This window comes from Sphingomonas sp. BL-S-25, assembly GCF_055521555.1.
In genome coordinates this window covers 3,411,933-3,525,247 of the sequence record NZ_CM145486.1, presented here as the reverse complement: position 1 = coordinate 3,525,247, position 113,315 = coordinate 3,411,933, and the positions used below count along the sequence as shown (strand labels likewise).

Annotated in this window: 103 protein-coding genes, 2 tRNA genes and 2 pseudogenes (2 of these 107 cut by a window edge); 51 read left to right on the top strand and 56 right to left on the bottom strand. The window is 66.7% G+C overall.

The window, feature by feature from the left end; all coding sequences use genetic code 11:
• The 6 genes from ACZ1H8_RS17100 to ACZ1H8_RS17075 all read right to left on the bottom strand — a co-directional run.
• A protein-coding gene (locus ACZ1H8_RS17100; RefSeq protein ID WP_465178415.1) for an acetyl/propionyl/methylcrotonyl-CoA carboxylase subunit alpha crosses the window boundary here: on the bottom strand, positions 1-324 show its 5' portion. It extends 1,665 nt beyond the left edge of the window; only the first 324 of its 1,989 coding nucleotides appear in the window; the start codon lies at positions 322-324; its stop codon lies beyond the left edge, outside the window.
• Positions 321-635, bottom strand: a complete 315-nt coding sequence (locus ACZ1H8_RS17095) for a DUF3088 family protein (RefSeq protein ID WP_465178414.1) — start codon at positions 633-635, stop codon at positions 321-323. The genes ACZ1H8_RS17100 and ACZ1H8_RS17095 overlap by 4 nt, the downstream gene beginning before the upstream one ends.
• Positions 632-1,129 (bottom strand): nuclear transport factor 2 family protein, encoded by a 498-nt coding sequence (locus ACZ1H8_RS17090; RefSeq protein ID WP_465178413.1) that lies wholly within the window; start codon positions 1,127-1,129, stop codon positions 632-634. The genes ACZ1H8_RS17095 and ACZ1H8_RS17090 overlap by 4 nt, the downstream gene beginning before the upstream one ends.
• A gap of 92 nt (positions 1,130-1,221) precedes the next feature.
• A complete protein-coding gene (locus ACZ1H8_RS17085; RefSeq protein ID WP_465178412.1) occupies positions 1,222-1,572 on the bottom strand; it encodes an endonuclease domain-containing protein in 351 nt (116 codons plus the stop codon).
• Between the two features lie 131 nt (positions 1,573-1,703).
• Positions 1,704-3,305 carry a carboxyl transferase domain-containing protein gene (locus ACZ1H8_RS17080; protein WP_465178410.1) on the bottom strand — a complete coding sequence of 534 codons (1,602 nt, stop codon included), beginning with the start codon at positions 3,303-3,305 and terminating at the stop codon, positions 1,704-1,706.
• Between the two features lie 145 nt (positions 3,306-3,450).
• Complete coding sequence (locus ACZ1H8_RS17075; protein WP_465178409.1) at positions 3,451-4,602, bottom strand: isovaleryl-CoA dehydrogenase; 1,152 nt, start codon at positions 4,600-4,602, stop codon at positions 3,451-3,453.
• Between the two features lie 92 nt (positions 4,603-4,694).
• Here ACZ1H8_RS17075 and ACZ1H8_RS17070 point away from each other — a divergent pair, with 92 nt between their 5' ends.
• Positions 4,695-5,585 (top strand): LysR family transcriptional regulator, encoded by an 891-nt coding sequence (locus ACZ1H8_RS17070; protein WP_465178408.1) that lies wholly within the window; start codon positions 4,695-4,697, stop codon positions 5,583-5,585.
• Positions 5,586-6,062: 477 nt separating this feature from the next.
• Here ACZ1H8_RS17070 and fghA read toward each other — a convergent pair whose 3' ends face one another.
• The 7 genes from fghA to ACZ1H8_RS17035 all read right to left on the bottom strand — a co-directional run bounded on the left by fghA (position 6,063) and on the right by ACZ1H8_RS17035 (position 13,776).
• Entirely contained in the window at positions 6,063-6,905 is an 843-nt protein-coding gene (gene fghA, locus ACZ1H8_RS17065) for an S-formylglutathione hydrolase (protein WP_465178407.1), read from the bottom strand.
• Between the two features lie 147 nt (positions 6,906-7,052).
• Entirely contained in the window at positions 7,053-8,204 is a 1,152-nt protein-coding gene (locus tag ACZ1H8_RS17060) for a winged helix-turn-helix domain-containing protein (protein ID WP_465178406.1), read from the bottom strand.
• On the bottom strand, positions 8,201-9,076 hold the full coding sequence (locus ACZ1H8_RS17055) for an N-acetylmuramic acid 6-phosphate etherase (RefSeq protein WP_465178405.1): 876 nt from the start codon (positions 9,074-9,076) through the stop codon (positions 8,201-8,203). Before ACZ1H8_RS17055 ends, ACZ1H8_RS17060 begins: the two co-directional genes overlap by 4 nt.
• Positions 9,077-9,084: 8 nt before the next feature.
• Positions 9,085-9,957, bottom strand: a complete 873-nt coding sequence (locus ACZ1H8_RS17050) for a glucosamine kinase nucleotide-binding domain-containing protein (RefSeq protein WP_465178404.1) — start codon at positions 9,955-9,957, stop codon at positions 9,085-9,087.
• A 52-nt stretch (positions 9,958-10,009) separates the two neighbouring features.
• Positions 10,010-12,595 (bottom strand): bifunctional lysylphosphatidylglycerol flippase/synthetase MprF, encoded by a 2,586-nt coding sequence (mprF, locus tag ACZ1H8_RS17045; protein WP_465178403.1) that lies wholly within the window; start codon positions 12,593-12,595, stop codon positions 10,010-10,012.
• A gap of 6 nt (positions 12,596-12,601) precedes the next feature.
• Positions 12,602-13,018: a DUF2147 domain-containing protein gene (locus ACZ1H8_RS17040; protein ID WP_465178402.1), complete on the bottom strand. Its 417-nt coding sequence runs from the start codon at positions 13,016-13,018 to the stop codon at positions 12,602-12,604.
• A complete protein-coding gene (locus ACZ1H8_RS17035; RefSeq protein ID WP_465178400.1) occupies positions 13,015-13,776 on the bottom strand; it encodes an AcvB/VirJ family lysyl-phosphatidylglycerol hydrolase in 762 nt (253 codons plus the stop codon). The genes ACZ1H8_RS17040 and ACZ1H8_RS17035 overlap by 4 nt, the downstream gene beginning before the upstream one ends.
• Positions 13,777-13,920: 144 nt before the next feature.
• Here ACZ1H8_RS17035 and ACZ1H8_RS17030 point away from each other — a divergent pair, with 144 nt between their 5' ends.
• The 4 genes from ACZ1H8_RS17030 to ACZ1H8_RS17015 are packed head-to-tail and all read left to right on the top strand — an operon-like array spanning position 13,921 to position 16,963.
• Positions 13,921-14,481 carry a DUF1003 domain-containing protein gene (locus ACZ1H8_RS17030; RefSeq protein ID WP_465178399.1) on the top strand — a complete coding sequence of 187 codons (561 nt, stop codon included), beginning with the start codon at positions 13,921-13,923 and terminating at the stop codon, positions 14,479-14,481.
• A complete protein-coding gene (locus ACZ1H8_RS17025; RefSeq protein ID WP_465178398.1) occupies positions 14,478-14,915 on the top strand; it encodes a PDZ domain-containing protein in 438 nt (145 codons plus the stop codon). The genes ACZ1H8_RS17030 and ACZ1H8_RS17025 overlap by 4 nt, the downstream gene beginning before the upstream one ends.
• On the top strand, positions 14,905-15,588 hold the full coding sequence (locus ACZ1H8_RS17020) for a response regulator transcription factor (RefSeq protein ID WP_465178397.1): 684 nt from the start codon (positions 14,905-14,907) through the stop codon (positions 15,586-15,588). Before ACZ1H8_RS17025 ends, ACZ1H8_RS17020 begins: the two co-directional genes overlap by 11 nt.
• Position 15,589: 1 nt before the next feature.
• Positions 15,590-16,963 carry a sensor histidine kinase gene (locus ACZ1H8_RS17015; protein WP_465178396.1) on the top strand — a complete coding sequence of 458 codons (1,374 nt, stop codon included), beginning with the start codon at positions 15,590-15,592 and terminating at the stop codon, positions 16,961-16,963.
• Here ACZ1H8_RS17015 and ACZ1H8_RS17010 read toward each other — a convergent pair.
• The 4 genes from ACZ1H8_RS17010 to ACZ1H8_RS16995 all read right to left on the bottom strand — a co-directional run bounded on the left by ACZ1H8_RS17010 (position 16,945) and on the right by ACZ1H8_RS16995 (position 22,043).
• Entirely contained in the window at positions 16,945-17,277 is a 333-nt protein-coding gene (locus ACZ1H8_RS17010; protein ID WP_465178394.1) for a hypothetical protein, read from the bottom strand. The genes ACZ1H8_RS17015 and ACZ1H8_RS17010 overlap by 19 nt on opposite strands.
• 21 nt (positions 17,278-17,298) lie before the next feature.
• On the bottom strand, positions 17,299-18,162 hold the full coding sequence (locus tag ACZ1H8_RS17005; protein ID WP_465178392.1) for a MipA/OmpV family protein: 864 nt from the start codon (positions 18,160-18,162) through the stop codon (positions 17,299-17,301).
• A complete protein-coding gene (locus tag ACZ1H8_RS17000; protein WP_465178390.1) occupies positions 18,159-21,473 on the bottom strand; it encodes a polysaccharide deacetylase family protein in 3,315 nt (1,104 codons plus the stop codon). The genes ACZ1H8_RS17005 and ACZ1H8_RS17000 overlap by 4 nt, the downstream gene beginning before the upstream one ends.
• 369 nt (positions 21,474-21,842) lie before the next feature.
• Positions 21,843-22,043 carry a hypothetical protein gene (locus ACZ1H8_RS16995; RefSeq protein WP_465178388.1) on the bottom strand — a complete coding sequence of 67 codons (201 nt, stop codon included), beginning with the start codon at positions 22,041-22,043 and terminating at the stop codon, positions 21,843-21,845.
• 184 nt (positions 22,044-22,227) lie between these two features.
• Here ACZ1H8_RS16995 and ACZ1H8_RS16990 point away from each other — a divergent pair, with 184 nt between their 5' ends.
• The 3 genes from ACZ1H8_RS16990 to ACZ1H8_RS16980 all read left to right on the top strand — a co-directional run bounded on the left by ACZ1H8_RS16990 (position 22,228) and on the right by ACZ1H8_RS16980 (position 27,610).
• Positions 22,228-24,120, top strand: a complete 1,893-nt coding sequence (locus ACZ1H8_RS16990; protein ID WP_465178386.1) for a bifunctional helix-turn-helix transcriptional regulator/alpha/beta hydrolase — start codon at positions 22,228-22,230, stop codon at positions 24,118-24,120.
• A gap of 236 nt (positions 24,121-24,356) precedes the next feature.
• On the top strand, positions 24,357-26,504 hold the full coding sequence (locus tag ACZ1H8_RS16985) for an Ig-like domain-containing protein (protein WP_465178384.1): 2,148 nt from the start codon (positions 24,357-24,359) through the stop codon (positions 26,502-26,504).
• 92 nt (positions 26,505-26,596) lie between these two features.
• Positions 26,597-27,610: a bile acid:sodium symporter family protein gene (locus ACZ1H8_RS16980; protein ID WP_465178382.1), complete on the top strand. Its 1,014-nt coding sequence runs from the start codon at positions 26,597-26,599 to the stop codon at positions 27,608-27,610.
• Positions 27,611-27,756: 146 nt separating this feature from the next.
• Here the strand turns inward: ACZ1H8_RS16980 and ACZ1H8_RS16975 are convergent.
• The 4 genes and pseudogenes from ACZ1H8_RS16975 to ACZ1H8_RS16960 all read right to left on the bottom strand — a co-directional run.
• Positions 27,757-28,557: pseudogene (locus tag ACZ1H8_RS16975) on the bottom strand (patatin-like phospholipase family protein); the annotation flags it as partial.
• Positions 28,558-28,949: 392 nt separating this feature from the next.
• Positions 28,950-29,153: a hypothetical protein gene (locus ACZ1H8_RS16970; RefSeq protein ID WP_465178380.1), complete on the bottom strand. Its 204-nt coding sequence runs from the start codon at positions 29,151-29,153 to the stop codon at positions 28,950-28,952.
• Between the two features lie 91 nt (positions 29,154-29,244).
• Positions 29,245-29,454, bottom strand: coding sequence for a cold-shock protein (locus tag ACZ1H8_RS16965; protein WP_465178378.1), 210 nt, complete (start codon positions 29,452-29,454; stop codon positions 29,245-29,247).
• 203 nt (positions 29,455-29,657) lie between these two features.
• The gene (locus ACZ1H8_RS16960; protein WP_465178376.1) at positions 29,658-30,215 is read right to left on the bottom strand and encodes a hypothetical protein; all 558 of its coding nucleotides are present in this window, start codon (positions 30,213-30,215) and stop codon (positions 29,658-29,660) included.
• A 230-nt stretch (positions 30,216-30,445) separates the two neighbouring features.
• On the opposite strand from ACZ1H8_RS16960, the gene ACZ1H8_RS16955 reads away from it, so the two are divergent.
• Genes ACZ1H8_RS16955 through ACZ1H8_RS16940 form a run of 4 tightly spaced genes read left to right on the top strand, consistent with a single transcriptional unit; the run spans position 30,446 to position 36,520 of the window.
• On the top strand, positions 30,446-31,576 hold the full coding sequence (locus ACZ1H8_RS16955) for a 3-oxoacyl-[acyl-carrier-protein] synthase III C-terminal domain-containing protein (protein WP_465178374.1): 1,131 nt from the start codon (positions 30,446-30,448) through the stop codon (positions 31,574-31,576).
• Positions 31,573-32,244 (top strand): iron-containing redox enzyme family protein, encoded by a 672-nt coding sequence (locus ACZ1H8_RS16950; protein WP_465178373.1) that lies wholly within the window; start codon positions 31,573-31,575, stop codon positions 32,242-32,244. Before ACZ1H8_RS16955 ends, ACZ1H8_RS16950 begins: the two co-directional genes overlap by 4 nt.
• The gene (locus ACZ1H8_RS16945; RefSeq protein ID WP_465178371.1) at positions 32,237-33,103 is read left to right on the top strand and encodes a DUF6999 family protein; all 867 of its coding nucleotides are present in this window, start codon (positions 32,237-32,239) and stop codon (positions 33,101-33,103) included. Before ACZ1H8_RS16950 ends, ACZ1H8_RS16945 begins: the two co-directional genes overlap by 8 nt.
• 21 nt (positions 33,104-33,124) lie before the next feature.
• Positions 33,125-36,520, top strand: coding sequence for an acyl-[ACP]--phospholipid O-acyltransferase (locus ACZ1H8_RS16940; protein ID WP_465178369.1), 3,396 nt, complete (start codon positions 33,125-33,127; stop codon positions 36,518-36,520).
• Positions 36,521-36,707: 187 nt separating this feature from the next.
• Here ACZ1H8_RS16940 and ACZ1H8_RS16935 read toward each other — a convergent pair whose 3' ends face one another.
• Entirely contained in the window at positions 36,708-37,151 is a 444-nt protein-coding gene (locus tag ACZ1H8_RS16935; protein WP_465178368.1) for a hypothetical protein, read from the bottom strand.
• A gap of 177 nt (positions 37,152-37,328) precedes the next feature.
• Between ACZ1H8_RS16935 and ACZ1H8_RS16930 the strand changes: the two genes are divergently transcribed.
• The 3 genes from ACZ1H8_RS16930 to ACZ1H8_RS16920 all read left to right on the top strand — a co-directional run bounded on the left by ACZ1H8_RS16930 (position 37,329) and on the right by ACZ1H8_RS16920 (position 39,982).
• Complete coding sequence (locus ACZ1H8_RS16930) at positions 37,329-38,624, top strand: Hsp70 family protein (protein ID WP_465178366.1); 1,296 nt, start codon at positions 37,329-37,331, stop codon at positions 38,622-38,624.
• A gap of 100 nt (positions 38,625-38,724) precedes the next feature.
• Complete coding sequence (locus tag ACZ1H8_RS16925) at positions 38,725-39,741, top strand: LLM class flavin-dependent oxidoreductase (RefSeq protein ID WP_465178365.1); 1,017 nt, start codon at positions 38,725-38,727, stop codon at positions 39,739-39,741.
• The gene (locus ACZ1H8_RS16920) at positions 39,728-39,982 is read left to right on the top strand and encodes a hypothetical protein (RefSeq protein ID WP_465178363.1); all 255 of its coding nucleotides are present in this window, start codon (positions 39,728-39,730) and stop codon (positions 39,980-39,982) included. The genes ACZ1H8_RS16925 and ACZ1H8_RS16920 overlap by 14 nt, the downstream gene beginning before the upstream one ends.
• On the opposite strand, the gene ACZ1H8_RS16915 is transcribed toward ACZ1H8_RS16920, so the two are convergent.
• A complete protein-coding gene (locus ACZ1H8_RS16915) occupies positions 39,979-40,404 on the bottom strand; it encodes a c-type cytochrome (protein WP_465178361.1) in 426 nt (141 codons plus the stop codon). The genes ACZ1H8_RS16920 and ACZ1H8_RS16915 overlap by 4 nt on opposite strands.
• A 100-nt stretch (positions 40,405-40,504) precedes the next feature.
• Between ACZ1H8_RS16915 and ACZ1H8_RS16910 the strand changes: the two genes are divergently transcribed.
• Positions 40,505-41,068, top strand: a complete 564-nt coding sequence (locus tag ACZ1H8_RS16910; RefSeq protein ID WP_465178359.1) for a hypothetical protein — start codon at positions 40,505-40,507, stop codon at positions 41,066-41,068.
• Positions 41,069-41,184: 116 nt separating this feature from the next.
• Positions 41,185-41,261 (top strand) — tRNA-Arg (locus ACZ1H8_RS16905).
• Between the two features lie 37 nt (positions 41,262-41,298).
• On the opposite strand, the gene ACZ1H8_RS16900 is transcribed toward ACZ1H8_RS16905, so the two are convergent.
• Genes ACZ1H8_RS16900 through ACZ1H8_RS16885 form a run of 4 tightly spaced genes read right to left on the bottom strand, consistent with a single transcriptional unit; the run spans position 41,299 to position 43,628 of the window.
• Complete coding sequence (locus tag ACZ1H8_RS16900) at positions 41,299-41,787, bottom strand: DUF1178 family protein (protein ID WP_465178357.1); 489 nt, start codon at positions 41,785-41,787, stop codon at positions 41,299-41,301.
• Positions 41,784-42,611 carry a carbon-nitrogen hydrolase family protein gene (locus ACZ1H8_RS16895; RefSeq protein WP_465178355.1) on the bottom strand — a complete coding sequence of 276 codons (828 nt, stop codon included), beginning with the start codon at positions 42,609-42,611 and terminating at the stop codon, positions 41,784-41,786. Before ACZ1H8_RS16895 ends, ACZ1H8_RS16900 begins: the two co-directional genes overlap by 4 nt.
• Positions 42,608-42,865, bottom strand: coding sequence for a glutaredoxin 3 (gene grxC, locus ACZ1H8_RS16890; RefSeq protein WP_110153940.1), 258 nt, complete (start codon positions 42,863-42,865; stop codon positions 42,608-42,610). The genes ACZ1H8_RS16895 and grxC overlap by 4 nt, the downstream gene beginning before the upstream one ends.
• A 34-nt stretch (positions 42,866-42,899) precedes the next feature.
• A complete protein-coding gene (locus ACZ1H8_RS16885; protein WP_465178353.1) occupies positions 42,900-43,628 on the bottom strand; it encodes a ComF family protein in 729 nt (242 codons plus the stop codon).
• 42 nt (positions 43,629-43,670) lie between these two features.
• Between ACZ1H8_RS16885 and ACZ1H8_RS16880 the strand changes: the two genes are divergently transcribed.
• Positions 43,671-44,513, top strand: a complete 843-nt coding sequence (locus ACZ1H8_RS16880) for a methyltransferase domain-containing protein (RefSeq protein ID WP_465178352.1) — start codon at positions 43,671-43,673, stop codon at positions 44,511-44,513.
• 63 nt (positions 44,514-44,576) lie between these two features.
• On the opposite strand, the gene ACZ1H8_RS16875 is transcribed toward ACZ1H8_RS16880, so the two are convergent.
• The 8 genes from ACZ1H8_RS16875 to ACZ1H8_RS16840 form a co-directional block, all read right to left on the bottom strand.
• Positions 44,577-45,083 (bottom strand): FKBP-type peptidyl-prolyl cis-trans isomerase, encoded by a 507-nt coding sequence (locus ACZ1H8_RS16875; RefSeq protein WP_110149241.1) that lies wholly within the window; start codon positions 45,081-45,083, stop codon positions 44,577-44,579.
• Positions 45,084-45,090: 7 nt separating this feature from the next.
• Positions 45,091-47,142, bottom strand: coding sequence for an ATP-binding protein (locus tag ACZ1H8_RS16870; protein ID WP_465178350.1), 2,052 nt, complete (start codon positions 47,140-47,142; stop codon positions 45,091-45,093).
• Positions 47,143-47,324: 182 nt separating this feature from the next.
• Positions 47,325-48,311: a biotin synthase BioB gene (gene bioB / locus ACZ1H8_RS16865; protein WP_465181412.1), complete on the bottom strand. Its 987-nt coding sequence runs from the start codon at positions 48,309-48,311 to the stop codon at positions 47,325-47,327.
• The gene (locus ACZ1H8_RS16860) at positions 48,311-48,658 is read right to left on the bottom strand and encodes a hypothetical protein (RefSeq protein WP_465178348.1); all 348 of its coding nucleotides are present in this window, start codon (positions 48,656-48,658) and stop codon (positions 48,311-48,313) included. Before ACZ1H8_RS16860 ends, bioB begins: the two co-directional genes overlap by 1 nt.
• Entirely contained in the window at positions 48,655-50,796 is a 2,142-nt protein-coding gene (scpA, locus tag ACZ1H8_RS16855; RefSeq protein WP_465178346.1) for a methylmalonyl-CoA mutase, read from the bottom strand. The genes ACZ1H8_RS16860 and scpA overlap by 4 nt, the downstream gene beginning before the upstream one ends.
• A gap of 144 nt (positions 50,797-50,940) precedes the next feature.
• Complete coding sequence (gene mce, locus ACZ1H8_RS16850; RefSeq protein ID WP_465178345.1) at positions 50,941-51,360, bottom strand: methylmalonyl-CoA epimerase; 420 nt, start codon at positions 51,358-51,360, stop codon at positions 50,941-50,943.
• Positions 51,360-52,544 (bottom strand): acetyl-CoA C-acyltransferase, encoded by a 1,185-nt coding sequence (locus ACZ1H8_RS16845; RefSeq protein ID WP_465178344.1) that lies wholly within the window; start codon positions 52,542-52,544, stop codon positions 51,360-51,362. Before ACZ1H8_RS16845 ends, mce begins: the two co-directional genes overlap by 1 nt.
• 44 nt (positions 52,545-52,588) lie before the next feature.
• Positions 52,589-54,115 (bottom strand): acyl-CoA carboxylase subunit beta, encoded by a 1,527-nt coding sequence (locus tag ACZ1H8_RS16840; protein ID WP_110149235.1) that lies wholly within the window; start codon positions 54,113-54,115, stop codon positions 52,589-52,591.
• Positions 54,116-54,238: 123 nt separating this feature from the next.
• Between ACZ1H8_RS16840 and ACZ1H8_RS16835 the strand changes: the two genes are divergently transcribed.
• Positions 54,239-55,612 (top strand): helix-turn-helix domain-containing protein, encoded by a 1,374-nt coding sequence (locus tag ACZ1H8_RS16835; protein WP_465178343.1) that lies wholly within the window; start codon positions 54,239-54,241, stop codon positions 55,610-55,612.
• 210 nt (positions 55,613-55,822) lie between these two features.
• Here the strand turns inward: ACZ1H8_RS16835 and ACZ1H8_RS16830 are convergent, their stop codons facing one another.
• On the bottom strand, positions 55,823-57,046 hold the full coding sequence (locus ACZ1H8_RS16830) for an NAD(P)/FAD-dependent oxidoreductase (RefSeq protein WP_465178341.1): 1,224 nt from the start codon (positions 57,044-57,046) through the stop codon (positions 55,823-55,825).
• Positions 57,043-57,825: an enoyl-CoA hydratase-related protein gene (locus ACZ1H8_RS16825; protein ID WP_465178340.1), complete on the bottom strand. Its 783-nt coding sequence runs from the start codon at positions 57,823-57,825 to the stop codon at positions 57,043-57,045. The genes ACZ1H8_RS16830 and ACZ1H8_RS16825 overlap by 4 nt, the downstream gene beginning before the upstream one ends.
• Positions 57,826-57,936: 111 nt before the next feature.
• On the opposite strand from ACZ1H8_RS16825, the gene ACZ1H8_RS16820 reads away from it, so the two are divergent.
• Complete coding sequence (locus tag ACZ1H8_RS16820) at positions 57,937-58,218, top strand: hypothetical protein (protein WP_465178339.1); 282 nt, start codon at positions 57,937-57,939, stop codon at positions 58,216-58,218.
• Positions 58,219-58,239: 21 nt separating this feature from the next.
• Here the strand turns inward: ACZ1H8_RS16820 and rtcR are convergent, their stop codons facing one another.
• Positions 58,240-59,841: an RNA repair transcriptional activator RtcR gene (gene rtcR, locus ACZ1H8_RS16815; RefSeq protein ID WP_465178338.1), complete on the bottom strand. Its 1,602-nt coding sequence runs from the start codon at positions 59,839-59,841 to the stop codon at positions 58,240-58,242.
• 269 nt (positions 59,842-60,110) lie between these two features.
• Here rtcR and ACZ1H8_RS16810 point away from each other — a divergent pair, with 269 nt between their 5' ends.
• The 9 genes and pseudogenes from ACZ1H8_RS16810 (at position 60,111) to ACZ1H8_RS16770 (ending at position 68,882) form a co-directional block, all read left to right on the top strand.
• Complete coding sequence (locus tag ACZ1H8_RS16810; RefSeq protein WP_465178337.1) at positions 60,111-61,658, top strand: vWA domain-containing protein; 1,548 nt, start codon at positions 60,111-60,113, stop codon at positions 61,656-61,658.
• Positions 61,659-62,267: 609 nt separating this feature from the next.
• Entirely contained in the window at positions 62,268-63,494 is a 1,227-nt protein-coding gene (locus ACZ1H8_RS16805) for an RtcB family protein (protein WP_465178336.1), read from the top strand.
• 2 nt (positions 63,495-63,496) lie between these two features.
• Positions 63,497-64,093 (top strand): hypothetical protein, encoded by a 597-nt coding sequence (locus ACZ1H8_RS16800; RefSeq protein WP_465178335.1) that lies wholly within the window; start codon positions 63,497-63,499, stop codon positions 64,091-64,093.
• Between the two features lie 328 nt (positions 64,094-64,421).
• Positions 64,422-65,441 (top strand): RNA 3'-terminal phosphate cyclase, encoded by a 1,020-nt coding sequence (gene rtcA / locus ACZ1H8_RS16795; RefSeq protein WP_465178334.1) that lies wholly within the window; start codon positions 64,422-64,424, stop codon positions 65,439-65,441.
• 829 nt (positions 65,442-66,270) lie between these two features.
• Positions 66,271-67,052: pseudogene (locus ACZ1H8_RS16790) on the top strand (IS5 family transposase).
• Positions 67,053-67,199: 147 nt separating this feature from the next.
• Complete coding sequence (locus tag ACZ1H8_RS16785) at positions 67,200-67,346, top strand: hypothetical protein (protein WP_465178333.1); 147 nt, start codon at positions 67,200-67,202, stop codon at positions 67,344-67,346.
• A gap of 104 nt (positions 67,347-67,450) precedes the next feature.
• Positions 67,451-67,762, top strand: coding sequence for a hypothetical protein (locus ACZ1H8_RS16780; protein ID WP_465178332.1), 312 nt, complete (start codon positions 67,451-67,453; stop codon positions 67,760-67,762).
• 157 nt (positions 67,763-67,919) lie between these two features.
• Complete coding sequence (locus tag ACZ1H8_RS16775; RefSeq protein WP_465178330.1) at positions 67,920-68,591, top strand: hypothetical protein; 672 nt, start codon at positions 67,920-67,922, stop codon at positions 68,589-68,591.
• 42 nt (positions 68,592-68,633) lie between these two features.
• Positions 68,634-68,882, top strand: a complete 249-nt coding sequence (locus tag ACZ1H8_RS16770; protein WP_465178329.1) for a hypothetical protein — start codon at positions 68,634-68,636, stop codon at positions 68,880-68,882.
• Positions 68,883-69,307: 425 nt separating this feature from the next.
• On the opposite strand, the gene ACZ1H8_RS16765 is transcribed toward ACZ1H8_RS16770, so the two are convergent.
• Positions 69,308-70,489 carry a PepSY-associated TM helix domain-containing protein gene (locus ACZ1H8_RS16765; RefSeq protein ID WP_465178327.1) on the bottom strand — a complete coding sequence of 394 codons (1,182 nt, stop codon included), beginning with the start codon at positions 70,487-70,489 and terminating at the stop codon, positions 69,308-69,310.
• Between the two features lie 2 nt (positions 70,490-70,491).
• On the bottom strand, positions 70,492-72,633 hold the full coding sequence (locus ACZ1H8_RS16760; RefSeq protein WP_465178326.1) for a TonB-dependent siderophore receptor: 2,142 nt from the start codon (positions 72,631-72,633) through the stop codon (positions 70,492-70,494).
• Between the two features lie 384 nt (positions 72,634-73,017).
• Here ACZ1H8_RS16760 and ACZ1H8_RS16755 point away from each other — a divergent pair, with 384 nt between their 5' ends.
• The 3 genes from ACZ1H8_RS16755 to ACZ1H8_RS16745 are packed head-to-tail and all read left to right on the top strand — an operon-like array spanning position 73,018 to position 75,124.
• Positions 73,018-73,584: a hypothetical protein gene (locus ACZ1H8_RS16755; RefSeq protein ID WP_465178325.1), complete on the top strand. Its 567-nt coding sequence runs from the start codon at positions 73,018-73,020 to the stop codon at positions 73,582-73,584.
• On the top strand, positions 73,584-73,934 hold the full coding sequence (locus ACZ1H8_RS16750) for a hypothetical protein (RefSeq protein WP_465178324.1): 351 nt from the start codon (positions 73,584-73,586) through the stop codon (positions 73,932-73,934). The genes ACZ1H8_RS16755 and ACZ1H8_RS16750 overlap by 1 nt, the downstream gene beginning before the upstream one ends.
• Positions 73,931-75,124 carry a hypothetical protein gene (locus ACZ1H8_RS16745; protein ID WP_465178323.1) on the top strand — a complete coding sequence of 398 codons (1,194 nt, stop codon included), beginning with the start codon at positions 73,931-73,933 and terminating at the stop codon, positions 75,122-75,124. Before ACZ1H8_RS16750 ends, ACZ1H8_RS16745 begins: the two co-directional genes overlap by 4 nt.
• Here the strand turns inward: ACZ1H8_RS16745 and ACZ1H8_RS16740 are convergent.
• The 3 genes from ACZ1H8_RS16740 to ACZ1H8_RS16730 all read right to left on the bottom strand — a co-directional run bounded on the left by ACZ1H8_RS16740 (position 75,071) and on the right by ACZ1H8_RS16730 (position 77,807).
• The gene (locus ACZ1H8_RS16740) at positions 75,071-75,880 is read right to left on the bottom strand and encodes an ATP-binding protein (RefSeq protein WP_465178322.1); all 810 of its coding nucleotides are present in this window, start codon (positions 75,878-75,880) and stop codon (positions 75,071-75,073) included. The two genes, ACZ1H8_RS16745 and ACZ1H8_RS16740, sit on opposite strands and share 54 nt — an antisense overlap.
• Positions 75,881-76,385: 505 nt before the next feature.
• Positions 76,386-76,459: transfer RNA gene (locus ACZ1H8_RS16735), tRNA-Gly, on the bottom strand.
• A 49-nt stretch (positions 76,460-76,508) separates the two neighbouring features.
• Complete coding sequence (locus ACZ1H8_RS16730; RefSeq protein WP_465178321.1) at positions 76,509-77,807, bottom strand: Xaa-Pro dipeptidase; 1,299 nt, start codon at positions 77,805-77,807, stop codon at positions 76,509-76,511.
• A gap of 57 nt (positions 77,808-77,864) precedes the next feature.
• On the opposite strand from ACZ1H8_RS16730, the gene ACZ1H8_RS16725 reads away from it, so the two are divergent.
• On the top strand, positions 77,865-79,277 hold the full coding sequence (locus ACZ1H8_RS16725; protein ID WP_465178320.1) for a M20/M25/M40 family metallo-hydrolase: 1,413 nt from the start codon (positions 77,865-77,867) through the stop codon (positions 79,275-79,277).
• A 243-nt stretch (positions 79,278-79,520) separates the two neighbouring features.
• Here the strand turns inward: ACZ1H8_RS16725 and ACZ1H8_RS16720 are convergent, their stop codons facing one another.
• Positions 79,521-80,111: a TetR family transcriptional regulator C-terminal domain-containing protein gene (locus ACZ1H8_RS16720; RefSeq protein WP_465178319.1), complete on the bottom strand. Its 591-nt coding sequence runs from the start codon at positions 80,109-80,111 to the stop codon at positions 79,521-79,523.
• Positions 80,112-80,199: 88 nt separating this feature from the next.
• Between ACZ1H8_RS16720 and ACZ1H8_RS16715 the strand changes: the two genes are divergently transcribed.
• Together ACZ1H8_RS16715 and ACZ1H8_RS16710 are read left to right on the top strand one after the other, a co-directional pair.
• Positions 80,200-81,393 carry an aromatic ring-hydroxylating oxygenase subunit alpha gene (locus tag ACZ1H8_RS16715; RefSeq protein WP_465178318.1) on the top strand — a complete coding sequence of 398 codons (1,194 nt, stop codon included), beginning with the start codon at positions 80,200-80,202 and terminating at the stop codon, positions 81,391-81,393.
• A gap of 52 nt (positions 81,394-81,445) precedes the next feature.
• Positions 81,446-83,053 carry a phytoene desaturase family protein gene (locus tag ACZ1H8_RS16710; RefSeq protein ID WP_465178317.1) on the top strand — a complete coding sequence of 536 codons (1,608 nt, stop codon included), beginning with the start codon at positions 81,446-81,448 and terminating at the stop codon, positions 83,051-83,053.
• 3 nt (positions 83,054-83,056) lie between these two features.
• Here the strand turns inward: ACZ1H8_RS16710 and ACZ1H8_RS16705 are convergent, their stop codons facing one another.
• Entirely contained in the window at positions 83,057-84,358 is a 1,302-nt protein-coding gene (locus ACZ1H8_RS16705) for an amino acid permease (protein ID WP_465178316.1), read from the bottom strand.
• Positions 84,359-84,460: 102 nt separating this feature from the next.
• Here ACZ1H8_RS16705 and ACZ1H8_RS16700 point away from each other — a divergent pair, with 102 nt between their 5' ends.
• Positions 84,461-86,062, top strand: a complete 1,602-nt coding sequence (locus tag ACZ1H8_RS16700; protein WP_465178315.1) for a tetratricopeptide repeat-containing sulfotransferase family protein — start codon at positions 84,461-84,463, stop codon at positions 86,060-86,062.
• A gap of 128 nt (positions 86,063-86,190) precedes the next feature.
• A complete protein-coding gene (locus ACZ1H8_RS16695) occupies positions 86,191-88,644 on the top strand; it encodes a TonB-dependent receptor (RefSeq protein WP_465178314.1) in 2,454 nt (817 codons plus the stop codon).
• 61 nt (positions 88,645-88,705) lie between these two features.
• Here the strand turns inward: ACZ1H8_RS16695 and ACZ1H8_RS16690 are convergent, their stop codons facing one another.
• Complete coding sequence (locus ACZ1H8_RS16690; protein ID WP_465178313.1) at positions 88,706-89,464, bottom strand: competence/damage-inducible protein A; 759 nt, start codon at positions 89,462-89,464, stop codon at positions 88,706-88,708.
• Between the two features lie 53 nt (positions 89,465-89,517).
• On the opposite strand from ACZ1H8_RS16690, the gene map reads away from it, so the two are divergent.
• Both map and ACZ1H8_RS16680 read left to right on the top strand, forming a co-directional pair.
• A complete protein-coding gene (map, locus tag ACZ1H8_RS16685; protein ID WP_465178312.1) occupies positions 89,518-90,342 on the top strand; it encodes a type I methionyl aminopeptidase in 825 nt (274 codons plus the stop codon).
• 384 nt (positions 90,343-90,726) lie between these two features.
• Positions 90,727-91,218 (top strand): P-loop nucleotide/nucleoside kinase family protein, encoded by a 492-nt coding sequence (locus ACZ1H8_RS16680; RefSeq protein ID WP_465178311.1) that lies wholly within the window; start codon positions 90,727-90,729, stop codon positions 91,216-91,218.
• A 331-nt stretch (positions 91,219-91,549) separates the two neighbouring features.
• On the opposite strand, the gene ACZ1H8_RS16675 is transcribed toward ACZ1H8_RS16680, so the two are convergent.
• Positions 91,550-92,368 (bottom strand): ferredoxin--NADP reductase, encoded by an 819-nt coding sequence (locus tag ACZ1H8_RS16675; protein ID WP_465178310.1) that lies wholly within the window; start codon positions 92,366-92,368, stop codon positions 91,550-91,552.
• Positions 92,369-92,383: 15 nt separating this feature from the next.
• Entirely contained in the window at positions 92,384-92,803 is a 420-nt protein-coding gene (locus ACZ1H8_RS16670; protein ID WP_465178309.1) for a hypothetical protein, read from the bottom strand.
• 251 nt (positions 92,804-93,054) lie between these two features.
• On the opposite strand from ACZ1H8_RS16670, the gene ACZ1H8_RS16665 reads away from it, so the two are divergent.
• From ACZ1H8_RS16665 to ACZ1H8_RS16645, 5 genes are all read left to right on the top strand, one after another.
• Positions 93,055-93,393: a P-II family nitrogen regulator gene (locus tag ACZ1H8_RS16665; protein ID WP_465178308.1), complete on the top strand. Its 339-nt coding sequence runs from the start codon at positions 93,055-93,057 to the stop codon at positions 93,391-93,393.
• Between the two features lie 100 nt (positions 93,394-93,493).
• Complete coding sequence (glnA, locus tag ACZ1H8_RS16660) at positions 93,494-94,906, top strand: type I glutamate--ammonia ligase (RefSeq protein ID WP_465178307.1); 1,413 nt, start codon at positions 93,494-93,496, stop codon at positions 94,904-94,906.
• A 123-nt stretch (positions 94,907-95,029) separates the two neighbouring features.
• Positions 95,030-96,811 (top strand): vWA domain-containing protein, encoded by a 1,782-nt coding sequence (locus ACZ1H8_RS16655; RefSeq protein WP_465178306.1) that lies wholly within the window; start codon positions 95,030-95,032, stop codon positions 96,809-96,811.
• Between the two features lie 178 nt (positions 96,812-96,989).
• Positions 96,990-98,036 (top strand): phytase, encoded by a 1,047-nt coding sequence (locus tag ACZ1H8_RS16650; protein ID WP_465178305.1) that lies wholly within the window; start codon positions 96,990-96,992, stop codon positions 98,034-98,036.
• Between the two features lie 216 nt (positions 98,037-98,252).
• Positions 98,253-99,725 (top strand): PQQ-dependent sugar dehydrogenase, encoded by a 1,473-nt coding sequence (locus ACZ1H8_RS16645; RefSeq protein WP_465178304.1) that lies wholly within the window; start codon positions 98,253-98,255, stop codon positions 99,723-99,725.
• Here ACZ1H8_RS16645 and ACZ1H8_RS16640 read toward each other — a convergent pair whose 3' ends face one another.
• Positions 99,726-100,517 (bottom strand): hypothetical protein, encoded by a 792-nt coding sequence (locus tag ACZ1H8_RS16640; RefSeq protein WP_110152165.1) that lies wholly within the window; start codon positions 100,515-100,517, stop codon positions 99,726-99,728.
• A gap of 94 nt (positions 100,518-100,611) precedes the next feature.
• On the opposite strand from ACZ1H8_RS16640, the gene ACZ1H8_RS16635 reads away from it, so the two are divergent.
• Positions 100,612-101,910, top strand: coding sequence for a M20/M25/M40 family metallo-hydrolase (locus ACZ1H8_RS16635; RefSeq protein ID WP_465178303.1), 1,299 nt, complete (start codon positions 100,612-100,614; stop codon positions 101,908-101,910).
• A gap of 228 nt (positions 101,911-102,138) precedes the next feature.
• Positions 102,139-103,563: an aldehyde dehydrogenase family protein gene (locus ACZ1H8_RS16630; RefSeq protein ID WP_465178302.1), complete on the top strand. Its 1,425-nt coding sequence runs from the start codon at positions 102,139-102,141 to the stop codon at positions 103,561-103,563.
• 182 nt (positions 103,564-103,745) lie between these two features.
• On the opposite strand, the gene ACZ1H8_RS16625 is transcribed toward ACZ1H8_RS16630, so the two are convergent.
• From ACZ1H8_RS16625 to ACZ1H8_RS16610, 4 genes are all read right to left on the bottom strand, one after another.
• Positions 103,746-104,240, bottom strand: coding sequence for a hypothetical protein (locus tag ACZ1H8_RS16625; RefSeq protein WP_465178301.1), 495 nt, complete (start codon positions 104,238-104,240; stop codon positions 103,746-103,748).
• Positions 104,241-104,287: 47 nt separating this feature from the next.
• Positions 104,288-105,262, bottom strand: coding sequence for a quinone oxidoreductase family protein (locus tag ACZ1H8_RS16620; protein ID WP_465181411.1), 975 nt, complete (start codon positions 105,260-105,262; stop codon positions 104,288-104,290).
• Positions 105,263-105,308: 46 nt separating this feature from the next.
• Positions 105,309-107,078 carry an SLC13 family permease gene (locus ACZ1H8_RS16615; RefSeq protein ID WP_465178300.1) on the bottom strand — a complete coding sequence of 590 codons (1,770 nt, stop codon included), beginning with the start codon at positions 107,076-107,078 and terminating at the stop codon, positions 105,309-105,311.
• Between the two features lie 157 nt (positions 107,079-107,235).
• Complete coding sequence (locus ACZ1H8_RS16610) at positions 107,236-107,451, bottom strand: hypothetical protein (RefSeq protein WP_181402049.1); 216 nt, start codon at positions 107,449-107,451, stop codon at positions 107,236-107,238.
• 162 nt (positions 107,452-107,613) lie between these two features.
• Between ACZ1H8_RS16610 and ACZ1H8_RS16605 the strand changes: the two genes are divergently transcribed.
• Entirely contained in the window at positions 107,614-107,793 is a 180-nt protein-coding gene (locus ACZ1H8_RS16605) for a hypothetical protein (protein WP_110152160.1), read from the top strand.
• Here the strand turns inward: ACZ1H8_RS16605 and ACZ1H8_RS16600 are convergent.
• Positions 107,790-108,413 carry a S24 family peptidase gene (locus ACZ1H8_RS16600; protein WP_465178299.1) on the bottom strand — a complete coding sequence of 208 codons (624 nt, stop codon included), beginning with the start codon at positions 108,411-108,413 and terminating at the stop codon, positions 107,790-107,792. The genes ACZ1H8_RS16605 and ACZ1H8_RS16600 overlap by 4 nt on opposite strands.
• A 91-nt stretch (positions 108,414-108,504) precedes the next feature.
• Between ACZ1H8_RS16600 and ACZ1H8_RS16595 the strand changes: the two genes are divergently transcribed.
• Positions 108,505-108,687 (top strand): hypothetical protein, encoded by a 183-nt coding sequence (locus ACZ1H8_RS16595; RefSeq protein ID WP_110152159.1) that lies wholly within the window; start codon positions 108,505-108,507, stop codon positions 108,685-108,687.
• A 4-nt stretch (positions 108,688-108,691) separates the two neighbouring features.
• Here ACZ1H8_RS16595 and ACZ1H8_RS16590 read toward each other — a convergent pair whose 3' ends face one another.
• On the bottom strand, positions 108,692-109,309 hold the full coding sequence (locus ACZ1H8_RS16590) for a hypothetical protein (protein WP_465178298.1): 618 nt from the start codon (positions 109,307-109,309) through the stop codon (positions 108,692-108,694).
• Positions 109,310-109,481: 172 nt separating this feature from the next.
• Between ACZ1H8_RS16590 and ACZ1H8_RS16585 the strand changes: the two genes are divergently transcribed.
• The gene (locus ACZ1H8_RS16585) at positions 109,482-110,564 is read left to right on the top strand and encodes an acyltransferase family protein (protein ID WP_465178296.1); all 1,083 of its coding nucleotides are present in this window, start codon (positions 109,482-109,484) and stop codon (positions 110,562-110,564) included.
• A 9-nt stretch (positions 110,565-110,573) separates the two neighbouring features.
• On the opposite strand, the gene ACZ1H8_RS16580 is transcribed toward ACZ1H8_RS16585, so the two are convergent.
• A complete protein-coding gene (locus ACZ1H8_RS16580) occupies positions 110,574-111,125 on the bottom strand; it encodes a type 1 glutamine amidotransferase domain-containing protein (RefSeq protein WP_465178294.1) in 552 nt (183 codons plus the stop codon).
• Positions 111,126-111,236: 111 nt separating this feature from the next.
• Here ACZ1H8_RS16580 and ACZ1H8_RS16575 point away from each other — a divergent pair, with 111 nt between their 5' ends.
• Together ACZ1H8_RS16575 and ACZ1H8_RS16570 are read left to right on the top strand one after the other, a co-directional pair.
• On the top strand, positions 111,237-112,250 hold the full coding sequence (locus tag ACZ1H8_RS16575; RefSeq protein ID WP_465178292.1) for a DNA topoisomerase IB: 1,014 nt from the start codon (positions 111,237-111,239) through the stop codon (positions 112,248-112,250).
• A gap of 8 nt (positions 112,251-112,258) precedes the next feature.
• On the top strand, positions 112,259-113,315 hold the 5' portion of the coding sequence (locus ACZ1H8_RS16570; protein WP_465178290.1) for a mechanosensitive ion channel family protein. 149 nt of this gene lie beyond the right edge of the window; 1,057 of the gene's 1,206 nt are visible here — the first part of the coding sequence; the start codon lies at positions 112,259-112,261; the stop codon falls past the right edge of the window.

The following is a 113,315-nucleotide window of genomic DNA, read 5'->3' as shown; positions in this document are numbered from 1 at the left end:
GTACGGTTTTGGCCCGACCCAGACGAGGCCCGCGGCGATCACCGCCTCGGCGAAGTCGGCATTCTCCGACAGGAAGCCATAACCGGGGTGGATCGCCTCCGCGCCGGTCGCCTGCGCCGCGGCGATGATCTTCTCGCCGACCAGATAGGACTCGCGCGGCGGCGCCGGGCCGATCGCGACTGCCTGGTCTGCCAGTTGCACGTGCAGCGCCTGCGCGTCGGCGTCGGAGTGAACCGCGATCGTGCGGATCCCCAGCGCGCGCGCGGTGCGGATGATGCGGCAGGCGATCTCGCCGCGATTGGCGATTAGCAAGGACTGGATCATGGATGTCGTTCCGGAAAGCCGTGGCGGGTGTGCAGCGCCGCGAGCAGCGCCTCGATCTCGTTGATGAACCCGCCCTCGGCGAAGGCGAGCGCGGGCAGATTCTGATTGGCCTCGCCGATCGCATCGACCACCGCGGCGCGCGGGCGCGGCCAGGGCACGCGGACCAGCTCGATCCCCGCCGCACGGTCGGGAAAGGCGGCGAGCAGCCCTTCGACGGTGATGCAGTCCTTGCAATAGAAGCGCCGCCCCGGATGCGCCGGATCGGTCACATCGGTCTCGAGCACGAACAGCCGGTCGCGTGCGGCGGTCATGCCGGGCAGCCCGTGCTGCGCTGGTTCCAGCTGAGGTTGACGATCCGCCAGCGTCCGCCTTCGCGGACCAGGTCGGCATGATTGGTGCCGCAATGGCTGACCTTGCCGTCGATCAGGAACACATAGGGCACCCAGACCATCGCCAGGTCGCCATCGACCTCGACCGCCGGGGTGGACAGTCGCTCCTCGAACCGCTCCGGCCCGGGGGCAATCGCCCTGGCCCAGTCGGACCAGCGCTGGTGCGTGATCCGCGGGGCGCCCGCGCCCTGCTCGACGACCGTGACCACGCCTTCGGGCTTGACCAGCGCGAGCGCCGCCTGCCCATCGCGCGCGGCGATGGCGCGGGTCAGCGCGGTGATGGGAGCCATGACAGCCGCCGCATCGGGGTCGTCATAGGGGAGCGGGTTGGCCGGGGGGAGCTTGGGGGTCGGCGTGGTCTGGGCCGCAGCGATGCCCGGGGCAAGGAGCGCGGCGGCGAGGAGGAGGTGGCGCATTATAGACCCTTCTTTACGGCCTGACACATTTGAGCGAGCTGAGAAGGGACAATCCCCACCCCGTTGCGAGAAGGAATGGCTGAAGATTCCCATCACTCCTCCCCGGAACGGGGAGGGGGACCGTCCGAAGGACGGTGGAGGGGTCCCCGCTCGCGGCACGCCGCAAGGATGCCGGCGATCACTGCTTCCAAATCGCCCAGTACCTCACGCGCGGGGATGCGCACCGTATGAAAGCCACGCTCAGCCAGGATGCGGTCGCGCGCGACGTCTCGCTCGGGCCGGTCGCCCCGGTCATGGCTCTCCCCATCGACTTCAATGGCCAGCCGCGCCTCAAGGCAGGCAAAGTCCAACAGATAGGGCGGCTGTGGATGCTGGCGACGAAAACGGAACCCGCCCGGGCGTTTGCGCAGGGCTTGCCACAGGAGCACTTCTGGAAGCTCCATTTTCCGGCGCGCTTGTCGCGCAGCTCGCACATCACGGATCGGCGCGCGGAGGATGGGTGGAACCCCTCCACCGTCCTGCGGACGGTTCCCCTCCCCGTTCCGGGGAGGAATTGGGGCCGGCGCCTCTCTCATCACATCCGGAACACGCCGAACTGCGCGCGCTCCGGGATCGGGGCGTTCAGCGTCGCGCTGAACGCCAGGCCCAGCACGTCGCGGGTCTGCGCGGGGTCGATGATGCCGTCGTCCCACAGGCGCGCGGTGGCGTGCCAGGGATTGCCTTCCTCTTCGTAGCGCGCGCGGATCGGGGCCTTGAACGCCTCGGCCTGTTCGGGTGTCCAGCTGTCGGCGTCGCGGTGGACGGTCGCCAGGACGCTGGCCGCCTGTTCGCCGCCCATCACCGAGATGCGGCTGTTGGGCCAGCTGAACAGGAAGCGCGGCGAATAGGCACGGCCGCACATGCCGTAATTGCCGGCGCCGAAGCTGCCGCCGATCAGCACGGTGATCTTGGGCACGCTGGCAGTCGCGACCGCGGTGACCAGCTTGGCGCCGTGCTTGGCGATGCCCTCGGCCTCGTACTTGCCGCCGACCATGAAACCCGAGATGTTCTGGAGAAACAGCAGCGGGATGCGGCGCTGGCAGGCGAGTTCGATGAAGTGTGCGCCCTTGACTGCGCTCTCGCTGAACAGCACGCCGTTGTTCGCCAGGATCGCGACCGGGATGCCCCAGATATGGGCGAAGCCGCAGACCAGCGACGTGCCGTACAGCGCCTTGAACTCGTGAAACTCGCTGCCATCGACCAGGCGGGCGATGATCTCGTGAACGTCATAGGGCGCGCGGACGTCCTGCGGCACGATGCCGTAGATATCCTCCGCGTCGAACTTCGGCGCGCGCACTTCCTGCAGGTTCACATCGGCCTGGCGATCGGGCTGCAGCGTGCTGACAATGTCGCGAACGATGGTCAGCGCATGCTCGTCATTCTCGGCAACGTGATCGACCACGCCCGAACGCCGGCCATGCAGGTCGCCGCCGCCCAGATCCTCGGCGCTGATCACCTCCCCCGTCGCCGCTTTCACCAGCGGCGGGCCGGCGAGGAAGATCGTGCCCTGGTTGCGCACGATGACCGTCTCGTCGGACATCGCGGGGACATAGGCGCCGCCCGCGGTGCAGCTCCCCATGACGCAGGCGATCTGCGGGATGCCCAGCGCCGACATGTTCGCCTGGTTGAAGAAGATGCGGCCGAAATGGTCGCGGTCGGGAAACACCTCGGCCTGATGCGGCAGGTTAGCACCGCCGCTGTCGACCAGATAGATGCATGGCAGGCGGTTCTGCTCGGCAATCTCCTGCGCCCGGAGATGCTTCTTGACCGTCATCGGGTAATAGGTGCCGCCCTTCACCGTGGCATCGTTGCACACGATCATGCAGGTGCGGCCCGACACCCGGCCAATGCCGACGATCAGCCCCGCGCCCGGCACCTCGCCGTCATAGAGGTCGCCTGCGGCGAGCTGGCCGATCTCGAGGAACGGCGCGCCTGGATCGAGCAACCGCTCGACCCGCTCGCGCGGCAACAGCTTGCCTCGCGCGATGTGCCGTTCGCGCGAGGCCGCGCTGCCGCCGAGCGCAGCCGTGGCGACATCGACGCGAAGCTGCTCGGCCAGCGCGCGGTTGTGCGCCGCATTTGCCTTGAAGGCTTCGCTCTCGCTGGAGAGCGCGGTGGTGAGTGTCGGTGCGGTCACTGACTATCCTCCCCGGCACGGGGAGGGGGACCAGCCGCAGGCTGGTGCAGGGTCCCCACCCCGAGCGCAACGTCTGCGGAGGGCCCCCTCCACCGTCGCTTCGCGCCGGTCCCCCTCCCCGTTCCGGGGAGGATCTGAAAGCCCGTCACGAGGCGGCCCCGATCAACTCGCGGCCGATCAGCATGCGGCGGATTTCGTTCGTGCCTGCGCCGATGTCGAGCAGCTTGGCATCGCGGGCGAAGCGTTCGACCGGCCAGTCCTTGGTATAGCCTGCCCCGCCCAGCGCCTGGATCGCCTCCAGCGACACGCGCACCGCATTTTCCGACGCCAGCAGGATCGCGCCCGCCGCGTCGAACCTGGTGGTGCGGCCGGCGTCGCAATTCTTGGCGACGGTGTAGACATAGGCGCGCGCCGAATTGAGCGCGACATACATGTCGGCGACCTTGGCCTGCATCAGCTGGAAGCTGCCGATCGGCTGGCCGAACTGCTTGCGCTCGCGCAGATAGGGGACGACCACGTCGAGGCACGCCTGCATGATGCCCAGCTGGATGCCGGCCAACACGGTGCGCTCATAATCGAGGCCGCTCATCAGCACGCCGACCCCGCCATTGACCGGGCCCATCACATTCTCGTCGGGCACTTCGCAATCGTCGAACACCAGCTCGGCAGTCGGCGATCCGCGCATGCCCATCTTGTCGATCTTCTGGCCGATCGAGAAGCCGGGCATGTCCTTCTGGATCAGGAAGGTGGTGATGCCGCGGCTGCCCTCGCCGGTCTTGGCATAGACGACCAGCGTGTCGGCATAGGCGGCGTTGGTGATCCAGAATTTAGTGCCGTTCAGGACATAGCCGCGGTCGGTCTTCTCCGCGCGCAGCTTCATGCCCACCACGTCGGACCCTGCCCCGCTCTCCGACATGGCCAGGCTGCCGACATGCTCGCCCGAGATCAGCTTGGGGAGATATTTCGCCTTCTGATCGTCATTCGCCCAGCGCGCGATCTGGTTGACGCACAGGTTGGAATGCGCGCCATAGCTGAGGCCGATCGAGGCCGAGGCGCGCGACACTTCCTCGCACGCGATGACATGTTCGAGATAGCCGAGGCCCAGGCCGCCCCATTGCTCGCCCACGGTGATGCCGTGCAGGCCGAGCTCGCCCATCGCGGGCCACAGGTCGCGCGGGAACCAGTCCTCGGCATCGATCTTCGCCGCCAGCGGTTCGATCTGCTCCTTGGCGAAGCGCGCGGTCGTATCGCGGATCATCTCCGCATTCTCGCCGATGCCGAAGTCCAGTTCGCTCATTCAGCCTCTCCAAATCCGTTGCCACCGTCACTAGCACCCGCGCCGACACAAGAGAAATTGAAGGTCTTGGCGGAACATCATAGATGGCATCTATGATCGACCGCTATCTGCTCCGCTATTTCCTGGCCGTGATGGACAGCGGCAATTTCTCCCGCGCGGCGGCGCAGTGCAACGTCTCGCAGCCGACATTGTCTGTCGGCATCGCCAAGCTGGAACGCTTGCTGGGGCGCACCTTATTCCATCGCACGAACCGGCGGGTCGAGCTGACCGAGGCGGGGGTGCAGTTCGCCGGCCATGCGCGGCGGATCGAGAGCGAGTTCGCCGCGGCCGAGCGATCGCTGGTCGGCGACGGCGCGGCGCGGCCGACGCTGCGCCTCGGCATCCTGGCCAGCATCCCCGCCGACTGGATCGGCGCGCTGTCCGCCCGCTTCGCCGAGCGACTGGGCGAGGAGCGGATCGAAGTGTCGGAAGGGCGCGAGGGCGAATTGCTCGAGCGGTTGAAGCGCGGCCGCATCGACGCCGCCCTGACGATCGTGCGCCAGGGCGATGGTGAGGTGCTGCGCAGCGAAGGCTATGCGCTGGCGGTGCCGTCGAGCCACAGGCTGGCGCAGCAGGAGATTGTCGAGGCCGAGGCGCTGGCGGGCGATGTGATGATCGTGCGCCGACACTGCGAATTGCTGGCCGAGACAAGCCGCCACTTCACCGCGCGCGGGGTCCGCCCCTTCTTTACCGCCCGCACGACCAGCGACGACCGCGCGCTGGCAATGGTCCGCGCGGGGCTGGGCGTCACGGTGATGCCGGAGGGCTTCGCGGTGGAGGGCGTCGCGCGCCCTCGACTGGCCGGGTTCGGCCATGTCCGCCAGATCGGGCTGATGCTGGGCGCGCATGTCGCGGATAAGGTTCGCGAAGGGTCGCCGGCGCTGGTTGCTGTGCGAGAGGTGATCGGGGCGCGGTCAGACCATATCGCGGAGGCGGTCGAATAAGCACTTCACCGTCAAACTTCTAGCCGCTGGTCTTGTCTGACGGCCCCATTCCACAGTGGATGGAGTAACAGTGGAGTCACCGCTCAGCAGGGTCACGTCGATGCCCGAGGTCTTCGCCGACAAGGATCGATTTAAGACCTAGGATAGCCGCACGACCGATCCACACGGCGAAGCACGTCAACCATATGAGAAATAGCGGCCCGAATGCGATGCCCAACCCGGGATTGTGATCTCCCGGATATGCCGGGAAGTCCAGCACCCAGCCGATCACCTTTAGTCCCGCCGGCAAGGAAAACAGCAGAATGCCGAAATCTATCCACAAGCGCCAAGTTGGCGACGGCCGCCGGAGCAAACCTGCCCGAAGCACGAGACATATTACCGGGAACAGGCTCGCCAAAATATAGGCCATGTGTCTCTCGCCGCGATGCCCCATTATCCGGCGCATGCGTGACAAACTCAACAAGCTAATTCAGGGCCTCACCCCTTCAGCCGCGCCGCATGCCAGGCAACATGCTCCGGCAAGAACGTCGAGATGAAATAATAGCTGTGGTCGTAGCCCGGCTGCATGCGGAGCGTCAGGTCGATGCCCGCCGCCTTGCAGGCCTCGACCAGTAGCTCGGGCTTGAGCTGTTCGGTCAGGAACTGATCGGCATCGCCCTGGTCGACCAGCAGTTCGGGCACGCGCGCACCGTCCTCGATCAGGGCGCAGGCGTCATAGTCACGCCACGCGGCGCGGTCCTCGCCGAGATAGCCGCCAAGCGCCTTGTGGCCCCAGGGGCATTGGCTGGCAGCGACGATCGGGGAAAAGGCGGAGATCGAGCGGAAGCGGTCCGGATTGCGCAAGCCGGTCGTCAGCGCGCCGTGACCGCCCATCGAATGGCCGGTGATCGACTGGCGGGTGAGATCGGCCATCGGAAACTCGTCGGCGATCAGCGCGGGCAGTTCCTGTTCGATATAGCTGCGCATGTGAAAATGCTCGGCCCAGGGGTCGCGGGTCGCGTCGACATAAAAGCCGGCGCCCTGGCCGAAATCATAGCCTTCGTCGTCGGGCACGCCCTGACCGCGCGGGCTGGTGTCGGGCGCGATCAGGATGATGCCATGTTCGGCGCAGGCGGCGCGGAACTCGCCCTTTTCAGTGACATTGGCGTGGGTGCAGGTCAGGCCCGAGAGATACCAGACGATCGGCAGCGTCGCGCCCTCGGCATGCGGCGGCACATAGACGGAGAAGACCATGTCGGTGCCGGTCGTGGACGCGGCGTGGCGATAGACGCCCTGGGTGCCGCCATGGGCCTTGAAGGTCGACAGGGTTTCGATCGGCATAGGACTGCTCCGCTGGTGGCCGCGCGAGGGGTGCGCGATGTCGGGCGGGGGATCAAGGGTGAATGGCCCCTCTCCTCAGGAGTCCCGGTTTCCGTGGGGGTGGGTTGCTCCCCGTGGAGCAGCAACGGCTGCGGCGGAGCAAAGCTGTTACGCTCGTGTAAGTCCCAGCCAGCTTGCCATTTCGTCGAGTTCTTTTTCCAGTTCCCGCATGGTCTCGCTGGGCGCGCGGGGTTCGAGGTGGATCGACTGGACCAGCAGCCTGCCCGCCTGGCGGTCCGCCTTCAGGTCGACGCGCGCCGCCAGCAGGTCGCCCAGCAGGAAGGGCAGGTCGTAATAGCCGTGGCTGCGCTTGCTGGCGGGGGTGTAGATGCCGATGCGGTAGCGGAAGTCGAACATCCGTTCGGTGCGGTCGCGTTCCCAGATCAGCGGGTCGAACGGGGCGAGCAACGCGCGGGCGGCGATGCGGCGGGGGCGCCTTGCCTCGGGGTGGAGATAGGCGCGGCGGCCCCAGCCGGCGACCTCCACCGGGATCAGGCGACCCGCCTCGACCAGCACAGCGATCGCGGGATCGCCCTGCGCCGGTCTCAGGCGGAAATAGTCACGCAGCTCGGTTGCGGTGGCGACGCCCAGTGCGCGGGCGCCGCGTTCGATCAGCGCCTGGAGCGCATCGGCCTCGTCGGGGGTCGGCAGCTCGAGGATCGCGCGCGGGATCACGCGTTCGGTCAGGTCGTAGACGCGCTCGAAACTGCCGCGGCGGGCCGCGGTGGTGACATGTCCGGCATAGAACAGCCATTCGAGGATGCGCTTGGCATCGCCCCATTCCCACCAGCCGGCGCGGCTGCGGCCCTCCTCGAAGTCGGAGACTGCCATCGGCCCCTGGTCGCGGATCCGGTCGAGCACCGCGACCGCCTCGGCACGACGTTCGGTGGCGAAGACGCGCATCGCCTTCCAGCCGAAGCTGCCGCGATCGGCGCTGGCCATGCGCCAGCGCAGCAGCGGGTGAAGATCGAGCGGCAGCAGCGATGCCTCGTGCGCCCAATATTCGAACATCCGCCGATCGCGCTTCGCGCCCCAGGCGGCGCGGTCGAGCAGGCTGCGATCGTAACTGCCGAGGCGCGAAAAGGCCGGCAGATAATGGGCGCGCGAGACGACGTTGACGCTGTCGATCTGGAAAAGCCCGAGCCGGTCGAGCGTGCGCAGCAGTTGCGCCCTGCCCGGCATGCCCGGCCGCGCGGTGCCGAAACCCTGCGCCGCCAGCGCGATGCGTCGCGCCTGGGCGGCAGTCAGGCGTTCGCTCACCGCTCCAGCGCCTTGCGCAGGCTGCCCCCTGCCGCATCGAGGCGCGCGGCGGCACCCTCCGGCGAGGCACCGCGCGCGATCAGCACAGCCCGGCGGATATCGCCGCCGGCGGCCTCCAGCGCGGCGCCGGCGGCTGCTTCATCGACATCCGCCAGCCGCGCGACCATCGCCCTGCCCCGCAGCTGCAGCTTGGCATTGGCCATGCGCATCGCGACCATCTGGCCGCGATAGACATAGCCCAGACGGATCATGGTTGCGGTCGAGAACAGGTTGAGCGCCGCCTTCTGCGCGGTGCCCGCCTTCATCCGGGTCGAGCCGGCGACGATCTCGCTGCCGGTGTCGACCAGCACCGCATGTTCGGCGGCGCGGAGCAGCGGCGTCTCGGGATTGTTGGCGATGGCGAGGGTCAGCGCGCCTGCCGCGCGTGCCGCCTCGATCGCGGCGACGGTGTAGCGCGTCCGGCCGCTGGCGGCGACGCCGATCACGACATCGTTCGCGCCGACATGGGCGGCGGCAATCTCGGCGCGCGCGGCATCGGCGTCATCCTCGGCACCCTCGACCGCTTCGGTCAGCGCGCGCAGGCCGCCGGCCATCAGATAGACCTGCCGCGCCTCGGGCCAGCCATAGGTCGGGCCGAGCTCGACTCCGTCCTGCACCGCGACCCGGCCCGACGTGCCGGCACCGGCATAGACCAGCCGTCCGCCGGCTCGCAGCCGGTCCGCCGCAGCCTCTGCCGCTGCGGCGATCGCGTCTGCCTGGCCCTGCAGTGCGGCGACCGCTGCCATCTGGCCCTCGATCATTGCCTGGACCGCGGCGCCGGTCGGCCACAGGTCGATATCGGTGAAGCGCGGGTCGATGCTCTCGGTGGACATGGCGGCTTTCAGTGGGAGGCGGCGGCGCGGTAGCCGGCGAGCAGCAGCGCCCCGTCCAGCGGATCGCCCTGCGGCTCGACCAGCTTGGCGGTCGTACGCTCGCGCAGCCAGGGCCGCATGCGCCGCGACAGGCCACCGGCCAGCGCGCAGCGCGGCGCGCCCTGGGCGTAGATCGTCTCGATGAAGATCTCGATATGCTGGGCCGCATCCTCGACGATCGACCGGGCGATCGCATCGTCATTCTCGGCATAGTCCATCACCAGCGGCGCGAGCGCGGCATAGTCCTTGGGCGTCGCCTCATCCATCCAGGCGACGGCGCGCGCGGTCTCGTGTCCGAAACGGGCGGCGACGGCGATCGACAGCGGGGTGCGCTGGGTCCGGCCGTCGAGCGCGCGCAGCGCGTGACGCATCGCACTGAGACCGACCGCGGCCCCGCTGCCCTCGTCGGAGATGGGGAAGCCATAGCCGCCGATCGAGAAGTCGCGGCCGTCGACACGCACCAGCGCGATGCTGCCGGTGCCGATCACCAGCGTCGCGCCGTCGGCGCCGCCATGCGCGCCGATATTGGCGATCACCGCATCGGTTTCATAGGCGACCGAAGCGAAGGGAAAGTCGAGATCGACCAGGCTGTCGCGAATGCCGGGGCGCGAGATGCCGGCAATGCCCATGCCGGCGCGGATCGTGCGGACCTGATCCGCACCCAGCCCGGCCGCCTCGATCGCCTGCGCCGCGGCGTCCCAAAGGGTGGCATAGAGCAGGTCCATCCCGATCCGGGCATTGGCCGGCCCGGTCTCCCCGGTGCCGAGGACCTTCCCGCCGGCGTCGATCAGGCGGCTGCGGCAATGGCTCCCGCCCGCATCGATGCCGAGATAATAGACCATGGCCGGTTCCTCTTCGCTGACCCGGTGGGGGTCAAGCGAAATCGGGGTGGGATCAGGCTACCAATCGCAACTTGCGCGCGGCGCTGCGTTTGCCGCCGCCGATCAGCGTCTGGAGGTCGATCATCCCGCGCGCCAGCCCCAGCCCGTGCGGCCCGGCGATGTAGCGCGGCGACCAGACCGGGCCGAACTTCTCCTTATAGGCACGCAGCCCCTCGAACCCGTAAAAGGCGTCGCCATGGCGGTAGAGCAGCCCGCCGATCCGAGCCCAGACCGGCGCGAGGCGGCGGGACTCGATGCCCGACAGTGGCGCCATGCCGAGGTTGAACCAGCGATAGCCCTGACCCTTGCCCCATTGCATGAGGCGAACGAACAGAAAGTCCATCGTGCCGTACGGCATGTCGTCGAGGTGCCGCATCAGGTCGACCGACAGCTCCTCGCGATTCTCGGTCGCCCAGATATTGGCGAAGGCGACGATCCGCCCCCCTGCCCTGACGACCGCACAGTCGAACCGACCGAGATAGGCGGGGTCGAACCGCCCGACCGAGAAGGATTTCTCGCTTTGCCCCTTGGCGGCAAGCCAGGCATCGGACACCGCGCGCAGCTCGGGCAGGACCGTGTCCATCGCATCGGCGGGGATGATGGCGAACTCCGCGCCCTCACGCGCCGCGCGGCGATCGGCATGGCGCAGCGACTTCATGTCGGGCCCGTCCATGGTGAACGCCTGCAGGTCGACGCGCGCCTCCTCGCCATATTTCGCAAGCTGGAGACCCAGGTCGATTGCGATCGGCAACGCATCGGTCGAGATCTGATAGAGGAGCAACCGGCCCTGCGCCGCATCGGCCATCTCGCGCAACTGCCACAGCAGTTCGCCCCACTGCTCGCGCGGGCCGACCGGATCGCCCATCACGATCCAGGTCTGGCCCTGCACTTGGTACATGAGGACGGTATCGCCGCTGTCGGAACGCAGGAAGCGCTTGTCGCCGGTATAGGCCAGCAGTGCGTCGGTGCGGTTGGACTGGGCGAGCGCGACCTCGGGCAAGGCGGCATCGGGCTCGACCCGTTCTGCCCGGGGCGGGCGAGCATGGCCGAACCAGTCCCAGATCACCACGCACAGCAGCACCACGGCAGACCCGAAGCTGGCGCGCAGGAAGCGCGAGGCATCGCCCTTCCAGGCGAAATGCCACCACATCTCGCTTTGATAATCGACATGCTTGAAGGCGAAGAAGCCGATCCAGGTCGCCAGCCCGACCGCGAGCAGTACCGACACCAGCGAGCGCGGCGATCCGATCGCGCTGGTCAGCGCGGTCTTGCGATAGAAAGCACCATGCGAGAGCTGGAGCAGGCCGGCGATGACCAGCAGGATCGTCGCCTCCTCATAATCTACCCCCTTGGTGAGCGAGAAGATCGCGCCGGCGATGAGCAGTGCGCGGCACATGTGGAAGGCCGCATCGAGCCGTCGATACAGGCCCGGCGCGATCAGCAGCAACGCGGTGCCCGCCAGGCTGGCGGCGATGTGCGACGCTTCGATAAAGGGCAGCGGGGCGAAGGCGTGAAGCGCGCGCAGCCGGTGGGGAATGGCGGGCAGCGATCCCGAGACGAGCAGCACGAGCCCGCCGACGAACACCAGGGCCGACAGGACCGTGGGCGCAAGGCCGCCCAGCGCCATCTGCATCGCGCCCATCGCGGTCGCCAGCGGCTGACGCAGGCGGCGGCGCTCATGAATTGCGAGCATCGCCGCGGCGACGATCAGCGGCAGGATGTAATAGACGACGCGGTAGAGGATCAGCGCCGCCAGGATGTGCGACGGCTCGACCCCCGGCATGACGGCGATGATCACCGCCTCGAACACGCCGACGCCGCCGGGGACATGGGTGACCAGCGCGGCGATGATCGCCAGCGCATAGCCGAGGAAGAAGATCGGGAACTGCCCCGCACTGGCGCCGGGGACGAGCACCAGCAGCGCCGCGCTGGCCGCGGCCAGGTCGAGCGCGGAGATGGCGATCTGGGCCAATGCCTGGTGGCGGGCCGGCAGGTTGAAGCGCCAGCGCAGCACCCGCACTTCGCGCGTCTGGCTGCGCAGCGTGAACAGGACCGCGACCGCGACCGCGAGTATCGCCAGCCCCAGCCCGCGCTGGACCCCGCCGGGGATCGCCAGGCCGGCCAGGTCGAGCCTGCCGCCATGGACGCTGAGCGCGACGCCAGCCATCACGAAGATGCCCGACCAGAAGGTCACGCTGGCCGTCGCGATCACCCGGACGATGTCGGGCGTCTCCAGCCCCGCCGCGCTGTACACCCGGTACCGCGCCGATCCACCGGTCAGCAGCGCGAAGCCGAAATTATGGCTGAGCGTGTAGCTGGTCAGCGAGGCGAGTGCTGCGGTGCGATAGGGCAAGGGCTTGCCGACGATCCGCAGCGCCAGCACGTCGTAGAAGGTCAGCATCAGATAGCTGGCCGCGGTCAGCAGCACCGCGGCCACCAGCTGCCAGGCGCTGACCGCCGAGATGGCATGGCGCACGTCGCGCCAACGGACCTCGCTCAGCAGCGCATGGAGCGCAGCGAAGCCGAGCACTGCCAGAACCAGGACCGCGACCGCCTGGATCGCGATACGGTGGCGGCGATAAAGGCTCGCGGCGGACATGGCGGATCAGGCCCGCTGCCAGATCTGCGACTTGCAGATCCATCCGCCCAGGATGCAGCCACTGATCTTCAGGCTGTTCGGCCCCTGTTGCTGAATCGTCGAATAATAGCTGCGGCCCATGTCGGGGACATAGACCCGGCCCTGCCATTTGCCCTGCCCCGTCGAATGATAGTCCTGGAGCAGTTCGGTGCCGATCAGCTTGGTGACGCCGCTGTCGCTGGCGTCCTTCAGCGCCTGGGGGCTGGCCCAGACGACCCAGCCGCACAATTTGTCACCGCACGGCCCGGTCTTCACCTTCACGCTGCCATGCGGGTTGACCCAGGTGCCGTCGACGCCGCTGGCCGGCGCCTGGGCAGCGAGCGGCGCGGATGCCAGGGCGATCGCGCCGATTGCGGCCGCAGCCGCGATGCGAAGCAGTTTCATGATCTGTTTCCCTTCAGCGAATTGGGAGCCGGGTCGGATGCGACCACTGCCTGATGCAGCACGCGGTACAGTGCGTCGGAGTCATAGTTGAGATAATGGTTACCCGGCAGCGCGACGCGCCGCATGTTGGGCTGGGTCAGCTTGGGGCACAGGCTGTCCTTTTCGGCGGCGCCCTGGACGCACAGCGCGCGGATCCAGGTCAGCTGCTGCGCGGTCGGCAACGCCGCCGCATCGGGCTTGGAGAAGGTCAGCATCTCGGCGGGGCTCGCCTGATAATAGACGGTATCGGTCGGCACGACGAGCGCGACCAACTGAACCTTGGCGCGCAGGTCGGCGGGAAGTGCGGTCAGGCCGACATGCAGCATGTCGGCGCCGAAGGACTGGCCGATCAGAACGACATGGTCGACATTGGGCAGGGCAAGCGCGCGTTCCACCGATTCCTTGATCAACGCGTGCACTTCTTCGGGTGTGCGGCGCGTGCGAAAATAGGCAAGCGAGCTGACGCCCAGCACCGGCACGCCGTCAGCGGTGAAGCCCTTGGCGATCGGTGGGCCCATGCCGACCCGGAACCCCATGTCCCCCGACACGATCACCACGGCCAGTCCGCGCTCGGCCGGTGCGGTCGGTCCGGTCGCCGGCATCTCGAAGAATACCGGGCCACCCAGATAGCCGATATAGCGCAGCCAGCCGGTCGCCGCCCCCAGCACGATCAGCAGGGCGGCAATCGAGATCCACAGGGCACGACGCGGTTTGCGCATCACATCTTCCTATCCGTTCGAGCGTCCTCGCTATCCGCGTGCCGGTGGCGTGGCGGTGACCGGATCATGACCAAAGCTTAACGTGACTTGCCCACCCCCGAAGACCATCTCTTCATAGGTAGTTGATGCCGCAGGAGCAGACCGATGACCGAGGGAGAGATCCACGATCTGGCGCGCACGCTGCTCGCAAAGTCTTCGGACGCGCTCGATCCCGAGGAGCAGAATGTGCTACTCGGGATCCAGAACCATAGCCCGATCAGCCGCGACGCGGCCGACATCTCCGACGAGCGGGCGACCCGCGGCGAGCGGCTGGCCGACAAGGTCGCCGCGATCGGCGGCTCCTGGGGCTTCATCATCGGCTTCGCGCTGGTGCTGTTTGCCTGGGTCCTGCTCAACACCGATGTACTGCGTCACCTCGGGCTGGTCTTCGATCCCTACCCCTTCATCTTCCTCAACCTGATGCTCTCGATGCTAGCTGCGGTGCAGGCGCCGATCATCATGATGAGCCAGAACCGCCAGGCGGCGAAGGACCGGCTGGCGGCGAGCCTCGACTTCGAGGTCAATCTGCGCGCCGAGCTGGAGATTCTGCGCCTGCACGAGAAGCTGGATCGCGGCGTGGTCGACCGGCTCGACCAGCTCGAGGCACGACTGTCACAGCTGATGGCGGCGCTCGATCGCGGTACGCTCAGGGCGTCGACGACATGACGGTCGAGGCGCACACGGGCCCGGGCGCCGCGACGCGCAGCCGGGGCCTGCCCGGCTTCGCCCTGATCGTCGCGCTGGCGGTAGCCGTCGGCGTGGTCCTGTTGCTCGTCTGGTCGGGATGGGTCGCGCCGTCGCGCAGCATCGATGGCCAGACCGATGCGCTGTTCCCCGGATTCACCGCCGAGAGCTCGGCCTGCCCGGCCGGCGGACTGGTCGTCACCAGCCTGCGCTCCGACAGCGAGGCGGCGGGTGACGGGATCGAGGTCGGCGACTGCATCGTCGCGATCGATGGAAGGCGCATCGAGACGCTGGATCAGGCACGCCGCTATCTGCATAATGACGCGAAGCCGGCCCTCAGCCTCGAGCTGGTCCATGACCAGCAGCGGCGGCAATTGAGGCTGGCGCGCAATTCGGGTGGGGCAAATGGGACATAAGCTGCTGGTGGTCGAGGATGACGAGGCGACCGCCGCCTATATTTCCAAGGGCATGTCGGAAGAGGGGTTCACCGTCGATCGCGCCGATAATGGCCGCGACGGCCTGTTCCTGGCCAGCGACGGCAGCTACGACGCGATCGTGCTCGACCGGATGCTGCCGGGGATGGACGGCATGGCCGTGCTCGGCGCACTGCGCGCGGCCAAGATCGAAACCCCGGTCATCATCCTGTCCGCGCTTGGTACGCCCGACGACCGGGTCGAGGGGCTGACCGGCGGTGCGCACGACTATCTGGTCAAACCCTTCGCCTTTGCCGAACTGCTGGCGCGGGTGCGCCTGCTGCTGCGTAAGGCTGGTGCCGGCGACGGCGCGATCACCCGGCTCGTCTGCGGCGATCTGGAAATGGATCTGCTGTCGCGCCGGGTGAAGCGCGGCGGACGTCCGGTCGACTTGCAGCCGCGCGAATTCCGGCTGCTCGAATATTTCCTGCGTCATCCCGACCAGGTCATTACCCGCACGATGCTACTGGAAGGCGTGTGGGACTATCATTTCGACCCCGGAACGAACGTGATCGACGTGCACGTCAGCCGGCTCCGCAAGAAGCTGGACGACGGTAGCACGCCGATGCTTCAGACGATCCGCGGCGCGGGATACCGCCTCAGCCCGGCGGCCTGACATGGCCCTCCGCTGGGGGCCGCTGACCCGGTCGGTCACCGCACGCTTCGTCATCGTTGCCTTTCTGGTCCAGCTGGTCGTGACCGGCGGCATCCTGTTGTTCGTCCAGCAGGCGAGCCAGCGCGCCTTGGCCAGCGAGCAGCAGACGCTGGTCGGTGAGCTGCGCGACGAGCTTCTCTCGGCGTGGCGCTCGGGCGGAGAGGACGGGCTGCGCCGCATCATCGATGCGCGGCTCGGCACGCGCGGCACGCCGCCGGTGATCCTGCTGGCCAACGCCCAGGGCGACGCCATCGCCGGCAACCTGGGTGCCTGGCCGACGGTCATTCCCTATCAGACCGACTGGCGCACCATCGAACTCTATCGCACGGGCAGCGATCGGCCGGAACTGATGGCGGTGACCGCGACTGCCCTGCCCGGCGGCCGCCGGCTGCTCGCCGGCCATGTGATCGATTCCAGCATCCGGCTCGCGCGGCTCAATCAGGAAGCGCTGACCGCTGCGCTGGTGATCGGCATCGTTCTGGCGTTGCTGAGCGCCCTCCTGATCGGTCGCGTGCTGTCGCGGCAGATTCAGGCGGTCGTCGCCACCGCGCGCGACGTCGGCAAAGGTGCGCTGGGCCGGCGTGTGCCGCTGGACGGGAGCGGCGACGCGTTCGACGCGCTTGGCCAGTCGGTCAATGCGATGCTCGACCGGATCGAGGCACTGGTGTCGCAACTCCGGATGATGACCGACGGGCTGGCGCACGACTTGCGCTCGCCGGTCACCCGACTGAAGGTCGTGCTCGAGAATGCGATCGTCGAGACCGAGGATCCCGCTGCCCTGGCCGCACTGGAGCGTGTTTCTTCGGAGGCGGAGACGCTGCTTGGCATGCTTTCCACCGCGCTTCTCATCAGTCGCGCGGAGGCCGGGATCGGCCGCGATCGCTTCGTCGATACCGATGCCGGCGCGCTTCTGGAGGATCTGGCCGAGGTCTATGGCCCGCTGGCCGAGGATCGCGGCTTCGCGATCGAGGTCATGGCGGACATGGGACTGCGCCTGCCGCTCCACCGCGAACTGATCAGCCAGGCGATCGGCAATCTGATCGAGAATGCCACCAAATATGCCGAGGGCGGCCAGACGATTCAGCTTATCGCCTCGCGCCGCGGCGACCGGGTCGCACTGATGGTGGCCGATGACGGGCCCGGCATTCCCGAACATCGCCGGGCGGAAGCGCTCAGCCGGTTTGGACGACTGGACCCGTCGCGTCACGTAGCCGGCTCTGGCCTCGGCCTGTCACTGGTCGAGGCGGTCGCGCGGCTGCATCAGGGCAGTTTCGCGCTGGAGGACAATGCACCCGGGCTCCGCGCGGTGCTGTGTCTTCACCCCGCCAGCACATAGGTGATCACCAGCGCAACCACGGTCATCAGGATCATCGCCATGATGAAGGTCAGGTCGGCGATCTGTTCCAGCCAGTGGAGCCTGGAATCGGACTCGGTACGCAGCGCGAAATAGGATGTGAGCGTCGCGATCAGGAACAGCACCGAGTCGATCGACAGCAGGTCGTCGGCGATGGTCCCGGTGCTGCGGATCGAGACCACCACGCGCAGGATGCCGACCGCGGTCAGGCAGACACCCACCATCGCGGCGGCGATCGGACAGATCATCCTGCAGGCCCGCTCGCTGAGCGCGCGCTGGCTTTGTCGCTTGTGCATCCGCTCGATCCCCTTGGAAGGTCAGAACGTGAACTCTACTCCGATCGCTGCGCTCGTCTGGCCGCGCTCGCGCACCACCGGCGAGCGGCCATAATCGCCGAGCAGCCGGCTGTAGCCCGCGGTCGCGAACAGCCCCAGGCCGTGCGTCAGGTCGCCGGTCAGCGAATGGGCCAGTAGCCCGCTGACATTCCAGTCCTTCCACCCCGGATGGTCGGCGCCGGCATAGGCGGGCAGTCCGCTGGCGGCGCTGCCCGCCGGGGTGATGTCGAAATAGGTATCGCCAAAGCCGCGCCCGACATGATCGGCGGACACCGACAAGCTGACATAGGCGCGGCGCGACAGCGGCGTGTCATAGTCGATGCTGGGCGTGAAGATCGCACTGTTGTGCACGCCCGACAGGTCCTTCTGCCACGACGCGCTGAACGACAGCGTGTCATAGGCGCTGGTGACGACGCCCGTGCGCTGGACACCGACCCAGCCGCCGGCTTCCCACGCACGACCGATCTTGCCCAGCCGCGCCACCGCCGCATCGCCCGGCGAGGTGTTGCGATCGAGGCGCAGCGCGACCTCGGGGCCGAATTGCAGCTTCCAGCCCGGCTTGCCCTTGCTCGGGATCAGGTCGGCGAAGACAGAGGTACCCTGGGTGGCGAAGCTGATGCCGGACACCTGGCCCTGAACCGCGACGACCGGGATCGTCATCGACCGCGAGGCGCCCGAGTAGCGTGGGGTGGTGCCGATGCCGACGCCGACGGTCAGCCGGTCGCGGCTGGTGTCGACATTCGAATCGGCGCCCGGGCTGTCGGCCGGCGCGCTGTCCTGGGCGAAGGCCGGGGTGGCGATGCTCAGCGCGGCGAGCAATGCCCAGCGGATCGACGCGCCGCTCATGCCGACGTCTCCACCCGGCCGCTGCGCTCCAGCTTGCCCCAGCCGACGCTGGGCCCGCGCAGCGCGCTGACGACCGCGCGGATCACCACCCAGTACATCAGCTGGCGATAGACGAAGCGCTGTGCCAGCAGGAGGAAGGCGGGATAGCGCTTCTCGCGCGGCTCCAGCTTGTAGGCGACCCAGCCGCACATCAGGTCGATGCCGGTGAAGACGAGCCAGTAGAGTCCCATGCGCAGCACATCGGTCTCGGTCTGGGCCCAGCCATGCTGCCACACGCGCAACGCGGTGCCGAGAATGCTGGCGACCAGCGCCGCGTCGATCAGCGGAGAGACCAGAGCGAAGGCGATCTGGAATACCCAGGCCTGGGGCATGCCGACCAGTGCCAGCCCGGCGGGCTTGCGGTCGCGCAGGATCGCGCGGTGCTTCCACAGGCATTGCAGCGTGCCATAGGCCCAGCGGAACCGCTGCCGCGCCAGCGCTCCGAAGCTTTCCGGTGCCTCGGTCCAGGCGACCGCGTCGATATCATATCCGACGCGCCAGCCCTTGCGCTGGATCGCGATGGTCAGGTCCTGATCCTCGGCCAGCGTGTCGACCGGATAGCCGCCGACCGCGTCCAGTGCCGACTTGCGCCACGCGCCGACTGCGCCCGGCACCACCATGATCGCGTCCAGCCGGGCAAGCGCGCGCCGTTCCAGATTCTGCGAGGTGACATATTCCACCGCCTGCCAGCGGGTGACGAGGTTGAAGCGGTTGCCGACCTTGGCATTGCCGGCGATCGCGCCGATCGTCGGGTCGGCGAACCAGCGGGCCAGGCGGGCGATGGTCATCGGCTCGAACTGGGTGTCGGCGTCGAGCGCGATCACGATCTCGCCCTTGGCCAGCGCCAGCCCCTGATTCAGCGCGCGCGCCTTGCCGCCATTTTCCAGCGTTAGGAGCCGCACCCGCGGTTCGTCGGCAAAGGCGGCGCGGACCACGTCACTGGTGAAGTCGGTCGATCCATCATCCAGGACGATCACCTCGACACCGACCTGCTCGCTGGCCAGCACCCGCTGGACCGAAGACACGATCACCCGCTCCTCGTTGAATGCGGGGATCAGCACCGAGACGAACTGGCCGGGATCGATCTCGGGCGCGACCGGACGGTTGCGGCGGCGATTGGCGATGATCGCAAGGGCGGCCAGAACCAGCGCCCGGGCGATGCCCAGCGCGATCGCGGCGAAGAAGGTCCATTTCAGCGCGAAGCCGATCGCCGCCAGCACCAGGAAGATGCCGACATCGGTCCGCACCGCCACCAGATCGGCGCCCTGCACCGGCGGCATGACCTGTTCGCGGGTCAGCCCGGCCAGTTCCGAAACCGGCACGATCTGATAGCCCTTGGCGCGCAGGCCATCGATGATCCGCGGCAGTGCCGCCAGAGTCTGAGACCGGTCGCCGCCGCCATCGTGCAGCAGGATGACCTGGCCCGACTGTTCGGCATTGCCCTCCGCGACCTGGGCCAGCGTGGTGTTGACGATCTCGTCTACACCGGGGCGCTGCCAGTCGTTCGGATCGACGTGCAGACCGACATTGGTGTAGCCGAGATTCTGCGCCGCCAATGCGGGCCCGAGCTCATCTGCGGTCGTTGGCTCCGCGTCCCCGAAATAAGGTGCGCGGAACAGGCGGACCGAATGGCCGGTATACGCTTCCAGCAGCCGCTGCGTCGCATTCAGCTCCAGCCGGGTGGCATCGTCCGACGACTGGGCCAGATTGGGATGGGTGAAGGTGTGGCTGCCGATTTCGTTGCCTTCCTCGATCACCCGGCGAACCAGCAGCGGATGCTCGACCGCATTTTCGCCGATCATGAAGAAGGTCGCCGGCGCCTGCTTTGCTTTCAGGATATCGAGGATGCGCGGCGTCCAGTCGGGATCGGGACCGTCGTCGAACGTGATCGCCACCTTGCCCGGATGATAGCCGGTGCGCGTCACGACATAGGGGGTCGGCAGCGCGGAAAAGCGCTCGTCGATGATCAGGCCCTGCGCGTTCTGGCTCAGCGCGCGCTGACCGAAGCCGGGCGTGCTCGTGATGCGAAAGATCTCACCGGTGCCCTCGACATCGACGTCGCCGACCGATTCCAGCTTCGACAGGTCGGGCAGCTTGCCGCCATGGGCGGCGTCCAGCACCTTCCAGAAATTCGAATCCTCCGACCCCAGCCGCCACAGCGCGACGCCGCCGACACCCTTCAGGTTCGCGGCGCGCAGCTGGTTCCAGGCGCTGGCGGCATCCACCATCCATACCGTATGCTCGACGCCCTTGTCCTCATAGCCGAAGCTCTGGTTGCCGCTGACCGGGTCGAACTGGACCTGCGCCTGGCTGTCATGCGCGATCAGCCACGCTTCCTCTATCGTCAGCGTGTCGGCCTTGCCGGGGGCGGTCCAATCATAGGCATAGTTGGCGACGCCAACGATCAGCTTGTCTGGCGACACATGGCGCAGGGCCAGGTCCATCTGGCGGACGAACCAGCCCTGGCTGGCGATCGGGCCGGCGGCGTCGGACGATGCGTGCTCGTCATAGTTCATCAGGATAAGCTTGTCGGCCGCCTGCGCATAATGTGCCAGGTTCCAGTCGTCATCCGCCGCCGGCACCGTCACCGCGACGGTCATGTTCTTCGCCGCGAACCGGGCATGCGCGTCGCGAATGAATTGCAGGTAATCGGGCTGGGCCGAGGCCGGAAGCGCTTCGAAGTCGAAAACGACACCGTCGGCATGGCGCGCGACGAGCGACCCCATCAATTGATCCAGAAACGCGCCCCGAGCCCGGGTGTCGTGCAGCATCGCCGCGATGCCGATGCCGTCCCAGTCGTCACCCTCGGCATTGCCGACCATCGGCAGGATGCGCGGGTGGCGCGGCGTGCTGGCGATCAGTGCGTCGAACCGGGTATCGGGGGTCTGGACCAGCCGATGTGCCGGGCCGGTCACGCTGTACAGTGCCGGCACGACCCAGTCGAGCTGACCGATATGGCGTTCGAGCGAGGCGCGACTGGAATCCGACCACGGGACATAGAAGCCGACCGCCAGCGGTGCGCCGCCAGGCTTGCCATGCTTGCGCGGCAGCCAGGATGCGAAGCTATGGTCGAGCCGGGCCACCTGCTGCTTGAGCGAGCGCGGCGCGGGACGTTCCATCGACATGGCCAGCGGACCCGGAATCGGAACCTCGACCACCGTCATCGCGAAGGCGATTACGGCGAGGATCACGACCAGGGTGAGCGCGAAAAAGCCGCGCATCGTCCATCGATTGCGGCGTCCGCTCGCATCGAAGAATATCGGCCGCTTCATCGCAAATTCCCTGTTGCTGTCGATGGAAGGTGCAGCGCCCGGTCCGAGGTGGACGGAAGGACCGGGCGCTGCGGGGGCGCCGACCGGGAACGCATGAGCCGGCCGACCCCATCCTGCTACGATCCCGGACCCTTCCACGATCTGCCCGGCAGATTAACTCTGCGTCACGTTTCGAGCCGCAACGGACCCGGACACAGGAACGGCCGGTGCGCAGGGGACGCACCGGCCGTCTGATGTGGCGAAACACGGGCGGCCCAGGGGAGAAAACCGCGCTGTGTCTCGCGCCGCTACCGGGATCGGGCAGCGGGGTTTCCGGGATCCTCCTGGAGGAGGGAGGATCCGGATCGGGTGGCTGTCCCGCCTTCGGGATCAGTGGGTCTTCTTCGCCGCCGGCTTCGCGGGAGTGGCGGCAGCGGGCTTCGCCGTCGTCGTGCCGGCCTTCTTCTTCGGCGTCGCGACCTTGTGCGTCGCGGCCTGCTTGGCAGCGCCGGTGGCGGCGAATGCGGTGGTGCCGGTCAGCATCGCTGCGGCGGCAAGGCCGGCGGCGATGATCTTGCGGGAAGTAGCCATCTCGATACTCCTTGAACTGACCCGCTCGCTGCGGGGTGAGATCAGGTTTGAGCCCCCGGCGCTGTCGCCCCCGTGTCCGCAACATGAGCATTTTGTAAGCTTTGTGCCGCCCATGGTTGCGCGACGCCGTGATCCGGTCGCATGATCGACGCCAGCCGTCCTTTTCTTTCCACGGATTGCTGGCATGACTTCGGCACAAACCTCCCCCAGCGTCGGTTCGACCGCCGGCCCATTCGATGATGCGAGCGACGTGGAATTCCACGACGCGATGCACCGCTGGCTCGACGATCCGGCGGCGATGATCGAGACCGCACGAACCGCGTCGGACCGGATCGAGCGGGAACTGGCCGAAAGCTTCTTGCCCCAGGACATGCGCCATTATCCGCTGCTGAGGCCGGATAGCCTCGCCGCGGCCTTGCTCGACGCGGACGGCGAAATCGTTGCCGCGAGCCCGGTCTTCGTCGCGGAGAAGGCCGGACGCCATGTCGACGCTGGACTGGTCGGCAAGGTGCTGCGTACCGGCCGGACCTGTGTCGCGCCCGTCGCGGTCGAGGCGGGCGATGGCGGTGTCGATCCGGTGATCTTCGCCTATGGGGCTGCGGCGCAGGCCGCATCGTGGATCCTCCCCACCGATATCGCCGAGCGGGCGCAGGCGACGAGCGGCCACGTCGTCGTGCTGGCGACGATCACCAGCAGCCGGGCGACTCCGCTGAAGGCTGCATGCGATACGTTCGGGCTGAGCGGGCTTCAGACGCGCGTCGCGATGGCGACGATTCGCACCGGCGCGATCAAGAGCGCGGCGGCGCAATTGGGCATCTCCTACGATACCGCGCGCGAAACGCTGTCGGAAGCGATGCGCCGGGTCGGGGTCGACCGGCTGCCGGCGCTGGTCGCCAGCCTCGCCTCACTCGCCTTCGGCGTGCTGCCGGGGCGCCGCTCGGGCGATCTTCTGGAGGATATCTGGGGGCTGTCGCCGCGCCAGGCGGCGCTGGCGTCGCTGATCGCCGAGGGCCTGTCGCGCGACGTGGCGGCACAGCGGCTGGGCATCTCGCGCGCGACCGCGAAGAAGGAACTGGACCGCATCTATGGCAGCCTGGGCGTGTCGAGCGCCGCCGCGCTGGCCCGCGCGGTAATCGAGGCGCAGGCGCTGTCCTGTACGGTCGCGGCGACGCATGGCCAGGTGGCCATGCCGCATGACCATGCGGAGCCGCTGCGGATGATGCCGCGGTCCGACGGGTCGCGCATCGCGTGGAGCGATTATGGCCCGGCATCGGGCAAGCCCGTGCTGGTCGTTCACAGCAGCATGACCTCGCGACCTGTCAGCAAGGCGCTGGTCGCGGCACTGCAGGCGATCGGCCGGCGCCCGATCGCGATCGACCGGCCGGGCTTCGGCATGTCCGATCCCGTCCCCGGCCGGGCACCGGGTGCGCATGATCCGTTCGCTACGGCAGCCGAGGATGTCGTGCTCCTGTGCCGCAAGCTGAAGATCGGCTCGATCGATGTGGTCGCCCGCGGCGGGGCGCAACTGGTGCTGGCGCTGGCGGACGCCGCCCCGGGGCTGATCGACCGGGTCGTGCTGGTCAATCCCGACCCCCATACCGAGGAGCAGGGCCGCCGCTGGGGCCCGCTGGGTGCGGTCAAGGAAGCCTATTACCGCAATCCGCGACTGGTGGCGCGGATGGTCCATCTGCTCGCGTCGCACCTGACCCCGGCGCGATTGGTGCGGATCATGGAACGGTCCTTTGTCGGCAGCCCGCCCGATCTCGAGGCGATCCGCGACCCGCAGATCCGCCACGATTATTATCGTGCAGTGCGCATGTTCGCGACCGGACGGGTCGCGGGTTACGTCAATGAACAGGTCGCAATGGCGACCGCCAGCCACCCCGCCCCGCGATCCGACTGCGCCGACTGGACGGTGTTGATCGGCGAGCATGACAGCCTGCACGACCCCGCGGACGTACGTGCCTATTGGCAGGCGGTGCTGCCGCAGGCGCAATTCGTCGAGGTACCGGGCGCTGGCCGGATGCTGGCGATGACCCATGCGACGCTGGTGGCGGGGACGTTGGCGGGGGCGTAATCGCAGCGTTGACGACGTTCGTTCTCCAGTTGCCGCGCATCCGGGGAGGACGCGAATCGGCTCTTTCCCACCCACGCCCGCACCACCCCACAAATGGGGATATTCGCACGCCCCTGCCCCGCCCAGTCTCGCCCGCGCCGGGAGGCACCAGCCTTCCGGGATCTGGGGAAGCTCAGCGCGTCCCCGCAACTTCGGGTCGGCGGGAGGACCGCCGGCCGGTTCAGGGGGTTCATCACATGCGTCGCACGATACCGTTGTTTGCCAGCCTGTACGCGCTGGCCGCCTGTTCGGGGGGAAGCGATTCCGGGGGAAGCGTCGTCGCCAAGGACTCGACGCCGCCGACGATCACGCTGACGCCGTCCTCGGCCAGCGTGGAGGGCGGCGAGACGGTCGCGATCACCGCGACCGCGACCGATGCCGTGGACGGATCGGTGCCGGTGACGCTCAGCTGCAATGGCGGCACGCTGACCGGAACGCTGCTGGTGACGACCAGCGTGACGACCGATACGACGATCACCTGCACCGGCACAGCTGCCGACAAGTCGGGCAACAGCGGCACCGGCACCACGACGATCACCGTGAAGAAGACCGTGACCACTGTCGCGCTGGCCAATGCATCGACGATGGCACCGGGCGAATTCGGTGCCTTCACGGTGGAAAATCTGTCGCTGATCGCCCCCAGCTACACGGGAACGCTCGGGAACCGCTCGATCACGGTCTATCGCGGCTCGGCCAGCACGCTGAACTTCGTCATTCCAACCGATCTGCCGGCGGGCAACCACCTGCTCACCGTGCAGGTCGGCGACAAGCGCTACAGCACCACGCTGACCATCACAGCGGCGCCGACCGTCGCCGACCCGCGCGGGGTCGTGACGACCCAGCTGACCCAGGCGGTAGCAGCGATCGATGCGCTGGTGGCGGACGAAGGCACGCGCATGACGCCGAACCAGCGCAACATCTATCAAGGCTATCGCGATCAACTGACCGCTGCCCTGGCGCAGGTCCCGACGATGGCCGCGGGCGACGTCACGGCGCTTGCGCAGATGCTGGTGAGCAACAGCCCGGCCCCGTCATCCGCCCGGATGGCAACCGCGCGATTCAACGAGCAGGCATGCAACGCGTCGATGGTCGAATTCGTCCTTGCCAAGGATCTGGCGGGGGTCCGGCTGATTACCGGGCTCGCGCTGATCACCATTCCAGAGGCGACGGTGACCAAGCTGGCCGGTCTAGCCCTGTTCGTCCAGGCTGCCTATGCGATCGAACGAGCAAAGGCCGCGGTAACGAACCTCGTCGACACCTGTATCGACGAGCGCCAATTCGAGATGGTCAGCAGCGACGCAAGCGGTCAGGCACGGACGCTGGCCAGCGCGGTCACGACCGCAAGCAGCTTCGGCTTCGAGAACAAGAAGTCGAAGAACTTCCGTCTGCGCGAAACCGAGCGGGTGAATGAATCGGTCGCGTCGCGCGTCCAAAGCGCGTTCAAGCAACTGAGCGATCTGGTGGCACAGCTTCCCTATGTGCCCGAAGGGCTTTCGGTCGCGATGGCCAATTTCGCGATGGAAAAGACCCGCTTCGTGCCGGCGTCCGAAGTGAGCCTCGAGAGCGTGTCCAACCCGAACATCGTCGGGGCGAAGGGCGGCTCGGGCGAGGTGATCTCGCTGGTCTTCTCCTATATCGGCGACCCGCCGTCGGAGAATATCGACTTCAACTTCACGCTGAGCCGCGGCAACGAGCTCATTCCGCTGAGCGGTACTTTGGTGATCAAGCTGCCCGAAGCTGAGGATGCGGCGGTCACCACGATCCAGGGCAAGGCGCTCAGCTCGCAGCTCCAGATTCGCGGGGCGGAGAGCATCGAGATGGTCCAGGCACCGGCGCACGGCACCGCGACGATCGGCATCGACGGACTGCTGCGCTACACCCCATCCGGCCAGTATTTCGGTAGCGATCAGCTGAAGTTCCGGGCCCGGAACACCAACGGTGCCTCGCGCACCGCGACCGTGCTGTTCACGATCAACCGCCAGTTCGAGGGAAGCTGGTCGATCAACAGCATCTCGACGACGTCGAGCCAGTCACAGCCCGGCCTGTGCCCGAACGAGAACAACACCTTCACGGCGACGCTCGCGAAGATTTCCGATACCCAGTATACGACGAGCTTCGACGGAACGACGCTGAACTTCACCATGGGGAGCAAGGACGATCCCGCCGGGCTGAAGACGTCGATCAGCGGCACCTATAAGGACGGCCCCGGCGAGACGACGGAGTCGCTGAGCATCCAGATCCCGAACAGTTCGCAACTCTTCGGCACGTCCTTCTGGAGCTATGTCGGACCGGGCAACACACGGTGCCAGGGATCGACCCAGATTACCGGCACCAAGCAGAACTGATCCTGAACCCGGGGGGCGGGGCGGCCGGACGATGTCCGGTCGCCCCTTTCCACTTGCCGCCACCTCCGTTCTGCGTCAGCGCATCGCGCATCATGCCGCGTTCCCGGCTCTCGCTGTTCGAACCCTTTGTCCTCGCACTGCTCGGCACCGTCGTGCTGGCGAGCGTGCTGCCGGTGCGCGGGTCGCTGGTGCCGCTGGCCGATGCGATCACCACCGCTGCGATCGTGCTGCTGTTCTTCCTCCACGGTGCCAAGCTGTCACGCGAAGAGATCGTGAAGGGGGCGAGCAACTGGCGGCTGCACCTGGCGGTGGTGGTGACGACCTTCGTCCTCTTTCCGCTGCTGGGCCTAGGCCTGGTCTCGCTGCCGTTCGTCACCGGGCCGACCGCAGCTGGCCTGTTGTTCCTGACGCTGCTGCCGTCTACGGTGCAATCGTCGATCGCCTTCACCGCGATCGCGCGCGGCAATGTCGCGGCCGCGGTATGCAGCGCGTCCTTTTCCAATCTGATCGGCATCGTCATCACGCCGGCGCTGGTCGCGCTGCTGATGTCCGGACTTGCCGGCCAGGCGGGCGTGTCGATCGAAGCGGTCGAGACGATCGCGCTCCAGCTGTTGCTGCCGTTCGTCTCGGGGCATCTGCTGCGCCCGTGGATCGGCGGCCTTGTCGGTCGGCACCGCACGCTGGTGAGCAGTGTCGATCGCGGATCGATCCTGCTGGTGGTCTATACCGCATTCAGCGCGGCGGTAGTCGAGGGATTGTGGAGCCGCGTGTCGGGGGAGACGCTGGCGCTGATCCTGCTGCTGTGCACCATGTTGCTGGTGGTGGTGCTGGCAGTCACCTGGCTGCTGGGGCGGATGCTCGGCTTCTCGCGCGAGGATGCGATCGTGCTGCTGTTCTGCGGATCAAAGAAGAGCCTGGCGTCGGGCGTGCCGATGGCGGGCGTGCTGTTCCCCGCGGCGCAGGTCGGCGCGATCCTGTTGCCGGTGATGCTGTTCCACCAGATCCAGCTGATCGCCTGCGCGGTGATCGCGCGACGCATGGCCGGTGCCGTGGAGAATGCCGGGACGGCGGACCGCCCCGTGGTCGATCAGACGCTGACCGACTAGGCAGCGACCGGCGCGAGCGCGTCGGCGACACGCTCAAGGACTCCTGCCGGCGACTGGCGGTACAGAGTGAGGCCCGGTTGGCCGAGCGTGACGTCCCCTGCCCTCAGCGCATCGAGCGCCGCGTCCATATCGACCTGCCCCGCCTGCTATCGCGCGGCGGCGGAGTCGGGGGAGAAGTCGAACGCCTTGCCACTGACCTCGCGCGAGTGATCGCGATAGGCGAGGTGCAGAAGCGTGACCGAGGCCGTCGATCCATTGCGGACGCGCTCGTCGAAGATCGCCTGCCATGCTGCCAGTGCGCGGCGGCTCTGCGTCGCGAACATCAGGTCCTGCATCCGCAGCATCGTCTCGCCCAGGCTGCATGGTCGCGGGCCGTTCAGCGGCAGCAGGTCGACCGCGATGCACAGCAGCGGCCGCGGCAACTGCCCGCCCAGCACCGAGTCGAGCGGGAGGTTGGCGGATATTCCCGCATCGCCCAGCAAGCGCCCGTCGACTTCGACTGGAGAAAAGGCGGGGAGCAGCGCGCTGCTGGCGCGAATATGGTCGGGACCGATCCGGTGCGTTGCGGTGTCGAATACGACATCCTCGCCCGTCTCGATATCCACCGCGGTCGCGGCGTAGCGGGGCGAACCGCGATTGAGCAGGTCGAAATCGACCAGCCGTTCGAGCGTCCTTCCCAGCGGGCTGGCGTCGTAGAGGCTGGCAGGTTCGGGATTGCCGAACGGGTTCCACCACGGACCGAACAGGTTGCGCGGCACGAACAGGTCTGGCTGCCCGGTGACGAAGGCCCAGGTCGCCGATCCGGTACGGCGCGCCTCGTCGAGCGCGCCGGGCAAGCCATCCGCTCCGATGCGTGATGGAGACCAGAGATTGCGCAGGCGATCGAGCCGGTGCTCGCGCGGATTGCCGCAGATGATCGCCCCGTTGATCGCCCCCGCGGAGGCGCCGGCGACCCGGCCGGGCGCGAATCCCCTCGCCTCGAGCGCCTGATAGGCCCGGCCTGATAGGCGCCCAGCGCGTTGCCGCCGCTGAGGATCAGCGCGAAGTCATGATCGGGATGGCCGGGAACCGCGTCCTGCGCGTGAACCTTGTCGTCGGAGGTAAAGGGCCGTGGCATTGCGAAACTGCTCCCATCGCTTCGCCTCTGAACCGATCGGGATATGAGCTGTTCCGCCGCCCGATTATGGTCGATGCCAGGGGAAGCCGATGCGGGTCCGCGAGGCGGCCTGACGACAGCGCGACAGCCGCTCGGTCCGCCGGCGGTGAAGGACGGCACCGAGAGTCAGCGCGGCCCCGAAGCCAAGGGCGACGAGCAGCAACAATGCGATTGCGGAAGTAATTACTCGGTTCCGCCCAGGCCGGGATTGCCACCGCGTTCACGCTCGCCGCGGGCGGTCTCAACGCGTTTGTAGCGGGTGGCCATGTCGAGCCAGGCAGCTTCGGCGCGGAGGCACCGATCGCGGACATTCGCGAGCGTCGCCGCATCGGCATCGGCGCGGGCGCGGGCCGCATTCTCGCGATAGATCAGATGCTGCTGGGCCATGGGGTTCCTCGCGTCGGTAGAACGAGGCGGCGCTGTCACAGGCGAGCGCCGCCGGTCGGCGACGGGGCGCACCGCGCCCCGTCCCGATGGGTCAGATCGACTGGAGGTTGACCGCGCTGGTCTTGCCGCGACGATCGGTTTCCAGCTCGTAGCTGACGCGCTGATCCTGGTTCAACGTCGCCAGGCCGGCACGCTCGACCGCACTGATGTGGACGAACGCGTCCTGACCGCCGGAATCGGGGGCAATGAAGCCATAGCCCTTGGTCGCGTTGAAAAACTTTACGGTGCCTTCGATGCTCATAGGATAATCCTTCCATTGTCGGCGCGCCGGATGCCGGCGTGCCTCGCGCTGCGGAGGCCAGGAGAAGGAAAAAAGGAGCCGCAAAGCACCGAAAGACCGTTCTGATTGCGACTGTAGCCGGCTCTTTATGCCGGACGGGCAGCTAAAACGCAAATCGAGTGCCAGGAACGCTTCATTCAGGGCGACCGAACGGGTCGAAAAGTTCAGGCCGAAATCCTGTTTTCGCCCCGCGCTGGACGTGGCGCCAGCTGCATCAATTCATCGCCGATTCCGGTGTAGAATTTGGCAATGCTTTCGATGTCGCCGCGCCCCAGCGAGACGCGAACGCCAAGCGGCACGCGGCGCGGCGGCGTGCCCGCGACCCCGTCCGGCCAGCCAAGCGTCATCGTTGCCAGGTCGCGGCGATCGCCGCTGCGCACCGTCCCGCTGCAATGGAACAGGCAGGCGCGCGAACGGCCGAGTGCCACGAGCCGGTCATGGTCGCCGTCCGCCACGCCGAGCAGCGCGCGTAATCCGCGCAGGCGCCGCGCCGTGCCGCGCCCGAGGATCGCACGCCCCAGCCCGTGACGCTGCGCAACTTCGTCGAGCAAGACGTTGAGAAAGCGATCGAGTTCGCGCAAACCATTGCCGATGGCCCGGGACCGATATTCGTGCGCGACGCCGCCCTGCCCCGGCGTGGCAGTGGATGGCGAAAGCCATGTCGCGAAGAAGCGGGCCCCGGTGGACAGCGTTTCATGAGCCTGACGGAGCCGGTCGGTCATCTGCTGCTCCGCCCTTCGCAAGTGGCATGCGCGGATCGCGCTTCCGGCCGACGGCGCCTGCGAGGCATCCGTACCGACGGCCCGACCGTCCTAGCGCAATGTGACACTGCCGCAACCGCACCGTTCCCGAAAGATAATTGATCACTGCGTAATTATTTTATTGAACATTGATCATTTTTCTGCCATCCAGCGTTTATGGCAGATCACCTGAAGTCGAACGGAGGAGTTTGATGCGTCCCGTTTATGTGACCGCCACGGCGCAATGCCTGCCCGGCGATCCGGTGAGTAACGACGAGATGGCCGACTATATCGGCCGCCTCTCTCCCCAGGCCGAGCGGCTAGGCCGGCTGACATTGCGCCAAAACCGTATCCGCAGCCGTCACTACGCGATCCGCCCCGACGGCAGCAGCGACTGGACAGTCGCGAAGCTGGCGGGTCAGGCGGTGCGCAGCCTGATCGCCGATGCGGAAATCGACGCGCGCCGGATTGGGTTCCTGGCGAGCGCCACGACGCAGAACGACATGCTGGTTCCCGGCCTCGCCAGCGGCGTCCATGCCGAAAGCGGTCTGCCCCCGATCGAGGTCGCCAGCCTGCAAAGCGTATGCGCCAGTTCGATGATGGCGCTGAAGGCCGCGGCGCTGCAGGTGGCGGCGGAGGAACATCGGGCGGCGATCGTCGTCGGTGCCGAATTCTCCAGCCGTTATTTCCGGCCGCATCATTATCGCGGCACCGCGACGGTCGGCGACAATGACACGCTGCCCGGCGACGCGGAGTTCCTGCGCTGGACGCTGAGCGACGGGGCCGCCGGCCTGCTGATCGAGGATCGCCCGGCCGAGCGCGGCCTGTCGCTGCGGATCGACTGGATCTCGCTGCGCTCGTTTGCGGATCGTTTTGCTCCGTGCATGACCGGCGGCGCGGTGCGCGAGGCGGACGGCAGCCTGACGCCGTGGAGCCTGCATCCCGACCCCGCCGCAGCGGGCGCGTTCCAGCTGCGCCAGGATGTCGAGGCGCTGCACCGGATGCTGCCGGTCTGGCTGGGCGAGTTGATGCGGCTGGTCGACGAGGGCAAGGTCGTGCCCGACGAGGTCGACTGGTTCCTGTGCCATTTCTCCGCGCACAGCCTACGCGAGGAGATGGTGAAGCTGGCGACGCGCGCGGGGGTGATGATCCCCGAGGAACGCTGGTTCACCAACATCTATGACAAGGGCAATGTCGGCGCGGCCGCGATCTTCCTGATGATCGACGACCTGATGCGATCGGGACAATTGAAGGCCGGGCAGCGCATCCTGTGCGCGGTTCCGGAGAGCGGCCAGTGCATCATGGCCTATGCCGCAATGACCGTGGTGGGAGAAGCCCAATGAACGCACTCGTCCAGCGCGCCAATCGCGGGCTCGCCCAGGCCTGGATCGATTTCGAGAGCGCGCTCGTCCAAGTGCCGGTCATCGCCCGGCTGACCGGCGGCAAGCTGCGCGCCGAGGATTATCGCGCGCTGCTGCGCAATCTGCGCCAGCAGGTGGTCGAGGGCAGCCGCTGGATCAGCCGCGCCGCATCCAATCTCGGCCCCGACCATGAGGAGTTGCGATCGCTGTTCGTGCGCCATGCGGTGGCCGAACATCGCGACTATCGCCTGCTGGAGGACAATTATGTCGCGGCCGGCGGCAATGCCGAGGAGATCCGGTCGGCACGCAAGAATATCGGGTCCGAGGCGCTGTCGGCCTTCATGTACCAGGCGGCGTCCCGGCCCGATCCGCTGGGCATGCTGGGTGCGATGTTCGTGATCGAGGGGCTCGGCGAGCGGCTGGCTCTGCCCTGGTCCGAGGCGATCAAGCATCAGCTCGGCCTGGGGGACGATGCGGTCAGCTTCCTCGCCTATCACGGCGCGAATGACGGCGATCATCTGGAGATGTTCGACCATGCGCTGGAACTCGCGATCAGCGATGACGAAGCGGTGGCAGACGATATCGTGCGCCATGCGCGGATCGTGGCGCGGCTGTACCGGTTGCAACTCGAGGAGCTCGACAATGTCTGAGGCCTATGACCCGAGCGATCCCGATCCCGCGCTGGCGCTGCTGCTCGACCGGTCGCTTCCCTTCGACCGCGAGGCCAAGGCGGCGCTGATCCGCGACCAGACCTCGCGCAGCCGGCAGTTCCTGTTGCCGATCGTCCGTCCTCTGGCGCGCATCATGATCATCGTCGCGCAGCTGGTCCACACGGTGAGCCCGCGCTGGCCGCACGCGCCGAAGCTGCTCCACCGCAGCATCGCGTTCGGCATGCGCCGTTTCCTGACGCCCGATGCCAACCGGCTGATCCTGCGCCACTTCCATCTGGGCGCGCAGATCCTGCGCTTCATCTCCGACAATGCGACGCCGGGATTCCACCCTGCGCTGGAGCCGATGCGGCCGCGCACGGTCGACGACGTCCGCGACAACCTGTTCCTGAAGCACGACCTCAACATCTATAACTTCCTGATTCAGCTGAACCAGGAGATGGAACGGCGCGGCACGACGCTGGGCCGGGTCGAGACGCTCGATTTCTCGGCGATCACCGAGGATCTCGACATCGCGCCGCTGCCTGAGGGACGGCTGAACGTCATCGACCTGCAGACCGCGATCGAGCTCTATACGCCTGCCTATGCCATGCTGCTGACCGATCGCGATTTCTGGCGAGCGTCCAATTCGCTGCAGCTCGACGAGACGATCGGGCTGTACGCGGCGCGGCTGACCGGCGAAGACAAGCATCTGGCGATGATCAGCAATCGCCACCCGCTGGTGCCATTCTCGACATTGCGCGCCGGATTCCGGCTGATGCTTCACGGTTTGTCCACCGAAGTGCTGCATGGTTTCCTGTGCGAGCTGAAGGCTCGGCAGGTCACGGGCGCAACGGCCTGAACGGCCCAAGGGGAACACAGAATGTCCGCACCCGATTTCTCGCTGCTGAGCCGCCGGCGGTTCGGCCCGTTGTTCGTCGTCCAGTTCCTGGGGGCGTTCAACGACAATGCGCTGAAATATGCCATGCTGTTCCTGGCGAACTTCACCATCTACGCCAATGCGCCGCAGGAGTCGGCGATGCTGGCGGTGATCGCGACCGGCATCTTCATCGCCCCCTATTTCCTGTTTTCGGCGCTGGCCGGCGAAGTTGCCGATGCCTGGGACAAGGCCTGGCTGGTCCGCGCCGTCAAAGCCGCCGAGGTAGGCTTCATGGCAATCGGTCTGGCAGGTCTGTGGACCCAGTCGATCCCGCTGCTGCTGCTCGCCTTGTTCCTGATGGGCTGCCATTCGACGCTGTTCGGGCCGGTCAAATATTCGATCCTGCCGCAACATCTGAACAAGGACGAGATCGTCGGCGGCACCGGCCTGATCGAGGCGGGTACCTTCCTCGCGATCCTGGGCGGGCAGTTGCTCGCGGGGATCGTGCCGCCCTGGGAAGCGGGCCTGATCGCCACCGTGCTGGCAATGCTGGGCTTCGCCGTCAGCCTGTTCGTTCCCCCTGCCCCGCCGATCGCCAAGGTCCAGATCACGCGCAATCCGTTCGTCAGCACCTGGGCGGTGCTGCGCGCCGGGCACCAGGGGCGCGGCGTGTGGCTGTCGATCCTGGGGATCAGCTGGTTCTTCGCGGTCGGCGCAGTGCTGGTGTCCGAGTTCCTGCCCCTGGTGTCAGGCAATCTGGGAGGACGCGAGGATCTGGTCACCTTCTTCCTTATCGTCTTTTCGGTCTCGATCGCGGCGGGGTCGGTGCTGGTCAACCGGCTGCTGAAGGGCGAGGTCTCCGCGCGCTACGTCCCTGCGGCGGCGCTGGCGATGGCGCTCTTCATGATCGACCTGTGGCTGTCGACATCGGGCTTCGTGATCGTCACGCCGCACGCATCGATCCCGGAATTCCTGCAGACGTCGGGCAGCTGGCGCATCGTCATCGACCTGGCCGGCATGGCGGTCGCGGGCGGCATGTTCGTCGTGCCGCTCTATTCGATCCTCCAGACGCAGAGCCCGCCCGAGGAGCGCTCACGCGTGATCGCGGCGAACAACATCGTCAACGCGGCGGTCATGGTGCTTCTGGTCGCGGTGGCGACCGCCATGCTGGCCGCAGGCGCGTCGATCCCCGGCATCGTCGGCACGATGGGCTTCGCGACACTGGCGGTGGCGCTGATCTCGTGCTGGCTGCTGCCCGAGACGGTGATCAAGGCAACGCTGCGCACGCTGCTGGCCGCCATCTACCGGATCGACGTCCATGGCGCGGAGAATATGCCGAAGCCCGGCCAGCGCGCCGTCGTCGTGGTCAATCATGTGTCGTGGATCGACGGACTGCTGCTCGCGGTGTTTCTACCGGGCAAGCCGCTGTTTGCGGTGCATACGGCGGTCACCAAGAAATGGTGGATCCAGCCGGCGCTGAAGCTGTTCCGCGCCTTTCCGGTCGATCCGACCAACCCGATGTCGACCAAGGCAATGGTCCGCGCGGTCAAGGAAGGCAACACGCTGGTGATCTTCCCCGAGGGCCGCATCACCGTCACCGGCGCGCTGATGAAGATCTTCGACGGTCCCGGCATGGTCGCCGACAAGGCCGATGCGCCGATCATCCCGGTACGGATCGACGGCGCACAGTTCACCCCCTTTTCGCGCCTGCGCGGCAAGGTCCGGCTGCGTACCTTTCCTCGGATCGACCTGACCATCCTGCCGCCGCGCCGGTTCCAGATCGAGGGCGAGATGACCGCCCGCGCCCGCCGCGGCATCGCCGGCCGCCGCCTCTATGACGAGATGAGCGGCATGATCTTCGACACGTCCGACACCAACCGGACGCTGTTCCAGGCGCTGATCGATGCGCGCGACGTGCATGGCGGCAAGGCGCTGGTGGTCGAGGATATCAAGCGCCAGCCGATCGGCTATCGCAAGCTGCTGGCCGGCAGCATCGCGCTGGGCCGCGTGTTCGAGGCGCGGTCGAAACCGGGCGAGGCGATCGGGCTCTTTCTGCCCAATGTGACGGGGACGGTCGTCAGCTTCTTCGCGCTGCAGGCGATCGGGCGGGTACCGGCGATGCTGAACTACACCGCCGGTCTCGCCAATCTGAAGGCCGCCTGCCTGGCGGCGGATGTGCGCACGATCGTGACCGCCCGCGCCTTTATCGAACAGGGGAAGCTGGAGCCGATCGTCGCCGGGCTGGAGGCGGATGGCCGCAGCTTCCTCTATCTCGAGGATCTGGCGGGCGCGCTCGGCAAGCGGGCCAAGCTGTCCGCATTGCTCAAGACGATCGTCGCGGGGCGACTCCATCGCCGCCGCCGTATCACTGCCGACAGCCCGGCGGTGATCCTGTTCACCAGCGGATCGGAAGGGCTGCCCAAGGGCGTGGTGCTGACCCACCGCAACCTCCTGTCCAACTGTGCGCAGCTGTCGGCGCGGGTCGACTTCAACTCGTCCGACCTGGTGCTGAACGCGCTGCCGGTGTTCCACAGCTTCGGGCTGACGGGCGGCACCTTGCTCCCGGTGCTGAGCGGCATCCGCACTTTGCTCTATCCCAACCCGCTCCACTACCGGATCGTGCCCGCGCTCGCCTATGACGCGAACGCGACGATCCTGTTCGGCACCGACACCTTCCTGTCGGGCTATGCGCGGATGGCGCACAGCTACGACTTCTATGCGCTGCGCTACATCTTCGCCGGTGCCGAGCGGGTGCGCGACGAGACGCGGCGGACCTGGAACGAGAAGTTCGGGCTGCGCATCTTCGAAGGCTATGGCGCGACCGAGGCGGCACCGGTGATCGCGGTGAACACGCCGATGCACTACAAGGCGGGCAGCGTCGGCCGGCTGTTGCCGGGGATCGAGGCGCGGCTGGATCCGGTGCCCGGCATTGACGAGGGCGGCAAGCTGTCGATCCGCGGGCCGAACATCATGGCCGGATACATGAAGGCCGACCGGCCCGGCCAGATCCAGCCGCCCGAGCGCGGATGGCATGACAGCGGCGACATCGTCACGATCGACGCCGACGGCTTCGTCACGATCCGCGGCCGCGCCAAGCGCTTCGCCAAGATCGGCGGCGAGATGATCTCGCTGCCCGCGGTCGAGGGCTATGCAAGCGCGGTCTGGCCTGAGGCCGAACACGCAGTTGTCACCCGCGCCGACCCGCGCAAGGGCGAGCAGCTGGTGCTGTTCACCACCCGCGCCGACCCCAGGCTCGCCGAGCTCCAGGCCTGGGCTCGCGCGAACGGCGTGGCGGAACTGGCAGTGCCGCGCGACATCCGCCCAGTCGCCGCGCTGCCGGTGCTGGGCACGGGGAAGATCGATTATGTGACGCTGGGGGCGATGGCGAAGGGCGAGTGATCGACGACAGGCAATTGATCAATATAAACAATCCTCTCCCGGAGGGAGAGGGGGACCGCGAAGCGGTGGAGAGGGAGTTTCCACGCGCGAAGGTCCTCGTTGGGGCTACTCCCTCTCCACCAGCCTGCGGCTGGTCCCCCTCTCCCTCCGGGAGAGGATTTTAAGACACTGATTCTTTGCCCTTTTCTCACTGATGCCGCCGCGCGCCAGCCGACCAATCTACGAACACCGTGCGCACCCGGTCCATCGTGACCGTGCAGTCGGGCCCGGTGGTGCCGATACAATCATAGGCCCATTGCGATGGCTGCGGCGCCGCACCCTGGCCCGGCATCACCCGCGGACCGGTCGGACGGCGAAGCGCCACGCGGATCACCGACCCCTTCTTCACATAGGCGTGACAGGTCGTCTTCGGTTCCTTGTTGTCGCAGACGAGCGCGACATCGGGATCGGTATCGATCGAGACGCGCACGCCGCCCGAATTGGCGGAGACGATGCGGATCGGCACGCCCGACGCGGCATCGGCGCCGATGCTGGACTTGCCGCCGATCACGACGACCTGGGCTGCCGCGGGGGATGCCGCGAAGGCCAGCACGGCAAGGGCGGCGGCGGGAAAGATGCGGTTGATCGACATGGCAGGGTCTCCGAGTTCGAGCCGCACCCGGCGGCCCGGTACCGGAGAAGACGACGCGCGCCGCAGGAACCGGACAGGGCATCCGCGCTTGCCGTTCGTGGCCGACACTGCCATAGGCCCCGCCCCGTCGGCGCCCTTCGCGCGCGGGACCCGCCAAACCGATATGGGAGACTCGTCGTGAACAGCGACACGGGCGCGCTGGGGCTCGACTTCGGCACTACGAACACCGTCGCGGCGATCGCCGACGGCGCAGGCGCGTCGCAGCTGGTCGAGTTCGCCGGCGACGAGGCGACCGGCGCGGTCTTCCGCACCGCACTGTGCTTCTGGGAAGAGGAGCGCGGCTGGAACGGCATCGCGCACGAGGCGGGGCCCTGGGCGATCTCCGAATTCCTCCAGTCGCCGCTCGACAGCCGCTTCGTCCAGTCGTTCAAGACCGTGGCCGCCAGCCCGTTGTTCGAGCGCGCGCAGATCTTCGGCAAGCCGTTTCGATTCGAGGATCTCGGCCGGCTGTTCCTCCAGAAGCTGGTGGCGCATTCGGGCGGCGCGCTGGACGGACGGCCGCGACGGGTGATCGTCGGCCGCCCGGTCGAATATGCCGGCGCGCGGCCCGATCCGGCGCTGGCCCGCCAGCGCTATGACGCGATGCTCGACGGGTTCGGGGTCGAGCTCCACTATGTCTATGAACCGCTCGGCGCGGCGTTCAGCTATGCCTCGCGCCTGACCGATCCCGCGACGATCCTGGTCGCCGATTTCGGCGGCGGCACCACCGACTTCTCGGTCGTGCGCGTGGCAGAGCCGGGCGCGGAGCGGCGCTGCATCCCGCTCGCCTCGGCCGGCATCGGCATAGCCGGCGACCGGTTCGACCAGCGGATCGTCGATCACCTCGTCCTGCCGATGCTGGGCAAGGGGGGCGACTATCGCTCGTTCGGCAAGCTGTTGCCGATCCCCGGCGGTTATTTCGTCGAGTTCGCCGATTGGTCGCGCCTGGCGCTGATGCGCAACCGCCGCACGCTGGACGAGCTGCGCAAGCTGCAGCGTGAGGCAGTCGATCCGGAGCCGATCGGGCGGATGATCGCGCTGATCGAGCATGAACAGGGGTTTCCGCTGTACGACGCGGTCGGGCGGCTGAAGCGCGCGCTGTCGGGCGCCGAGGCGGCCGAGTTCCGCTTCTCGGGCGGCGGGGTCGAGATCGCGGCGGAGGTGCCGCGAAGCGACTTCGAACAGTGGATCGCCGAGGACCTGCGCCGGATCGAGGCGGCGATGGACGCAGCGCTCGCCCGCGCGGGCGTTGCCGCCGGCGATATCGACCGCGTGTTCATGACCGGCGGATCGTCGCTGATCCCGGCGATCCGCGCGATCTTCGAGCGGCGCTTCGGCAGCGATCGGATCGCGACCGGCGGCGAGCTGACCTCAATTGCGCATGGCCTGGCGCTGATCGGCGAGCAGCCCGACCTGGCCGGCTGGACCGCCTGAGCCTGCGCGCGGACGGAAACGCTGCAATTCCGTCCCGCGCCTTGCGGCCCGGCGAGCGCCTCGCCAGATCGGTCGCAACGCAGTGATCGGGATGCAGCATATGAAGAAGATCGGATTCCTCTCCTTCGGCCATTGGTCCGCCTCGTCCCAGTCGGCGACGCGCTCGGCCAGCGACGTGCTGCTCCAGTCGATCGACCTGGCGGTTGCGGCCGAGGAACTGGGTGCCGACGGCGCCTATTACCGCGTGCATCATTTCGCGCAGCAGCTTGCCTCCCCCTTCCCGCTGCTCGCGGCGGTCGGCGCGAAGACCAGCCGGATCGAGATCGGCACCGGCGTGATCGACATGCGGTACGAGAACCCCTTCTACATGGTCGAGGATGCCGGATCGGCTGACCTGATCGGCGGCGGGCGGCTTCAGCTGGGCATCAGCCGCGGCTCGCCCGAACAGGTGATGGAGGGCTGGCGCCATTTCGGCTATGCCCCGGCCGAGGGCCAGAGCGACGCCGATATGGGGCGCCGCCATGCCGAAGTGTTCCTCGAACTGCTGAAGGGTGAAGGTTTTGCCCAGCCCAATCCGCGACCGATGTTCCCCAACCCGCCGGGGCTGTTGCGGCTCGAGCCGCATTCTCCGGGCCTGCGAGACCGGATCTGGTGGGGCTCGTCGTCCAACGCCACCGCAGTGTGGGCGGCGCAGATGGGCATGAACCTGCAAAGCTCGACGCTGAAGGCGGACGAGAGCGGCGAGCCGTTCCATGTCCAGCAGGCCAAGCAGATCCGCGCCTATCGCGAGGCTTGGACCGCGGCCGGACATGCGCGCACGCCGCGCGTTTCGGTCTCGCGCTCGATCTTCGCGCTGATGAACGACCGCGACCGCATGTATTTCGGCCGCGGCGAGGGCAGCGATCAGATCGGCGTCATCGACAATATGCGCGCCGTGTTCGGCCGTTCGTATGCCAACGAGCCCGACAAGCTGATCGAGGAGCTGCGCGCGGACGAGGCGATCGCCGAGGCGGACACGCTGCTGCTCACGGTTCCCAACCAGCTGGGCGTCGAGTATAACGCCCATGTGATCGAGAGCATCCTCACCCATGTCGCGCCTGCCCTTGGCTGGCGCTGACGCCATCGGCGCGGCGGCGGGCGATCCCTCGCCCCGTCCGTCGCGGCCGACCGCGCTGGACATCCTGACCCAGCCTCAGGACGCTTCGCTCGAACTGGGCGCCGGCCGGGTGATGAAGGCTTCGGTGCGGGTCTCGCCTGTCGGGCTGCTGGCGATCGCTGCCCTGGTGTCGGGCATCCTGCTGTCGACCCGCGCGCTGGTCGGCACCGCCATTCGCGAGAGCCGCCGGCCGCGCGGCTAGCGCCCCGGCTTCGAATTCTCTTCCAGAAACGCGATCAGGTCGGCGCGATCCAGCGGATCGGTGACGCCGGGATAGGCCATCTTGTTGCCCGGCGCGAAACGCTGGGGCGAGGTCAGCCAGGCGTTCATCGCCTCCCACGTCCAGCTTCCCCCGACCGAGCGCAGTGCGGCGGTATAGCCATAGCTGCCGTCGCCCGCGACCGGCGCGCCCATCACGCCGGTCAGGTTCGGCCCGGCGCGGTGCCCTGCCCCGGGCTCGATCGTATGGCATTGCGCGCAGCGGCCGAACTTCTGCGAGCCGACCCGCGCATCCGCCGCCTGCCGCAACGCTGCCTCGGTCGGGTTGGAGCCCAGCCGCTCGCGGCGAGGATCGGGCTTCGGCGCCGAGCATCCGGCAAGCGCTGCGGCGCCGATCAGCAGCATCGCAACCAACCTCGATCCGCCGCATTTACGCCCGACGACCAATTGCCTGCCGCCTCGCTCAGGCGCAGATTCGCCACCCCTCCTTGCCGGACGACTCACGATGCTCAAACTCCTTGCCGCTGCCCTGATGCTGACCACCCCGTCCATGGGTCCGGAATGGCGCGACCTCAAGCCGGTCGCGGTCAAGGGCGGCGAGAACCGCATCGCGGACATCGCCGGCGACGGCAAGGCCGGGACGATCCGCATCGATCACCGCGAGAATGGCAATGCCTGGGGCTATAACATCTACACCGTCACGGTCGACGGATCGGTCGCGGCGGTGGGCGACAAGGACCGTTTCACCGACAGCCCGCATACCGGCGAGGACGTGATCACCTCGGTCCGCTTCGCCCGCGGGATGCATCAGGGCAAAGCAACCACCTTCGCACTGGTCGCGACCCGCGCCATCCGCGACGCCGTCCCCGATCCCGCACCGACCAGCATCATTATCTACGCGCTGGTCCGCAACGACGGCGGCATCGGCACGCCCTACGAGTTCGCCCGCGTGACCGAGCTCAAGGCGAAGCGCCTCTATTGCCATGCCGACAAGGCGCTGGAGGCCGAGGTCGGCCTGCCCCTGCCCGAGGGCTATGGCGGCGGCACCGGGCCGGACGGGTGCATCTGAGATCAGTGCTGGGGGCGAAGTTGGAGCTCTGATTTACGTTGAGACCCGAGACACATTTCCAGTCGTGCGCATCGCCGATTGACCCTCGCCCCGCCGCCGCTTACGAACCCGCCCACGTCCCCGTAGCTCAGCAGGATAGAGCAACGGTTTCCTAAACCGCAGGTCGGAGGTTCGAATCCTCTCGGGGACGCCAACTCGAGGCGACCGGCTCCGCCGTCGCCAGTTCCTCCCTAATTGCTCGCCTCGGGCGGGATCACCGGGAACGGCAAAGCCGCGATCTCGATGCCGTCTTCGATCAGTTCACGGGCCTGTTCGGGCGTCGCCTGGCCGTGGATCGGAGCGTGGTCTTCCTCGCCTGCGTGCATCGCGCGGGCGCGGGTGGCGAAGTTGCCGCCGACCCATTGCGACTGTTCGAGCATCTTCGCCTGAAGCTGCGCCAGTGTCGCGAGCGCGGCCTTGACCATTTCCGGGCTGGGCGGCGCATCGGCGGTCGCGGGCGGCTGACCGGGTTGCGGCTGGAGTGCGGGCACCGCGGGGGCGCTGCGCTGGTTGCCCTTGGCGGCGACGTTCGGGGCCATCACCGCCTTGGCCACCTCCCCACTACCGCACATCGGGCAGGCGAGCAGGCCGCGGCTGCGCTGGTCCTCATAGGCAGCGCTCGATCCGAACCACGCCTCGAACACATGACCCGTCCCGCACTTCAGGTCGAAGACGATCATCGCGCCTCGACCGGGGGGATCGCGCGGCGGTGGCGCAGCACGGGCACGCGGGTGCGGGCGTCCTCGACGCGCGCCTGGTCGATCTCGGCAAAGCCGAGCCCGGCGGCCTCGCCCATGTCGAGCAGCATCTCGCCCCAGGGATTGATCGCCAGGCTGTGGCCATAGGTCGTGCGGCCATCCTCATGCTCGCCGGTCTGCGCCGCGGCGATCACGAATGCTGCCGCCTCGATCGCGCGGGCGCGCAGCAGCACGTGCCAGTGCGCCGCGCCGGTCGGCCGGGTGAAGGCGGCGGGCAAAGCGAGAATCGTCGCACCCGCATCGCTCAGCGTGCGGAACAGGTCGGGGAAACGCAGGTCATAGCAGATGGCGAGCCCAAGCACGCCCAGCGGCGTGGCGACCGTCACCGGCCGCTCGCCGGCGGTATAGCTGTTCGATTCCCGCCAGCTCTCGCCGGTGGGCAGGTCGACATCGAACAGGTGCATCTTGTCGTAGCGCGCGCGGATCTCCCCGGCATCGTCGATCACGAAGCCGCGATTGGCCAGCGTGCCGTCCTCGCGCAGGATCGCGAGGCTGCCGAGATGGAGCCACAGCCCGTGTTTCGCCGCAGCCTCACGTGCCGCCGCCAGCACCGGATCGTCGCCCTCGTGGCGCAGCGATCCCGCGGCGCGGTCGCGATTGCCGTCGAGCAGGCCAGACATTTCCGGCGTGAACAGCATCGCCGCGCCGCCATCCTTCGCCCGGGCGACGGCGTCGACGATCGTGCGGGCATTGGCGAGCGGATCGATCCCGCTCGTCATCTGCAACAGGGCAGCGCGACCGCTCATCCGTTCAGCAGCGCATCCAGCTTGCCCGCACGCTCCAGCGCGACCAGATCGTCGCACCCGCCGATATGCCGGTCGTCGATAAAGATCTGCGGGAAGGTGTTCCGGCCATTCGCGCGCTGGACCATCTCCGCGCGCTGCGGACCGCCCATCGTGAGGTCATATTCCTGATACTCGACACCCTTGCCGTCGAGCAGCGAGACCGCGCGGGCGCAATAGCCGCAAAATGCGCGGGTGTAGATTTCAACCTTAGCCATCGTTCCTCCGAGGTGATGCCGCCACGGCCGCTTGTCAATCGGCCTCCTCATGCAGAACGCGCGCCCAGCACAGAAGGATCACCGATGCCGCGCCATTCCGCTTGAGCAGCTTCGCACAGGCGCGCGAGGTCGCACCGCTGGTATGGACGTCATCGACCAGCACGATGTGCTTCCCCGCCAGCCGCTCGCGCGCATCGCCGACCAGCGCGAAGGCGCCTGCCACCGCCTTTGCGCGCCCCTTCGGCCCCAGCCCGCGCAGCACCGGGGTCGATTTGGGGCGCAGCAACAGGTGCGGATCGACACGCACGCCAGTCGCGCGAGACAGATGCGAAGCGATCAGCGCCGCCTGGTTGAACCCCCTGCCCCAGATGCGCCAGCGATGCAGCGGTACCGGGACGAGCAGGTCGGCATCCTCGGGCATCAGTCGGACCATCGCGCGCGCCATCGTCCCGGCATGACCGGTGCGCCCGCCATATTTCAGGCGCAGCGCGACGTGCCGCGCGACATCGCCGTAGGCGACGGCGGCGCGCACCCCGTCATGCGGCGGCGGATCGGCCAGGCACTCGCCGCACCGCGCACCTGCACCGCGATCATGATCGAACGGGCGCTGGCACCCGGCACACCAGGGCGGCCCGAGGAATCGCAGGCTGGACCAGCAGGCGGCACAGAAACGATGATCGGCCACCGTCACGTCGCCGCAGCCGGGACAGCGCGGCGGCAGCGCATGGGCGACGAGCGCGGCAAGGGAAGCCGAGAGGCGCACGCACGACTTGTTCCCCAGCGCGCATCGCTGCACAAGCGCCACGTGTCCGACTCCCAATCCGCCGAGATTTTCGACCGCGCGCTGCGCCGCAAGCGCCGCGACCGCGCCGCGACCCTGTACCGCGACCACGCCTTCCTGCGCGACGAGATGCTGGACGGCATCCATGATCGACTGGCCCATGTGAAACGCGAGTTTCGCGACGTGCTCGACCTGGGCAGCTTCGACGGCGCCTTCACCCTGCCCGGCGCGACGATCACCCGGCTGGATGCCGGGGCGGCATTTGCTCGGCAATCGGGCGCGGTGCATGCCGACGAGGATCTGCATCCCTTCCCGGAGGCGAGCTTCGACCTGGTCGTCTCGGCGGGCGTCCTCGATACGATCAACGACGTCCCCGGCACGCTGGCGCTGATCCGCCGCGCGCTGAAGCCCGACGGGCTGTTCCTGGGGGCCTTTGCCGGGGCGGGCAGCCTGGCGACGCTGAAGGCCGCCTTCCTGGCGGCAGAGCCTGTCGCGCGCTTCCACCCGCAGATCGACGTGCGCTCCGCCGGCGACCTTCTCGGCCGTGCCGGCTTCACGCTGCAGGTGGCGGACACCGAGACGCTGACGGTACGCTATTCGAGCATCTGGAGCCTGTTGAAGGATCTGCGCGGGATGGCGGCAACCAATTTGCTCCCGGGCGCACGGCCATTGACGCGGGGTGCGCTGCTGCGCGCGGCCGAGGCTTTCGCGGCGAATGCCGATCCCGACGGCCGCGTGCCGGAGCGGTTCGAGATCGTCTACCTCACCGGCTGGGCACCCGACCCGTCACAGCCGAAACCGGCGCGGCGCGGGAGCGGCACGACGTCGCTGGCGGCAGCGCTGAAGGCGGCGCGGGACGAGGGGTAACGGGCGAGGTCAAGGCCTCCCCTCCCCCGGATGCGCAGCATCCTGGGGAGGAAAGGGGAAGCCTCAACCTGCCGGCGTGTCGATCGAGATCAACTGCACCTTGAAGAACAAGGTCGCGTTGGGCGGAATCGGGCCGCGGCCGACCGGGCCATAGGCATAGTCGGAGGGGATCGCGATCTCGATCGTGTCGCCCACCCCGGCCATCGGCACGGCGATCTGCCAGCCTTGGACGAGTTGGTTCAGCGGGAAGGTCGCGGGTTCGCCGCGGGTCCAGCTGCTGTCGAACTCGGCGCCGGTGGTCAGCGTACCGGCATAATGGAGCGTGACGGTGTCGGTCACCTTGGGGTGCCGGCCGCTGCCGTTGCCGGCCACGCGCCGCCAGCGGATATTGCCCTCCAGCGGGGCCCAGCCGTCCGCCGCCTTCAGGCTGGCGAGCGCCAGCTGCTGCTTGTTGTGCCAGGCGGTGTCCTGCGCCAGCGGCGAGGCGGGCTCGCCCTCCTCGTCCTGGGCCTGGGCGGCGGTTGCGGACAGGGCGAGCGCCAGCGCGGCGAGCGGGAGTGCGAGCTTCATGCCGCGATCATTCGAACTCGAGGATCGCGGCGTCAACCGCCAGACTGTCGCCGGGTGCGAAATTGGCAGCCTTCACCGTCGCCGCCTTTTCGGCGCGCAGGATATTCTCCATCTTCATCGCCTCGACCACCGCCAGCGGCTGGCCCGCTTCCACCCGGTCGCCGGGCTGGACATGGAGCTGGGTCAGCAGCCCCGGCATCGGCGCCAGCAGGAAGCGCGACATGTCGGGCGGGACCTTCTCGATCATGTGCCGCGCCAGCGTGGCGATGCGCGGCGGATAGGCGCGCACGATATGCGCCGCCCCGCGCGCGGTGAAGGTCCAGTGGCCGCGATACCGTGCGACCTTCACCGACAGCGGCTCGCCGTCGATCGTCGCCTCGATCAGCGGGTGGCCCGGCAGATACTGGAGCTGGATGTTCATCGCCCGGTTGTCGACCACCACCATGATCTGGTCGATCACCACGTCATGCGTGTTGCCGGCCAGCGTCACCGTCCAGCGGTTCGACACTTCGGGACGCGCGCTCAGCTGGCCGCTGATGCTGCCGGCCCAGGTCGCCTGGACCGACGCCACGATCGCGGCGACACCGGCCAGCTTCGCCGACAGTTCGGGCGCCAGCGGCGCGCCGGTAAAGCCGTCGGGATGTTCCTCGGCGATGAAGCCGGTGGTCAGTTCGCCGGCGCGGAAGCGCGGATGCTGCATGATCGCCGACAGGAAATCGATGTTGTTGCCGACGCCCTCCAGCTGGAACCGGTCGAGCGCCTGCACCGCCAGGTCGGCGGCCTCGTCGCGCGTGGCGCCATAGGTGATCAGCTTGGCGATCATCGGGTCGTAGAACATCGACACCTCGCCGCCCTCGCGGACGCCGTCATCGACGCGGACATAGCCGCTGCCCTGCGGCTCGGGGGCGGGACCGCAGCACGAACCATGCGCCTCGGCGCCCGCGCTGCCCGGCACCGTCTCGTGCGGCGGGTGATAGCGGGTCAGTCGCCCGGTCGAAGGCAGGAACCCGCGATAGGGATCCTCGGCATAGACGCGGTTCTCGATCGCCCAGCCGGTCAGCGTCACCTCGTCCTGGGTGAAGCCCAAGGACTCGCCCGATGCGATGCGGATCATCTGCTCGACCAGGTCGAGCCCGGTGATCGCCTCGGTCACCGGATGCTCGACCTGGAGCCGGGTGTTCATCTCGAGGAAATAGAAGCCCTGGCCGGTGGTGTCGGCGCCCGACACGATCAGCTCGACCGTACCCGCGCTGTAATAGCCGACGGCACGGGCAAGCGCGACCGCCTGCTCGCCCATCGCCTTGCGCATCTCGGGCGTGACGAAGGGCGACGGGGCTTCCTCGACCACCTTCTGGTGGCGGCGCTGGATCGAGCATTCGCGCTCGCCCAGATAGACGATATTGCCCTGCTGGTCGCCCAGCACCTGGATCTCGATATGGCGCGGGCTCTCGATGAATTTCTCGATGAAGACGCGGTCGTCGCCGAAGCTCGCCAACCCCTCGCGCTTGGTCGCCTCGAACCCGTCGCGGACGTCCTGTTCGGAATAGGCCAGGCGCATGCCCTTGCCGCCGCCGCCGGCCGATGCCTTCATCATCACCGGATAGCCGATCTCGCCGGCGATCCGCACGGCATGCTCGGTATCCTCGATCACGCCGACGAAGCCCGGCACGACGTTCACGCCGGCCGCCTTGGCCAGCTTCTTCGACTCGATCTTGTCGCCCATCGCGGCGATCGCGCCTGGCGGCGGGCCGACGAAAGCGATACCCGCCTCGGCACAGGCCTTGGCGAAGCTCTCGCGCTCCGACAGGAAGCCATAGCCGGGATGGATCGCGTCCGCGCCGGTTTCCTTCGCGGCCAACAGGATCAGCTCGGCCTTGAGATAGCTCTCGCTGGCCGGCGCGGGCCCGAGGCGAACGGACTCATCGGCCATCAGCACGTGCGGGCTGCGCGCGTCGGCATCGGAATAGACCGCGACCGTCTTGATGCCCATTTTCTTGGCGGTGCGCATCACGCGGCATGCGATCTCGCCGCGATTGGCGACCAGGATTTTCTTGATCACGCCTTCAACTCCCCTCCCGCCTGCGGAAGGGGCCGGGGGCCAGTCTTCCGCGGACGGTGTCTGTTGTGTCAGGAAGGAACAGGCCCTCCCAGTTTTTGGGTGGACAGCCTCCCAGGCTGTCCAGGTCAAGCCGGGGGCTTGACCGACCCGACAACTCCCTCCCGCAAGCGGGAGGGGTGAACTTACTCTGCGGCTTCCAGCTCGGCCTTCACCTCGCCCTGCATCGCGCGGACGCCCAGCCGGGCGAACAGTGCCGCGTCACGGTCGTCGCCGGCATTGCCGGTGGTCAGCAGCTTGTCGCCGGTGAAGATCGAATTGGCGCCGGCCATGAAGCACAATGCCTGGGTCTCGTCCGACATGCTCTCGCGCCCGGCCGACAGGCGGACCATCGACAGCGGCATCAGGATGCGTGCGACGGCGACCGTGCGGACAAATTCGATCTCGTCGATCTTCGCCAGCGGCGTATCGGCCAGCATGTCGCCCAGCACGGTGCCCTTGACCGGCACCAGCGCGTTGATCGGCACGCTTTCGGGATGCGGCATCGTCGCCAGCACGTGGAGGAAGCCGACGCGATCCTCGCGCTTCTCCCCCATGCCAACGATCCCGCCGCAGCACACATTGATCCCCGCCGAGCGCACCGCGTCGAGCGTGTCGAGCCGGTCCTGGAAGCTGCGCGTCGAGATGACGTTCGCATAATTCTCGGGGCTGGTGTCGATATTGTGGTTGTAATAGTCGAGCCCGGCCTCGGCCAGCTGATCCGCCTGACGCGGCGTCAGCATGCCCAAGGTCATGCAGGTTTCCATGCCCATCTGGCGCACACCCTTCACCATCTCGATGATGGCGGGCATGTCGCGATCCTTGGGCTCGCGCCACGCCGCCCCCATGCAGAAGCGCGACGAGCCGCCATCCTTGGCCTGCGCCGCCGCCTGCAGCACCGCGCGCGGGTCCATCAGCTTGGTCGCCTTCAGCCCGGTGTCGGCATGGGTCGACTGGTTGCAATAGCCGCAATCCTCGACGCAGCCGCCGGTCTTGATCGACAGCAAGGTCGACAGCTGCACCTCGTTGCGCGGGTGATGCTCGCGGTGGATCGACGCCGCCTCGAACACCAGGTCGAGGAACGGCAGGTCGAACAATGCGGCGACCTCGTCGCGGGTCCAGTCGGTGCGGATCACAGGTTGAGCGTCCTTGTGAAGAGATAGAGGAACATGCCGACGCCGACCGAGAGGAAGGCCGGCGCGATCGCGCGATACAGGTTGACGTGCTTGCCCAGCGGCTTGCGATGGAACCGCGCCGCGACGATCTCCGCAGTGCCGCTGAACGAGATCAGCGCGGCGACACCGATCACGCCCAGCACCGCGATCATGACGCCGGCAGAGACGCCCTTGGCGTTCTGCGCCAGCGCCAGCACCCCGCCCAGCGAGAACAGGCACAGCGAGGTGAGATGCTTGAAATAATCGTAGAGCAGGGTCTCGCCGTCATGCGACAGGTCGACCGGTGCGTCCGCATCGTCGCTCATTCGGCGGCTTCCTCCACGGGCGGCATGTTATGGCCCAGCAGCCGAAGCACTTCCTCGGCCGCCTTCACCAGGTTCGTACCCGGTCCGAAGATCGCCTGCACCCCCGCTTCGCGCAGATACTCGTAATCCTGCGCCGGGATCACGCCGCCCGCGATCACCTTGATGTCGGCGCGGCCGGCATCCTGAAGCTCGCGGATCAGTTCGGGGATCAGCGTCTTGTGCCCGGCCGCGAGGCTGGACGCGCCGACGACGTCGACATCGCTTTCCAGCGCAAGCTGCGCGGCTTCCTGCGGCGTCTGGAACAAGGGGCCCGGCACGACCTCGAAACCGAGATCGCCGAACGCCGACGACACCAGATTGGCGCCGCGGTCATGCCCGTCCTGCCCCATCTTGGCGACCAGCATGCGGGGCTTGCGACCCAGCCGGCGCTCGGTCGCGGCGACGCCGTCCTTCAGCCGTTCCCAGCGGACATCCTCGGCATAGGCACCGCCATAGACGCCCTTCACCGGCGTCGGCTGCGTGCCATAGCGGCCAAAGCCCGCCTCCATCGCCGAGCTGATCTCGCCCAGCGTCGCGCGGGCACGAGCGCACTCGACCGCCAGCTCGAGCAGGTTCGCCTTGCCTTCGGCACCGGTGCGAAGCGCGTCCAGCGCGGCCTGGCAGGCAGCCTCGTCGCGGCTTTCCTTGACGCGGCGGATGCGCGCGATCTGAGCCTCGCGCACCGCGTGATTGTCGACGTCGAGGATGTCGATCGGGTCCTCGCCGTCCTTGCGATACTTGTTGACGCCGACGATCACCTGCTCGCCGCGATCGATCCGCGCGGCAGTGGCGGCCGCCGCCTCCTCGATCATCGCCTTGGGCCAGCCGGCGGCGACCGCCTTGGCCATGCCGCCCTCGGCCTCGACCCGCTCGATGATCTCCCAGGCGCTGTCGACCAGCTGCTGCGTCAGGCTCTCGACATAATAGCTGCCGCCCAGCGGATCGACGACCTTGGTCATCCCCGTCTCTTCCTGGATCACGATCTGCGTGTTGCGCGCGATTCGGGCGGAGAAGTCGGTGGGCAGCGCGATCGCCTCGTCCAGTGCGTTGGTATGGAGCGACTGGGTTCCGCCCAGCATCGCCGCCATCGCCTCGATCGTAGTGCGCATGACGTTGTTATACGGGTCCTGCTCGGTCAGCGACACGCCCGAAGTCTGGCAATGGGTGCGCAGCATCTTCGACCGCTCGTCCTGCGCACCCAGCTTGGTCATCACCCGGTGCCACAGCACGCGCGCCGCGCGCAGCTTGGCGATCTCCATGAAGAAGTTCATGCCGATCGCGAAGAAGAAACTCAGACGCCCGGCGAACTTGTCGATGTCCAGGCCCGAGGCGACGCCGTATTTCACATATTCCATGCCGTCGGCGATGGTGAAGGCAAGCTCCTGGACCTGCGTCGCTCCGGCTTCCTGCATGTGATAGCCGGAAATCGAGATCGAATTGAACTTCGGCATCTCGCGGCTGGTATAGCCGAAAATGTCCGAGATGATCCGCATGCTCGGCTCGGGCGGGTAGATATAGGTGTTGCGGACCATGAACTCCTTGAGGATGTCGTTCTGGATGGTCCCGTCCAGCTGCGCGCGCGGCACGCCCTGCTCCTCGCCCGCGACGATGAAGAAGGCCAGGATCGGGATGACCGCGCCGTTCATCGTCATGCTGACCGACATCTGATCGAGCGGGATGCCGTCGAACAGGATCTTCATGTCCTCGATCGTGTCGATCGCGACGCCCGCCTTGCCGACATCGCCGGTCACGCGCGGGTGATCGCTGTCATAGCCGCGATGCGTGGCGAGATCGAAGGCGACGCTCAGCCCCTTCTGACCCGCCGCCAGGTTGCGGCGATAGAATGCGTTCGATTCCTCGGCGGTCGAGAAGCCGGCATATTGCCGGATCGTCCAAGGCCGCCCGGCATACATCGACGCACGCACCCCGCGCGTGAACGGCGCGAAGCCCGGCAATCCGGGGTCGATCCCGGCGATATCTTCAGCCGTGTAGAGCGGCTTGACGTCGATCCCCTCCGGCGTGCGCCAGGTGAGATCGCGGCCCTTCACTTCCTTGGAAGCGGCGGCGGCCCATTGGTCGAGAGTCGGCTTGTCGCTCATTCTCCCTCTCCCCCTGTGGGAGAGGGAGGGAGCAGCCAAAGGCTGCGGAAGGGTGAGGGGGAGTTGGACACAAGCCCCCTCATCCTTCCCACTGCCTGCGGCAGCGGGCCGCTTCCTTCTCCCACAAGGGGAGAAGGAGAAATCTCAATGCTCGCCACGGGGGGTCTCCATGATCTCGGTCAGCACGCCGCCCATGTCCCTGGGGTGGACGAAGAAGATCGGCGTCCCATGCGCGCCGATGCGGGGCTCGCCCAGCACCTTCGCGCCCTTGGCTTCGAGCCAGGCCTTGGCCTCGGCGATGTCAGGCACTTCATAGCAGAGATGATGCTGGCCGCCGGCCGGATTCTTCGCCAGGAAACCGTGGATGGGAGACCCCTCGCCCAGCGGTTCGATCAACTCGATCTGGCTGTTCGGCGTGTCGACGAAACAGACCTTCACCCCCTGTGCAGGAAGGTCGAACGGCTCGCGGATCACCTCGGCGCCCATCACGTCGCGGTAGAAGGCGATCGATCGCTCGATCGACGGCGTCGCGACGCCGACATGGTTGAGGCGGCCCAGCTTCATCAGATCAGCTCCACCGCCATCGCCGTCGCCTCGCCGCCGCCGATGCACAGCGCGGCCACGCCGCGCTTGCCGCCGGTCTTCTGCAGCGCCGCGATCAGCGTCGCGAGGATGCGCGCGCCCGATGCACCGATCGGATGGCCCATCGCGGTCGCCCCGCCATGGATGTTCACCTTGTCGTGCGGGATGCCCAGGTCGCGCATCGCGAACATGGTGACGCAGGCAAACGCCTCGTTGATCTCGAACAGGTCGACATCGCCGACGCTCCATCCGGTCTTCGCCAGCAGCTTCTCGATCGCGCCGACCGGCGCGGTGGTGAAATGCGCCGGCAGCCGTGCATGCGCGGTGTGACCGACGATGCGGGCGACCGGCTTCAGCCCCTTGGCCTCGGCAACCGAGGCCCGCGCCAGCACCAGCGCGGCCGCGCCATCGGAGATCGAGCTGGCGTTTGCGGCGGTGATCGTGCCGTCCTTGGCAAAGGCAGGACGCAGGGTCGGGATCTTCGAGGGGTCACCCTTCAGCGGCTGCTCGTCCTTGTCGACCGTCTCGAACCCCTTGCGGGTCTTGACCTCGACCGCGACGATCTCGCCGTCGAAGGCGCCCGAACTCTGCGCCTTCTGCGCGCGGGTCAGCGATTCGATCGCATAATCGTCCTGCGCCTGGCGGGTGAGCCGATATTCGCCCGCGGTCGCCTCGGCGAAGACGCCCATCGCCTTGCCGGGCTCATAGGCATCCTCGAGCCCGTCGAGCATCATGTGGTCATAGACGGTGTCGTGCCCGATCCGCGCGCCCGCGCGGTGCTTCTTCGAAAGGTACGGCGCGTTCGACATGCTTTCCATGCCGCCCGCGACGATGATGTCGCTGGTGCCCGCGGCGATCGCGTCGGCGGCCATCATCGCCGCCTTCATCCCGCTGCCGCACATCTTGTTGACCGTGGTCGCCTCGACATGATCGGGCAGGCCCGCGCCGCGCGCCGCCTGGCGGGCCGGCGCCTGGCCCAGGCCCGCGGGGAGCACGCAGCCCATATAGCAGCGCTCGACATCCTGGGGGTCGACGCCGGCACGCTCGACCGCGGCCTTCACCGCGGTCGCGCCCAGCTCGGTCGCGGTCGCGCCCGACAGGCTGCCCTGGAAGCTGCCCATCGGCGTGCGGGCATAGGAAAGGATGACGACGGAATCGGTGCTCATTACTCGGTCCTTCACAGACCCCTTCGCGGCGGAAGGGGCGGGCATCACAGCGGGATGTTGTCGTGCTTCTTCCACGGGTTCTCGAGCTTCTTGTTGCGAAGCTTGCGCAGGCCCAGCGCGATCCGCCGGCGGGTCGAATGCGGCATGATCACCTCGTCGATGAAGCCCTTGCTGGCGGCAACGAACGGATTGGCGAAGCGTGCCTCATATTCCGCGGTCTTCTCGGCGATTTCCTCGGGCGTGCGGCCGCGGAAGATGATCTCGACCGCGCCCTTGGCGCCCATCACCGCGATCTCGGCGGTCGGCCACGCATAGTTGAGATCGCCGCGCAGATGCTTCGACGCCATGACGTCATAGGCGCCGCCATAGGCCTTGCGCGTGATGACGGTGATCTTCGGCACGGTCGCCTCGGCATAGGCGAACAAGAGCTTTGCACCGTGCTTGATGATGCCCGAATGCTCCTGGCCGACGCCCGGCAGGAAGCCCGGCACATCGACGAAGGTGACGATCGGAATCTCGAACGCGTCACAGAAGCGCACGAAGCGCGCCGCCTTCTTCGACGAATTGATGTCGAGGCACCCGGCCAGCACCATCGGCTGGTTGGCGACGACGCCGACGGTCCGTCCCTCGATCCGGCCGAACCCGATGATGATGTTGGCCGCATGCGCCGGCTGCAATTCGAAGAAGTCGCCCTCGTCCAGCGTCTTCCGGATCAGCTCGTGCATGTCGTAGGGCTGGTTGGCGCTGGGCGGGATCAGCGTGTCGAGGCTGTCCTCGATCCGGTCCCACGGATCGTGGCAAGGCCGCTCCGGCGCGCGCTCGCGGTTCGACGCGGGCAGGAAGTCGATGAAGTCGCGCGCCGCCAGCAGCGCCTCGATATCATTCTCCAGCGCGAGGTCCGCGACCGACGACCGCGTCGTGTGCGTTACTGCGCCGCCCAGTTCCTCCTGGGTCACTACCTCGTTGGTCACGGTCTTCACCACATCGGGGCCGGTGACGAACATGTAGGAGGAGTCCTTCACCATGAAGATGAAGTCGGTCATCGCCGGCGAATAGACCGCACCGCCCGCGCACGGGCCCATGATCAGGCTGAGCTGCGGCACCACGCCGGACGCCAGCACGTTGCGCTGGAACACCTCGGCATAGCCGCCCAGGCTGGCGACGCCTTCCTGGATGCGCGCGCCGCCCGAATCGTTCAGCCCGATCACCGGTGCGCCGACCTTCAGCGCCATGTCCATGATCTTGCAGATCTTCTGCGCATGGCGTTCGGACAAGGATCCGCCGAACACGGTGAAGTCCTGGCTGAACACGAACACCAGCCGGCCGTTGATCGTGCCGCTGCCGGTGACGACGCCGTCGCCCGGAACGATCTGGTCGGGCATGCCGAAATCGACGCAATTATGCTCGACATACATGTCGAGCTCCTCGAACGAACCCTCGTCGAGCAGCACCTCGACCCGCTCGCGCGCGGTCAGCTTGCCCTTGGCGTGCTGCGCGGCGACACGCTTTTCCCCGCCACCCGCGCGGGCGGCCTCGCGGCGGCGTTCCAGTTCTTCGATCGTCGAGGACAAGGGCGGTCTCCGGCTGGCCAAAGCCTGCCCGTTTCACAGCTTGCACCGCGGCGCAACTGTGATGTTGCAAACCTGCCGATGGAAGGTTTGCAAAGTGCGGCGGCCGGTCGTACCTCCTGACCCATGTCGACCCGCCGCATCTTCGCCGGACATCTGGTGCGCGAGCTTCGCACCCGGCTGGCGCTGAGCCAGGCGGAGATGGCGGCGCGGCTGCGCATCTCGGTCAGCTATCTGTCGCAGATCGAGAATGGCGACCGACCGATCACGCCTGCGGTGCTGGGCGCGCTGGGTGAAGCCTTTCCCACCGACTGGGCGACGATCGACCCGCAGGAGGAAACCTCGCTGCTGATCGAGGGCGTCGAGGCCGCGGGCGACCCCAGCGTTCCCGATGGCGCGATCGGTCAGGAGGCAGTCCAGCGCGGCGTGAAGCAGCAGCCGCAGCTCGTGCGGCGGATGGTCGCGCTGCACGCCGCCTATCGAAGGTCGCAGGACCAGTTGCGGGTGCTCGACGACCGGTTCGAGACCGGCGAGGCGCGCCTGCCCTGGGACGAGGTGCGCGACTGGTTTCACACCGAGCGCAACTATGTCGACCCGATCGACCGCGAGGCGGAGCGGATTGCGGACGATGTCGGCGAAGGGCAACGCGCGATCGAGGCGCGACTGGCCGAGCGCCACGGGGTGCGCGTCGAGGTCGGCGGGGCAAAGCTGCGCGCCTATGATCCCGAAGCGCGGGTGCTGCAGCTCGACCCGTCACAGGCGCCGGAGACCCATGTGTTCAGCCTGGCGCACCAGCTCGCCCGGCTGGAGTTCGCCGAACTGATCCGCGACATCGCGCATCGCGGCATCGATTCCGCGGCCGGACGCGAGCTGCTGTCAGCCGGCCTCGCCAACTATGCCGCCGGCGCGCTGGTGATGCCCTATGCCCGGTTCCGCACAGCTGCACGCGAACTGCGCCACGATATCGACCGGCTGCGCCAGCGTTTCGGCACCAGCTTCGAACAGACCTGTCACCGGCTGTCGACGCTGCAGCGCCCTGGCGCGGCGGGCATCCCCTTCTTCTTCTGCCGCGTCGACATGGCGGGGAACATCACCAAGCGGCATTCGGCCACCCGCCTGCAATTCGCCCGCTTCGGCGGCGCCTGCCCGCTCTGGGTCGTGCACGAGGCGGTGGCGATCCCCGACCGCATCCTGGTCCAGCTGGCCGAAACGCCCGACGGCGTGCGCTATGTCTCGATGGCCAAGGGGCTGGTCAAACCCTCGGGCAGCTATACCCGCCCGCCGCGACGCTACGCCGTGGCGCTGGGCTGCGAGGAGAGCCACGCGCCCGACTTCATCTATGCCGACGGCCTGCGCACCGACGGCATCGCGACGCCGATCGGCACCAGCTGCCGCATCTGCCCCCGCACCGACTGCGACCAGCGCGCCTTCCCGCCCGCCGGCAGCGAGATCCGCATCGACCCGGACGCCCGCGGCCCGGTGCCCTACGGGTTCCGCTAATCTCCTCCCTCGGGGAGGGGGACCGCGCCCGTAGGGCGTGGTGGAGGGGGCATGCGATGCGTGATATTCCAAACGCACCGTCAAGGTCAGCCGCCCCCTCCACCATGCTACGCATGGTTCCCCTCCCCTGCCTCGCGAAGGAGGACAGGTGTGGCGCAAACCGCTTGTCCAACGCCACCTAGGGAGACTCGGTTACGAGCCTCCCCAAGTTCACCCCACCATCTCCTTCAACGGCACCGTCGCATCCGCCAGCCGTGCCGGATCGATCACAGCTCCCTCGACAACCAGCTTGCGCCCCTGGACATAATCCTTGGTCGCGTTGACGCAGTCGAGCGCAATCACCCTGCCCTCGCGCAGATAGATCACCGAGAAGCTGCGCGCCGCGATGTCCCCGCGTACGACGGTCGCGTCATAGCCGATCGACAGGCCGACGGTCTGGAGACGCAGGTCATACTGGTTCGACCAGAACCACGGCACAGCATCGTAATCGGTCTCAATGCCCAGGATCGACTTCGCCGCCACCGTCGCCTGGTCATTGGCGTTCTGGACCGATTCCAGCCGGACCGCCTTGCCCTCGGCAAATCGGTTCGAATGCTGCGCACAATCGCCGACCGCATAGATGTCGGGCAGCGAGGTGCGGCACTGGCCGTCGACCGTCACGCCATTCCCGCCCAGCGCGCCCGCGTCGATCAGCGGCTGGACCGCCGGCACGATGCCGATGCCGACGATCACCATGTCAGCGGGCACCATCGACCCGTCGGCCAGGCGCACGCCGGTCACCTTGTCGTCCCCCTCGACGCAGTCGACTGTCACGCCCAGCCGGATCTCGACGCCGTGCGCGCGATGCTCGGCCTCGTAGAAGCGCGACAGCGGCTCCCCCGCGACCCGCGCCAGCACCCGGTCCAGCGCTTCCAACACCACAACCTGCTTGCCGAACTTGTTCAGCACCGCCGCCGCCTCGAGCCCGATATAGCCGCCGCCGATCACGACCACGCGCGAGACCTGGTCCAATTCGGCGAGCATGCGGTCGGCATCCGCGCGCGTCCGCACGGTGTGCAGCCCCCTCAGATGATGCCCGCCGCACGGCAGTTCGCGCGGCGCGCCGCCGGTTGCCCAAATCAGCGCGCCATAGCCGATCGTCTCGCCATCGGCGGTCGTCACCGTCTTGCCCGCCGGATCGACCGACACGACACGGCGACCCAGCAGCATCGCCACCTGCCGCTCCTCCCAGAAGGCGGCGGGGCGGATCAGGATGCGCTCGAACGCCTTTTCGCCGGAGAAATATTCCTTCGACAGCGGCGGGCGCTCATAGGGGATTTCGGGCTCTTCGCCGATCATCGCGATCGTCCCGGCGAACTTGTTCTGGCGCAGCGCGATCGCTGCCTGCGCGCCGGCGTGACCGGCACCGACGATCAGCACGTCATACTGGGTCATTTGCCGCGGAACTCCGGTGTGCGCTTCTGGAGAAAGGCAGCGACGCCTTCGCGGAAATCCTCGGTCCGCGCGGCGATCGACTGGTGCGATGCCTCGATCTCCAGCGTCTGCTCGAACGTGCCCGACAGCGCGGCGGCGACCTGCTTGCGGATCAGCCCCAGCGCGACCGTCGGCTTCGCCGCCAGCCGGCGCGCATAATCCAGCGCAGTGCCCATCAACGCCTCGTCATCGACGACGCGCGTGACCAGCCCGGCGTCCAGCGCGTCGTCCGCGGGCAGCTTCTCGCCAAGCAGCGCCATCTCCAGCACCTTGGCGCGTCCGGCCGCCTTGGCGATCAGCCAGGTACCGCCGGCATCGGGGACCAGCCCGATATTGGCGAAGGCGAGCAGCAGATAAGCCGAGCGCGCCATGACGATGATGTCGCCGCCCAGCGCGATCGACGCCCCCGCCCCGGCGGCCGGGCCGTTGATCGCGGTGACGACCGGCACGGGCAGGTCGGCGAAGGTCCGCATCATCGGGTTATAGTGAAGCCGCAGCGATTCGCCGGGCTCGAGCTGGGTGTCGCCGCCCCGGCCGGACAGATCGGCGCCCGAACAGAAGGCGCGTCCCTCGCCGGTCAGCAGGATCGCCCGCGCGCCTTCGTCCACTGCCTGTTTCAGCGTCGCCGCGATCAGGTCGAGCATCGGATAGGTTACCGCATTCAGCCGATCGGGCCGGTTCAGCCGGACGATGGCGACATCGCCATCCCTCTCCAGCACTACCGTCGGGGCGTCGCTCATCCGGGCTCTCCTCATCTGATTTCGTGCCGAGCTAGTCCGGGCGATGCGATGCGGCAAGCGGGTTGACCCGATCCTGCTGGCAAGCGTGCTCCTCGAAGCTAAACTGAGGCAATGATCGAAGAACCGCAGAACGATCGGCAGCAGCTGCTGACCGACCTAATGACGATGACCGCGATCCTGATCGCCGTCGTGGCGTCTGCGCTGATGGTCGCCCCGGTGGCAGGCATGCGCTTCGCGTTCGGGAACGGCCGCTTGCTCACCATCACACTGACCGTCATCTGGCTCGCTTGCGTAACGCTGGTAATCCGGCGGCAACGACGCTGGTGGCTTTTGCTGACCGCAATTCTGGTTCTCGGCCCCTGGCTCATGCCCACGCCGCTATTTGGAGCCTGACTCGCCGGCACCTGCCTCTGATCAATCTTCCGCCAGCGCGCTCCAGTCCAGCCCGAAGCGCGCGAGATATTTGCGCAGCCGATCCGCATCGTTGGTCGAGGCACGCTGGGTGCGCGATGCAGCGAACAGCGTCCGCCCCGCCGCCGACAGCGAGCGACTGGCGCGGCAGGTCGCGACGACATGGGCAAGCTGGACCCGGTCGAACGGGTCGAGCGCCTCCAGCGCCTCGCGCGACAGCAAGGCGGCAAGCCCGTCATCGGCCTGCCCCGCCGCAGCTCCCGGCCATAGCCGCCGCAGCCGCGCGATCTCGGCGTCGACCCCGGCCACATCGATCCGCCCCTTGGGACTGAAGGTCGCCATCCGCGTCACGCTGGCCGCCAGGTCGCGGAAATTGCCCGGCCAGGGCGCGTCGGCCCCGGTCGCGAAGGCGAGATAGCGCTCTCGCGCCTCGCGGTTGAACGTCACCCGGTCGCCCTCGCGCTCGGCATAGCGGTCCAGTTCGTAATCGAGATTGGGCTCGATATCCTCGCGCCGCTCGGCCAGCCCGGGCAGCGCGAAGGTCCACAGGTTGAGCCGCGCATACAGGTCCTCGCGGAACGTCCCCTCGCCGACGCAGGCCGCCAGGTCGCGATTGGTGCCGGCGATCAGCTGGAAGTCGCTTGCCACCTCTCGATCGGCGCCGACCGGCAGGAAGCGCTTCTCCTCGATCGCGCGCAGGATCATCGCCTGCTCGTCCAGCCCCAGCTCGCCAATCTCGTCGAGGAACAGCATGCCGGTGTCCGCGGTGCGCAGCAGCCCCGGCCGGTCGGCGGTCGCGCCGGTGAAGGCGCCGCGCTTGTGCCCGAACAGGGCCGACATCGCGCTGTCGCCCTTCAGCGTGGCGCAGTTCACCTCGACGAACGGCCCCTTAACCTGATGCTTCACGCGCTTCAGGTCATGGATGCGCCGCGCCAACTGGCTCTTGCCCGCCCCGGTCGGACCCATCAGCAGCACCGGCGCACGGCTGCGGATCGCGACCTGCTCGATCTCGTCGATCATCCTGTTGAACGCGGCGTTGCGCGTCTCGATGCCCGATTTGAGAAACGAGGCGCCCTCGGCACGGTCGACCGCAAAGCGGGTCGAGATGCTGTCATAGCGCGACAGGTCGAGGTCGATCACCGTCCAGCGCCCCGGCGCGGCGCCGCCTTCGCTGAGCTTGGCCGGCTGGGTCTGGAGCAGCTTGCCCGGCAGGTAATTCGCCTCGGTCAGCAGGAACAGGCAGATCTGGGCGACGTGCGTGCCGGTTGTGATGTGGATCAGATAATCCTCGGCCTCCGGGTCGAACGGATAGCTGCGCGCGAAGTCGAGCAGCGCCCCATAGACTTCCTCGAAGTCCCAGGGGTCTTTCAGGTTCATCACCTGCGGCACCACCGTCGTTTCGGGCGAGACCGATGCGATATCCTCCGCCACCCACTCGGCAAGGCGGCCGTGCGCCTCGCCATGCAGCAGCACGAACCGATCGACGCGCAGATCCTCGTGCATCGTCAGCGCCACCGATGGGCGCCACTTGTTCCAGCGCGACGGTCCGACCTTCGCTGCGTCTAGCGTCGAGCCGAGAAAGCCGATTACGGTAAGCGGGCGCATCCCTATCCTGTCGTATAAAATACGATCCCTGTCGATAGATATTTGCCAAGCCGGCCGCTCGCTGTCCAACAATCAATCTTCGCCACTTCAACGTTTTTATTCTTTACGATCATTACCTTACCAATTGCACGACCGCTGCATCCGGCAAACTGGCACGCTGCCTGCAATGCTGAGGACGTCCCGGCACAATCGGCCGGGCGGCGGGACCAAGGGGCGGCTGGAACGGGCCGGCCGCCCCAGACGCCCCCAAGGATTGGAAAGGGATCGACATGGCCAACAAGAACCTCTTCGCCACCGCGGTCGCGGCGCTGTTCCCGGCGACCGACACGCGGAACCGCGAAGCGGCGCCGGCCTATGCCTATGGTCCGCAGGCGAAGCTCGCCCAGCTGGCCGCAACCGGCACGCTGAGCGACAGCTTCTATGCCGACGCCCAGACGCATCTGGCGGAGGCGCTGGAGGCGATCCGTGCGGTCGATCCGATGTTCGCGGCCAGGGCGGCGGTCTATGCGCGTCGCTCGGGCGCGATGAAGGACATGCCGACGCTGATCGCCGCGCATCTGACGGTTGCCGATCCGGACCTGTCGGTCCGGGTGTTCGACCGCGTGATCGACAATGGGCGCATGCTGCGGAACTTCGTGCAGATCCTGCGCTCGGGTCGGGTCGGGCGGCGTTCGCTCGGCTCGCGGCCGAAGCGGCTGGTCCAGAACTGGCTGGAACGCGCATCGATGGCGCAGCTGATGGCGGCGGCCACCGGCAACGATCCGTCGCTGGCGGATATCGTCCGGATGGTCCACCCCAAGCCTGCGGATGCGCAGCGTCGCGCCTTTTACGGCTGGCTGATCGGCAAGCCCTATGATGTCGCCGCATTGCCGGCCGAGATCGCCGGGTTCGAGGCGTGGAAGCGGGATCCCTCGCTGCCGCTGCCCGAAGTGCCGTTCGAATGGCTGACCGCCTTCCCGCTCTCGGCCGAGCAGTGGGGCGTGCTTGCCGGCCGCATGGGCTGGCAGGCGCTGCGGATGAACCTGAACACCCTGGCGCGCAACGGCGCGTTCGCGGTGGAGGGCGTGTCCGCGGCGGTGGCGCAGCGGCTGGCCGATCCCGATGCGATCGCCCGGTCGCGAGTCCTGCCCTATCAGCTGATGGTGGCGCTGGGCTCGGCGAACGTAGCGGTTCCGCTGAAGGTACAGGCGGCGCTGGAGGATGCGCTCGACATCGCGGTGTCGCGCGTGCCGAAGGTGGCAGGCAGGATCGTCGTATGTCCGGACGTCTCGGGCTCGATGAGCTCGCCGGCGACCGGTTATCGCAAGGGCGCCTCGTCCAAGGTGCGATGCATCGATGTCGCGGCCCTGGTCTCGGCGGCGATGCTGCGGACCAATGCGCAGGCTCGGGTGATGCCGTTCGAGGTGCGGGTCAAGCCTGTCCGGCTGGACCGGCATGCGCGGCTCGCGGTCAATGCGGCGGCGCTTGCAGGCCTTGGCGGCGGCGGGACCAACGTCTCGGCTCCGCTGGCGAAGCTGAACGCCGAAGGGGCGTCGGTCGATCTGGTGATCATCGTCTCGGACAATGAATCCTGGGTCGATGCGAGCCGGTCGGGCGCCACGCAGACGATGCGCGAATGGGATCAGCTGAAGCGGCGCAATCCGCAGGCGAAGCTGGTCTGCATCGACATCCAGCCGCACGGGACCACCCAGGCGGCCGGGCGTCCGGAGATCCTGAATGTCGGAGGCTTCTCCGACGCGGTGTTCGACACGATCGCACGCTTCGCCGCCGGCGACGCGAGCGACTGGGTCAGCATCATCGAACAGACGGAGGTATAGCAAGCAAGGCCGTGGCGAATGCTGGTGGGACTACATCCACCAAATGACAGGTCCGAAGAGTAAAGCGCCCGGGCAACCGGGAGATGCGGGTTCGAATCCCGTCGCTGGTACGTAGCTTAAGGACCGCCGTCTCACCGATCTCGTCGCCACGGCCCCATGATTTCGTTCCGGCAAATGCCGCGTTGGACTACATCCTGTCACGATGTCCCTTCGGGGGCCGTCCTTCGCATCTCTCGTTGCCGGAACCCAAGATACAGCTGGCGAATGCCGGCGGGACTACACTGTCAATCTCAAGGTCGGCGGTTCGAATCCGCCCGGGTCTCCGGCCCGTAGCTCAGTTGGACAGAGCGTGAGCGTCTCGCCAAACCCTTGTCGCCAGCATGCGACGCACTCCGGCAAATGCCGCGATGGACTACATCTTCCTACGATGTCCCTTCGGGGCCTCGTCCATCGCATTCCTCGTTGCCGGAACCGAACACACAAGCCGGCGAATGCCCGGCGGGACTACATGGTAAGGCCGCAAGGCCGGGCGGTTCAACTCCGCGCCGGAGCGATCCGGATGTCTCGCCAAACCTCGTCGCCGGCACCAGAAGGATCAAGGAGGTCGAGATGACCGAAGCTTTGTACGAGTACCAGCATGTCGAGGGCGGCGTGCCGATCAAGATGTGGACCCGTGGCGTGCCGGTCGAGGACCAGGCGCGCGAGCAGCTGAAGCGCGCGGCGCAGATGCCGTTCGTGTTCAGCCATGTCGCGGCGATGCCCGACGTCCATGTCGGCATCGGCGCGACCGTGGGCTCGGTGATCCCGACCAAGGGCGCGGTGATCCCGGCGGCGGTCGGCGTCGACATCGGCTGCGGCATGATGGCGGCGCGCACCTCGCTGGTCGCCAGCGACCTGCCCGACAATCTGGAGGGCATCCGCTCGGCGATCGAGCAGGCGGTGCCGCATGGCCGTTCGGTCGGCCGCGGCAAGCGCGATACCGGCTCCTGGGGGTCTCCGCCCCCGGCGATCGTCGAGGCCTGGGCCACGCTGGCACAGCGCTTCGACCGGCTGACCGATAGGCATCCGCGGTTGCGCAACACCAACAACCTCACGCATCTGGGGACGCTGGGTACCGGCAACCACTTTATCGAGCTGTGCCTGGATCAGGATCAGCGCGTGTGGATCATGCTGCATTCGGGCTCGCGCGGCGTCGGCAATGCGATCGGCACCTTCTTCATCGAACTGGCGAAGCAGGACATGCGCAAATGGCACATCAACCTGCCCGATCAGGACCTGGCCTATTTCCCGGAAGGGACCGACCATTTCGACGATTATGTCGAGGCGGTCGGCTGGGCCCAGGACTTCGCCGCGCTGAACCGCCGCACGATGATGACCAACGTCATCCGCGCGCTGCGGGGCCAGATCGCCAGGCCGTTCGACGCGGAGATGGAGGCGGTGAATTGCCACCACAACTATGTCCAGCGCGAGAGCCATTTCGGCCAGAACGTGCTCGTGACCCGCAAGGGCGCGGTGCGGGCGGCAAAGGGCGTGATGGGGATCATCCCGGGATCGATGGGCGCCAAGTCGTTCATCGTGCGCGGGCTGGGCAATCCGGAGTCGTTCGACAGCTGCTCGCACGGCGCGGGCCGGGTGATGAGCCGCACCGCGGCGAAGAAGCTGGTCTCGCTCGACGAGCATATCGCCGACACGGCGGGCGTCGAATGCCGCAAGGACGAAAGCGTCATCGACGAGACGCCGCGCGCCTACAAGCCGATCGAAGCCGTGATGGCCGCCCAGGCCGATCTGGTGGAGATCGTCCACACGCTGAAGCAGGTGGTTTGCGTAAAGGGCTAGCAATGAGTGACTTCACGTCATCCACCGAGGGCGCAGGTCCGGGATTTATCGCGCATCAAAGCGGTTGGTCCCGGACGACGCTGACCCGCGTCGAGGCACTGGATCCCCGCCTTCAGGCGGTGGCGAAGACGATACGCGCCACCTGCAACGTGTCCAATGGCGTGCAACTCCTCCAGTTCCAGATCCATCCCGATCCCACACTGACCGACTATTTCGATCACAATCGCATCGAGGCCGATTTCTTCTCCCACTTTTTCACCCACCCCGATGTTCGAAAGGCTTTCCCGAACATGCCGCAGCCTTCGGAAGCCATGCTTGGCTTCCATCACGAAAGCGGAAATCAAATCGCCGAAAGGCTCGAACGCGGGATTACGGATGGCGGCACGTATCGCAGCTTCAGGGGCAGCGCTGCTGACGCCGCAAAGTTGGTGGCGGACTTCGGCGCCGGCATCGGAGATCGTTTCTCCAGTGCCGGCGGTTGGGTGAGCGAGGAACGATGGAACGGCTGGTTTCGCGGCATGGGGTGGGACCGCAGTTTATTCTGGTTCGACCGCGGCACTCGCCTCGCGACCGTCCTGCTGACAACGGATACCGACTGAGATGAGCACAGCTATACCCGCCTCGGCGGTGACCGAGATTTCCCCCAAATCTTGAGGCGCGTCGATCTGCACGGCAGAGCTCGGATCAAAGGTGCCGCTCCCCGAGAGCAACCCACCCCTACCCCTCCCTTCCAGGGAGGGGAATGCGGCGGCGCCCGGCGAAACGGTCTCCCCTCCCTGGAAGTGAGGGGCTGGGGGTGGGTCGACCGCAGGTGGCGCACAACCCTGAAAGTCCGCCGCAACTGCCTGGCCAACCGCCACAACGTATAACGAGCAACCGCGCTCTCGTGCCGCGGACCAACACACTATTTCTGGACCTTGTGAATTCATGATCATCATCGACGGATCCGAAGGCGAAGGCGGCGGCCAGGTGGTGCGCAACAGCTGTGCGCTGTCACTGATCACCGGCACGCCCTTCCGCATCACCAACGTCCGCGGCGGGCGCGAAAAGCCCGGGTTGATGCGCCAGCATCTGACCGCAGTCGAGGCGGCGTGCCGCATCGGCGGCGCGAGCTGCGACGGGCTGGCGGTCGGCTCCAGCGAGATCGCCTTCACGCCCGGCACCGTCGTGCCCGGCGAATATCACTTCGCGGTCGGATCGGCGGGCAGCGCCGGGCTGGTGCTCCAGACGCTGCTGATGCCGCTGGCGCTGGCCGGCGGACCGTCGCGGCTGGTGCTGGAGGGCGGCACGCACAACATGCTGGCGCCTCCGTTCGACTTCATCGACCGCTGTTTCCTGCCGATCGTCAACCGCATGGGCCCGCGGATCGAGGCGCGGCTGATCCGCCACGGCTTCTACCCGCGCGGCGGCGGCCGGATCGAGGTCGACATCACCCCCGCCCCGCGCCTGACGCCGATCGACTGCCTCGACCGCGGCGCGCCGACCGGCGTGACGGCGTCGGCGGTGTTCGCCTCGCTGCCGTTCGAAATCGCCGACCGGATGCTGGCAACCGCCCGCTCGCGCCTGCCCGACTGGCCGGACAGCGCCTTTTCGGTGCGCCAGCTGCCCGAGGATCAGGGCCCCGGCACGATCCTGCTGCTCGAGGCGAGCTTCGAACATGCGACCGAGATCGTCAGCGGCTTCGGCAAGCTGGGCGTGTCGGCGGAATCGCTGGCGAAGAAGGCAGCGCAGCGCATGACCGGCTATCTCGCGTCGGACGCCTTTGCCGGCCCCTATCTGGCCGACCAACTCCTCCTGCCCTTCGCGCTGGCGGGCGGCGGCAGCTTCACCACGGTCAAACCCAGCCAGCACAGCCGCACCGCCGCCGACATCATCGAGCGGTTCACGGGGCGGATGTGCCGGTTCGATCAGGGGGAGACGGGGGTGTGGACGGTGCGGGTGCTGTGATGCCGGGCGGGGCTGACGCGTCTGGGTGTCGACCTGGTCGATCGAAATCCCGTGTTCCGGCGAAGGCCGGTCCCGGTCGCGACTGCCCCCGGCTCTCGCAAAAGCTCGCGATCACTCCGCTGCAATCTTCACCAAGGAACCAGAGCGAACTGAGCCATCATCGTCATTGATATCCAGAGTTTCCTGTCCGGTAGCGCCCTACTTGCGAACGTTGGCACAATCATGCAGCGTGCCTAGGGAAAGTTAAGGCTGTTTCCTTTCTTGCGCAGAATGAGGGGGCACTGTGTCTATAAGCCGGCTCGCCTTGATGTTTGTTTGCGGGATGGCAGGTGCCAACACCGAGGCATGTGCGCAGTTCGCCCCTCCCAATCCAGACGCATTCGTGCGCGTCGAAGATCAGCAACGCGCTCGTCTTCTTTGGAAACCCTGCGCTCAAGCCGACGAGGGGCGCGGCTGCTACCGCAGCGATGGTGGGCGATTGGTACGCGAGTCCCCGTGCAGCTACCAAATAGAGGCCGGGGTGATTGGGTTCGTAGCGACCGACCAATGCTACAAAATGGAAGCACCCCGTCGATATCGGGGTATCTGGATTGATGAATTCGAAGGACAGCAGTTCATACCCGAGGGAACGCAAGCACCAGAATGGCCGCGCGACGATCCTGGATCCCCTGACTGGCGACGAAAGGCCGACCAGGCAATTGCTGCTAGGATCTGGCTCGATGTCGAGCGCGCAAATCTGGCCCATAAGTGGCGACTAGGTCGTGTTGACAAAGTGGATTCCCAAACGACCTGATCTCTGATTCAAGGCTGCTCTTTGCAGGGGGCGGCGATGGCGCGTGGCGATCTGACGGACGAGGAATGGTCGGTGCTCGAAGGGCTGCTGCCGTCCGAGCGAGGCCGAAAGGCGCGCCCTGCCCATGACAATCGGCGATTTCTAAACGGGATGCTGCATGTACTGCGGGTTGGCTGCCCCTGGCGCGACATGCACGAGCGCTACGGCAAGTGGAACTCGGTCTATGTGCGGTTCCGGCGTTGGGCGGAACAAGGCGTCTGGGATGCGATGCTGGCCACGCTGGTCGAGTTCGGGCTGACCGACGACTGGCAGCACATGATCGACAGCACCACGGTTCGCGGCCATGTTTCGGCAGCGGGCGCTAAAGGGGGACTCATAAGGAGGCTTTTGGTCGATCACGCGGCGGCTTTACGTGCAAAGTCCACGCCCGTTGTGACAATCAGGGACGCCCTCTTGGCTTCATCCTGACTGGCGGGGAGGCATCGGATTATAGCGCTGTCGATGACCTCATGGCGTTGCCTGTCGACAAGCCCAAGGCGCTGCTGGCCGATAAAGGGTATGACGGCGATGCGGTCCGGGCGAACCTGTTGATGCGCGGCATCCTGCCGATCATCCCGCCAAAGGCCAACCGGCGCGAACACATCGCCTGCGACTTCCGTCGATACCGAGACCGTAACCGCATCGAGCGCATGTTCGGCCACCTCAAGCATCAACGCCGCATCGCCACCCGCTACGACAAAACCGCGCTGTCGTTCGCCAGTTTCCTCAATCTTGCCGCTATCCGCAGGTGGTTGCCTAACTTTGTCAACAGCGCCTAGGCGGACGACGGGTCTCTATCGATTTCATCGGACGCAAGACCATGTATTCCGGTAACTACGGACACTTGGGGATGTCGGGTCAGTATATGGTCGTCGATCGCGTGATCTCGCAGCGGGAATGTCCGGAAACGGGCCCCTGTCGCTAAGATGGGCTGGCAGCTTTCCGGCCAATTTCCGCTGGCGAGCGGCGGCAGCTTCACCACGGTCAAGCCCAGCCAGCACAGCCGCACCGCCGGCGACATCATCGAGCGGTTCACCGGGCGGGTGTGCCGGTTCGATCAGGGGGAGACCTGAGTGTGGAAGGTGCGGGTGGTGTGAGCCAAGGGCCTCGCGTTGCAAAGCTGATAAGACGCGGACCGAGCTATCAACCACATCGGAATGAGTTCAGGGATCGATAAATGAGCGTTAGCATAGGACAGGTAATTGCGCCGTGGGTTGGCGATGTCGATCTACCGCAGCTTGAGAATATCAATATGAACGATCGCAGATGCATCGAAAAAGTGGTATTGGAAGATTTGATAGGTAATTATATCAAAGGCGGTCGGGACAGTGAACGATATATGCCGGGGTTAATCGCTATATCGAATATATCCGAGGACGAATTCGAGATGTTTCTATCGGGCTACTACGTCGCGTTCGATTTCCCGAATTATGCACTTTTGAGAGAGGTAATCTTGGACTCATACGCGCAGGTGGGCCTGAAGATTTAGCCAAGCCATCGACTCCTGATCAGGCGGTAGCGCTTTGTCGGTACGGGCGATCCTGTAAGTGCACGGGCCGCTACTGCCCGACCGACGAGGTACAGGGGTTGCTAAGCCCCGGCGAAAGCCGATTATCTTGGCCCACGGCCGAAGGTAAAAAGACCCAGTGAATTCTCATCTGATCGCATTAGCCGGTGCGGAAATTGCAAGTCCCTTGCACGCCTACTTCAGCACAGTTGATGAGTGGGCTATTGGGAAGAGCACTTTGGGTCTGTTCTCGATCGAAGAGTCGATTGATTGGACAAATCAATTTCGAGCGTTTCATCCTATGGTTCGCGACCTTCAAGGCATCATCCTCGATGATCCGCACATGAGCGATCACCACGTCTCACTCTGCCGAGACCCCTTCAAAGGTGCCGTGATGTACCTCGCGCATGATGGCGAAAGCCGGATCGTTTTCGATGGAATGGATAGCTTTCTAAAGGCAGCGCGGGACGCGGCGGAAAGGAAAGAGGCTGTCTATGAACAACATCCAAAGCATCCATGGATCGTGAATGATCAGGCAGCGTTAAAGGACCTGATCACCTCGCTGCAGTCCGGACCGGACGGGGAAGATATCGTTCCGGCACTCGTCCCTTCGCTTGATCTATCCGACACGGACTTCCTGGCTACGCTCGTCAGCGGAGATGATCTCCATGTGCCAGAAGCGGTCGGCCGCGAAATCGCCGCTCGTCCCGCATCGCATCTCATGGCGATTGCCAAGCTTTGTGAGGAGCATCGTCATCCGATGGTTCGCAATGCGGGTGCCGCTGCTCGCGAGCGCATCGCCAATCTTTGAGGACCGCACTGCATTGCCTACGGACAGGACGAGCGAGACCCTATGGTAGATGACGATATCGTCGCAAAGCTGAAATCCGGGGGAAAGACGCCGCTTGCGGAAGCATTGCGATTGATCGCTGATTGTGGAGGTGGCGAGATGACACAGTTTCGCGCGATCGCATGTATGAAGTCGGCCTTCCCGGGTATCCCATTAGGGGTGCTAATCGAGGCAAGCGCGTCAAGACACATTATTGGTGAAGGCGGTCTGACCGATCACGAGGTCAGTCAGATCTTAGGCTCCGACAACTGAAATCAAGATCTAATGCTAACCACGCAAGTTGCGGGTGTTAGCGGCCGATGATGCCTTGTAGGCGTGACCTGATGGTCTCGACTGCTTTGGCTTGCCCGGTCACTGACAGCCCGACATAAGTCTCCGCTTCGACGGAGAGCGGGGCGCCGTCGACAGTGAACCGCAACGTATTGATCTCTTGTGAACCGACGACGGCGTAGTCGCGCCACCTCCTGCGCGCCGACCTCGCGGAGCACCCTCATCAAAGCGTTCGTCGCTTCAAGGTCACGTTCTGAAGCGAGGATAGCGGTCACGATCACGCAGCTCAGCCTACCCGCGGGAATGTCAGCTTTCCACCCAATCCTCGCTATTAGGCGCGCAAATTGGAAGCTGCCAGTTGTGGGCCCGCACACTGCTGCCTGCTCCAGAGCCCACGCCCCCCGACCTCAACTCGCCCCGCCGATCGCATAGGGCGTCATCGCCAGCGCCGTCACCACCGCCGCCACGCCCACCCAGCCCCACACGCCCATGCCGCGCCACGCGATCCGCATCCCGCCGCCCGTCTCGGTCCGGGCCAGGCGCATCGCGTAGATCATGCTGCCGGTCACCGCGAGCGCGGTCATCAGCGCGCCGAACAGGAACCACAATATCTTGGTCCCCAGCCCGCCGAACGTGCCGAAGTGCAGCGGATCTGCCATTTCCGAAATCCGCTGGTGCAGCGTCAGGTCGCCGCCATCCAGCGTCGCGGTCACCCGTCCGTCTGCCGGATCGACCGCGACCGCATTGGCCCGGTCGCGCACCAGCCAGGCACTGTCCTGCCCCAGGAAGATCACGCCTTCCTTTTCCATGAAGCGGATCTCGCGGATCTCCAGCTCCGGCCTCGCCCGATGCGCGATCTCGACCAGCCGGTCCAGCGCCGGCCCGGTCGGCATCGCCCGCTCTCCGATCGCCGGCACCCGCTCGACCGGGGCATAGCCGCCCAGCGTCTCGACCAGATACCAGATGCCGGTCAGCGAGATCAGCGCGACGAACCACAGGCTCCACAGCCCGCCCAGCCGGTGGAGATCGCCCGCCAGCCGCCGCCCGTCGCCGCCGCGCGGCCGGCGGAAGAAGCCGCGCCACCATTTCTTGTACGTCACCACCCCGGTGATCAGCGACGCCGCCAGCAACAGCGCCAGCGCGCACACGATCGGAATGCCGATCTTCGTCGGCAGCATCAGATGGCGATGCACCTGGCGCAGGAAGCGGTGGACATTGGCCCAGCCATGCTGACCCGTCACCTGCCCGGTCCAGGGATCGATATAGACCCGGCCCGGCGCCCCCTTCTCCGGCTCGACCCAGGCCTCGACCGCGAACCAGGGATCGATCGGCGCGAAGATCGTCGTCAGCCGCCGGTCGGGCGCCGCCCGCGTCGCGGCCTCGGCGATCGTCCCCCAGGACGCCCTTGGCGCATCCTGCGGCGCGACGCGCATCGCCGGGGTGACCAGCCAGTCGATCTCGTGCGCGAACACCGCCAGCGTGCCGGTCGCGAGGATGAAGGTCAGGAAGATCGACAGTTTCAGCCCCGCCCAGCTGTGGACGATCCACCACAGCGAGCGGCGCTTCGGCGGACGCGCGGGATTTGCCATCGTCAGAACCGCGTGCGCAGCTCGGCCAGGAAGGTGCGCGGCTCGCCGGGGAAGTGGCCGCTCTGCGCGGAGAAGCCCGATGCCGCGTACACCGTGTCGAACAGGTTATCGACGCGCAGCATCACCTCGGCAAAGCCCAGCTTCTTGGTGATCGAGGCGTCGAACACCGTATAGGGCCGCACCGTCTGGCCCGACAGGCTGATCCGCCGCGACACATGCTCGCCGCCGACCGCAAAGGCGGCATCGACCAACGGCAGCTGATAGCGGGTCCAGAAGCCGACCTTGTGCGCCGGCGCATTGGCGAAGCGGTCGCCGACCGCATTGGTGATCGCCTGCCCCGGCACGGTGCCGGTGATCCGCGCATCATTATAGCCGTAATTGACCATCAGCACCCAGTTGGGCGTCAGGTCGGTGGTCAGGTCGAACTCGAACCCCTTGCTCGTCACCTCGCCGATCGGGCGCAGCTGGTCCTGGCCGTTGACCGGCGGCAGCGTCGGGTCGGCCTGGAGGATGTTGCGGCGCAGGATGCGATAGACCGCGGCATTGGCCTGGACCCGCCCGCCGAACAGGTCGGACTTGGCGCCTGCCTCGATCTGGTTGCCGGTCACCGGCGCGAACGGCCCGCCGGCATCGGTCGACTGGCTGGCCGCAGCCTGCGGCTCGAAGCTTTGCGACCAGCTGGCATAGAGCGACACGTCGCGCCGCGGCTTGAAGATCGCGCCGCCGCGGAAGGTGACGTCGCCGTCGCGGTAGCGCGACCGCGCGCTCACCGTGCCGCCGGTGCTGGTCGTCACCCCGTCCTCGAACCGGTCGTAGCGCACGCCCGCGACCAGCATCAGCGCCTCGGTCAGGCTCAGCTGATCCTGCAGGTAGAAGCCGTATCGCTTCGTGCGGGTATCCGTGACGGTATAGGGCAAGGCCGCGGCGCGCACCGCGTCGCCGTCCGACTGGCCATAGACCGGGTTGCTGAGGCTGAGCGGCAGCACCCCGGCGCGCAGGATTCGCGATTGCAGGATGCTGGTTTCGTCATACCAGTCGCCGCCCGCCTGGAACTTGTGCTCCATGCCCAGGATCGTCGCCTTCGCCGTCGCGTTTGCCATGAACGATAATCCGTCGACCGGGCGGATCTGGTCGCGGAACTCGCGCAGCACCAGGTCGGGATTGGTCGGGCTCAACCCGCGCGGCTCGTGATATTTCTGCCGCTCGGTCGCCTTGAAATAGCGCACGCCGGCATCGAACGTCACCCGCTCGCCGATCGACGTCGCATAGCGCGCCTGCACCGCGGTCGAGGTCAGGTGGAGGAAGTCGCTCGGTTCGTTGGCGTTCCACCGGATCGAGGTCAGGAAATTGCCGGCATTGTCGACCAGCACGCCGCGCAGCCGGTTGGCACGCAACTGATTGTCATAGGTCGTCGCCTGCAACGTCAGCGCACCGCCCGCATTGGTCCGGATCGTCAGCCCGGCATCGCCGATCAGCGACTTGTTCTGGGTGTTGCGCCGGTACGGGTCCATCGATTCATAGAAGCCGCCGACGCGATAGGTCAGCACCCCGTCGCCATCGATCCGCCCGGTCGCCTCGGACGAGATGCCGATCCGGTCGTAATTGCCCGCGGTCACGACGGTGCGCAGCGCCGCCTTGTCCGACGGCGTCTTCGACACATAGTTGATGATGCCGCCCGGCGATCCCGGCCCGAAGAACAGCCCCGCCGGCCCCTTCAGCACCTCGACCCGGTCGATGTTGAACAGCTGCGGCACCGAAAAGCCGATGAACGGATTGCCCCGCTGGCCGTCATAATAGGACTGGTCCTGGCGAAAGCCGCGGAACGTCACCCCGGCATAGCTGAAGAAGCTGACGCCCGAGATGTTGCGATAGATATCGGTCGCATCGCGCGCGCCCTGATCCGCGATCAGCTCGGAATTGATCACCTGCAGCGCCTGGGGAATGTTCAGCGGATCCTCCGCCGACTTGCCCACCGTCGTCGTCTCCGTCCGATACAGACGCTGTGCGCGCCCGGTGACGATGATCTCGTCACTGTCCGGCGCCGCGGCCGCCGGGTCGGCGGCGGCGGTCCCCTGGTCCTGAGCGAAGGCAACAGCCGGCGAAGCCAGGGCGACGAGCAGCCCCGGGATGAATGCAGGTTTCACGGTTTCCCCTTTATGCGACTAATTCGCATTAGCCAGCACTGCGGGGGATTGCAATGGTGCGGTGCGGGGAAGGTGGTCACTACTGTTTGGTTGTCTGCACGCCAGACGGTTTCAATGAAGGAAGCCGGGACGGCTCAGATGTCCGCCAATTCGCCCTTTGCCCTGCTTGTTCAGGCTGACTTGGGATCGCCCTCCGTGGCGCGCCTCATGACGGCTGTCATCACTGCACGCACTATGGCGGGACGGCGGTCTAGGATCACTCCACGGGCTTGGCCGATAAAATCAAGGGATATCCATTCGTCCCCGGCGCTCGACGTTATTGCCAGAACGCTTGACGGGACGCGACCCCTCACTTATCTCACTTTTATGAGTGAGGAATGTGAAATGATCCGATATTCGATGCTGACCGGTCCAACCGGAAGCACAACGCTGGCCGGTAGCGCCATGGGGCGGCAGATGCTTGCGCAGCTTATTGAAAAGACAAAGCCGATGGCAGCTCCCACTCTTGCCTTCCTCGATTTCGCGGAGGTGGACATCGCAACCGGGTCGTTTCTTCGCGAGGCCGTCATGGGCTTCCGCGACTTCTGCCGCAGTGCGGCTGGCATGATCTACCCAGTGATCGCTAACGCTAATGCGACCATCGAGGAAGAACTTGCTACCTACCTTCGGGGGCGCAACGACGCCATTTGGGCATGTACCCTAGATGCCGACGGTGTCGCCACTGATCCCCGCATCCTTGGAGAGCTCGATGCAGGGCAGATGAGCACCATCCAATTAATTGCCCAGCACCATCCGATTTCCGCGCCTGAGCTGGCAAAGCTTCGTCCCGATGACAAGATCGGCACGACCGCGTGGAACAACCGGCTGGCGACGCTGTCCGCCAAGGGCATGCTCAAGGAAGTGCGGCACGGCAAAACTAAGCTGTTCAGCCCGGTGATGGAGGCGGTGTAATGGGTGCTGATTTTATCCGCGAACAATCTGGCCAGCCTTGGCGCAAGCGCTGGAACAAGGGCGTGGACCGACTCAAACAGCCGGGCCTGTTCGATGTCCGGTTCGGGTCACAGCAGCGGACAATTACGGCGGACATCGACCCTGGCTTGAGCGTGCGCGCGGGCGACGAACTGGTCGTGCAGTGCGGGTCTGGCAACACCATGGTTTGTCGTGGCCAAAGCCGCATCGGTGCCGTGAATGGCTTGCCGTCCGACATGCGCACGACCATCACCGACTGCGGCGGCGTCGCACTCGGAATCGTCGAACGGGTCAGCCTGTTCGGAAACAGCGTGGAGCTTCGTTTGCAATGAAGAATGCCAACAACAATTCGCTGCCCCGCATCGTGCGCAACTCGCAGCGCTTGTGGGACGATGCTGCCACCATACCCTGTTCGCTGGGCTGCGTGAGCTGCGTTGATCGCCCAATCTGTGGCGGTGCGCACAACAGCGCCAGCTTCTTCGATTGTGGCGACTACTGCCGCTGCGATGACAAGGCGACCTGTGACTTGGTTTGCCGAGGCAACCCCAAGCAGTTTGTGGAACGCCTGCGTGAGATCAATGGCTTGGTCCTCAACAACGCACCTCGCGTTCCAATCGTCCCCATCGAGCCGCTGCCGCCGATGGTTCCATTGATCGAGCACGCCACGGCACGCGTCGGTACGCTCAACTCTCCGATTGTAGCGCTGCCATTCTACGCTCTTTTGAACATTGACACGGACACGCTGCGCTATCCCGACAGGGCTGCGTTGAGTCAGAAGTTCGGTATTGATCCGAACGCCCGGCTTATCATTTCCGGCGTAGCGCGCGATCGCAGGATCGAGCGCTATTGGGCTGCAACAGACAGGAGTGCCATGCTGGAGCAGCTTGCGGCCCTCGACATCGCGCTGATCACACCACCCAATTACAGTGTGCTTACCGATGTGCCCCGCACCGACAACATGCATGCCATGAAACGCATTCTGATGGCGGCGGTGGAGATGATGCAGGCAGGGCTTCCGACCGCGCTCCACGTCAACGCCCGTACCGAACGGGATTACGAGCGCTGGGCCGAGCTGATCGCCGAACGCCCCGAGATTCAATATCTGGCCTTTGAGTTCGCAACTGGCACAGGTCGTGGCGAACGGCTGGATTGGCACGTGGCGCAGCTGTCCGCACTTGCCGCCCGCGTGCCCCGATCACTGGGTTTGGTTGTGCGTGGCGGCATCCGGGCCCTGGAACCGCTGCGCGCAGCTTTTGCGGCGGTGACAATGATCGATACCGACGCCTTCACCAAAACCCGTTGCCGCCAAGAAGCTCAATTCCGCCCCGACGGGAAATTGGTGTGGCGCAAGCGCCCAACGCCGCGCGGTGCGCCAATCGACGCGTTGCTGCAACAGAACGTCGCAGCGCTTCACAGCCACCATATCATCTTGGAGCGCACCCACGCAGAGCGGCGGCGCGATGCCGCTTCACCGGGTTTCCGCACGCCAAATCGCGCTGATCGTCAGGCCCGCGAGGGCTGAGGTATGGCTGAGCCGCTGGTGCCCGTGAAGAGGGTCATTTGTCGGACATAGCGTGAGCGCATGATCACCGGAGCGGAATCGAAGCTCGACGCGGTCTGTCACCATTGACTTGCAGAGTTGTACGAATCCCTGGCCCCGTCCGCTCGATGCGGGGAAGCGTGACACCCCCGGCCTAATTGCCTCCGTCAGTGCCGCACCTGCGTCGGGCAGATGCGCGTAGTCAGCATTCTGCCGCAGCGTCTCCAACACACCCATGCCGCGATCCGCCACCACAAACTCGAAGGTGCGATCTGTAACTGCATAGGCGACCAGCCCCGTCTGGGCCGCACCGCTATGCTCGTAGACATTGTCTTGCATCTCACTCAACGCCCCAACCAGCGATGCAACGAGCCTGGCAGGTAACCCTCTATTCTTGGCCGAATTTTCTGCATGGAGGAGCCATTGCTCCCATACCGGAGCGCGGGTCTCTACGGGGTTTTCAAGCGGCAATGGGAATGCGCCAGCTTGATCGTTGAAGCCGCCACCAAAAGGCTGCCCTGTTGCCCATGCCTCGCGAACTCTGGGAGCAAACGAACCCGCAAATGATATGGAATCGTACTCACTGGGAAATCGCTGGGCAGCTCCTAGCAACTCGATAATCGGGCCAATACGCCCTGAGTTTTCGATGACAAGTGAACCATGCCCCTGCAATCTGCCATGCACGGCTTCCGCCAGCAGGTCATCCGCAACCGAAAACTGAGCCTGCAATGCGTGCATAGTCACTCACATTCACGAGTACTTTGGTGAGTTCATACGATTGTTTGAATTTCGGCAAGCTCAAACTTTGCCTTGCTCAACATAGGCATAAGCGCAGGCAACTACCCTTGTCCTCCGCGAACGGAGGAAATAGACCATCCCCACAGGCGAAAGAACGCAGCGAGATTGCATTGAAGCTATAGAGAGTTGAATGGACCGGGGTAGGCGTCGCCTTCGTGGCAAACGCTCACAGCATCGACTTCACGGGCTTGCGCCCCTTCTGGCGCGGATCGAAGCGTTTACCGCTCACCATCAATCCCAAAAGCCATAAACCCACCGCTCTAAGCGGCACGGCTGAACGGGCTGGCATTGTCGGCTTGATTTGAAAAGGATGCGTAGAGAACGTGCATCTGGGACAGAAAAGACCGCGAATCAAATCCGCAAATTTTTCTGCACAAAACCTATACAGGGGAAAATCTGGTATCTTTATCCAGTTATTTCAAATCTTTGGATGATATCAAAGATTTGGAGCGGGTGAAGGGAATCGAACCCTCGTCGTAAGCTTGGGAAGCTTCTGCTCTACCATTGAGCTACACCCGCGTGCAGCGCCGGATATGCCAGGCTTGGGCGTCCGGTCAACCGGCAAAGCTCATCGCACCACCGCCCCGCCCTTCATCACCACCGCGACATGCTCCAGCACGCGGATGTCGGTCAGCGGGTCGCCCTTCACCGCGATCAGGTCGGCATAGCGGCCGGGGGCGACCGCGCCGACATCGGCTTCGCGGCGCAGCAGTTCGGCGGCGACCGTGGTCGCGGCGCGGATCGCCTGGAGCGGGGTCATGCCGTGGCGGACCATATAGGCGAACTGGCGCGCATTCTGGCCGTGCGGATAGACGCCGGCGTCGGTGCCATAGGCGATCTTCACCCCCGCCTTCACCGCCGCGGCGAAGCCGGTGCGCTGGGTGTCGGTGGTCTCGCGGTTCTTGCGCAGATATTCGGCGGGCCAGCCCTTGGCGCGGCCCTCGCTCTCGATCCAGTCGCCATTATAGATGTCCATCACCAGCCAGACGCCGCGTGCCTTGGCCATGGCGATCCCCTCGGCATCGATCAGCGAGGCGTGCTCGATCGATCGCACCCCGGCGCGGATCGCCGCCTTGATCGCGGCGGCGCCGTGCGCATGGGCGGTGACATAGCCGCCATTCTCCGCCGCCTCGGCGACCGCGGCGCGCATCTCGTCCTCGGACAGTTCCAGCCGGCCCGGCTCGCCGCCCATCGCCAGCACCGCACCCGACGCGATCAGCTTGATCGAGTCGACCCGGTGCTGGAACAGGAAGCGCACACGCTCGCGCACCTCGTCGGGGTTGCGCACCACGCCGATGCGGAAATCGGCCGGGATCTGGACATCGGGCGCGAAGCCGGTCACCTCGCCGCCGCCGCCCGGCACGGTGATATAGGCACCGACCACGTTCATCCGCGGCCCCTGGACCCAGCCGGCATCGATCGCATCGCGCAGCGCGACGTCGGTCAGCCCGCGATAGCAGCCGACATCATGGACGGTGGTGAAGCCCGCTCGCAACGTCAGCCCGGCATTGCGCGCGCCGACGAATGCCGTCTCCGCCGCCGATCGCATCAGCACGGTGCCGGGCTCGAACCCCTCGAAATCGGCCAGATGCGCGTGCATGTCGATCAGCCCGGGCAGCACGGTATAGCCCGACCAGTCCTCGGACGGCCCGTCCGTGGGCGCGCCGCGCCAAGGACCGACCGAGGCGATCCGGTCGCCCTCGATCCGGATCAGCTGGTCGCTGAGCATCCGCCCGGCGATCACGTCGAGCAGCTGTCCCGCGCGGACATAGCGGACCGGCCGGGCCGCTTCCTGTGCCGCCGCGGGACCGGGGACGGCTATCGCGAGCGCGATGCACAGCAGCAGCCACCGAACCACATGGCGCATTGCCATTCCCCCTCAGCCTCCGCATAGTTTTACGCCTGTACAACTGGGAGACAAGTGATGGTGCGTGGCGGCTTTGCGGCTTTTCTGGCGGCGGCGTTCGCCGCGGGCGGCGTCTCCTCTGCCCAGGCACAGACCGCCGGCCCCAATCCGCAGGCCGAGGCGCAGGCGCTCGAGCTGCTGAAGCGCGGCATCGCCTTTCGCACCGTCGCCGGCCCGGGCAACCAGACCTTCGACTATGCCACCTATTTGAAGGGCGTGCTGGTCGAGGCGGGGTTTCCGGCGGACGACATCAAGGTCGAGCGGGTCGGCGACACCGCCTATCTGGTCGCGCGCTACCGCGGCACCGGCAAGGCGAAGAACGGTGCCAAGCCGATCCTGATCTCCGGCCATATGGACGTGGTCGAGGCCAAGCCCGCCGACTGGACGCGCGATCCGTTCACCGCGGTGGTCGAGAATGGCTATATCTGGGGCCGCGGCGCCAGCGACATGAAGTACGACATGTCGACCATGGTCGCGACCTTCGTCCAGCTGAAGCGCGAGGGGTTCAAGCCCGGCCGCGACATCATCCTGCTGTTCTCCGGCGACGAGGAGACCAGCATGAAGACCACCGCGCTGATGGCGGCGGACTATCATGACGCAGAACTGCTGCTGAACATCGACGGGGGCGGCGGCGAGTTGGACGAGGCGGGCAAGCCGGTCGTGTTCGGGGTCCAGGGCGCGGAAAAGACCTATGCCGATTTCGAACTGACTTTCACCAATCCCGGCGGCCACAGCTCGGCCCCGCGCAAGGCGAACGCGATCTACTCGCTGGCCCGCGCGCTGGAGAAGCTCGATGCGTACCAGTTCCCCGCGCAGATCAACGACGTGACCCGCGCCAGCTTCACCGCGGCCGCTGCCAATGCCGAGCCCAAGCTGGCGGACGCGATGCGCCGCTTCGTCGCCAATCCACAGGACAAGGAGGCGGTGGCGGTGCTGCGCGCCGATCCCGGCTATGTCGGCCAGACCGGCACGACCTGTGTCGCGACGATGGTCAATGCCGGCCACGCCGCCAACGCCCTGCCCCAGCGCGCGACCGCGAACGTCAATTGCCGCATCTTTCCGGGGGTGAAGGTCGCCGATGTCCAGGCGACGCTGACCCAGGTGATCGGCGATCCCGAACTGAAGATCCGCGAGCTCGACAGCGGATCGGTCGCCAGCGACGCATCGCCGCTGCGCCCCGACCTGATGAAGCTGGTGACGAAGGCGGTCCATGCCCGCTTCCCGAACGTGCCGATCGTGCCGGTGATGTCCGCCGGCGCAACCGACTCGATGCACTTCCGCGCCCGCGGCGTGCCCAGCTACGGCATCAGCCCGATCTTCATGAAGAGCAGCGACTCCTTCGCCCACGGCCTGAACGAACGCACCCCGATCAGCGAGATCGCGCCGTCGATCGTGTTCTACAAGACGGTGCTGACCGAATTGGCAAAGTGAGGGCGCGCGGGGGTGCGAGGTACCGCATCCCTTCGAAAACGTCTTGAGATCAGTGTCTTAAATCCTCTCCCGGAGGGAGAGGGGGACCAGCCATAGGCTGGTGGAGAGGGAGTATCCACAAACAGCCACCTGCGTGTGCTGAAACTCCCTCTCCACCGCTTCGCGGTCCCCCTCTCCCTCCGGGAGAGGATTTTCACTTATAGATCAAATTCTTGCGCCTGAGCGACCTCTGGGGGAACCACCCTATACCAGCAACGCCGAGATCCACCGCTCCGCAATCTCGCCCGCTTCCTCCGGCGTGAACACATCGGGCGCCAGGCACAACTCCAACCACAGCCCGTCGACCAGAGCGGTCAGCCCGATCGCCGCCAGCCGCACCTCGCGCCGCGGCATGCCGCAGGCGATCAGCAGCGGCTCCAGCCCGGCGCGGTAATTGGCGTAGATCTCGCCGTGCAGCGCCTGCATCGCCGGATTCGACTTGGCCAGGCTCCAGAAGGCGATCCAGGTCGCGAGCAGCGCCGGGTCGGCGATCGGGCTGCGGAAGCTGGCATTGACATAGGCGACCAGCCGCGCGCGCGGCATCAGCCCGGAATCCGACACCGCATCGTCCAGCGCCTGCGCCACGCGCGTGTCGACCCAGCGATAGGTCTCCGCAATCAACGCATCGATCCCGTCGAAATAGTGGCGCAGCAACCCCGGCGACACGCCGGCGGTGGCGCAGATGGTGCGAACCGATGCGCCGGCTGCGCCGCGTTCGGCAAGCACCGTCGCGGCGGCTTCGATCAGGCTCTGGCGCCGGGCATCGGGTTCGCCGCGAATGAAGGTGCGTGCCATGACCGCTTCATGCCCGATCGCCGCGCGCTTGTCGAAGGGGAGATCCGCTGTTATACGATCGTACAACAAGGATCTGGGAAAGGCAGCAATGGCCCATCGTTTCGCCGATGCCGGCATCGATCCCGATGATGATTTCAGCCTGCCGGGCTGGCTCTATACCGACCCCGAATTCCAGCAGGTCGAGATCGACCGGGTGATCCGCCCGTCTTGGCAGATCGTCTGCCATGTCAGCGATCTTGCGAAGACCGGCGACTTCCACACGATCGACTATGCCGGCGAAAGTGTGATCGCGATCCGCGGCGCCGATGGCGAGGTCCGCGCCTTCACCAATGTCTGCCGCCACCGCGCGATGCGGCTGGTCGAGGGCCCGACCGGCTGCGCGAAGAAGCTGGTCTGCCCCTATCATGCCTGGACCTATGATCCCGACGGGCGGCTGAGCGGCGTGCCGGCGCGGTCCGATTATGACGGGCTCGATCCCGCGGCGCACGGCCTGGCGCCGGTCGGGGTCGAGATCTGGCGCGGCTTCGTGTTCGTCCGGCTGGAGGATCGCGGCGGCCCCTCGGTGGCCGAGATGATGACGCCCTATGACCATGAGGTCGCGCCCTATCGGTTCGAGGAGATGCGCACCCTCACTCCGGTGCGGCTGCGTGACCGGCCGGTGAACTGGAAGAATGTCGGCGACAATTATTCGGACGGGCTGCACATCCCGGTCGCCCATCCCGGGCTGACCCGGCTGTTCGGGCGCAGCTATTCGATCGAGGCACAGCCCTGGGTCGATCGCATGTCGGGCTATCTGACCGAGCGGTCGGGCAATTTCTGGGAGGATGTGTACCGCACCCACCTGCCCCATGCCGATCACCTGCCCGAGGCGAACCAGCGGCTGTGGCTCTATTACAAGCTGTGGCCCAACCAGGCGTTCGACATCTATTCGGACCAGATCGACTTCATGCAGTGGCTGCCGCTCAGCCCGACCAGCTGCGTGCTGCGCGAGATGAGCTTCGCCCTGCCGGACGACCATCTGCCGGAGGACCAGCGCCGGACGATGAAGCTGGTGCGCTATGCCAATTGGCGGATCAACCGGATGGTCAATGCCGAGGATACCTGGCTGATCACCCGCATCCAGCAGGGCATGGCCTCGCGCAGCTACAGCCTCGGCCCGCTGGGCAAGAGCGAGGTCTGCCTGCGCAGTTTCGCGCGCAAGATCCGCGCGCTGATCCCCGAGGCGCGGCTGCACCAGCCGCCCGCGCCGGGATGGAGCCGGCGGCCGCGGGCGGTCGAGTGATCGCCGCGCCACGAACGACGCGAGCCGGAATGACATCAATAGGCGGGGGCGAATGACGCAGCGATACGACGCACTGATCATCGGCGGCGGGCATAACGGCCTGGTCTGCGCCTTCTACCTTGCGCGCGCCGGGCTGAAGGTCCGCGTGCTCGAACGCCGCGACGTCGTCGGCGGCGCGGCGGTAACCGAGGAATTCCATCCCGGCTTCCGCAACTCGACCGCCAGCTACACGGTCAGCCTGCTGCGCCCCAAGGTGATCCGCGACATGCGACTGCACGAACGTGGCTGGCGGATCATCGAACGCACGATCAGCAACTTCCTGCCGCATGACGGCGGTTATCTGAAGCTGGGCGGCGGCACCGCTCGTACCCAGGCGGAATTCGCCCGGTTCAGTCCGAAGGATGCCGAGACCTTCCCGAAATATGAGGAAGCGCTGGAGCGCGTGGCGGAGGTGCTGCGCGACCTGTCGCTGAAGACCCCGCCCAATGCCGGCAGCGGGGTGCGCGCACTGCTCGCCGCAGCCAGCCAGGGCCGCCGCCTGGCCGGCATGGACATCGAGGCGCAGCGCGACGTGATGGACCTGTTCGTCAAGTCGGCGCGCGATTTCCTCGACAGCTGGTACGAGAACGACTTCGTGAAGGCGGCGTTCGGCTTCGACGCGGTGGTCGGCAACTATGCCAGCCCCGACACGCCGGGCAGCGCCTATGTCCTGCTCCACCATGTGTTCGGCGAGGTGAACGGGAAGAAGGGCACCTGGGGCCATTCGGTCGGCGGCATGGGTGCGATCACGCAGTATATGGCCGAGGCATGCCGCGATGTCGGCGTCGAGATCAGCCTGGAGGCACCCGTCGCACGGGTGCTGGTCGACGGCAAGCGGGTCGCCGGCGTGCGGCTGGAAAGCGGCGAGGAGATTGCGGCGGGCATCGTCGCGTCGAACGCCGGCCCCGCCCTGCTCTATCGCCAGCTGGTTGACCGCAGCGACATGAGCCCCGAATTCGCCCGGCGGATGGACCATTTCAAGGCGGGATCGGGCACGTTCCGGATGAACGTCGCCCTGTCCGAACTGCCCGACTTTACCGTGCTGCCCGGCAAGGAGGTGGCGGAGCATCACACCGCCGGCATCATCATCTCCCCCACGCTCGACTATATGGACCGGGCCTATACCGACGCGAAGGCCAAGGGCTGGTCCGACGCGCCGATCGTCGAGATGAAGATCCCGACCAGCGTCGACGACAGCCTGGCGCCGCCGGGCATGCATGTCGCCTCGCTGTTCTGCCAGCAATTCGCGCCCGTGCTGCCCGATGGCCGCAGCTGGGACGATGCGCGTGACCAGGCGGCGGAGACGATCATCGACACGGTGACCCGGCACGCCCCCAATTTCCGCAAGTCGATCATCGCCACCCAGATCCATTCGCCGCTCGACCTGGAGCGCAAGTTCGGGCTGATCGGCGGCGACATCATGCATGGCCACATGTCGCTCGACCAGCTCTGGGCCGCCCGCCCCCTGCTCGGCCATGGCGATTATCGCGGCCCGATCAAGGGCCTCTACATGTGCGGCGCCGGCACCCATCCCGGCGGCGGCGTCACCGGCGCCCCGGGACATAATGCAGCGCACGAGATCTTGCGCGACCGCAGCATGCTTGGCTGGTTATTGGGCTAAGCGTCAGGGCGCGTGTCGGCGGCTGCCGCGGACCGACAGGTACACCGGCAGGCCCAGCGCCATCAGCCCCAGCCCCCACAGGTCGGCGCGCAGGCCCAGGCCCCAGATCATCCACAGGATGAACCCGGCCGACACCAGCGCCGCGAGTGCCAGCACCCGGTCGCCGGACAGCAGGCGGATCGCGGCGAGCGCGCTCGCGAAATAGGCGACCATGCCGGCGGCCAGGCTGATCGTCGCGATGTCGGCGAAGAGCTGTCCGGTGCGGTCGCCGAAGTTGAGCGCCATCAGCGCGGTGACCAGCACGCCGGAGACGAGATGCGCGCGCGCCGGCGTTCCCTGCGGACTCTCCTTCGCGAACCAGGCGGGGAACACGCCGCCCTTGGCCATTGCCCAGGGCATCTCGCCCTGGAGCAGGATAAAGCCGTTCAGCGCGCCGAATGCGCTGATCGCGGCGAACAGCGCGATGACCTTGCCCGTCCCGCTGCCGAACTCGCGGCCGAGAAATTCGGCCAGCGGCGCGGGCGAGGCGGCGGTCACCTGCCATGGCATCAGGAAGGCGATGGCGACCGCGATCAGGAAATAGACCAGCCCGGTCGCGCCGGTGCCCAGGATCGTGACCCGTGGCACGATCTGTGCCGCATTCTCCACCTTGTCGGCGGGGATGGTCGCGCTCTCCAGCCCGATGAAGCTCCAGAAGGTCAGCGCCGCCGCGGTGGCGATGCCGCCCGCGGTGATTGCGGCAGGTGCCAGCGGCTGGATCTCGATCGCGCCCGCCCCCCCGCCCAGGCCGCGCAGCGTCAGCCAGCCGCCGAGCAGGATCACTCCCGCCAGCGGCACCAGCTTGAGCAGAGCGGTGACCAGCTGGACCCTTCCGGCAAGCGCCACGCCGCGAATGTTGACGAGGATCAGGCTCCAACTGAGCGCGAGTGCTGCGACCGGCGCGACGCCGGGCGTGGTGATCAGCGGCGGAAAGACCAGCCCGAGCGCGCTGACCACCGCGATCGCGACCGCGGCATTGCCCGCCCAGGTCATCACCCAATAGCTCCATGCGACCGCGAACCCGGCCACCGGCCCGAACGCCGCGTTGACATAGGCATAGGGCCCGCCCGCCAGCGGCAGTCGCGCGCTGAGCCGGGCGAAGACGAAGGCGAGGCACATCGCGCCGGCGATCGTCACCAGCCAGCCGAGCAGCGCATTGGCGCCCAGCGGTGCCAGCGTCGCCGGCAACAGATAGACGCCCGACCCGATCAGATTGCCGACCACCAGCGCAAGCGCGGTCCAAAATCCCAGCGCGCGTCTCGACACGGTCAATCGGCTTCTCCCCCGAATGCGGCCACTCAATCATGAAACGCGCGGCGCGTCACGCGGGGATGGCGCGTGGCAGCGCGGTCGTTACACTCACGCACCATGCAGACGACGCAGCCCCTGCCCGCGCGCCACTATCACCCCCGGCTGATCGAGGCCGCGCTGGCGCTGCACGACAACCGGCTGCACGATGCCGAGCCGCTGCTGAAGGCGCATCTGAAGGCGGACCCGTTCGACGTCACCGCGATCCGCATGCTCGCCGAGCTGGCCGGGCGGATCGGCCGCTACAAGGATGCCGAATCGCTGCTGCGCCGCGCGATCGAGCTGTCCCCTGGCTTCACTGCCGCGCGCGCCAATCTGGCGCTGGTCCTCTACCGCATGAACCGCCCGGACGAGGCGATCGCCGAGCTCGACCGGGTGCTGGAGGAGGATCCCGACACGATCGGCCACGCCAATCTGAAGGCGGCGGCGCTGGGCCGGCTGGGCGGGTTCGACGAGGCGATCGCGCTGTACCGCGCGGTGCTGGACGCAGCGCCGAACCAGCCCAAGGTGTGGATGAGCTATGGCCATATGCTCAAGACCGTCGGGCGCCAGGCGGAGGGGATCGCCGCCTATCGCCGCGCGCTCGACCTCGCGCCCGAGCTGGGCGAAGTGTGGTGGAGCCTCGCCAATCTGAAGACGGTGAAGTTCGACGATGCCGATATCGCCGAGATGCAGGCCGCGCTGGCGCAGGGCGAGCTGTCGGACGAGGATCGCTTCCATCTCGACTTCGCGCTGGGCAAGGCGCTCGAAGACCGGCGCGATCCCGCGCGCGCCTTCGCCCATTATGAGGCGGGCAACCGGCTGCGAAAGACGAAGATCGTCTATGACGCCGACGAGACCGAGGCGTTCGTCGACGCCAGCATCGCGCTCTACACCCGCGCGTTCCTGGACGCGCGCGCCGGCCAGGGCTGTGCCGCGCCGGACCCGATCTTCATCCTGGGCATGCCGCGCGCCGGGTCGACGCTGATCGAGCAGATCCTGTCGAGCCACAGCCTGGTCGAGGGCACGACCGAGCTGCCCGACCTGCCCGCCATCGCTCGCCGGATCGACGGCTATCCGGGCAGTGTCGCCGATCTTCCTGCCGACCGGCTGCGCGAAATGGGCGAGGCGTATCTCAAGCGCGCCGCGATCCAGCGCCAGACCGACCGGCCCTTCTTCATCGACAAGCTGCCCAACAACTGGGCGCACCTGCCCTTGCTCCACCTGATCCTGCCCAATGCGAAGGTGATCGACGCGCGCCGCCATCCGCTTGGCTGCTGCTTCTCCAACTTCAAGCAGCATTTCGCGCGCGGCCAGGCGTTCAGCTATGCGCTGGACGATCTGGGCCGCTATTATCGCGACTATGTCCGGCTGACCGCGCATGTCGATGCGGTCCGCCCCGGGCTCGTCCACCGCGTCTTCTACGAGGCGATGGTCGACGATACCGAGGCCCAGGTCCGTGCGCTGCTGGCCGCACTGGGGCTCGAGTTCGAGACCAGCTGCCTCGAATTCCACCGCACCGAACGCGCGGTCCGGACGGCGAGTTCAGAGCAGGTGCGGCAACCGATCTTCCGCGACGGGACCGAGGCATGGCAGCCGTTCGAGCCCTGGCTCGATCCGCTGAAAACCGCGCTTGGCGACGTGCTGACCGCCTATCCGCAGATACCCGACTTCAGCGCGTAATCGCAGCGTTGCAAATCTGTCACGCTGCACCTGCGAAATGAACCTGCACGATCGTACAATATTGACGATCGTTACGCGTGCGAACAGCCTCCGGACTCGCGAAGCCCTCGTATCCGGAGTCCGTTCCGATGCACCATTCCACGCGCCGCGCTACCCTGATCGCCCTGCTCACATCGGCTGCCCTGGCCGGACCTGCCCTTGCGCAGGACGCGCCGCCACCCTCCGAGCCGGCGGACGACGAGATCATCGTCACCGCGCAGAAGCGCGAGGAAAATGTCCAGAACGTCCCCATCAGCATCCAGGCGCTGGGCACCACCCGGCTGGACAATCTGAACGTCACCAATTTCGAGGATTTCTCCACCCTGTTGCCGTCGGTCGCGTTCCAGACGCTGCAGCCCGGCATCACCACCGTCTATATGCGCGGCGTCGCGTCGGGCGGTGACGGCAACCATTCGGGGTCGCTCCCCTCGGTCGGCTTCTATCTCGACGAACAGCCGGTGACGACGATCGGCGGAACGCTGGACGTCCATGTCTATGACATCGCCCGGATCGAGAGCCTGGCCGGGCCGCAGGGCACGCTCTACGGCGCCTCGTCGCAGGCCGGCACGATCCGCATCATCACCAACAAGCCCGATACCAGCGGCTTTTACGGCCGGGTCGATGGCGAGCTGAACAAGGTCGCCAAGGGCGGCGTCGGCGGCCGGCTGGAGGGCATGGTCAATGTGCCGGTCAGCCCGATGGCGGCGCTGCGCGTCGTCGGCTTCTATCAGCGCGATGCCGGCTTCATTGACAATGTCGCGGGCACGCGCAGCTTCCTGCCCAACCCCGGCGGCATTACGGTGAACAACAACGCGTTCGTCGACAAGGATTACAACACGGTCGAAAGCTATGGCGGCCGCGCCGCGCTGAAGGTCGACCTGGACGAGAATTGGACCGTCACGCCGACCGTCCTCTATCAGGAATCGCACGCCAAGGGGTTCTTCGGATCGGACGCCCAGGTCGGCGACCTGAAGGCGCAGCGCTTCTTCGACGAATATCGCGACGATCGCTTCGTCCAGGCGGCGCTGACGATCGAGGGGCGGATCGGCAACTGGGACCTGACCTATGCCGGCGCCTATCTCGATCGAAAGACCGCCAGTTCGACCGACTATACCGACTATTCCGAAGCCTATGACTCGCTTTACGCCTCGGTCGGCGGGCTGGCCGGCTATTTCTATTATCAGAACGCCAATGGCGCGACGATCGACCCGCGCCAGCGCGTCTATGGCACCGACCATTTCAAGAAGCTGAGCCAGGAGCTGCGGCTCGCCTCCCCCGCCGACGCGCCGCTGCGGTTCGTGGGCGGCGGCTTCTTTCAGCGGCAGAGCAATGCGATCCATCAGGATTACATCATTACCGGCCTGTCGCCGTCGCTGTCGGTCAACGGCTATCCCGGCACTTTGTGGCTGACGCAGCAGCACCGCGTCGACAAGGACTATGCCGGCTTCGGCGAGCTGAGCTACGACCTGACGCCGCAACTGACCGCGACGGTGGGCGGACGCTATTATGGCTATGACAATTCGCTGATCGGCTTTTTCGGCTTCGGCCGCGATCCGAACGGCCCGCCCTATAACGCCGCGGGCAGCAGCCGCACCGGCGTCGCCGGCTGCTTCACCGCGGACGGCGCGACGGTGCGCGACGATACCGGCGCGGCGCTGTTGCCGGCGGCAGTGGCGGGCAGCCCGTGCACCAATCTGGCTACCTTCGTCGACGGCAAGCTGGTGCCCAAGGCGACCAAGGATGACGGCTTCCTCTATCGCTTCAACCTGACCTGGAAGCCGACCGAGGGGATCATGCTCTATGGCACCTGGTCGAAGGGCTATCGTCCGGGCGGCATCAACCGGCGCGGCACCATCCCGCCTTATGCCGCGGATTTCCTGATCAATTATGAGCTGGGATGGAAGACCACGCTTGCGCCGGGCCTGCGCTTCAACGGCGCGCTCTATCAGCAGGACTGGGAGAAGTTCCAGTTCTCGTTCCTGGGCCAGAACAGCTTCACCGAGATCCATAACGGCCCCGACGCGCGCATCCGAGGGATCGAGGCGGACCTGAACTATTCGCGCAACGGCCTGACGCTGACCGCGGGCGGCGCCTATACCGATGCGAAGACGACGCAGAATCTGTGCGCGATCGACGATCCCACCTATAGCTGCGCCGATCCCGACAATTCGATCTCCGCGCCGAAGGGCACGCGCCTGCCGGTCACGCCGCGGTTCAAGGGCAATATCACCGCACGATACGAATTCCCGGTGGGATCGAGCCGGGTGCACGTCCAGAGCGTGCTGGCGCATCAGAGCAGCGCCTCGTCGGATATTCGGGTGAGCTACGCCGACGCGCTGGGCCGGCTTCCCGCCTTCACGACGCTCGACCTGGCCGCGGGAGTCAAGTTCGGCGAGTTCTCGATCGAGGCGTTCCTCGACAATGTCTGGGACGAGCGCGCGCAGATCAGCCGCTTCCAGGCCTGCGGCGCCTGTACCCAGCGGCCCTATGCCTTCTACATCCGGCCGGCCACCTTCGGCATCCGGGCGGGCACGAAGTTCTGATTTTCCTCCCCCGGATGCGCAGCATCCGGGGGGAGGAAAGGTCAAGCGCACCCTGCCCTGATCAAATCCCGCCGTCGACGACCTCGTATCCCGCCGCCGCCAGCGCGGCCATCAGGTCGGCGACGCACGCATCGACCACCGCCGGGTCGGTTGCGCGCACGACGAAGTTCGCGCCCACCCGCCCCTCGCGGAAAAAGGGGTAGCTGCCGATCGACACGCCGTCATGCGCGCGCTCGGTCTTGCCCAGCAGGTCGGCGATCTCGCTCTCGGCAACCCAGCCGCCGATCGTGCGCGACACCAGCGGGCGTCCGCCTTCCAGCTGGCCGGTCAGCGCGTCGAGCATCTGCGCCGCGATGTGCGGCACGCCGGCCAGGATGAAGATCCGGTTGCCGATGCGGATGCCCGGCGCGCCCGACATGCGGTTGGGGATCAGATCAGCGCCTTCGGGCACGCGCGCCATGCGCAGCCGCGCCTCGGTCAGGCCGCCGCGGGTCTCGTAATAGGAGTCCAGCACCGCCCGCGCCTCGGGATGGACGATCACCGGCACGCCCAGCGCCGCGGCGATCGCATCGACGGTGATGTCGTCATGCGTCGGGCCGATGCCGCCGGTGGTGAACAGATAGTCGTTGCGCGCGCGCAACGTGTTGACCGCCTCGACGATCGCCGCCTGGACGTCGGGCACCACCCGCACTTCCTTCAGGCGGATGCCCTGCGCGTTCAGCCAGGTCGCCAGCTGTGCGATGTTGCGGTCCTGGGTGCGGCCGGAGAGGATCTCATCCCCGATCACCACCAGCGCGGCTGTCCAGATCCTCTCGTCCATATCGGCGCTCGTACTCACTCGCAAAGCCGGGCGCAAATGACTATATCGGCGATATGACCGAGTATGTAAGCGTCACCTCCGACACGCCGCTGGCCCGCACCGGCGCAATCAAGCTTCACGGCCCCGACGGGTTCGAGGGCATGCGCCGCGCCGGCCGTCTGGCCGCGGAGATTCTCGATGCGCTGGTGCCGCACGTCGTGCCCGGCGTGACCACCGGCGAGCTGGACGACATCGTCCGCCAGATGACGCTGGACGGCGGCGGCGTGCCCGCGACCCTGGGCTATCGCGGCTATACCCATAGCTGCTGCATCTCGATCAACCATGTCGTGTGCCACGGCATTCCGGGCGACCGGGTGTTGAAGGAAGGCGATATCGCCAATATCGACGTGACCCCGCTGGTCGATGGCTGGCACGGCGATACCAGCCGCATGTATCTGGTCGGCGATGTCGGGCTGAAAGCCCGCCGACTGGTCGACGTGACCTATGAATGCCTGATGCTGGGCCTGGAGCAGGCGAAGCCGGGCAATTATCTCGGCGACATCAGCCACGCGATCCAGGCGCATGCCGAGAAGCACCGCTACGGCGTGGTCCGTGACTTTTGCGGCCACGGCGTCGGCCGCATGTTCCACGACGCGCCCGAGGTGGTCCATGTCGGCCGCCCCAAGACCGGTCCCGAGCTGAAGCCCGGCATGTTCTTCACCGTCGAGCCGATGATCAACATCGGCCGCGCCGATGTGAAGCTGCTCGACGACGGCTGGACGGCGGTCACCCGCGACCGCTCGCTGTCGGCGCAGTTCGAGCATTCGATCGGCATTACCGAGGATGGCTGCGAGATCTTCACCAAGAGCCCGAAGGGGTTGGACCGGCCGCCTTATTGAGGGCGGCTGACTGGGCAGGTTTATTCGCGCAGAGACGCGGAGGCGCAGAGAGGGTGCGCGAGTGGCGTCCCTGCCGTCGCCATTCCCATGTCGGCTTAAACTATTCCACTCCCTGGCCAGGGAGGGGAGGAAAAGAGCCAGATCGGCCGCTCCCTCGACACCCTCTGCGCGCAACATTCGCACTGTAGCCAGGGAGCGCGTTCGTCAGTCCGAGGCACTGGACGCACGCGCCGCCCTGCGTCACAATCGCCGCATGACCTTCGTCTCTCTCATGGCAGGCTCAGCGCCTTGCGGGCGAATTAGCACCCCGGTCTGATCCGTCGGACCGGGCCCCGCCTGCCATGACATGAAGGGCGCGGCTGCGCCCGTGACGAAGGGTTTCCCATGACATCGAATGACACGACGCTGCACCTGCTGTGCGGCAAGATCGCTGCGGGCAAGTCGACGCTGGCCGCGCAACTGAGCGCCCGCCGCGGCTCGGTCCTGGTGAGCGAGGATCACTGGCTCGCCCGCCTGTATCCGGGCGAGCAGGAGACGCTGGCCGATTATCTGCGCAACTCCGCCCGGCTGCGCGACGCGATCGCACCACAATTGATCGCGGTGCTGCAGGCTGGCGTGTCGGTCGTCCTCGACTTCCCGGCGAATACGCCGTCGTCACGCCTCTGGATGCGCAGCCTGTTCGAAGCGGCGGGGACGGCGCATCGGCTTCATTATCTCGATGTCTCCGACGCCGACTGCAAGGCGCGGCTGCGCGGTCGTAATGCGGCGGGCCAGCACGAGTTTACGGTAGACGATGCGACGTTCGATCTGTTCACCAGCCATTTCGTGCCGCCCGCACCGGACGAGGGGTTCGACGTCGTCGTTCACCGCGTCTGACGATTGGTTGTTCGCGCAGGGACGCGGAGACGCAGAGGGGTGCGCTGATGGCGTCCCTACGTCAGTCATTTCCATGCAGGCCTAAGCTATTCCCCTCCCTGGTCAGGGAGGGGTTAGGGGTAGGTTGGGTTCGGCTCTTTTGACGCCGTTCAGCCCCGCCCCCCGACCGACCCACCCCCGGCCCCTCGCTTCCACGGAGGGGAGAAAGACGGGCCTCCTCGCCCGATCTCTGCGTCTCCGCGTCTCTGCGCGCACAAATCCACCACCGGCACGAAAAAGGGCGCGCACCTGAACGGTACGCGCCCCCAATCCTCCACAACACCCGCGGCGATCAGCCGACGAAGGCGCGCTCGATCACGAAGTGGCCGGGATTGGCGTTCGAGCCTTCGGCGAAACCCTTGCCCTCCAGCATCTCGGCGAAGTCGCGGATCATCGACATCGATCCGCACAGCATGATGCGATCCGTCTCGGGATCGAACTCGGTCGGGCCGACCACCGGCGTGCGGAACAGCGTGCCGTCATCGGCCAGCACCTGGATCCGGCCCGAGGTGCGGAACGGTTCGCGGGTGACGGTCGGCACATAGTGGAACTGGAGCAGTGCCTGTTCCTGGACCAGCGGATCGCTGGCCAGCTGCGCCGTCAGTTCCTCATAATAGGCCAGGTCGCTGACCCGGCGCACGCTGTGCACCATGATCACCTGGTCGAATCGGTCATAGATTTCGGGATCGCGCGCCACGCTGAGGAACGGCGCCAGGCCGGTGCCGGTGCCCAGCATGAACAGCCTCTTGCCCGGCAGCAGCGCGTCGGACACGAGCGTTCCGGTGGGCTTGCGGCCGAGATAGAGCTGGTCGTCGGGGCGGATCAGCTGCAGCCTAGAGGTCAGCGGGCCGTCCGCGACCTTGATCGACAGGAATTCCAGCTCGTCCGACCAGGCGGGGCTGGCGATCGAATAGGCGCGCATCAGCGGCTTGCCCTCGTCGTCGGGCAGGCCGATCATCACGAACTCGCCCGAGCGGAAGCGGAAGCTTGCCGGACGCTCGATCGCGAAGCTGAACAGATGCTCGTTCCAGTGGCGAACCCAGCGGACGCCCGCCGTGAGGAAACTCTTGTGCTCGGGTAGCAGCGCGGGTGGCCGCGTGTGCAACGTCATTGAACTGCAGGTCCTTCAGTTTCGCTTCGGCACGGGCGTGCGCCGAAGCAGTTCGGCGGCCTGACTCGCCGCAACGATGAATGGCGCGATGCTTTCCTGTTTCACCAATTGCAATGCCATTCGTTCAAGAAGGTGAAAATCATCGGTCGATGCGGCATGAAAAAGCGCCAGGAGCATCGCTTCGTCGTCATGAACGTGCGCGCAGGGTGGCATGCCGAAGGTCAGCCGCCCGAGTCCCTCGCCGTTCAGCAGGAACATCGCCATGTTGAAATCGGGCAGCAGCTCGGCGACCCGCCACCGCGCAAAGGCGGGCTCCAGCGCCGAGCAGGGACAACGCTGCATCAGCATCGCGTCGGTCCAGCTGCGCACCGACCAGAGCAGCGCCTGCTCGCCGGGTTCGAGCGACAGGACGTGGCGATCGAGGAACCGGTACATGCCGCATCTCCCAATGATTGTTGCGAGTGACTCGCAATATCACCGCCGTAACCTACGTCAAGTCGGCGACTGGTTCCTGCATGCTCGCGCAGATGCCGGAGTTATGGGCACAGCTTCAGCGTTTGCCCGATTATCGGGCAGCGTTCCCCCATTGCGTCGCACCGCGCTGAGGGACAAGCTATGGCCAGCGGCTGGCACGCTTGTTGCGACACGCGCGGCAGGCGGGACCGCCTTCCGATAAGGGGCACGACGTGAAAAAGATCGAAGCGATCATCAAGCCGTTCAAGCTGGACGAGGTGAAGGAGGCGCTGCACGAGGTGGGCGTGTCGGGCATCACCGTCACCGAGGCCAAGGGGTTCGGGCGGCAAAAGGGTCACACCGAACTGTATCGCGGCGCCGAATATGTCGTGGACTTCCTGCCCAAGGTGAAGCTGGAAGTCGTGGTCGAGGACAGCCTGGCCGAGCGCGTGGTCGAGGCGGTCGCTGCAGCGGCGCAGACCGGCCGGATCGGCGACGGCAAGATCTTCGTGATTCCGGTCGAGACCGCGCTGCGCATCCGCACCGGAGAGCGCAACGAGAACGCAATCTGAGTCGATTGACGCGGCGCAGCATCCACAGGATGAAGCGCGCCGCACGGTAATTTTATTGCCCGATTCGTCGGGTTTCTGAAAGAGAGCGAAAGGGCTTCCAATGGCAAATTCGGCCAGCGACATTCTGAAGATGGTGAAGGACCAGGAGATCGAGTGGATCGACCTGCGCTTCACCGACCCGAAGGGCAAGTGGCAGCACCTGACCATGGTCGCCAGCGTCCTGGGGGAGGACGAGCTGACCGACGGCCTGATGTTCGACGGTTCGTCGATCGAGGGCTGGAAGGCGATCAACGAGTCCGACATGATCCTGAAGCCGGATCTGGACGCGGTGTGGACCGACCCCTTCTCGGCCACCCCGATGCTGATCCTGGTGTGCGACATCGTCGAGCCGTCGACCGGTGAGCTCTATGCCCGCGACCCGCGCTCGACCGCGAAGCGCTCGGAGGCCTATCTCCAGTCGCTGGGCATCGGCGACACCGTCTATGTCGGCCCCGAGGCCGAGTTCTTCATGTTCGACGATGTCCGCTTCGAGAACAGCTATTCGACCAGCTATTATGCGATCGACGATATCGAGCTGCCCGGCAATTCGGGCCGCGAATATGACGCCGGCAATATGGGCCACCGCCCGCGCGCCAAGGGCGGCTATTTCCCGGTCGCACCGGTCGACTCCGCCGTCGACATCCGCGGCGAGATGGTCTCGACCATGCTCGAAATGGGCCTGCCCTGCGACAAGCATCACCATGAGGTTGCCGCGGCGCAGCACGAGCTGGGCCTGACCTTCGGCACGCTGGTCCAGACCGCCGACCGCATGCAGATCTACAAGTACGTCGTGCACCAGGTCGCCCATGCCTATGGCAAGACCGCGACCTTCATGCCGAAGCCGATCAAGGAAGATAACGGCTCGGGCATGCACACCCACATCTCGATCTGGGACAAGGGCAATCCGCTGTTCGCCGGCAACGGCTATGCGGGCCTCAGCGACATGTGCCTGTACTTCATCGGCGGCGTCATCAAGCATGCCAAGGCGCTGAACGCCTTCACCAACCCCAGCACCAACAGCTACAAACGCCTGGTTCCGGGCTATGAGGCACCGGTGCTGCTGGCCTATTCGTCGCGCAACCGCTCGGCATCGTGCCGCATCCCCTATGGTGCGGGCAGCAAGGCGAAGCGCGTCGAGTTCCGCTTCCCCGACGCGCTGGCCAATCCGTATCTCTGCTATGCGGCGCTGCTGATGGCCGGCCTGGACGGTATCCAGAACCGCATCCATCCGGGCGATCCGATGGACAAGAACCTGTACGACCTGCCGCCGGCAGAGCTGGCCAACGTGCCGACCGTCTGCGGCTCGCTGCGCGAGGCGCTGGACAGCCTGGAAGCCGATATGGACTTCCTGCTGAAGGGCGACGTGTTCTCGAAGGATCAGATCGAGGCCTATATCGAGATCAAGCGCGCCGACGTGGCCCGTTGGGAAATGACCCCCAGCCCGGTCGAATACGACATGTACTACAGCGCCTGATTTCGGGGGAGATCATCGCGCCTGGGGGCGCCCGGACCTTGCCGTCCGGGCGCCCCTTTTTCGTTTCTGCCGGTCGCCTGCCCGTGTTAGCTTCGCGTTACAGAACATATCGGGAGGATCGTCATGAAGGCTTTGGCCCATTCCCTCTTTGCGCTCACGCTCGCCGCGTTGCTGCTCCCCGCAGCTCCTGCCCTCGCCCAGACTGACGACCAGGACGAAGGCTATGATGAGATTGTCGTCGTCACCGGGGTCCGCCAGGGCGGCGCGCAGGACATCAAGTCGTTCCGCAACACCGCCGAGGATGTCGGCATGCCCCGGCCAGAGACGCTGACGGTCGAAGGACTGATGGGCGAGCACGACCTGACGCTGCCCGCCGCGGAGGGGTGTGCCAAGCTGTTCTGCCTGACCGGCGAGGCGATGCCCGCCACGCTGGCGCTGCGCGGCGACGACCGGCTGTTCGTCGGTGTCGGTTTCGCATCGAACATCGACGCAGCCACATGGCGCCGCGCGCCGCTGAACCTGGTCGCGGTGGTCGACAAGTCGGGATCGATGAACGGCGCCCCGCTCGACCGGGTCCGCGCCAGCATGCTCCAGATCCTGGGCCAGATGCGCGACGGCGATCGCATGTCGATCATCCTCTATGGCGACCGCTCGCACGTCTATCTGGCGCCGACCGACATCGCCGCAGGCCGCGACCGGATCGCCGCCGCGATCCGCGAGATCCGCAGCGAGGGGTCGACCAATATGGAGGCGGGCCTGCGCGTCGGGTACGACACCGCCTTTGCCGATGCGCCGGGGTTCAAGGGCAATACCCGGATGATGCTCTTCACCGACGAACAACCCAATGTCGGCGCGACCGATGCCGAAAGCTTCATGGGCATGGCGCAGGAGGCATCGCGGCGCGGCATCGGCCTGACGACGATCGGCGTCGGTACCCAGTTCGACGGCCCGCTGGCGACGCGCGTGTCCAGCGTGCGCGGCGGCAACCTGTTCTTCATCGCCGGCGACGACGATGTGAAGACCGTGTTCGATCGCCAGCTCGACACGATGGTAAGCGAACTTGCGCACGACCTGAAAGTCACGCTGACCCCGGCCGCGGGCTATCGCATCTCCGGCGTGTTCGGCGTCCCCGCGGACGTGATGACCGAGACGCCCGAGGGGGCGATCACCGTGACCGTGGCCAGCGTGTTCCTGAGCACCAATGGCGGCGGCATCTTCGCGACGATGACGCGCAGTGCGGACCGCGCCAACCTGCCGCTGGCGCCGCTCGCCCCCGGCGCGCCGCTGCTCGCGGCGACGGTCACCTGGAACGGCCTTGACGGCACTCCCGGCACCGATGCGGTTGCGGTCGATCTGACCCCCACCCGCATCGCCAGCGTGCCGCTGCGCAAGGCGCATCTGCTGGTCGACGAATATCTGTCGCTGAAGGAAGCGACGACCGCCTTCCATCAGCGCGCCGATCCCAAGGCAGCCTATGCGCTGGTCGACGGGCTGGCGAGTCGGATGGCGAGTTCCGGGCTGGACGGCCTTGATGGAGAAACCAAGCTGGTCGCGGACCTGCGTCAGCGTGCCGGCTTCTATTCGGGCTTCGGCGGCGAGCCGCCCAGGTCGCTGCGACACCTGACGGTCGTCGGGCGCTGGAAAGTCACCGGCGCCAGCGGGTTCGAGGATATCCACCGCGGCGACCAGATCGAGTTCACCGCCGATCGCCAGATGCGCACCTATCGCGCGAAGAGCGGCTATGTCGATGCGGCGGAAGAGGAATTGTACGAGATCAACCAGAGCGCGATCCACATGACGGAATCGAACCTGATCATGAGCTACAGCACCCGCAACGGGCGGATGATGATGCACGTCAACGATCCCAATGGCAGTTCGCGCATCTGGCTGACCCGGATGAACTGAGCGATCGGGACATTGTACCGAGCGCGAGCCGCCGGCGGCCTGACCGGCGTCGGCGGCCGTGCGCGGAAGTGTCACGGAAACGACGCCGAACCGTCACGCAAATCGCGCCCGAATGTCAAACATCCCTCCTAGGCCCCGCCTTGTACGCACGATCCGCCCGGCGCTTTCGAGGATGACGATGACCAAGACGCTGACCGCCACCCTCGCTGCCCTGCTCCCGATGATGGCAGGGTGCAGCGCGACCGAGCCGCGCCCTGCGGCTTCCCGGGCCCCGACCGCCAGCGTCCAGGCGCGCGGCGAGACGGCGGCGGTGGCGACCGCCAATGCCGATGCCGCCGACGATCCCGCCATCTGGCGCAACGCAGCCGATCCCGCCGCCAGCCTGATCGTCGCGACCGACAAGAAGGCCGGGCTGTACGTCTATAATCTGAAGGGCGAGGTTCAGTCCTTCCTCGATGCCGGCCGGGTCAACAATGTCGACCTGCGCGACATGGGCGCGGCCGGCATCATCGTCGCCGCGAGCGACCGGACCGACAAGCTGAACCCCAAGCTCGCCCTCTTCCGCCTCGACCCCGCCACGCGCACGCTCACCCCGCTCGGCAAGGTCACGGTCGGCACCGGCGAGGCCTATGGTGTGTGCCTGTATCGCCAGGGCGGGACGCTGAGCGCGTTCAACATCCTCAAGGACGGCACGATCACCCAGGTCGAACTCGACCTGTCGGGCACGGCGCCCGCCGGCCGCATCGTCCGCACGATGAAGCTGGCGACCCAGTCCGAGGGCTGCGTCGTCGACGAACGCACCCACCGGCTCTATGTCGCCGAGGAGGATGTTGGCCTGTGGCGCTTCGACGCGCGCGCTTCCGCAAGTCCCGCCCCGGTCAAGCTCGCCGCCGCGGACGGGGCGCAGATCGTGGCCGATACCGAAGGCGTGACGATCGCGCCCGAGGGCGATGCCGATGGCGGCTATCTGATCGTGTCGAGCCAGGGCGACAATGCCTATGCCGTCTACCGCCTGAGCGATGATGCCTATGTCGGCCGCTTTCGCATCGCCGCGGGCAGGTTCGGCGCGACCGAGGAAACCGACGGCATCGATATCGGCGTCGGCAATTTCGGCCCCGACTATCCCGGCGGCCTCTTCATCGCCCAGGACGGCCAGAACGCCCCGCGCGCGCAGAACTTCAAGCTGGTCGCATGGGACGATATCAAGAAGGCGCTGGTACTTTGAGGACGTAACAGCGCCCCATTTCGTCGGATAGATAATAATCCTCTCCCGGAGGGAGAGGGGAACCGCGAAGCGGTGGAGAGGGAGTTTCAACACAATGGTGTTGGTCGTTTCGGGATACTCCCTCTCCACCATGCGACGCATGGTCCCCCTCTCCCTCCGGGAGAGGAATTAGTTTTCGGGAACCGCCGCCCACCGATCGCGTTACGCGCTTACATCATGCGTGCCGGCATCGCCTTGCCCCTGCTTCTTCTCGCCGCGTGCAGCGGCGGCGGCGGGAACACGCCGGGACCGGCTCCGACGCCGACACCCACCCCGACACCGGTCAATGGCGCGCCGGTCTTCACCTCCGGCGCCACCGTCAGCGTCGTCGAGAACAGTAGCGCCGCCTATCAGGCGACTGCGACCGATCCCAATGGCGACACCCTGACCTATTCGATCGCCGGCGGTGCAGATGCCGCGCGCTTCACCATCACCTCGGCGGGGGCGCTCAGCTTCAATCCACCGCCCAATTTCGAGGCGCCCGCCGATGCCGGCGGCGACAATGTCTATAACGTTCAGCTGCGCGTCAGCGACGGGACGCTGAGCGCCACGCTCAACCTGGCGATCACCGTCACCAACAGCCGCGAAGGCATTGCCGTGCGCCGCGTCGGCACAGGCTTCAACCAGCCGCTCTATGTCGCCGCCATCCCCGGCGACACCAGGGTGTTCGTGGTCGAGAAGGGCGGCGGCGTCTGGACTCTGGATCCGGCCACCGGCGCGAAGAGCGTCGCCTTCACCGTCACGGGACTGACGACCGATGGCGAGCGCGGACTGCTCGGCCTTGCGGCGCGGCCCGACTTCGCGACCAGCCGGCGCGTCGCGGTGCATTGCACCGGGCCGGGCGGCACGATCGAGGTCCGCGACTATGTCGTCGGCGGGCCGGGCTATACGACTGCGCTCAGCGTGCCGCACCCCGGCGCGAACAATCACAATGGCGGGTGGATCGGCTTCGGCCCCGACGGCCTGCTCTATGTCGCGACCGGCGATGGCGGCGGATCGGGCGATCCGGGCAACAACGCCCAGAACACGAACTCGCGGCTGGGCAAGATCCTGCGGCTGGCCGATGCGCCGGGGGGCGGCTATCGCGCCGCGCCGGGCAATCCCTTCGCCGGCGGCGGCGGCGATCCCTATGTCTTCGCCTATGGCCTGCGCAATCCGTTCCGCAATTCCTTCGGCCCCGACGGACGGCTCTACATCGCCGATGTCGGCCAGGGCGCGATCGAAGAGATCGACGTCGTCCGCCCCGACCAGCCGGGGCTGAACTTCGGCTGGCCCTTTCTCGAGGGGACCCAGCCCTATCGCGGCACCGCGCCGGGCGGACTGACCGCGCCGGTCTCGCAATATGGCCATGGCACCGGCCCGACCCAGGGCGCGTCGATCATCGGCGGCTATGTCTATCGCGGGCCCGTCACCTCGCTGGCCGGCCTGTACGTCTTCGCCGATTTCGTCAGCGGCAATATCTGGACCGTGCCCGCAGCGTCGCTGATCCAGGGCAGCCTGTTCCCTGCGGGCAGCTATGAGCGCCGCAACCTCGACTTCACGCCCGACGCCGGCGAGATCGACCAGATCGCCTCGTTCGGCGAGGATGCCGCGGGCAATCTCTATCTCGTCGACCTGGCAGGCGAGATCTTCCGCGTCACGCCTGGCTGATCAGCGCCACTCGGTCAGATCGACCGCCGCAATCTCATCGGCCAGCTGCGGATGGCGATGGTCCAGCGCGCCGATCGCCTTGCGGAACGGGCCGCGCAGATAGTCCTTGAGCGCGGCTTCCGCGGCCCTGGCGTCCGCGCCGGCCAGCCGGACGAACATCGCCAGCGCCGTGACGCGCGACAATTCGGACAGATAGCCGCTCGATCGCATCTGCCACCCCTGTTCCCCGTCGCTCTGAAACTGCTGGAAGTCGCGCGCGCTGTTCACCTGGAACACGCCGAACCCCATGAAGATCGCGGCCAGGTCAGTGGCGTGCTCCTCCAGTTCCGGACCGCCGGGCGGACGCGTCCTGGCGCTGTGGATCAGATAATGGGCGAGCTCGTGTGCGAAGGTCGCGACCAGCGACTGCGGCCGCGCCAGCTCGGCCGGATTGTAGGTCACATGATAACGGCCATTGGCGTATCCAAAGGTGCCGAGAGGCTGGGCGGCGGTCAGCCTGCGCAGTGCATGGCCGCGCGCGATATGCGGATCGGCATCGGTTGCGCCCTCATACAGGTCGCATTGCCAGTCGCTCATGCCCGCGATCGCCCGCACCTGATCGAACAGCTCCACCGCGCGCGCATGGCCCGTTGCCCGGCTTTCGGGAAAATAATCCCCGTCGGGCAGCACCAGCGCGGTCCCACGCAACCCCTCGATCCCGTCGAACTCCTGCAACAGCCAGGCATAGCCCGCCATCAGCCATTCGAACTCGTCCGGATCGACCGGCAGCTTCGGCTTGAACAAACCCAGCATCGCGCATTCCCCCCGTCGCAACGCTTAGCGGCAACGTCCCCCAGGGCAATCCTCCTCATTGCCTCCCGCGGCGCGCGCCCCTAGCCTGCGGCTCATGAAATCCCTGATCCTGAGCACGCTCGCGATGATGATCGCCACGCCCGCCGCCGCGCAGCTGACCAAGTCGGAGGCGAAGATCGCCGCGACGATCGATGCCGAGCAGGAGCGGTCGCTGGCGCTGCTGGAGAAGATGACCGTCATCAACAGCGGGACGCTGAACGCGGCGGGCGTTCGCAAGGTGCACGACCTGCTGGTGCCCGAGTTCGAGGCGCTGGGCTTTGCGGTGCGCTGGTCGGACATGGCCGCCACCGGGCGGTCGGGCCATCTGGTCGCGACGCACAAGGGCAATGGCCGCGGCAAGCGCATGCTGCTGATCGGCCATCTCGACACGGTGTTCGAGCCGAGCTCGCCCTTCCAGAGCTGGAAGCGCGAGGGCGACCGGGCGATCGGCCCCGGCGTGGTCGACGACAAGGGCGGCATCTCGGTGATACTCGCCGCACTGCGCGGGATGCAGGCCGCGGGCACGCTGAAACAGGCCGACATCATGGTGGTGCTGACCGGCGACGAGGAGCGGATCGGCGCCCCGGTCGAGGTGGCGCGCCGCGACCTGATCGAGGCGGGCAAATGGGCCGATGTCGCGCTGGAGTTCGAAAGCCTCGCGCGCGAGGGCGGCAAGGATTACGGCACCGTCGCCCGGCGCAGCTCGTCCAACTGGCTGCTGACCGTCAAGGGCAAGACCGGCCATTCGAGCACGATCTTCGGCAAGGAGCTGGGCTATGGCGCGATTTACGAATTGTCGCGAATCCTCGACAGCTGGCGGCGCGAGGTGGTCGAGCCCAACCTGACCTATAATGTCTCGGTCGCGGGCGGCGGCACCCCGGCGACGATCGACGCGGCGCAGCTGACCATCACTGGATCGGGCAAGACCAACATCGTTCCCGAAACCGCGATCGCCCGCGGCGACATTCGCAGCCTGACGCCCGAACAGGATGCCCGCGCGCGCAGCAAGATGGCGGCGATCGTCGCGCAGAACCTGCCCGGGACCAGCGCGACCTTCACCGTTGAATCCGGCTATCCGCCGATGGCACCGACGCAGGGCAATCGCGCGCTGCTGGGCAAGCTGAACGGCGTGAACAAGAGCCTGGGCCTGCCCGAAATGCCCGAATACGACCCCGCCAAGCGCGGCGCGGCCGACTCCAGCTTCGTCGCGGCGGACGCCGACACGCTGGCCGGCATGGGCCCCTGGGGCGGCAACAGCCATGCCGAGGGCGAGTGGCTGGATATCCCCAGCATCGCGCTACAGGCGAAACGCGCCGCGATCCTGATGACGCGGCTGGCGGCGGAGAAGCGGTAACACCCATTTCCTCCCCAGGAGCCTGCGGCTCCGGGGGAGGGGGACCGCGATGCGCAGCATCGTGGTGGAGGGGGCTGCAACAGACGTGGTGGACCCCCTCCACCATTCGCTGCGCGAATGGTCCCCCTCCCCCGGATGCGCAGCATTCGGGGGAGGAAAGCGCTCACGCTTGCAACCTCCCTGCCCGCGTTGCATCTCCATACCGAAAATTCGAATCGGGAGAGCGACATGCGCAGCAACCTCAAGCAGTTCATCGACGGTGCCTGGGTCGAGAGCGCGGGCGGGACGGTGCATCAGGTCATCAACCCCGCGACCGAGGCACCGGTCAGCGAGATCGTGCTCGGCAGCGAGGCCGATGTCGACAAGGCGGTCGCCGCCGCGCGGCGCGCGTTCGAAAGCTTCTCGCGCACCAGCCCCGACGAGCGGATCGCGCTGATCGAGCGGGTGATCGAGGAGTATAAGAAGCGCGCCGGCGACATGGCCGAGGCGATCAGTCAGGAGATGGGCGCGCCGCTCAGCCTGGCGAAGACGGCGCAGGTCGGGTCGGGGATCGGCCATCTGATGTCGGCCGCCAAGGCGCTGCGCACGTTCGAGTTCATCGAGACGATCGGCGCGTCCGAGGTGGTGCACGAGCCGATCGGCGTGGTCGCGATGATCACTCCGTGGAACTGGCCGCTCAACCAGATCGTGTCGAAGGTTGCGCCCGCGCTGGCGGCGGGCTGCACCATGATCCTGAAGCCCAGCGAGGAAGCGCCGAGCTGTGCGATGATCTTCGCCGAGGTGCTCGACGCCGCCGGCGTCCCCGCGGGCGTGTTCAACCTGGTCAATGGCGATGGTCCCGGCGTCGGCACCGCGCTCAGCCGGCACAAGGGCGTCGACATGGTGAGCTTCACCGGATCGACCCGCGCGGGCGTGCTGGTGGCGAAGAACGCGGCCGATACGGTCAAGCGCGTCCATCAGGAGCTGGGTGGCAAGTCGCCGAGCCTGGTGCTGGAGGGCGCCGATCCCGCGCGCGCGGTGAAGGGTACGCTGATGAGCGTGCTGCTGAACTCGGGCCAGAGCTGCATCGCCCCCACCCGCCTGCTGGTGCCCAAGGCGCAGCAGGCCGAGATCGTCGCGCTGGCGACCGAGATGGTGCGCGCGACCCGCACCGGCGACCCGGCGGAGGAAGGTCATCATCTCGGCCCGCTGGTCAACAAGACGCAGTGGGACAAGGTCCAAGGCCTGATCGCCAAGGGACTGGAGGAAGGCGCCACGCTGGAGGCCGGCGGTCCCGGCCGTCCCGACGGGGTCGACACCGGCTATTTCGTGAAGCCGACCCTGTTCTCCGGCGTGCGCAACGACATGACGATCGCGCGCGAGGAGATTTTCGGCCCGGTCGTGACGATCATCCCGTACGAGGACGAGGAAGAGGCGGTGCGCATCGCCAACGACACCGATTACGGACTGTCGGCGGTGGTGTTCGGCTCGCCCGAAGCCGTGCGCCGCGTCGCGCCGCGGCTGCGCGCGGGCATGGTCTATGTGAATGGCGGCCAGCCCAATCCGGAGCTGCCGTTCGGCGGATACAAGCAGTCGGGCAATGGCCGCGAGCATGGCAAGTTCGGGCTGGCGGAGTTTCTGGAGGTGAAGGCGCTGGTCGGGGTTAACGGCTGACGCGTCGGGTTTGGCGGTCTGGCAGCCTCAGGCCCACCCACCCCTGCCCCTCCCTTCCAGGGAGGGGAGACCTTTCGGTCAGGCTCACGCTTGTTCCCCTCCCTGGAAGGGAGGGGTTAGGGGTGGGTTGCTCTCGGAGGCCATGACAGCAGCCGCCAAGCCTGCCGACCTCCGCCCAACCCTCAAATCAGCGTCGCCCCCTTCCCCGCCGCGACCAGCGGCGCGATGCCGGCGTAGAAGAACGGGATGCTGTCCTCGGCTCCGTTCGCCACGCGGTCGTTCACCTTCGACATGACGCACACGCCGACCTCGGCATCGCCTTCGCCGATGACCAGCACGAACGGGTTGTCGGCGTCGCTGCGCGCATAGCGACCGCCGAATTCGCGACGGGCGGTCTCGAAGACATAGGCCGAGGCAAGAAAGTGGAGGTCCTCGGGCAGAGGGACCTGCTGCGTGTGGAAATCGTCGAGGATCTGGTCGACCAGCGCGAGCGAGGCTTCGCTATAGTCGAGCTTGCTGCCGTCGATCGGCGAGCCCGGCTCGGAAAAGGCGCCGACGAAATCCTCGGCCTGCGACGCCATGCCGTCCTCGATCGTTGCCGGCATGCCGGGCGGCACCGACGGTGCAGCGGCCGGGTCCGGCTTGCCACCGAACAGCTTCCTGAAAATCCCGGCCATCGCGCTGCTCTCCTGTTGTGATTGATACCCGGTCTGAACGCCGGCGTTCAGGGGATCAGGATCGTCGAGCCGATCGTCTCGCCGGCCTCGAGCGCGCGGTGGACGTCGGCGACTTCCTCCAGCGGACGGCGCGATCCGATTTCGGCGCGCAGCGCGCCGCTCTGCAGCATCGCGAACAGCCGGGCGACGCCCTGTTCGCGTTCCTCTGGCGTGGAGTAATAATCGTAGAGCTTGGGCCGGGTGACGTATAGCGAACCATGCTGGTTGAGCGTGGCGAGGTTGACGCCCTCCACCGGGCCGCCGGCATTGCCATAGCTGATGATCAGCGCGCGCCGTGCCGCACTGGCCAGCGAGGCCTGCCAGGTCGATCCGCCGACGCCGTCGATCACCACCGGCACGCCCGCACCGCCGGTCAGCTCGCGCACCCGCGCCGCAATGTCCTGCTCGCGGTAGAGGATCACATGATCCGCCCCGGCCTCGCGCGCGACCGCAGCCTTTTGTTCGGTGCTGACCGATCCGATCACCGTCGCGCCGATCGCCTTGAGCCAGCCGCACAGCAGCTGACCCATCGCGCCAGCCGCGGCGTGGACCAGCACGGTCCAGCCCGCCTGCACCTTGCCGCAGCGCTCGACCAGATATTCGGTCGTGCATCCCTTCAGCATCACCGCCGCCGCGGTCTCGTCGTCCAGCCAGTCGGGCAGGCGGAACAGCGACGAGGCGGCGACATTGCGGTGCGAGGCATAGGCGCCCAGCCCCGGGCCATAGGTCGCGACGCGGTCGCCGACCGACAGGCCATGGACGCCCTCGCCCAGCGCCTCGACCACGCCGGCAAACTCGCTGCCCAGCCCGCTCGGCAGTTCGACCGGGTACAGGCCCGAGCGGTGATAGGTGTCGATGAAGTTGACGCCGATCGCGGTCACCCGCACTCGGACCTCGCCTGCCATGGGCTCGGGCAGGTCGAGATCGACCAGCTGGATCACCTCGGGGCCGCCCGTCTTCTCGATCCGCGCCGCACGCACCATCATCGTCGCTCCTTTGAAAACCTTGCCGCGCCTTATCAGCGCGGCATCACACCGGCCACACCATCAGGATCAGCGGGGTGCCGATCAGGACGACCAGCAGCGACAGCGGCGCACCGAGCCGGGCATAGTCGCCGAACCGGTATCCGCCCGGCCCCAGCACCAGCGTGTTGCACTGATGGCCGATGGGGGTCAGGAAATCGCACCCGGCGCCGACAGCGGTCGCCATCAGGAACGCCTCGGGGCGATAGCCGAGGCCGCTGGCAAAGGTCGCCGCGATCGGCGCCATCACCAGCACCGTCGCGGCATTGTTGAGGAACGGGGTCACCGCCATCGCCGCGACCAGGATCAGCGCGACCGCGCCCCAGGGCGGCAGCGTCGCGGCCAGCGCCGACAGCCATTCGCCGATCCGGTCGCTGGTGCCGGTGGTACGCAGCGAGTCGCTGACCGGGATCAGCGCGCCGAGCATCACCAGGATCGGCCACTCGACATGCTCATAGGCCTCGCGCACCGGCAGCGCGCCGGTCAGGATCACGAGCGCAGCGGCGGCGAAAAAGGCGACCGCGACCGGCACCAGCCCGGTTGCGGTCGCGATCATCGCCGCGGCCAGGATGGCGACGGGCAACAGCCCCTTGCGCACGCTGCCCAACCGCAATTGACGCTGCGCGAGCGGCAGGCAGCCGAGCGCGCTCAACTGCTCGAACACCAGCTCGAGCGGCCCCTGGAGCAGGATCGCGTCGCCCGGCTGCAGCGCGATCCGGCCGACGCGCTTGGCCAGCCGGGCGCCGTGGCGCGACACCGCGATCAGGTTGATGCCGAACTGTTCGTGGAGCCCGATGCCGATCGCCGTGCGGCCGATCAGCGGGCTTTCATTGCCGACGACCGCCTCGATCACGCCCACTTCGCCCTCGGCGCCTTCGGGCAAATCGCGCTCCAAGCCTTCCAGCTTCAGCCCGTCGATCGCGATCACGCGTTCCAGCGCATCGGGTGCGCCGCCGAGGATCAGCACGTCGCCTTCGCGAAGCTGCGTCTGGCGGTGCGGCGTGCTGCGCATGCCGCGGCGCAGGATCGCGGTGATCGCGACCTCCTGATCGTGGCGCTCCTCGAACGCCTCGACCGTCTCGCCGATCGCCTCCGATCCCTCGGCCAGTTCCGCCTCGGTCACATAATCCTGGATGTCGAGCGCCTCGCCCAGCGACGCGGTCGCCCGGCGGTCGCGCGGGATCAGGCGGTAGCCGAAGCGCAGGAAGATCAGGCCCATCACCGTCAGCCCCAGCCCGACCGGGGCATAGTCGAACATGCCGAAGGGCTGGCCGGTAATCTCCTCGCGCACGCGGCTGACGATGATGTTGGGCGATGTGCCGACCAAGGTGATCAGCCCGCCGAGCAACGAGGCGAAGGCCATCGGCATCAGGAATACCGCAGGCGAGGTGTCCGATTTCTTCGCAGTCTGCATCGCCGCGGGCATCAGCATCGCCAGCGCGCCGATATTCTTGACCAGCGCCGAGGCGAAGGCGACGCTGGAGGTGAGCAGCAGGAGTTGCGAGCGGATCCGGCGGACACGGCGCTGGGTGATCTGCATCACCCGTTCGATCACACCCGATCGCTGGACCGCGGCCGACAGAACCAGCGCCGATCCGACGATGATCACGATATCGTCGGAAAAGCCCGAAAAGGCGTCCTTGGGCTTCACCACCCCGACCGCGAGCGCGGCGAGCAGCGCGGTGACCGCGACCAGATCATAGCGCAGCCTGCCCCAGATGAAGAGCAGCATCATGCCGATCAGCACGGTAACCGACAGGATCTGGGGGAGCGTCACGCGGCCTCGGATGTCATCCGGGCCTCAACTCCCGTCGGCGGCCGCGGGTCCATGGCGTCGCAACCGATTTGGGGAAATCCCGCCTCTTCTTCCTGGGGGGACGAGAAGAGGCGGGATCCTCCGCTCCGAAGAGCGAAGTCGATTGCGTGTCAGCGCGTCAGTGGACGGTGCCAATCGCCTCGTCGCACGACATCAGGGCGACCAGTCGCTCGATCTGGCGCCAGCGCAGATAATGGAGCGTATTGCCCATGCCCCGGCTGCGGTCGGCACGCGACGCGGCTTCGCATCCAGCCTCGTCGCCGAACATCAGGATCAGCTCGGCCGCGTCGGCAACCTGCGCGGCGTCGGCGAGAAACGGGGGCAGCACGTCCATGGAAACTCCGATCGACGCCCCGCAGGCCGTCATTTCCCGCGCTATACCGAAAGCTTGCGTCAGTCGCCACCCTTTCGCCAGACCGAAGCGCTTTTGATGGTGAAGCGGTCGGCAACCATCCGGTAGTGGCGCCGCGCCGCGCGACATGGCAGGGGAACGCGCATGACCAACGGTTCCACCACCAAGACTCCGCGCTCGGGCGGCTTCCTGCTCGCGATCAGCCTGCTGCTCGGCTTCGGCATCGGCACCAGCCAGGGCGAGCCCAGCCTGGGGACGGTGATCGGCTTCGCGGTCGGCATGGTACTGCTCGCCGCGGTCTGGCTGATCGACAGACAGCGCTAGATCAGGGTTCGCCCCACCCAGACGGCGCGACCGATCACATCGATCGCCCCCGCCGGCGCGGTCCAGCTGGGATAATCGGGATTGTCACTGATGACCTCGACCTCGCTGCCCAGCGGCGCCAGCCGCTTGACCATCAGCGCCCCGTCATGGCGGATCACGAACAGGTCGCGCCGGGCGCTCGGCATCCGCCGGTCGCTGTCGACCAGGATCTCGTCGCCATCGGACAAGGTCCTCTCCATCGAGTCGCCGCGAACCCGGATCAGCGATGCCGCATCGGCGCGCACCCCGAGCTTGCGCAGCAGCAACGGGTCGACCAGCCCCGCCTGCCCCCGGCGTTCCTCCTCCGCCAACCGCCCCGGCCCGGCCGAGGCGCCCAGGTCCATGCGGGTCACCTCGATGATCTGGCGATCGGCCACGACACCGAACCGCGCCTCCGGCACACCCAGAAACCGCGCAATCCGGGCGCGGTCCTTCACCGACAATTCGCGCGGCGAGCCACGGCTGAGATATTGCTGAAGATAGGCGGGATTGCGCCCGATCACGCGGGACAGGAGGGCGCAGCTATGCTCCGAACGCTCGATCGCCGCCGACAGGGCTGAGCGTTGTTCGGCAGGGTCCATGGTCGATCCGATCCCGTAGGAAATTTCCTAGACAAGTTGGATTACCAGAACAAAACAGGATCATCAACAGCGACTCGATGAAGGAAGGCACATGGCGGTCCTGCGCAAGATCAACCTGTTCCTGCGACACAGCGGGATGAAAGAGACGCGGTTCGGCCGCGAGGCAGTCAACGATCCAAGGCTGGTAAGCGACCTGCGAAAGGGGCGTCAACCGCGGGCGGGCACGGTGTCGCGAATCGAGCAGTTCATTGCCGCGCGCGACGCGGAAGGCTGACGGGTCAGGCGGTGCGGGCGAGCATGCGCAGCGTGGCCAGCGCATCCTCGAGCGTGTGGTCGCGCGACCGCGGGCGCGGTGAAAGCGGCGCGCGGCGCGGCGCGGCGGGCGTGCGGTCGAGCATGCCCCGTTCCAGACGGTCGAGCAGCGCATGGACCTTGGCATCGGTGCGCGGCGTGGCAATCGCCTCGCTCGGCGGCAGCGGCACGGGACGCAGCCCGGGCGGCGGCGCGGGGCGTGCGCTCGCTGGCGGGGTCAGTTCGAACGCTTCGAACCGCTCGCCTTCATCGAGATCCAGGTCCGCCGGCGACTGCGGCGCGGCCAGGATCGCGTCGGGATCGAAGGCGGACAGCTTCTGGTCGAGATCGAGGGGGACCCTGCGCTCACGCGGCTCGCGACGGGCTGCGCCGCGGGCGGTGATTTCGAGGAACGGCGTACCGAGATCGCGGGTCGCCAACAGGGGGGCGCGAGCAGGCGCATCGGGATGAGCATCGGCGCGGCGCAGCACCGGCACGATCTCACCCGATGGTGGCCGCTCCGCCGATCGGCCAGGCAGCAGCGCGCGGATCGCCGCGGTTGCTCCAGTCGTCAGCCCGCCCAGCGTCGCCACCCCAAGCTTCATGCCCTGCCCCCTCGGTTCCCGAATCGATGAACCACTTTCTGAGGGGGTCTTGGTAAACAGAAGGATAACGACCGGCATGCCGGTCCCGGCCGGCTGGCACGCGACCCGATGCGCGCCTATCAGCTTTCGGGGTGGTGCGGTGGCGCGATCACAGGGAGAGGGCTGAGGACTCATGCGGGCCGGGCAGGAACTGAAGCCGTTGACCGGCGCTCGCGGGATCGCGGCGTGGCTGGTGGTGCTGTTCCACCTGCGCTTCGCGATACCCGACATGGGCGGGCCGCAGGGCTGGCTGGCCGAGGCCTATCTGGCGGTCGATTTCTTCTTCGTGCTGTCGGGCTTCGTCATCTGGCTGAGCTGGGGCGAGCCGCTGCGAGAGGCGGGGCCGGCTGGGATTCTCGAGTTTCTCAGGCGCCGCATCGCCCGGATCTGGCCGCTGCACGCGGTCATGCTGGGCGTCGCGATGCTGTTCGCGGTCGCGCTGATCGTCGCGGGTCGGCCCGACATGCCGCAATATCCGCCGGCCGAACTGCCGCTCCATTTCCTGCTGATCCAGAATTGGGGGCTCACCGGCCGGCTGACCTGGAACGTGCCGGCCTGGTCGATCTCGTGCGAGCTGGCCGCCTATCTGATCTTTCCCTGGCTGGTGATGGCGGTCGACTGGCGGCGCTGGCCGAGCTGGGCGCTGATCGCGGCGATGTTCGGGTTTGCGGCGGCACTGTGGCTGATCTTCACCGCGCTGGGCGCGACGGTGCTGGGCAATCTGATCGAGCGGTTCGGGGTTATACGCTGCCTGGCGGAGTTCGGAATCGGAACGATCGCCTGCGCGCTGTGGCTGCGCTGGCGCGATCGGCCGCTGATGTCGGCGCTGGGCTGCATCGGCGCGGGTGCCGCAGTGCTGGGCGGGCATGCGCTGGGACTGGTGCCGCAGATTCTGGCGATGCCGCTCGTCTTCGCCGCGCTGGTTCTTGCGCTCGCGCTGAGTTCGGGGGTGCGCGGCAATGTGCTCGAATGGACGCCGGTCCGTTATCTCGGCGAGATCAGCTATGCGACGTATCTTGGCCACTGGATCCTGTGGATGGCGTTCAAGCTGGCGTTCGTGCCCAGGACGGGCATGAGCTGGCCGATGGCGCTGGGCTTCCTGGCGCTGGTGTTGGCCGCGTCGGTCCTGCTCCATCACCTGGTCGAGCGGCCGGCGCAGCGCTGGATCAACGCGCGACCGCTGCCGTTCCGGCGAACCGACACGGCAGCGATCTGAGCGAAACGTTCAGGCGTCGGCGCGCGCATGCTCCAGCGCGTCGATCACCGCGCGGCTGAAGGCGGGAATGTCGTCGGGCTTGCGGCTGGTGATCAGATTGCCGTCGACCACGACTTCCTCGTCCAGCACCGTCGCGCCGGCATTGCCCAGATCGGTGCGCACCGACGGCCAGCCGGTGGCGCGCCTGCCCTCGACCACGCCCGCCTCGATCAGCAGCCAGGGCGCGTGGCAGATCGCGGCGACCGGCTTGCCCGCATCGAACACCTCGCGAATGATCGAGACGACGCGGTCGTTCATTCGCAGCGTGTCGGGATTGGCGACACCGCCGGGCAGGACCAGCGCGTCATAGTCGGGGGCATCGACCCGATCGATCGTCGTGTCGGGGGTGATGCTCTTTCCCTTCTCGCCGCCCTGTTCGCCGGTGATCGGATCGGTCTCGAGCGAGGCGAGCGTCACCTGTGCGCCAGCGTCGAGCAGCGCCTGGCGCGGGTCGAACAGCTCGGACTGTTCGAAGCCGTCGGTCGCGATCATCAGGACGCGGCTGCGGGAAAGATCGGTCATGATTCAAGTCCTTGAAAGAATGATGTTTGCCCGCCTAACCCGGCCCCCTGGCGGCTGGTTCCGGAACGAAGCGATGGCCTGCGCATTGATCGGGACAGTGCGAGGGAGCCGATGCCGCAATCCGAACTAAGCTATGTCGATGACCGTGAGCCCGGGATCACCCGCCGCAAGATGCGGCATGGCTGGGGCTATTTCGATGCGGAGGGTCAGCGGATCACCGACCGCGACGAGATCGACCGGCTGAATGCGATCGGCCTGCCCCCCGCCTATCGCGACGCATGGTTCTGCCCCAGTCCGCTCGGCCATATCCAGGCGACCGGCTATGACGATCGCGGTCGCAAGCAATATCGCTATCACGCCGCCTTTCGCGAGGCACAGGAAGCCGCGAAATATGATCGCTGCGCCAGCTTCGGCGTGCGGCTCCCGCTGTTGCGCGCCAAGGTCGAGCAGGACCTAAAGCTGCGCGGGCTGTGCAAGGAAAAGGCGGTGGCTGCGGTCGTCCGATTGCTCGACCTGGGCACGATCCGGGTCGGCAACGAGCAGTACGCTGCGACCAACAAGAGCTTCGGCGCGACGACGCTGCGCAAGCGCCACGCCAAGGTGAAGGGTCAGACGCTGCGGCTGCAGTTCCGCGCCAAGTCGGGCAAGCTGCGCGTGCTGAGCATCACCGACGGATCGCTGATCCGCTTCGTCAAGCGGTGCCAGGACCTGCCGGGCCAGCATCTGTTCCGCTGGCTGGACGATGAGGGCGAAACGCACCCGGTCACCTCGACCGACGTCAACTGCTATATCCGCGACGCGATGCGCGAGGAGTTCACCGCCAAGCATTTCCGCACCTGGGGCGCCAGCGTCATCGCGTTCGAGGTGCTGGCCACCGCCAAGGCGCATGTCGGGCTGAACGCGATGCTGGAACCGGTGACCGAGGCGCTGGGCAACACGCCGGCGATCGCGCGCAAATCCTATGTCCACCCGGCGCTGATCGCGCTGACCAAGGACCGCGAGCTGCAGGAAACATTTCGCTCCCATATTAATCTTCCGCGAACCACGCGCTATCTCAGCCGCGCCGAGCGCGGCCTGATCGCCTTCCTCGAAAGCGACGCGCCGGACATCGCCAAAGCCGCCTGAGGACTTTCATGACCGTCAACACCGCCGCCCCCAAGGCCACGCCCACATCTGCGTCGGCCGATGAGCTGGAAACCCATGTCCGTTCCTTCACGACCGAGGCATGGAACTGGGTCCAGGATTACTGGCTGAGCATCCTGATCGCCGCGGGCGCCGCAGTGGCGATCGCGGCATTGCTCTATGCGGTCCGCGCCTGGGCGATGAAGCTGTGCCTGCGCGGAAATGGCGTCGCCAACTGGTACGCGATCATCGGCCGCGCGGTGTCGCGGACCAGCAATTTCTTCATCATCATGGTCTCGATCCGACTGGTCGTGGGCTATGCCCAGACGCCGCCGATGGTCGATACGACGGTCGGGTTCCTGTTCACCATCGCCACGGTGTTCCAGGCCGCGATCTGGGTCCGCGAGCTGGTGTTCGGCGCGATCGAGCACCGCACATCGGCCGAGGATTATCACGGACAGGCGCTGACCAGCGCGCTGGGGATCATCCGCCTGCTGGTGACGATCGTGGTGTTCGCGATCGCATCGGTGGTGGTGCTCAGCAATCTAGGGGTGAACGTCACCGGCCTGGTCGCCGGTCTGGGCGTCGGCGGCATCGCCATCGGTCTGGCCGCGCAAGGCATCTTCGCCGACCTGTTCGCGGCGCTCGCCATCCTGTTCGACAAGCCGTTCCGCGTCGGCCACAAGGTCCGCTTCGACCAGACATCGGGCATCATCCAGGCGATCGGGCTGAAGTCGACGCGCATTCGCGCCTATAGCGGCGAGGAGATGGTGATCGCCAACAAGCAGCTGCTCGACAAGCTGCTGGAGAACCACACCCACCGCGACCATGTGCGGATCAAGCTGGTGATCGGCGTTGCGTATGAAACGCCGCCGGAAAAGCTCGAGGCGCTGCCCGATATCGTCCGCGAGATCGTCGAGGACGCCGGCGTCACGCTGGCGCGCGGCAGCTATGAGGCGTTCAGCGCCAGCTCGGTCGATTTCGTGTTGGAGTTCGACATTCCCGGCGACGATTGGGACACCGCACACAAGGCGCGCAACAAGATCATCATCGGGGTCCTGCGCCGCT

Coding starts and splice junctions, on each gene's coding strand:
- ACZ1H8_RS17095 (WP_465178414.1), bottom strand. CDS start 635: ATGACCGCCGCACGCGACCGGCTGTTCGTGCTCGAGACCGATGTGACC.
- ACZ1H8_RS17090 (WP_465178413.1), bottom strand. CDS start 1,129: ATGCGCCACCTCCTCCTCGCCGCCGCGCTCCTTGCCCCGGGCATCGCT.
- ACZ1H8_RS17085 (WP_465178412.1), bottom strand. CDS start 1,572: ATGGAGCTTCCAGAAGTGCTCCTGTGGCAAGCCCTGCGCAAACGCCCG.
- ACZ1H8_RS17075 (WP_465178409.1), bottom strand. CDS start 4,602: ATGAGCGAACTGGACTTCGGCATCGGCGAGAATGCGGAGATGATCCGC.
- ACZ1H8_RS17070 (WP_465178408.1), top strand. CDS start 4,695: ATGATCGACCGCTATCTGCTCCGCTATTTCCTGGCCGTGATGGACAGC.
- fghA (WP_465178407.1), bottom strand. CDS start 6,905: ATGCCGATCGAAACCCTGTCGACCTTCAAGGCCCATGGCGGCACCCAG.
- ACZ1H8_RS17055 (WP_465178405.1), bottom strand. CDS start 9,076: ATGTCCACCGAGAGCATCGACCCGCGCTTCACCGATATCGACCTGTGG.
- ACZ1H8_RS17050 (WP_465178404.1), bottom strand. CDS start 9,957: ATGGTCTATTATCTCGGCATCGATGCGGGCGGGAGCCATTGCCGCAGC.
- mprF (WP_465178403.1), bottom strand. CDS start 12,595: ATGTCCGCCGCGAGCCTTTATCGCCGCCACCGTATCGCGATCCAGGCG.
- ACZ1H8_RS17040 (WP_465178402.1), bottom strand. CDS start 13,018: ATGAAACTGCTTCGCATCGCGGCTGCGGCCGCAATCGGCGCGATCGCC.
- ACZ1H8_RS17035 (WP_465178400.1), bottom strand. CDS start 13,776: ATGCGCAAACCGCGTCGTGCCCTGTGGATCTCGATTGCCGCCCTGCTG.
- ACZ1H8_RS17030 (WP_465178399.1), top strand. CDS start 13,921: ATGACCGAGGGAGAGATCCACGATCTGGCGCGCACGCTGCTCGCAAAG.
- ACZ1H8_RS17025 (WP_465178398.1), top strand. CDS start 14,478: ATGACGGTCGAGGCGCACACGGGCCCGGGCGCCGCGACGCGCAGCCGG.
- ACZ1H8_RS17020 (WP_465178397.1), top strand. CDS start 14,905: ATGGGACATAAGCTGCTGGTGGTCGAGGATGACGAGGCGACCGCCGCC.
- ACZ1H8_RS17015 (WP_465178396.1), top strand. CDS start 15,590: ATGGCCCTCCGCTGGGGGCCGCTGACCCGGTCGGTCACCGCACGCTTC.
- ACZ1H8_RS17010 (WP_465178394.1), bottom strand. CDS start 17,277: ATGCACAAGCGACAAAGCCAGCGCGCGCTCAGCGAGCGGGCCTGCAGG.
- ACZ1H8_RS17005 (WP_465178392.1), bottom strand. CDS start 18,162: ATGAGCGGCGCGTCGATCCGCTGGGCATTGCTCGCCGCGCTGAGCATC.
- ACZ1H8_RS17000 (WP_465178390.1), bottom strand. CDS start 21,473: ATGAAGCGGCCGATATTCTTCGATGCGAGCGGACGCCGCAATCGATGG.
- ACZ1H8_RS16995 (WP_465178388.1), bottom strand. CDS start 22,043: ATGGCTACTTCCCGCAAGATCATCGCCGCCGGCCTTGCCGCCGCAGCG.
- ACZ1H8_RS16990 (WP_465178386.1), top strand. CDS start 22,228: ATGACTTCGGCACAAACCTCCCCCAGCGTCGGTTCGACCGCCGGCCCA.
- ACZ1H8_RS16985 (WP_465178384.1), top strand. CDS start 24,357: ATGCGTCGCACGATACCGTTGTTTGCCAGCCTGTACGCGCTGGCCGCC.
- ACZ1H8_RS16980 (WP_465178382.1), top strand. CDS start 26,597: ATGCCGCGTTCCCGGCTCTCGCTGTTCGAACCCTTTGTCCTCGCACTG.
- ACZ1H8_RS16970 (WP_465178380.1), bottom strand. CDS start 29,153: ATGGCCCAGCAGCATCTGATCTATCGCGAGAATGCGGCCCGCGCCCGC.
- ACZ1H8_RS16965 (WP_465178378.1), bottom strand. CDS start 29,454: ATGAGCATCGAAGGCACCGTAAAGTTTTTCAACGCGACCAAGGGCTAT.
- ACZ1H8_RS16960 (WP_465178376.1), bottom strand. CDS start 30,215: ATGACCGACCGGCTCCGTCAGGCTCATGAAACGCTGTCCACCGGGGCC.
- ACZ1H8_RS16955 (WP_465178374.1), top strand. CDS start 30,446: ATGCGTCCCGTTTATGTGACCGCCACGGCGCAATGCCTGCCCGGCGAT.
- ACZ1H8_RS16950 (WP_465178373.1), top strand. CDS start 31,573: ATGAACGCACTCGTCCAGCGCGCCAATCGCGGGCTCGCCCAGGCCTGG.
- ACZ1H8_RS16945 (WP_465178371.1), top strand. CDS start 32,237: ATGTCTGAGGCCTATGACCCGAGCGATCCCGATCCCGCGCTGGCGCTG.
- ACZ1H8_RS16940 (WP_465178369.1), top strand. CDS start 33,125: ATGTCCGCACCCGATTTCTCGCTGCTGAGCCGCCGGCGGTTCGGCCCG.
- ACZ1H8_RS16935 (WP_465178368.1), bottom strand. CDS start 37,151: ATGTCGATCAACCGCATCTTTCCCGCCGCCGCCCTTGCCGTGCTGGCC.
- ACZ1H8_RS16925 (WP_465178365.1), top strand. CDS start 38,725: ATGAAGAAGATCGGATTCCTCTCCTTCGGCCATTGGTCCGCCTCGTCC.
- ACZ1H8_RS16915 (WP_465178361.1), bottom strand. CDS start 40,404: ATGCTGCTGATCGGCGCCGCAGCGCTTGCCGGATGCTCGGCGCCGAAG.
- ACZ1H8_RS16910 (WP_465178359.1), top strand. CDS start 40,505: ATGCTCAAACTCCTTGCCGCTGCCCTGATGCTGACCACCCCGTCCATG.
- ACZ1H8_RS16900 (WP_465178357.1), bottom strand. CDS start 41,787: ATGATCGTCTTCGACCTGAAGTGCGGGACGGGTCATGTGTTCGAGGCG.
- ACZ1H8_RS16895 (WP_465178355.1), bottom strand. CDS start 42,611: ATGAGCGGTCGCGCTGCCCTGTTGCAGATGACGAGCGGGATCGATCCG.
- grxC (WP_110153940.1), bottom strand. CDS start 42,865: ATGGCTAAGGTTGAAATCTACACCCGCGCATTTTGCGGCTATTGCGCC.
- ACZ1H8_RS16875 (WP_110149241.1), bottom strand. CDS start 45,083: ATGAAGCTCGCACTCCCGCTCGCCGCGCTGGCGCTCGCCCTGTCCGCA.
- ACZ1H8_RS16860 (WP_465178348.1), bottom strand. CDS start 48,658: ATGAGCGACGATGCGGACGCACCGGTCGACCTGTCGCATGACGGCGAG.
- scpA (WP_465178346.1), bottom strand. CDS start 50,796: ATGAGCGACAAGCCGACTCTCGACCAATGGGCCGCCGCCGCTTCCAAG.
- mce (WP_465178345.1), bottom strand. CDS start 51,360: ATGAAGCTGGGCCGCCTCAACCATGTCGGCGTCGCGACGCCGTCGATC.
- ACZ1H8_RS16845 (WP_465178344.1), bottom strand. CDS start 52,544: ATGAGCACCGATTCCGTCGTCATCCTTTCCTATGCCCGCACGCCGATG.
- ACZ1H8_RS16835 (WP_465178343.1), top strand. CDS start 54,239: ATGTCGACCCGCCGCATCTTCGCCGGACATCTGGTGCGCGAGCTTCGC.
- ACZ1H8_RS16830 (WP_465178341.1), bottom strand. CDS start 57,046: ATGACCCAGTATGACGTGCTGATCGTCGGTGCCGGTCACGCCGGCGCG.
- ACZ1H8_RS16825 (WP_465178340.1), bottom strand. CDS start 57,825: ATGAGCGACGCCCCGACGGTAGTGCTGGAGAGGGATGGCGATGTCGCC.
- ACZ1H8_RS16820 (WP_465178339.1), top strand. CDS start 57,937: ATGATCGAAGAACCGCAGAACGATCGGCAGCAGCTGCTGACCGACCTA.
- rtcR (WP_465178338.1), bottom strand. CDS start 59,841: ATGCGCCCGCTTACCGTAATCGGCTTTCTCGGCTCGACGCTAGACGCA.
- ACZ1H8_RS16810 (WP_465178337.1), top strand. CDS start 60,111: ATGGCCAACAAGAACCTCTTCGCCACCGCGGTCGCGGCGCTGTTCCCG.
- ACZ1H8_RS16805 (WP_465178336.1), top strand. CDS start 62,268: ATGACCGAAGCTTTGTACGAGTACCAGCATGTCGAGGGCGGCGTGCCG.
- ACZ1H8_RS16800 (WP_465178335.1), top strand. CDS start 63,497: ATGAGTGACTTCACGTCATCCACCGAGGGCGCAGGTCCGGGATTTATC.
- rtcA (WP_465178334.1), top strand. CDS start 64,422: ATGATCATCATCGACGGATCCGAAGGCGAAGGCGGCGGCCAGGTGGTG.
- ACZ1H8_RS16785 (WP_465178333.1), top strand. CDS start 67,200: ATGGGCTGGCAGCTTTCCGGCCAATTTCCGCTGGCGAGCGGCGGCAGC.
- ACZ1H8_RS16780 (WP_465178332.1), top strand. CDS start 67,451: ATGAGCGTTAGCATAGGACAGGTAATTGCGCCGTGGGTTGGCGATGTC.
- ACZ1H8_RS16770 (WP_465178329.1), top strand. CDS start 68,634: ATGGTAGATGACGATATCGTCGCAAAGCTGAAATCCGGGGGAAAGACG.
- ACZ1H8_RS16765 (WP_465178327.1), bottom strand. CDS start 70,489: ATGGCAAATCCCGCGCGTCCGCCGAAGCGCCGCTCGCTGTGGTGGATC.
- ACZ1H8_RS16755 (WP_465178325.1), top strand. CDS start 73,018: ATGATCCGATATTCGATGCTGACCGGTCCAACCGGAAGCACAACGCTG.
- ACZ1H8_RS16750 (WP_465178324.1), top strand. CDS start 73,584: ATGGGTGCTGATTTTATCCGCGAACAATCTGGCCAGCCTTGGCGCAAG.
- ACZ1H8_RS16745 (WP_465178323.1), top strand. CDS start 73,931: ATGAAGAATGCCAACAACAATTCGCTGCCCCGCATCGTGCGCAACTCG.
- ACZ1H8_RS16740 (WP_465178322.1), bottom strand. CDS start 75,880: ATGCACGCATTGCAGGCTCAGTTTTCGGTTGCGGATGACCTGCTGGCG.
- ACZ1H8_RS16730 (WP_465178321.1), bottom strand. CDS start 77,807: ATGCGCCATGTGGTTCGGTGGCTGCTGCTGTGCATCGCGCTCGCGATA.
- ACZ1H8_RS16725 (WP_465178320.1), top strand. CDS start 77,865: ATGGTGCGTGGCGGCTTTGCGGCTTTTCTGGCGGCGGCGTTCGCCGCG.
- ACZ1H8_RS16720 (WP_465178319.1), bottom strand. CDS start 80,111: ATGGCACGCACCTTCATTCGCGGCGAACCCGATGCCCGGCGCCAGAGC.
- ACZ1H8_RS16715 (WP_465178318.1), top strand. CDS start 80,200: ATGGCCCATCGTTTCGCCGATGCCGGCATCGATCCCGATGATGATTTC.
- ACZ1H8_RS16710 (WP_465178317.1), top strand. CDS start 81,446: ATGACGCAGCGATACGACGCACTGATCATCGGCGGCGGGCATAACGGC.
- ACZ1H8_RS16700 (WP_465178315.1), top strand. CDS start 84,461: ATGCAGACGACGCAGCCCCTGCCCGCGCGCCACTATCACCCCCGGCTG.
- ACZ1H8_RS16695 (WP_465178314.1), top strand. CDS start 86,191: ATGCACCATTCCACGCGCCGCGCTACCCTGATCGCCCTGCTCACATCG.
- ACZ1H8_RS16690 (WP_465178313.1), bottom strand. CDS start 89,464: ATGGACGAGAGGATCTGGACAGCCGCGCTGGTGGTGATCGGGGATGAG.
- map (WP_465178312.1), top strand. CDS start 89,518: ATGACCGAGTATGTAAGCGTCACCTCCGACACGCCGCTGGCCCGCACC.
- ACZ1H8_RS16680 (WP_465178311.1), top strand. CDS start 90,727: ATGACATCGAATGACACGACGCTGCACCTGCTGTGCGGCAAGATCGCT.
- ACZ1H8_RS16675 (WP_465178310.1), bottom strand. CDS start 92,368: ATGACGTTGCACACGCGGCCACCCGCGCTGCTACCCGAGCACAAGAGT.
- ACZ1H8_RS16670 (WP_465178309.1), bottom strand. CDS start 92,803: ATGTACCGGTTCCTCGATCGCCACGTCCTGTCGCTCGAACCCGGCGAG.
- glnA (WP_465178307.1), top strand. CDS start 93,494: ATGGCAAATTCGGCCAGCGACATTCTGAAGATGGTGAAGGACCAGGAG.
- ACZ1H8_RS16655 (WP_465178306.1), top strand. CDS start 95,030: ATGAAGGCTTTGGCCCATTCCCTCTTTGCGCTCACGCTCGCCGCGTTG.
- ACZ1H8_RS16650 (WP_465178305.1), top strand. CDS start 96,990: ATGACCAAGACGCTGACCGCCACCCTCGCTGCCCTGCTCCCGATGATG.
- ACZ1H8_RS16645 (WP_465178304.1), top strand. CDS start 98,253: ATGCGTGCCGGCATCGCCTTGCCCCTGCTTCTTCTCGCCGCGTGCAGC.
- ACZ1H8_RS16640 (WP_110152165.1), bottom strand. CDS start 100,517: ATGCTGGGTTTGTTCAAGCCGAAGCTGCCGGTCGATCCGGACGAGTTC.
- ACZ1H8_RS16635 (WP_465178303.1), top strand. CDS start 100,612: ATGAAATCCCTGATCCTGAGCACGCTCGCGATGATGATCGCCACGCCC.
- ACZ1H8_RS16630 (WP_465178302.1), top strand. CDS start 102,139: ATGCGCAGCAACCTCAAGCAGTTCATCGACGGTGCCTGGGTCGAGAGC.
- ACZ1H8_RS16625 (WP_465178301.1), bottom strand. CDS start 104,240: ATGGCCGGGATTTTCAGGAAGCTGTTCGGTGGCAAGCCGGACCCGGCC.
- ACZ1H8_RS16620 (WP_465181411.1), bottom strand. CDS start 105,262: ATGGTGCGTGCGGCGCGGATCGAGAAGACGGGCGGCCCCGAGGTGATC.
- ACZ1H8_RS16610 (WP_181402049.1), bottom strand. CDS start 107,451: ATGGACGTGCTGCCCCCGTTTCTCGCCGACGCCGCGCAGGTTGCCGAC.
- ACZ1H8_RS16605 (WP_110152160.1), top strand. CDS start 107,614: ATGACCAACGGTTCCACCACCAAGACTCCGCGCTCGGGCGGCTTCCTG.
- ACZ1H8_RS16600 (WP_465178299.1), bottom strand. CDS start 108,413: ATGGACCCTGCCGAACAACGCTCAGCCCTGTCGGCGGCGATCGAGCGT.
- ACZ1H8_RS16595 (WP_110152159.1), top strand. CDS start 108,505: ATGGCGGTCCTGCGCAAGATCAACCTGTTCCTGCGACACAGCGGGATG.
- ACZ1H8_RS16590 (WP_465178298.1), bottom strand. CDS start 109,309: ATGAAGCTTGGGGTGGCGACGCTGGGCGGGCTGACGACTGGAGCAACC.
- ACZ1H8_RS16585 (WP_465178296.1), top strand. CDS start 109,482: ATGCGGGCCGGGCAGGAACTGAAGCCGTTGACCGGCGCTCGCGGGATC.
- ACZ1H8_RS16580 (WP_465178294.1), bottom strand. CDS start 111,125: ATGACCGATCTTTCCCGCAGCCGCGTCCTGATGATCGCGACCGACGGC.
- ACZ1H8_RS16575 (WP_465178292.1), top strand. CDS start 111,237: ATGCCGCAATCCGAACTAAGCTATGTCGATGACCGTGAGCCCGGGATC.